The 115,343-nt window shown below is 44.6% G+C and carries 92 protein-coding genes and 6 pseudogenes (2 of these 98 cut by a window edge); 28 read left to right on the top strand and 70 right to left on the bottom strand.

The window, feature by feature from the left end; translation table 11 throughout:
• Positions 1 to 41: the 3' end of an Ig-like domain repeat protein gene (locus tag ACU1JV_RS16835; protein ID WP_058830795.1), read on the top strand. The gene continues 2,449 nt to the left of window position 1, outside the view; only the last 41 of its 2,490 coding nucleotides appear in the window; the start codon falls outside the window, past its left edge; it ends in the stop codon at positions 39 to 41.
• Between the two features lie 244 nt (positions 42 to 285).
• On the opposite strand, the gene ACU1JV_RS16830 is transcribed toward ACU1JV_RS16835, so the two are convergent.
• Positions 286 to 963, bottom strand: a complete 678-nt coding sequence (locus tag ACU1JV_RS16830) for a hypothetical protein (protein ID WP_025679565.1) — start codon at positions 961 to 963, stop codon at positions 286 to 288.
• Positions 964 to 1,323: 360 nt separating this feature from the next.
• Between ACU1JV_RS16830 and ACU1JV_RS16825 the strand changes: the two genes are divergently transcribed.
• The 3 genes and pseudogenes from ACU1JV_RS16825 to ACU1JV_RS16815 form a co-directional block, all read left to right on the top strand.
• On the top strand, positions 1,324 to 1,638 hold the full coding sequence (locus tag ACU1JV_RS16825) for a hypothetical protein (protein ID WP_058710363.1): 315 nt from the start codon (positions 1,324 to 1,326) through the stop codon (positions 1,636 to 1,638).
• Positions 1,635 to 1,946 (top strand): YetF domain-containing protein, encoded by a 312-nt coding sequence (locus ACU1JV_RS16820; protein ID WP_058830796.1) that lies wholly within the window; start codon positions 1,635 to 1,637, stop codon positions 1,944 to 1,946. Before ACU1JV_RS16825 ends, ACU1JV_RS16820 begins: the two co-directional genes overlap by 4 nt.
• Positions 1,947 to 2,452: 506 nt before the next feature.
• Positions 2,453 to 3,032: pseudogene (locus ACU1JV_RS16815) on the top strand (helix-turn-helix domain-containing protein); the annotation flags it as partial.
• A 5-nt stretch (positions 3,033 to 3,037) separates the two neighbouring features.
• On the opposite strand, the gene ACU1JV_RS16810 reads toward ACU1JV_RS16815, so the two are convergent.
• From ACU1JV_RS16810 to ACU1JV_RS16790, 5 genes and pseudogenes are all read right to left on the bottom strand, one after another.
• Positions 3,038 to 3,511, bottom strand: a complete 474-nt coding sequence (locus ACU1JV_RS16810; protein WP_058830797.1) for an SMI1/KNR4 family protein — start codon at positions 3,509 to 3,511, stop codon at positions 3,038 to 3,040.
• A gap of 152 nt (positions 3,512 to 3,663) precedes the next feature.
• Positions 3,664 to 3,789 (bottom strand): hypothetical protein, encoded by a 126-nt coding sequence (locus ACU1JV_RS16805; RefSeq protein WP_301336223.1) that lies wholly within the window; start codon positions 3,787 to 3,789, stop codon positions 3,664 to 3,666.
• 36 nt (positions 3,790 to 3,825) lie between these two features.
• Positions 3,826 to 4,056, bottom strand: coding sequence for a LysR substrate-binding domain-containing protein (locus ACU1JV_RS16800; RefSeq protein ID WP_058830798.1), 231 nt, complete (start codon positions 4,054 to 4,056; stop codon positions 3,826 to 3,828).
• Positions 4,032 to 4,430, bottom strand: a pseudogene (locus tag ACU1JV_RS16795) (phospholipase D family protein); the annotation flags it as partial. The pseudogene ACU1JV_RS16795 and the gene ACU1JV_RS16800, both read right to left, overlap by 25 nt.
• A 100-nt stretch (positions 4,431 to 4,530) precedes the next feature.
• The gene (locus ACU1JV_RS16790) at positions 4,531 to 5,367 is read right to left on the bottom strand and encodes an AraC family transcriptional regulator (RefSeq protein WP_081317905.1); all 837 of its coding nucleotides are present in this window, start codon (positions 5,365 to 5,367) and stop codon (positions 4,531 to 4,533) included.
• Positions 5,368 to 5,516: 149 nt separating this feature from the next.
• Between ACU1JV_RS16790 and ACU1JV_RS16785 the strand changes: the two genes are divergently transcribed.
• Entirely contained in the window at positions 5,517 to 7,253 is a 1,737-nt protein-coding gene (locus ACU1JV_RS16785) for a glycoside hydrolase family 2 protein (protein ID WP_413986172.1), read from the top strand.
• A gap of 320 nt (positions 7,254 to 7,573) precedes the next feature.
• On the opposite strand, the gene ACU1JV_RS16780 is transcribed toward ACU1JV_RS16785, so the two are convergent.
• The 8 genes from ACU1JV_RS16780 to ACU1JV_RS16745 all read right to left on the bottom strand — a co-directional run bounded on the left by ACU1JV_RS16780 (position 7,574) and on the right by ACU1JV_RS16745 (position 23,056).
• Positions 7,574 to 8,506: a bifunctional helix-turn-helix transcriptional regulator/GNAT family N-acetyltransferase gene (locus tag ACU1JV_RS16780; protein ID WP_413986173.1), complete on the bottom strand. Its 933-nt coding sequence runs from the start codon at positions 8,504 to 8,506 to the stop codon at positions 7,574 to 7,576.
• A gap of 703 nt (positions 8,507 to 9,209) precedes the next feature.
• Positions 9,210 to 13,211, bottom strand: a complete 4,002-nt coding sequence (locus tag ACU1JV_RS16775) for a GH32 C-terminal domain-containing protein (RefSeq protein ID WP_058830801.1) — start codon at positions 13,209 to 13,211, stop codon at positions 9,210 to 9,212.
• Positions 13,212 to 13,401: 190 nt separating this feature from the next.
• Complete coding sequence (locus ACU1JV_RS16770; protein WP_413986174.1) at positions 13,402 to 15,675, bottom strand: GH32 C-terminal domain-containing protein; 2,274 nt, start codon at positions 15,673 to 15,675, stop codon at positions 13,402 to 13,404.
• On the bottom strand, positions 15,672 to 18,140 hold the full coding sequence (locus tag ACU1JV_RS16765; RefSeq protein WP_413986175.1) for a PfkB family carbohydrate kinase: 2,469 nt from the start codon (positions 18,138 to 18,140) through the stop codon (positions 15,672 to 15,674). Before ACU1JV_RS16765 ends, ACU1JV_RS16770 begins: the two co-directional genes overlap by 4 nt.
• A gap of 25 nt (positions 18,141 to 18,165) precedes the next feature.
• Positions 18,166 to 19,791, bottom strand: a complete 1,626-nt coding sequence (locus tag ACU1JV_RS16760; RefSeq protein WP_058830802.1) for an ABC transporter substrate-binding protein — start codon at positions 19,789 to 19,791, stop codon at positions 18,166 to 18,168.
• A gap of 124 nt (positions 19,792 to 19,915) precedes the next feature.
• Positions 19,916 to 20,812 carry a carbohydrate ABC transporter permease gene (locus tag ACU1JV_RS16755; protein WP_058830803.1) on the bottom strand — a complete coding sequence of 299 codons (897 nt, stop codon included), beginning with the start codon at positions 20,810 to 20,812 and terminating at the stop codon, positions 19,916 to 19,918.
• Positions 20,813 to 20,825: 13 nt separating this feature from the next.
• On the bottom strand, positions 20,826 to 21,863 hold the full coding sequence (locus ACU1JV_RS16750) for an ABC transporter permease (RefSeq protein ID WP_155617193.1): 1,038 nt from the start codon (positions 21,861 to 21,863) through the stop codon (positions 20,826 to 20,828).
• A gap of 224 nt (positions 21,864 to 22,087) precedes the next feature.
• Complete coding sequence (locus tag ACU1JV_RS16745; protein WP_013371291.1) at positions 22,088 to 23,056, bottom strand: LacI family DNA-binding transcriptional regulator; 969 nt, start codon at positions 23,054 to 23,056, stop codon at positions 22,088 to 22,090.
• A gap of 132 nt (positions 23,057 to 23,188) precedes the next feature.
• On the opposite strand from ACU1JV_RS16745, the gene ACU1JV_RS16740 reads away from it, so the two are divergent.
• Entirely contained in the window at positions 23,189 to 23,614 is a 426-nt protein-coding gene (locus ACU1JV_RS16740; protein ID WP_058830804.1) for a hypothetical protein, read from the top strand.
• 72 nt (positions 23,615 to 23,686) lie between these two features.
• Positions 23,687 to 23,857 (top strand): tyrosine-type recombinase/integrase, encoded by a 171-nt coding sequence (locus ACU1JV_RS16735; RefSeq protein ID WP_225683767.1) that lies wholly within the window; start codon positions 23,687 to 23,689, stop codon positions 23,855 to 23,857.
• On the opposite strand, the pseudogene ACU1JV_RS16730 reads toward ACU1JV_RS16735, so the two are convergent.
• The 34 genes and pseudogenes from ACU1JV_RS16730 to ACU1JV_RS16565 all read right to left on the bottom strand — a co-directional run bounded on the left by ACU1JV_RS16730 (position 23,816) and on the right by ACU1JV_RS16565 (position 63,579).
• Positions 23,816 to 24,150, bottom strand: a pseudogene (locus tag ACU1JV_RS16730) (BlaI/MecI/CopY family transcriptional regulator). The gene ACU1JV_RS16735 and the pseudogene ACU1JV_RS16730 sit on opposite strands and share 42 nt — an antisense overlap.
• 332 nt (positions 24,151 to 24,482) lie before the next feature.
• Entirely contained in the window at positions 24,483 to 25,349 is an 867-nt protein-coding gene (bla, locus tag ACU1JV_RS16725; RefSeq protein WP_058830893.1) for a class A beta-lactamase, read from the bottom strand.
• Positions 25,350 to 25,661: 312 nt separating this feature from the next.
• A pseudogene (locus ACU1JV_RS16720) lies at positions 25,662 to 25,832 on the bottom strand (serine hydrolase domain-containing protein); the annotation flags it as partial.
• Positions 25,833 to 26,607: 775 nt separating this feature from the next.
• Positions 26,608 to 27,795 carry an MFS transporter gene (locus ACU1JV_RS16715; RefSeq protein WP_253806585.1) on the bottom strand — a complete coding sequence of 396 codons (1,188 nt, stop codon included), beginning with the start codon at positions 27,793 to 27,795 and terminating at the stop codon, positions 26,608 to 26,610.
• 35 nt (positions 27,796 to 27,830) lie between these two features.
• Positions 27,831 to 28,964: an MGDG synthase family glycosyltransferase gene (locus tag ACU1JV_RS16710; protein ID WP_058830806.1), complete on the bottom strand. Its 1,134-nt coding sequence runs from the start codon at positions 28,962 to 28,964 to the stop codon at positions 27,831 to 27,833.
• Positions 28,965 to 28,986: 22 nt separating this feature from the next.
• Positions 28,987 to 29,688, bottom strand: coding sequence for a polysaccharide deacetylase family protein (locus ACU1JV_RS16705; RefSeq protein WP_058830807.1), 702 nt, complete (start codon positions 29,686 to 29,688; stop codon positions 28,987 to 28,989).
• 30 nt (positions 29,689 to 29,718) lie between these two features.
• Entirely contained in the window at positions 29,719 to 30,885 is a 1,167-nt protein-coding gene (locus ACU1JV_RS16700; protein WP_058830808.1) for an MGDG synthase family glycosyltransferase, read from the bottom strand.
• Positions 30,886 to 30,909: 24 nt separating this feature from the next.
• Positions 30,910 to 31,431 carry a phosphatase PAP2 family protein gene (locus ACU1JV_RS16695; protein WP_413986176.1) on the bottom strand — a complete coding sequence of 174 codons (522 nt, stop codon included), beginning with the start codon at positions 31,429 to 31,431 and terminating at the stop codon, positions 30,910 to 30,912.
• Positions 31,409 to 32,047 (bottom strand): YqaA family protein, encoded by a 639-nt coding sequence (locus ACU1JV_RS16690; protein ID WP_413986177.1) that lies wholly within the window; start codon positions 32,045 to 32,047, stop codon positions 31,409 to 31,411. The genes ACU1JV_RS16695 and ACU1JV_RS16690 overlap by 23 nt, the downstream gene beginning before the upstream one ends.
• Positions 32,048 to 32,188: 141 nt before the next feature.
• Positions 32,189 to 32,818: a YkoP family protein gene (locus ACU1JV_RS16685; RefSeq protein WP_058712612.1), complete on the bottom strand. Its 630-nt coding sequence runs from the start codon at positions 32,816 to 32,818 to the stop codon at positions 32,189 to 32,191.
• A gap of 833 nt (positions 32,819 to 33,651) precedes the next feature.
• Complete coding sequence (locus ACU1JV_RS16680; RefSeq protein WP_413986178.1) at positions 33,652 to 33,909, bottom strand: XRE family transcriptional regulator; 258 nt, start codon at positions 33,907 to 33,909, stop codon at positions 33,652 to 33,654.
• Between the two features lie 163 nt (positions 33,910 to 34,072).
• Complete coding sequence (gene ppsA / locus ACU1JV_RS16675) at positions 34,073 to 36,691, bottom strand: phosphoenolpyruvate synthase (RefSeq protein WP_413986179.1); 2,619 nt, start codon at positions 36,689 to 36,691, stop codon at positions 34,073 to 34,075.
• Positions 36,692 to 37,297: 606 nt separating this feature from the next.
• The gene (locus ACU1JV_RS16670; protein ID WP_137078570.1) at positions 37,298 to 38,050 is read right to left on the bottom strand and encodes an alpha/beta fold hydrolase; all 753 of its coding nucleotides are present in this window, start codon (positions 38,048 to 38,050) and stop codon (positions 37,298 to 37,300) included.
• Between the two features lie 223 nt (positions 38,051 to 38,273).
• Positions 38,274 to 39,167, bottom strand: a complete 894-nt coding sequence (locus tag ACU1JV_RS16665; RefSeq protein WP_013371307.1) for a carbohydrate ABC transporter permease — start codon at positions 39,165 to 39,167, stop codon at positions 38,274 to 38,276.
• A 13-nt stretch (positions 39,168 to 39,180) separates the two neighbouring features.
• Positions 39,181 to 40,095 carry an ABC transporter permease gene (locus tag ACU1JV_RS16660; RefSeq protein ID WP_014599785.1) on the bottom strand — a complete coding sequence of 305 codons (915 nt, stop codon included), beginning with the start codon at positions 40,093 to 40,095 and terminating at the stop codon, positions 39,181 to 39,183.
• Positions 40,096 to 40,158: 63 nt separating this feature from the next.
• Positions 40,159 to 41,895 (bottom strand): sugar ABC transporter substrate-binding protein, encoded by a 1,737-nt coding sequence (locus ACU1JV_RS16655; RefSeq protein ID WP_165083967.1) that lies wholly within the window; start codon positions 41,893 to 41,895, stop codon positions 40,159 to 40,161.
• 268 nt (positions 41,896 to 42,163) lie between these two features.
• A complete protein-coding gene (locus ACU1JV_RS16650) occupies positions 42,164 to 43,585 on the bottom strand; it encodes a response regulator transcription factor (RefSeq protein ID WP_165083968.1) in 1,422 nt (473 codons plus the stop codon).
• Entirely contained in the window at positions 43,582 to 45,294 is a 1,713-nt protein-coding gene (locus tag ACU1JV_RS16645; protein ID WP_165083970.1) for a sensor histidine kinase, read from the bottom strand. The genes ACU1JV_RS16650 and ACU1JV_RS16645 overlap by 4 nt, the downstream gene beginning before the upstream one ends.
• Positions 45,295 to 45,688: 394 nt before the next feature.
• The gene (locus tag ACU1JV_RS16640; protein ID WP_165083972.1) at positions 45,689 to 47,191 is read right to left on the bottom strand and encodes an alpha/beta hydrolase family protein; all 1,503 of its coding nucleotides are present in this window, start codon (positions 47,189 to 47,191) and stop codon (positions 45,689 to 45,691) included.
• A 667-nt stretch (positions 47,192 to 47,858) separates the two neighbouring features.
• Positions 47,859 to 49,388 carry a right-handed parallel beta-helix repeat-containing protein gene (locus ACU1JV_RS16635; RefSeq protein WP_058830816.1) on the bottom strand — a complete coding sequence of 510 codons (1,530 nt, stop codon included), beginning with the start codon at positions 49,386 to 49,388 and terminating at the stop codon, positions 47,859 to 47,861.
• Between the two features lie 374 nt (positions 49,389 to 49,762).
• Entirely contained in the window at positions 49,763 to 49,873 is a 111-nt protein-coding gene (locus tag ACU1JV_RS16630) for a DUF6254 family protein (RefSeq protein ID WP_014599788.1), read from the bottom strand.
• Positions 49,874 to 49,975: 102 nt separating this feature from the next.
• Positions 49,976 to 50,635 (bottom strand): nitroreductase family protein, encoded by a 660-nt coding sequence (locus ACU1JV_RS16625; protein ID WP_013371315.1) that lies wholly within the window; start codon positions 50,633 to 50,635, stop codon positions 49,976 to 49,978.
• A gap of 273 nt (positions 50,636 to 50,908) precedes the next feature.
• Positions 50,909 to 51,358, bottom strand: coding sequence for an RrF2 family transcriptional regulator (locus tag ACU1JV_RS16620; protein WP_013371316.1), 450 nt, complete (start codon positions 51,356 to 51,358; stop codon positions 50,909 to 50,911).
• A 224-nt stretch (positions 51,359 to 51,582) separates the two neighbouring features.
• Positions 51,583 to 52,745, bottom strand: a protein-coding gene (locus ACU1JV_RS16615; protein ID WP_413986180.1) for an IS3 family transposase whose coding sequence is annotated in 2 segments (ribosomal slippage) — positions 51,583 to 52,481 and positions 52,481 to 52,745 — 1,164 coding nt in all. Because the reading frame shifts where the segments join, the coding sequence is not laid out codon by codon here.
• 150 nt (positions 52,746 to 52,895) lie between these two features.
• A complete protein-coding gene (locus tag ACU1JV_RS16610) occupies positions 52,896 to 55,304 on the bottom strand; it encodes a cellulase family glycosylhydrolase (RefSeq protein WP_165080594.1) in 2,409 nt (802 codons plus the stop codon).
• A 482-nt stretch (positions 55,305 to 55,786) separates the two neighbouring features.
• Positions 55,787 to 56,068, bottom strand: a pseudogene (locus ACU1JV_RS16605) (family 43 glycosylhydrolase); the annotation flags it as partial.
• Between the two features lie 269 nt (positions 56,069 to 56,337).
• Entirely contained in the window at positions 56,338 to 57,519 is a 1,182-nt protein-coding gene (locus ACU1JV_RS16600; protein ID WP_413986181.1) for a DUF4272 domain-containing protein, read from the bottom strand.
• Between the two features lie 58 nt (positions 57,520 to 57,577).
• A pseudogene (locus ACU1JV_RS16595) lies at positions 57,578 to 57,949 on the bottom strand (hypothetical protein).
• A gap of 448 nt (positions 57,950 to 58,397) precedes the next feature.
• Entirely contained in the window at positions 58,398 to 59,504 is a 1,107-nt protein-coding gene (locus ACU1JV_RS16590; protein ID WP_165080600.1) for a Gfo/Idh/MocA family protein, read from the bottom strand.
• 75 nt (positions 59,505 to 59,579) lie between these two features.
• Positions 59,580 to 60,308 (bottom strand): ThuA domain-containing protein, encoded by a 729-nt coding sequence (locus tag ACU1JV_RS16585; RefSeq protein ID WP_013371325.1) that lies wholly within the window; start codon positions 60,306 to 60,308, stop codon positions 59,580 to 59,582.
• Between the two features lie 36 nt (positions 60,309 to 60,344).
• Positions 60,345 to 61,517, bottom strand: coding sequence for a Gfo/Idh/MocA family protein (locus ACU1JV_RS16580; RefSeq protein ID WP_165080602.1), 1,173 nt, complete (start codon positions 61,515 to 61,517; stop codon positions 60,345 to 60,347).
• 52 nt (positions 61,518 to 61,569) lie between these two features.
• Positions 61,570 to 62,625: a LacI family DNA-binding transcriptional regulator gene (locus ACU1JV_RS16575; protein WP_014599791.1), complete on the bottom strand. Its 1,056-nt coding sequence runs from the start codon at positions 62,623 to 62,625 to the stop codon at positions 61,570 to 61,572.
• A 103-nt stretch (positions 62,626 to 62,728) separates the two neighbouring features.
• Positions 62,729 to 63,472 (bottom strand): GRP family sugar transporter, encoded by a 744-nt coding sequence (locus ACU1JV_RS16570; protein ID WP_413986182.1) that lies wholly within the window; start codon positions 63,470 to 63,472, stop codon positions 62,729 to 62,731.
• Positions 63,427 to 63,579 (bottom strand): hypothetical protein, encoded by a 153-nt coding sequence (locus ACU1JV_RS16565; protein WP_238791031.1) that lies wholly within the window; start codon positions 63,577 to 63,579, stop codon positions 63,427 to 63,429. Before ACU1JV_RS16565 ends, ACU1JV_RS16570 begins: the two co-directional genes overlap by 46 nt.
• Positions 63,580 to 64,079: 500 nt before the next feature.
• Between ACU1JV_RS16565 and ACU1JV_RS16560 the strand changes: the two genes are divergently transcribed.
• Entirely contained in the window at positions 64,080 to 66,314 is a 2,235-nt protein-coding gene (locus ACU1JV_RS16560; RefSeq protein ID WP_413986183.1) for an alpha-galactosidase, read from the top strand.
• Positions 66,315 to 66,470: 156 nt separating this feature from the next.
• On the opposite strand, the gene ACU1JV_RS16555 is transcribed toward ACU1JV_RS16560, so the two are convergent.
• Positions 66,471 to 66,785 (bottom strand): SDR family oxidoreductase, encoded by a 315-nt coding sequence (locus ACU1JV_RS16555; protein ID WP_413986184.1) that lies wholly within the window; start codon positions 66,783 to 66,785, stop codon positions 66,471 to 66,473.
• A gap of 69 nt (positions 66,786 to 66,854) precedes the next feature.
• Here ACU1JV_RS16555 and ACU1JV_RS16550 point away from each other — a divergent pair, with 69 nt between their 5' ends.
• Together ACU1JV_RS16550 and ACU1JV_RS16545 are read left to right on the top strand one after the other, a co-directional pair.
• On the top strand, positions 66,855 to 67,238 hold the full coding sequence (locus tag ACU1JV_RS16550) for a hypothetical protein (protein ID WP_165080608.1): 384 nt from the start codon (positions 66,855 to 66,857) through the stop codon (positions 67,236 to 67,238).
• A 63-nt stretch (positions 67,239 to 67,301) separates the two neighbouring features.
• Positions 67,302 to 67,658 carry a hypothetical protein gene (locus ACU1JV_RS16545; protein WP_413986185.1) on the top strand — a complete coding sequence of 119 codons (357 nt, stop codon included), beginning with the start codon at positions 67,302 to 67,304 and terminating at the stop codon, positions 67,656 to 67,658.
• A gap of 247 nt (positions 67,659 to 67,905) precedes the next feature.
• Here the strand turns inward: ACU1JV_RS16545 and ACU1JV_RS16540 are convergent, their stop codons facing one another.
• Positions 67,906 to 68,901 carry a Gfo/Idh/MocA family protein gene (locus ACU1JV_RS16540; protein ID WP_129549383.1) on the bottom strand — a complete coding sequence of 332 codons (996 nt, stop codon included), beginning with the start codon at positions 68,899 to 68,901 and terminating at the stop codon, positions 67,906 to 67,908.
• A 1-nt stretch (position 68,902) separates the two neighbouring features.
• Entirely contained in the window at positions 68,903 to 69,922 is a 1,020-nt protein-coding gene (locus tag ACU1JV_RS16535; protein ID WP_025678525.1) for a Gfo/Idh/MocA family oxidoreductase, read from the bottom strand.
• 180 nt (positions 69,923 to 70,102) lie between these two features.
• On the opposite strand from ACU1JV_RS16535, the gene ACU1JV_RS16530 reads away from it, so the two are divergent.
• Positions 70,103 to 70,969, top strand: a complete 867-nt coding sequence (locus ACU1JV_RS16530) for a MurR/RpiR family transcriptional regulator (RefSeq protein WP_165080612.1) — start codon at positions 70,103 to 70,105, stop codon at positions 70,967 to 70,969.
• A gap of 110 nt (positions 70,970 to 71,079) precedes the next feature.
• Here ACU1JV_RS16530 and ACU1JV_RS16525 read toward each other — a convergent pair whose 3' ends face one another.
• The gene (locus ACU1JV_RS16525; protein ID WP_446724604.1) at positions 71,080 to 71,385 is read right to left on the bottom strand and encodes an ArsR/SmtB family transcription factor; all 306 of its coding nucleotides are present in this window, start codon (positions 71,383 to 71,385) and stop codon (positions 71,080 to 71,082) included.
• A gap of 111 nt (positions 71,386 to 71,496) precedes the next feature.
• Here ACU1JV_RS16525 and ACU1JV_RS16520 point away from each other — a divergent pair, with 111 nt between their 5' ends.
• The gene (locus tag ACU1JV_RS16520) at positions 71,497 to 72,660 is read left to right on the top strand and encodes an MFS transporter (RefSeq protein ID WP_346834059.1); all 1,164 of its coding nucleotides are present in this window, start codon (positions 71,497 to 71,499) and stop codon (positions 72,658 to 72,660) included.
• Between the two features lie 128 nt (positions 72,661 to 72,788).
• Here ACU1JV_RS16520 and ACU1JV_RS16515 read toward each other — a convergent pair whose 3' ends face one another.
• A complete protein-coding gene (locus tag ACU1JV_RS16515) occupies positions 72,789 to 73,916 on the bottom strand; it encodes an NAD(P)/FAD-dependent oxidoreductase (RefSeq protein ID WP_413986186.1) in 1,128 nt (375 codons plus the stop codon).
• A gap of 150 nt (positions 73,917 to 74,066) precedes the next feature.
• On the opposite strand from ACU1JV_RS16515, the gene ACU1JV_RS16510 reads away from it, so the two are divergent.
• The 5 genes from ACU1JV_RS16510 to ACU1JV_RS16490 are packed head-to-tail and all read left to right on the top strand — an operon-like array spanning position 74,067 to position 78,354.
• Positions 74,067 to 74,774 carry a lantibiotic protection ABC transporter ATP-binding protein gene (locus ACU1JV_RS16510; RefSeq protein ID WP_058830832.1) on the top strand — a complete coding sequence of 236 codons (708 nt, stop codon included), beginning with the start codon at positions 74,067 to 74,069 and terminating at the stop codon, positions 74,772 to 74,774.
• Position 74,775: 1 nt separating this feature from the next.
• Positions 74,776 to 75,507 (top strand): lantibiotic immunity ABC transporter MutE/EpiE family permease subunit, encoded by a 732-nt coding sequence (locus ACU1JV_RS16505; protein ID WP_413986187.1) that lies wholly within the window; start codon positions 74,776 to 74,778, stop codon positions 75,505 to 75,507.
• A 1-nt stretch (position 75,508) separates the two neighbouring features.
• Positions 75,509 to 76,267: a lantibiotic immunity ABC transporter MutG family permease subunit gene (locus ACU1JV_RS16500; protein ID WP_165080616.1), complete on the top strand. Its 759-nt coding sequence runs from the start codon at positions 75,509 to 75,511 to the stop codon at positions 76,265 to 76,267.
• Positions 76,268 to 76,303: 36 nt separating this feature from the next.
• A complete protein-coding gene (locus ACU1JV_RS16495; protein ID WP_013371340.1) occupies positions 76,304 to 76,963 on the top strand; it encodes a response regulator transcription factor in 660 nt (219 codons plus the stop codon).
• Positions 76,954 to 78,354 carry a HAMP domain-containing sensor histidine kinase gene (locus tag ACU1JV_RS16490; RefSeq protein ID WP_165080618.1) on the top strand — a complete coding sequence of 467 codons (1,401 nt, stop codon included), beginning with the start codon at positions 76,954 to 76,956 and terminating at the stop codon, positions 78,352 to 78,354. Before ACU1JV_RS16495 ends, ACU1JV_RS16490 begins: the two co-directional genes overlap by 10 nt.
• 61 nt (positions 78,355 to 78,415) lie before the next feature.
• Here the strand turns inward: ACU1JV_RS16490 and ACU1JV_RS16485 are convergent, their stop codons facing one another.
• Positions 78,416 to 80,455, bottom strand: a complete 2,040-nt coding sequence (locus ACU1JV_RS16485) for a fibronectin type III domain-containing protein (RefSeq protein ID WP_165080620.1) — start codon at positions 80,453 to 80,455, stop codon at positions 78,416 to 78,418.
• 413 nt (positions 80,456 to 80,868) lie between these two features.
• On the opposite strand from ACU1JV_RS16485, the gene ACU1JV_RS16480 reads away from it, so the two are divergent.
• The gene (locus ACU1JV_RS16480; protein ID WP_064964129.1) at positions 80,869 to 81,198 is read left to right on the top strand and encodes a DUF3817 domain-containing protein; all 330 of its coding nucleotides are present in this window, start codon (positions 80,869 to 80,871) and stop codon (positions 81,196 to 81,198) included.
• Between the two features lie 126 nt (positions 81,199 to 81,324).
• On the opposite strand, the gene ACU1JV_RS16475 is transcribed toward ACU1JV_RS16480, so the two are convergent.
• From ACU1JV_RS16475 to ACU1JV_RS16465, 3 genes are all read right to left on the bottom strand, one after another.
• A complete protein-coding gene (locus ACU1JV_RS16475; RefSeq protein ID WP_013371344.1) occupies positions 81,325 to 81,531 on the bottom strand; it encodes a hypothetical protein in 207 nt (68 codons plus the stop codon).
• A gap of 37 nt (positions 81,532 to 81,568) precedes the next feature.
• Positions 81,569 to 81,820 carry a YolD-like family protein gene (locus ACU1JV_RS16470; RefSeq protein ID WP_025364962.1) on the bottom strand — a complete coding sequence of 84 codons (252 nt, stop codon included), beginning with the start codon at positions 81,818 to 81,820 and terminating at the stop codon, positions 81,569 to 81,571.
• A 196-nt stretch (positions 81,821 to 82,016) separates the two neighbouring features.
• Entirely contained in the window at positions 82,017 to 82,586 is a 570-nt protein-coding gene (locus ACU1JV_RS16465) for a TetR/AcrR family transcriptional regulator (RefSeq protein WP_165080622.1), read from the bottom strand.
• A gap of 137 nt (positions 82,587 to 82,723) precedes the next feature.
• Between ACU1JV_RS16465 and ACU1JV_RS16460 the strand changes: the two genes are divergently transcribed.
• The 7 genes from ACU1JV_RS16460 (at position 82,724) to ACU1JV_RS16430 (ending at position 90,677) form a co-directional block, all read left to right on the top strand.
• On the top strand, positions 82,724 to 84,187 hold the full coding sequence (locus tag ACU1JV_RS16460) for a DHA2 family efflux MFS transporter permease subunit (protein ID WP_064964240.1): 1,464 nt from the start codon (positions 82,724 to 82,726) through the stop codon (positions 84,185 to 84,187).
• Positions 84,188 to 84,390: 203 nt separating this feature from the next.
• The gene (nikA, locus tag ACU1JV_RS16455; RefSeq protein ID WP_165080624.1) at positions 84,391 to 85,926 is read left to right on the top strand and encodes a nickel ABC transporter substrate-binding protein; all 1,536 of its coding nucleotides are present in this window, start codon (positions 84,391 to 84,393) and stop codon (positions 85,924 to 85,926) included.
• A gap of 1 nt (position 85,927) precedes the next feature.
• Positions 85,928 to 86,872 carry a nickel ABC transporter permease gene (nikB, locus tag ACU1JV_RS16450; protein WP_165080626.1) on the top strand — a complete coding sequence of 315 codons (945 nt, stop codon included), beginning with the start codon at positions 85,928 to 85,930 and terminating at the stop codon, positions 86,870 to 86,872.
• Positions 86,869 to 87,723, top strand: a complete 855-nt coding sequence (gene nikC, locus ACU1JV_RS16445; protein WP_165080628.1) for a nickel transporter permease — start codon at positions 86,869 to 86,871, stop codon at positions 87,721 to 87,723. Before nikB ends, nikC begins: the two co-directional genes overlap by 4 nt.
• Positions 87,724 to 87,728: 5 nt before the next feature.
• On the top strand, positions 87,729 to 88,565 hold the full coding sequence (locus ACU1JV_RS16440) for an ATP-binding cassette domain-containing protein (RefSeq protein ID WP_129549395.1): 837 nt from the start codon (positions 87,729 to 87,731) through the stop codon (positions 88,563 to 88,565).
• On the top strand, positions 88,558 to 89,400 hold the full coding sequence (locus ACU1JV_RS16435) for an ABC transporter ATP-binding protein (protein WP_137078583.1): 843 nt from the start codon (positions 88,558 to 88,560) through the stop codon (positions 89,398 to 89,400). Before ACU1JV_RS16440 ends, ACU1JV_RS16435 begins: the two co-directional genes overlap by 8 nt.
• Positions 89,367 to 90,677, top strand: coding sequence for an MATE family efflux transporter (locus tag ACU1JV_RS16430; RefSeq protein WP_165080632.1), 1,311 nt, complete (start codon positions 89,367 to 89,369; stop codon positions 90,675 to 90,677). The genes ACU1JV_RS16435 and ACU1JV_RS16430 overlap by 34 nt, the downstream gene beginning before the upstream one ends.
• A 121-nt stretch (positions 90,678 to 90,798) precedes the next feature.
• On the opposite strand, the gene katA is transcribed toward ACU1JV_RS16430, so the two are convergent.
• The 5 genes from katA to ACU1JV_RS16405 form a co-directional block, all read right to left on the bottom strand.
• The gene (gene katA, locus ACU1JV_RS16425; RefSeq protein ID WP_413986188.1) at positions 90,799 to 92,256 is read right to left on the bottom strand and encodes a catalase KatA; all 1,458 of its coding nucleotides are present in this window, start codon (positions 92,254 to 92,256) and stop codon (positions 90,799 to 90,801) included.
• 288 nt (positions 92,257 to 92,544) lie between these two features.
• On the bottom strand, positions 92,545 to 93,147 hold the full coding sequence (cysC, locus tag ACU1JV_RS16420) for an adenylyl-sulfate kinase (RefSeq protein WP_413986189.1): 603 nt from the start codon (positions 93,145 to 93,147) through the stop codon (positions 92,545 to 92,547).
• A gap of 49 nt (positions 93,148 to 93,196) precedes the next feature.
• Entirely contained in the window at positions 93,197 to 94,096 is a 900-nt protein-coding gene (locus ACU1JV_RS16415; protein WP_413986190.1) for a TIGR02452 family protein, read from the bottom strand.
• A gap of 5 nt (positions 94,097 to 94,101) precedes the next feature.
• Positions 94,102 to 94,584 carry an NADAR family protein gene (locus ACU1JV_RS16410; protein WP_013371357.1) on the bottom strand — a complete coding sequence of 161 codons (483 nt, stop codon included), beginning with the start codon at positions 94,582 to 94,584 and terminating at the stop codon, positions 94,102 to 94,104.
• A gap of 31 nt (positions 94,585 to 94,615) precedes the next feature.
• A complete protein-coding gene (locus tag ACU1JV_RS16405; RefSeq protein WP_413986191.1) occupies positions 94,616 to 95,521 on the bottom strand; it encodes an NUDIX hydrolase in 906 nt (301 codons plus the stop codon).
• Between the two features lie 295 nt (positions 95,522 to 95,816).
• On the opposite strand from ACU1JV_RS16405, the gene ACU1JV_RS16400 reads away from it, so the two are divergent.
• Complete coding sequence (locus ACU1JV_RS16400; protein ID WP_043885972.1) at positions 95,817 to 96,119, top strand: hypothetical protein; 303 nt, start codon at positions 95,817 to 95,819, stop codon at positions 96,117 to 96,119.
• 110 nt (positions 96,120 to 96,229) lie between these two features.
• On the opposite strand, the gene ACU1JV_RS16395 is transcribed toward ACU1JV_RS16400, so the two are convergent.
• The 3 genes from ACU1JV_RS16395 to ACU1JV_RS16385 are packed head-to-tail and all read right to left on the bottom strand — an operon-like array spanning position 96,230 to position 109,133.
• Positions 96,230 to 97,111, bottom strand: a complete 882-nt coding sequence (locus tag ACU1JV_RS16395; protein WP_165080640.1) for a hypothetical protein — start codon at positions 97,109 to 97,111, stop codon at positions 96,230 to 96,232.
• Positions 97,098 to 105,689, bottom strand: coding sequence for an amino acid adenylation domain-containing protein (locus tag ACU1JV_RS16390; RefSeq protein ID WP_413986192.1), 8,592 nt, complete (start codon positions 105,687 to 105,689; stop codon positions 97,098 to 97,100). Before ACU1JV_RS16390 ends, ACU1JV_RS16395 begins: the two co-directional genes overlap by 14 nt.
• Positions 105,690 to 109,133 (bottom strand): amino acid adenylation domain-containing protein, encoded by a 3,444-nt coding sequence (locus ACU1JV_RS16385; protein ID WP_413986193.1) that lies wholly within the window; start codon positions 109,131 to 109,133, stop codon positions 105,690 to 105,692.
• Positions 109,134 to 109,310: 177 nt separating this feature from the next.
• Here ACU1JV_RS16385 and glsA point away from each other — a divergent pair, with 177 nt between their 5' ends.
• Positions 109,311 to 110,249 (top strand): glutaminase A, encoded by a 939-nt coding sequence (gene glsA / locus ACU1JV_RS16380; protein WP_013371363.1) that lies wholly within the window; start codon positions 109,311 to 109,313, stop codon positions 110,247 to 110,249.
• 69 nt (positions 110,250 to 110,318) lie between these two features.
• Here glsA and ACU1JV_RS16375 read toward each other — a convergent pair whose 3' ends face one another.
• Positions 110,319 to 111,185 (bottom strand): VOC family protein, encoded by an 867-nt coding sequence (locus ACU1JV_RS16375; protein ID WP_413986194.1) that lies wholly within the window; start codon positions 111,183 to 111,185, stop codon positions 110,319 to 110,321.
• A gap of 49 nt (positions 111,186 to 111,234) precedes the next feature.
• A complete protein-coding gene (locus ACU1JV_RS16370) occupies positions 111,235 to 111,648 on the bottom strand; it encodes a DoxX family protein (protein WP_013371365.1) in 414 nt (137 codons plus the stop codon).
• 268 nt (positions 111,649 to 111,916) lie between these two features.
• On the opposite strand from ACU1JV_RS16370, the gene ACU1JV_RS16365 reads away from it, so the two are divergent.
• Positions 111,917 to 112,456, top strand: coding sequence for a helix-turn-helix domain-containing protein (locus ACU1JV_RS16365; protein WP_013371366.1), 540 nt, complete (start codon positions 111,917 to 111,919; stop codon positions 112,454 to 112,456).
• A gap of 111 nt (positions 112,457 to 112,567) precedes the next feature.
• On the opposite strand, the gene ACU1JV_RS16360 is transcribed toward ACU1JV_RS16365, so the two are convergent.
• From ACU1JV_RS16360 to ACU1JV_RS16350, 3 genes are all read right to left on the bottom strand, one after another.
• Positions 112,568 to 113,572: a stalk domain-containing protein gene (locus ACU1JV_RS16360; RefSeq protein ID WP_413986195.1), complete on the bottom strand. Its 1,005-nt coding sequence runs from the start codon at positions 113,570 to 113,572 to the stop codon at positions 112,568 to 112,570.
• A 41-nt stretch (positions 113,573 to 113,613) separates the two neighbouring features.
• The gene (locus ACU1JV_RS16355) at positions 113,614 to 114,735 is read right to left on the bottom strand and encodes a phosphodiester glycosidase family protein (RefSeq protein ID WP_413986196.1); all 1,122 of its coding nucleotides are present in this window, start codon (positions 114,733 to 114,735) and stop codon (positions 113,614 to 113,616) included.
• Positions 114,736 to 114,956: 221 nt separating this feature from the next.
• Positions 114,957 to 115,343 carry the 3' portion of a potassium/proton antiporter gene (locus tag ACU1JV_RS16350; RefSeq protein ID WP_040103652.1) on the bottom strand. 1,080 nt of this gene lie beyond the right edge of the window, so the window shows 387 of its 1,467 coding nt (coding positions 1,081-1,467); its start codon lies off the right edge, out of view; the stop codon is at positions 114,957 to 114,959.

Below are 115,343 nucleotides of genomic sequence, written 5' to 3'. Positions count from 1 at the left end.
TAAGCCCAGCCATCAAGGAAGCGTTGGACAGCTTGAGTTGACGTCGGGCGTCTATAACATAAACCGATAGGACGACCCAAATATATAAAACCAGCGGCAGTCAAGGACCTGAAAATAAAGTCTTAGACTGCCGCTGGTTTATTGAACTAACGTTCTCTGTTAATTCGACCATATCTGGCGCACGGGTCAGCACTTTCCGATGCGACTTGCCGAGAATCCTCTGATATTCCTCGAATCTTCGTTCGATGAAATGTTGAAAAACCGCTCTGTAAACGGGCGGTTTTCTTATGCTTGCATGAATGCTTCTAACGGCTCCAGAGTCGAGAACGTCTTCTTTGCATCCTTCTTCCGTTGCTCATCATAGAGTTTGGTTAACTCTACGAATGATTCAGCTTTAATCTTCGTATAACTCGATTTGGTGTATCTGATTATGTACTTCTTTTGCCCTTCCTCTTCAACCCATTCGTAAACGACGTCATATTTGTCCCTCAAATTCTTCAAATGAAGTGCCCGGCGCAACACTGCATAGTGTTCTTCAATGGCTTCATCGCATTCCTCCATAATCTTCTCGTATGAGCAGCCAACTCGCATCATAATCTCTAATGCCCGTTCATCGCCGTATCTCGCGAGAAATTCCTTCAACGAAACCAGCGCATATAGCGTTATTTGTTCCTTGTCATTCGGATTTCTGTATTCATAACAGCCTACAACCAAATTGCGGTCGGTCATTTCCTCCTTACTGAATTGCATCTTAAACAAATACTCGAGTGTCTTCTGCTTCATAACGGTTTCCAACATCTGTTCTTTATCAATCCTGATGCCCGTTGTCACCCACGGAAACGGTAGTTGGCCGTTACTTTCACGCGGTATGCTACCCCTAATATTCAAAATCGGCAAACCCGTAGCAATTGCGTACGACCTGTTATATCCTTCGTCCGCGAATATTTCCTGTTCTTCTCGCATGTGTCCTGCCCCTCCTTTTAGTACCAAGTTCCATTCGGCGCGAAGTGCCACCAGTTGTCTGCGAAGTGAATCTCCGCTCGATTGTATCATATGAGAACCATAAGTTCATCTAATGGTTGCATTATCCTGCCCGTTGGCTAATGCCGGCTGCCAGTCTACAACTTTATTTTTCAGTCTAACACTTTATTTTCACAGAACAGCGGTAACACGGCTCTCTGGCAGTCGCTTTAAATAAAGGCGGCTTACAAGGTGGGCTTTAAGAGGAAATACTTCTGCATAAATGCTTGTATTAATGTCGGTGTACATATTTTTCATAGATTAAGGTAATGATAGAAAAAAAATCATGGGAGTGAGCATGAGATGTTTAAAGACTGGGTGTACAATATACCTTCTTTGAGACACTGGCTAAGTAAGTTGCCATCCTTACCTTATCCATTAAAAGCATTGTTGATTGTAGTGGTTGGAATTATGCTGTTTCGTCTTGCTGGAAAAAGATCGCTCGCAGAAATGACAGTGGCCGAAGCCGTCATAAGAATAGCCATAGGTACGGTACTTATCCAACCCCTTGGTATGAAAAATGAGTGGGAGGCAATTTATGGAGGCACTCTGCTCATTATTGTAGTTATAATCATAACGAAAATGATGCAATACATACCGAAATTTAGGGTCTTATGATCGCCGTCCCTTCCGTAGTTATTAAAGACGGTGAAATGATGCTGAAGGAGATTAAAAAGGCCAAGTTAACCACTGGTGAGGTGGAAGTTAGCCTACGACAAAACAAAGTCGGTAATATAAAAGATGTAGATTTGGCTATTTTCGAATCAAACGGTAAATTATCGACTATTCTAAATAATGAGCAAGCTGCGGCAACAAAGAAGGACATCCAGATGACCCTGGATGTCCTAGCCAACAATGGTTTTCGCATTCCTGAAGAAAAAATTACCGAAGGGAAAACAGCACCATTATTTGATAGAAGCTTATAAGGAGGCTGAAAAAGTTGATAACATACCAAATCAGTATTGAGTTTGACTCATATTTTTTTCTGCTGACTGGTTATGTAAACAGCTTACTATAAGGTATCCGAGAAATCCAGGCAGGTACGTGTAAAAAAGTTTCCAGATCGATACTAGCATACTTCTTCAGAATTATCTTAACGCAAGAATTTATTATAATAGTGCTGATCGCCAGCTTTCTGTATCCCATGAAAAATCTGATTGGCCTTTTAACACGTTTAGCTTTGTTCGGAATGATGGCCTACACTCTGTTTTCAGGCTCTATTCCGAATTGGGGGGATAAATTATTGCAATGGTCATATTATCCTTGCCTATCCTCATAAATTTGTTGGTTAGATTCCTGAAAATGAAAATAATAAAGGCTTAAACCGTCCTTTCAACAGGACATTTTTTTTTCAACACATAACAAACTAAATGTCTGCTTTAAATACTCTCTTATATCAAATTTCAACTTACATGTGCCCATGCATGAAGCGAAGCTGCAGGAACTGCAGGACGATTATGAACAGCTGCCTGTCATGACCTATGAAGAGATTGTAAAAATCTCCAACATGCTGTCCCTGCTGTGCAACTATATTGTAGAGGAAGCTCTCAATAAAAACTTGCTGGTGGAGATGTTCGAGAAGGCTTCCGGCTCCCAGGAATCCGTTAATCTATGCACGATTTTGCCTGGGTACTCCATTCGCAATATTGAATCCATCAAAAAGGAAATGACCAATGCGATTGCGGATGCCTATCTCAAAAACAGCCCAAGCGTCACAGTCACAAGAGTGAGCAGGTGACATTGAAACACATGGTAAATCTATGCCACCTTAGTCCAAGCTATTTCAGCAGACTATTTGCCAAGGAACCGGGGAGAATTTCACAACCTATCTGGCCAAGCTCAAAATCAAGTGGGCCAAGCAATTGCTGGAGGTTACCGACATGCCGATCTCACAGATCAGTGATGAGCTGGGTTTTAACGAATCAGGGTACTTTATCAAAATTTTCAAAAAATTCGAAGAGATCACGCCTTCCCTATATCGCAAATACATTCAAGAGCAATCTGTCACCTAGTCTGACTATTTCATCTGTTCCTGAACCCAGATCGCAGAACCGGCCAGCATCTCCATCAATCCGTTAAAGTGAGGCGCTACCTCCTGAAATGGATAATCTCCTGCATAGTCGTGGATAAGCATCAGAACTTTACCCGAATTCCGTTCCAGAACAGCAATGCTTCCTTCTCCAAAACCGCCAATCGGGAACGGATTCAGGTCTTCAGGCAGGTCGTACTCTTTCTTATACTCATGATACGCTTCCACAAATGCAGGGTATGCCCATTCCAATTCCTGTACGGAATAGAGCGCAGGATCACCGAAGTGGCAGGCACCGTAGTACAGCAAAAGGTCCCGGTACGACTCGGGAAGAATAACGTTGTGCTTTTTCTCAAAATCAACGATCGCCTGCTCCGATTCCCGCGTACAGCTCTTCCCCATTACGGTCTGATATGCCTGATTCAAAAGAGCCCGAATTGGTTCTAATGCCGCTGATTCCATGAAACATCCTCCTTTTATAGGTGAGATAAAGCCTGCCATCATTGTACCGATGTAAAATATTATTGATTAGGCCCTCGATCTAACGAATTCGAGTTCGTCCCTCACTGTTAATAACAATACAACCCCGATAGAGTTTTATGAAATAGAATTTTTTAGCCTTCGTTACTCCTGGTTGTCATCATCTCCAGCAAGCCACGTAATGCGGCCGATAGATGTTCACTTTGGGCATGTACAAGTCCCACTTCCAACCTGCAATATGGCTCTGGCAAAGATATCACTGAAACCTCTCCTCTTAATTCGGCTTGAACAACCGATTATCGCGGGAGTAAAGATACCCCTATTCCGGCAGATACACCACTTAGGATCGTGTTCAGTGTACCAAATTCCATTACATTGAGCGTATGGACACCACGGCTATGTAGAAAAGCTTCAGCTTGAATTCTGTGTGTACACCCGATCTCAAAGAACAACATCGGTTTACCTAATACTTCGGGCATCTGATGCAAGCCGGGTTCCGCAATCAGAACCAGTTCTTCATCAAACACCTTGATTCAAGGATTCCATTGAAGTAATCGGAACATTCATTAGCAAAAACCGGTTCATTCTCTATTAACATACCAAATTCATGGTTCTTATAGAAACCATTAAACGTAAAGTTAGCAGATCTGGTAATAACCGAAGTCCCATCGAATATATATAGCTTTGAGTGTAGGTCCTGCAGCGCATATATGTTGGCACCAGCACTTAACAATCTATCTAAGCCATCAATGTTGCTTGCGCCTTGTATAAAATCCTCCCGATAGAAGCGGGTTATGATGTTGCACTCAAGCTCCTCATCGCTTTCTAAAACCGCAGAGAGACTTATGGCCGTGTTTCTCCCTATGAAAGGAGAAATAATGTTGATTTGCGTTGTACAGTTGTCTAGAAGCCTTAAATCTTCTCTGTTAGGCTTTGTCCTCTTTTAAGTACATTGTTGGGAATCAAATTCAAACGCAAATCTGATGATATCACCCTTGGTATCAATTTCCTTGCATTCTTCGGTACTCGATCGGAGAGAGACCATTGCGCTTCTTGAACGTTTTACTGAACTGGTATACGTCAGAATAGCCACAGGCTCTCGCGATATCTGTGACGGAATCACTTGTGAACAGGAGCCGGCGAACGGCGTGCTCATTGCGAAGATGATTCAGGTACTCCTTGGGACTGCACCCGTACCGGGATCCAAAGGTTCTGCGTAAATAAACAGGTGAGAAACCCGTCTGCTCCGCCAATTCAGTAATCCGCAACTCGGTAGCAAATGCCGTATCTAACTTCTCCTTGAATTTACGAAGAGCCTCTACTATTCCGTCCCCATCGTCGTGCCTCCCTCCTGCTTCCGCTGCCTCGTGTACCTCTTGTACCAAACGATACCAGACTGACTTTACTCTGGTCTCTCGCACAAGATCTCCAGGTACCCATTCCCTTTCCGCTTCCCGGAATTGTTCCCCAATCCGGCCCGCACGCTCACTCTGTAGAGGCATAAGAAATGAAAGCCGCAGCCGCTCAATCGACTTTGGCGTATCCCATTCGTTCTCATTTTTTATGAGCGAAGCGCAATCAAACAGTATCATCGTCATTCGGAGTGGATGTGCATCAGACGATTTCATGTAAAGAGGCAGTCCAGGCCATAGGTATACCAATGTTCCCCCGCTAACCTCTAGATCACTCTCCTCACAACGAAAGGTTCCCTTCCCACTGTAAATGTAATAAAAGGTATGTCCTGATACCGTCTGCCGTATATCTTCCCAGCCTGGCAAGGGCGGCTTAGCGATTACCCAATGGATATGCACTACCATATTTCCCAAGGCGTAGTCCATATAAATTCCTCCTTTCCTTAATAGTATCATTTATGACAAATGATGAAGATTGTTTTTGCCATTGTCGCTGGCTTGGTACCAATGCTACACTTCCAACATACAGGCCATCCATGATGTTCTATTGCAAAAATATACTGGAGATGATGAATATGATTCGAACGTTTCAGCAGCATCGACTTAGGGAATCCCAACAGCTTGATGGATTATGGGATTTCGTTTTTGACAAGAATAATGTTGGATTATCTGAAGAGTGGAATACGAATTTCCCTTCCAATCATGATCGTGTGCCTGTGCCAGGTTGTTGGAATAACGAGCTCGGCAAATACGAATACGAAGGTGTTGCGTGGTACCGGACATGGGTAACCCTTGACAATCCCAGCCATCTGCGTCTACTGTTTCACGCTGTCATGGGACATGCCGATGTATATTGGAATGGACAGCATTTAGGGTACCATTATGGTGGATTCACTCCTTTTGACTTTACTATTCAGGATGTTACCTCTGGTGTACACGAACTCATTGTCCGCACAGACAGCACTCTGGGGACCGACACCTTACCCTATCATATCGTAGACTGGTTTCATTACGGCGGAATCATACGGCCCGTAGAGGTTCAGCGTTTGCCAGATGTATGGGTTGAGGGAATCCGCATTACCTATGAGATGACAGGAGATTCCAGTGCAGATACCCGAATCGTGCTCAAGCTCCGTTCGTTGTCAGATAAACCCGTTGATGTCCCTGTTTCTCTCTATCGGAATAATGAGATATTTAAAAATCAAAACGCTTACCTTCCAGCTAAGGGTAGCACGGAACTTGTGCTGGAACAAGAATGGTCAGACCTCCAGCGTTGGAATCAGGAAGATCCTGCCCTATACATGATTCGAGTAGTCGTGGGTCAGGATGATCTGACAGATCGCATTGGGTTCCGTACCGTAGAGACGCGAGACAAGAAGATTCTGCTAAATGGCAAAGAACTTTACCTGCAGGGTGTTAACCGTCATGAAGAACACCCCGAATGGGGTTTCGCTTTTCCCAACAAATTGATGACCAAAGAACTGGATATTATCCGTCAGATGGGATGCAACACGGTACGCGGGTCACATTATCCGCAGAGTGAGTACTGGCTCGACCTGCTTGATGAGCAAGGTATCCTCTTCTGGAGCGAAATTCCGATTTGGGGCGCTGCTTTTCCCGCCAAGGAGACAGATGATCCCCTCTTCGTGGAACGAGCATTGACCATGATGGATGAGATGATCGAGCGAGATTTTCACCATCCTTCAATCCTGTTCTGGTCTGTACACAACGAGATTGATACACGTTCTCAGCAGGCTTATGTTCTATCTGTCAAAATGACCGAGCTCGTTCGAAGCAAGGATCAATCCAGGCTGGTTGCTTTTGCCACGATGCACCCTATGACAGACATCTGTCTTGGACTATTCGATGTCATCGGGATTAACTATTATGGTGGATGGTACTTCGGACATGTCGAGTTTGAGGAGATGCTTAAAGTCTTTTATGAGCGTTGCAATGAATATGGAGCAGAGTATACCCCGGTGCTCATGACCGAATTTGGTGGAGCCGGTGTATATGGAGATTCTGGCTGGGAACCGCGCTTATTCAGCGAGGATTATCAAGCTGATTTGCTCGGCAAGTCGCTGAAGCTCTTCCGAAGCGATCCGAAGATTAGTGGCACTTACGTTTGGCAATTTGCAGATACACGGGGCCAACTTCTGAGCCATCAACCGCACTTCAGAGACCGGGCACGCTCCTTCAATAACAAGGGGCTGGTTAACGAATATCGCAGACCCAAGCTTGCCTATCGTGTGGTGAAGGGTATTTACACCGACCACAGTGATCCGTATGACTGGGGTTCTACACTGAAATGAGTTTGTAGAGATTCTATAAGCTTTTTTTGAACTCGCACTAATTAGGGGGTACTTTTGGAACACGTACTTATATGGTCAGAGGCTATCCTTTTGAGGATAGCCTCAAAATATAAAGCCGTTTTATAAACCGTCATCCCAATGGTAATGGCAAAGCCGGCGAAATTCCAATCTTCATGTCGGCAGGCGAGTTAGCTTTTGCGGGTGCCTTCGGAACCCTGTCGGTTTCTACCAGGAGAATGACACCGTCAAATACGGCCCGATTATAGTTTAAGCCCGTTAGCTTAATAGCTTGTATCTTTACCATTATGAAAGCTTATTCATCATGCTTCATGGAGATTAAGCTCATAAGTCTGTTCAATGTGACGTTTACCCCAAGATTCGTTTTCTTGTTCGGAAATCTTCTGAAAACCTGCTTTCACATACATGCCAATAGCCGTTTTCTGGTCCTCTGTCGTTTCCAGAAAAATGAACTGGTAACCTCTTTCTTTGCAGTAACTGATCGCCTCATGTAAAAGCTTTTTCCCGAGTCCCATTCCTCTGGCATCCGGATGCAGCATAAACCACCTTAACTGCGCTTTTTCATTAGAATGGCTGATGATAGCTATGCTGCCAATTATTTCGCCATTGGCTTCCGCTAGCCAGAAACGGTCCTTGTCCGAGCTGTAGGTTTGAAGCAAGTCGTAAAACGTCTTGCAGACATATCCTTCAAAAAAAAGATTATAACCGCACTCCTTTGCATAGATCCATCCGTGCATATGAATGAGCATTCCTACGTCTCCTGGTTTCAATTCAGTCCGGATGCTTACGCTCCGCTCTGTAGGATTGTCCGATAGCTCTCTTTCAATGGTAGTCATGCTTCTGGCAATGCTTACTTGGCTTTGATACGGCAATCCGATGATCATATTGCGAATCTGATTATCGGACAAGGTATTCATTTTTGACAACGTCTCCTCACCGAGACTCGACAAGTACAGAAAAAAAGATCTGCCATCCTTCTCGGATTGGACCCGGTAGATTACGCCCAGCTTTTCGAACCGTTTGAGAATCCGGCTTAAATAGCCCGCGTCGATACTTAGAAGGTCGATGAGCATTCTGGCCGTGCAATGCTCCGTGTTGCCGATTTCGTAAAGAACTCGGGCTTCCGAAAGTGAAAAATTGCTATCCAGAAGGTGCTTATCAAGCAACCCGAGCACCTTCGTGTAGAATCGGTTAAATTTGCGAATAGTCGGGATTAAGGACATTTCCGAACCCATTTGTAAGCCTCCTAAATTAACTGAACTACATTAATCCTTATACTTTAATTGACTAATATCAACTAAGTGAAAAATATAATGATTTTAATTGACTTTGTCAACTATATTAGCAACAACAGTTGGAATTATCCTGTCCGTTAGCTTAATGAGGCTACGATAGTCCAACACTTTATTTTCTTTGGACAACAACCAGCCGCCGGAGCTTACCGACAGCTGGTTGCTTATATACAAAGTTTCTAATTATTAATGAAAAAATTCCCGAAAGATTTTTAAGTATATCAGCAAACAGACATGCCTGTATTAACAGCAGCACAGAAATTTATCGATATAATAAAGGTTTAGTTTATATAAGTAGTACGAAAAAACTCAAAGGTTTGATCTTATGCTTTACCCATAACGAACTTCATTTGATTAGCAAAAAAGGCGTTCCCTTCAGCTGAATATTAAACTATAACACGAAACCTTTCTCTGACTAAGGTTAGAATTTATTATTTTTCATTAATGTGCGCTCACAAGCCATAATCCTATGGCTTGTGAGCATTAAATTAAATACACTCTTATCTCCCATCCAAATAAAAATTGATTCAGTTTCGTTTTACAAGTACCTGCCCTTCTCCTTTGCCATTTCGAATGACAAGCTATCTGACTATTCGGTTTGCTCGGAGTGACTACAGGACTCACGGGTATTCTGTATTAACAAAAGTCAGTTGTTGGTTTTCTTCTTTACCTGAACAGGTACATTAAAATCATCGACGTTGATATGTCCAAACCCGCCTTTGGATTGGTCGACCACCTTTATATATAGCTCCTCGCCGATATAATCCGACGCATCCCAAATCTTCCGTTGATATTCCTCATAATTGGTTGCTGTCTCTTTAAATAACTCTTTGCCATCCGACGCCCGAACCAGCGCAACATACAGACGATCCATATCCCGGCCCCCGCTGATAAGGAAGTTGATCTTACCGTTCCCACCAAGGACGAAATTTTGAGATCTTAGCGATCCGGTTAAGCTATCGCCGCCGGCTTGCTCGTTGAAGCCCCACAAATGGTAGCCGCCCGGAATTTTATGCGACGGGTTGAAGTAAATGTTGTCCCAGAAGAACTGGGTATTGGTCACATGGACATTCTGGAAGGCGTCTCCTTCCGTTATCCACCCCGTTAAGTCGCCCGTAGCAAAATCATGGTTAGGCAGCTCTGTAATATCCTTATACACAGAATTATCCCACTTATCGGTTACATAGACCGGAGCAGCCGGTTTACCCGTTAAGGCATTCATATCCCATACTTGCATCGATTTGATATTGATATCGCCATCGGCCCAGACCTGTAAGCCTAAGGAGTCGTATCTGCCTATATAGACACGAGTTGTCAGCTTCTTCTTGTAATTTGCAAAGGCTTCAATGACCGAGCGATCGAGAAAGATATGGAGTTTCAAGTTCTCTCCTTTAAGATCTACATATCCTCCTTGAATGCCGTCCACACGCACATCCGGATCAATGCTGCTCTTGGTTCGATCCACGTTAAATGTCCCGTTCTTCTTGTCGTAGTAAATGAGCGTCTCTTCTTGGCCTTTTTCCGAGCGTCGCACCTTGAGACCAAATTTCTGGGCTTCACGCGGATCAATCTCCATCACAATCTCTAGCATGTCGCCTTTGACATTCTTAATCAATTGATTGGCACTCTCCAAATTTTTATCCGAAAAATCAACCCACTTTTTCCCTCGAAGGCTCTGCAGTTCTTTAATCGGTTCGATATGCAATTTATCATACTTATCGAGGCTTAGGGAAACCGGCAAAGATAAATTATGAGCCCATCCGGATTGATATTCGGCTTGCGGTGTTCTAACATTTTGCATCATGGAGAATACGACTGTTCTTCCGTCGGGTGTGACCAGACCGCTCTCTGCGGTTAAATAGCCGTCACCTACATCCATTTTGGAGGGTGCCTCCTGATCAGGAATAAATTTAAAGTTATCCCGGTCCCAGGTCCCGATCCAGTAAAAGACCTCAACATCTCTTTGCACATCGTTCGCTGGAGGAACATGCTCCGGCTTTTCATGGGGATTAATCATGAAAATATATTTTTGCTTGCCCGTACTATCTGTGCCTAACGGCAATAACACTGGTAGCTCCCATACCGTACCCAACTCCGGATAACGGCTTCTGTCACTAACGTATAACGGCCCCTTATATTCCCAATTGTACATATCATCGGATACATACACCAAAGCTGTGCCGCTGCTGAAGTCTGGAAGACCAGATGTCACTAACTGATACCACTTGTCCACCTCTTTGTCGTACCATACAAACGGATCGCGAAACTCGTTGTGGATGCCTTTTCCGTTCTGCTCCGTTACCGGTTTAGGATATTTCACCCATTTTTCCAAATTGGGATCAGACAAATCCGCCGGAGTTGCCAACCCTGTTCTTTGGTTCGGCGACAAGGAGTCGTTGCCAGCGGTATAGAACAGAACAGGATTGCCGTTTCGATCATACGCTGCACTGCCTGACCACGTGCCATCCGGATCTAGGGTGCCCGCTTCGGGCGCAAGAGCAGGTCTTACATTTTCCCAGTTCACCATATCGTCACTCATCCAATGCCCCCAGTGGATTTGATGCCAGAATGGACCTTGCGGGTTATGTTGATAAAATAAATGGTATTTGCCGTTATAATAAATCGGTGCATGTGCTTCATTCATCCAGTTTTGCGGAGGCATCGCGTGGTACTGGGGACGATGCTGATCTCCGTCAAACACACTTGGATCCTCATCAATGTCCGAATTCGGAATTTTCGGAATTGAACCTCCATGAAGCGCCTTCACGCTCTCATATCCAGCAAGTATCTCCTGGTTCGTAAGGGCTTTATTATGCAGCTTCACTTCATCTAGGAGTCCGCTGAACATATTGAAAGAGAACACCCCTGCTAACTCTACAGGTTTATTATTTTTCCCGATAACCAGGCTTTCGGTAGATGGTGTGATCGGAACGTTGACGGGGGTTGCTTGGGAAGCCACTTCCTCACCGTTTAGATATAATTTAATTTTTCCATCTTCTTTACTGAAAGTAGCGGCCACATAATTCCACTTGTATTTTTCCAGCGGGTGATCCTTTACCCATACCTGAATCCACTGACCGCCAATGCCTACTTGCATCGACCATGTACCGTGCCGATACATACCAAGAGAAAAGCCTTCCGCTTTATCCTGATCAGATTGGTTTACGATCGCAGACAGCTTGTTTCCGTCTCCCCACTCATAGCTACGCGGTGCAACCCAAGCTTCGATGGTTAACGCGTCGCTTACAGGCACAGTATCGTTTGCATTGACCTCAATATAATTCGAGTATCCATCGAACAATAAGGCGCCGCCTTTTATTCCGCGCGGAGTCCATCTCGGATCCTTCGATGCCATATACCTGGCGTTGTTAAAAACATAGTTCACATCGTGCTTAAGATTGTGTACTTTCTCCAGCGCTTTCTTTCCTGCGCCTTCATCAAGGTTTAAGTAGAAAATAGTCCCCTTACCACTTGCTTGGAAACTATCAACGGCAATGCTGGCTTCATTGGAATGATCGACAACCTTTACATAGAGCTTCTTGTTGTAGTGTTCTTTCACTTTCCATGAGATTTTCTCGTTCGCACTGACATTCCCGGTTTTCATAAGCAATGTATTGCTGTTCGCATCGTAAAGTGCAACATAGGCGTTTTCTGGTTTGAGGATATCCAAAATAGTAAAGTTAATTGTTCCGGTTCCCTGAAGCGTGAAAGTATTAGAAGTGATGGAGCCCTTTCCTTGCAGGGAGGATTTTGCATAGAAGTTCCCTTCTTTGCTCGCATGAGCTTCATCAGTCACCTCAAAAGCATCTCCCTCAACCGTCCAGCTATCGAGATTTCCGGTTTCAAAGCTTGGATTATCGATTTCATAGCGCTTGAAATCCGGCTTGATATCCGTCGTAACAATTCCTTCAGCTGGCTCCGACTCATGGTACATGGAGAACGCGTCCGCAAAAATGACTCCCCAATCCGAGGTTGCATTATCGACGACCTCCACATACAGTTTCTTGCCCAAATATGTGGAAAGATCCGCCTTGTATTGCACCATATTGGCAAGCCGCATGCCCAGCGCGGGATCTGGGAAGCCCACGTCGGCGAATGCGCTATTTCCGTATCGGGCAATAACTTGTCCCGTATCGACTTCCACAATATTTATAAATACCTTGTCTGGGTTCTTCGCACCGCCAAGCCTGAAGCTGATCCAGCCGCTGCCGCCCAGCACGAAAGTGCTGGAATGAAGTATACCTGTCGCAGATTCGTCATACTTCCAGCCGTTTAAATGATAAGCTCCTTCCTGGTTATACGGTATTTTTTCCGCCCACCAAGTCGTTTCGTCGGTTACGCTATTCGGACCGAACGCATCGCCTTTGACAACGGTCCATCCTGTCAAATCTCCTGTTTCAAATCCAGAATTCCGGATTTGATAGACTGAATCCGGAACTGACAATCCCATGTCATTCTTAGGAATATTCTTGATTTGATAAATCGCATCCGTAACCGATGATTTCACATCATTCTTAGGAATGAGCGTTTCTCCAGCAACAGTTCTATTTTCGGATGCGACAGAGATTCCCGGAATAACAAGCTGGAGCACCATAGCCCATATAACCATTCCTGATATCCAACATTTTCCTCTCTTTACTTTCCTCATTCTCGAGCCTCCTTCGAAACTTGTTATACTTGCGAACATCGATACCTCATTTCGAAATGCTCTCCTTGTACAAAGATGAATAGTCATGAAGAAGGGAGAATATGAATGAAACGTTTCCAAACGGAGGAATGCAAAGTTTCTTGATTATTTGTGCATGACCCCATTCGTATGGAGCGCCTAAGCAATCGTCTTACCAAATGGACTGCATATCCCATATATCCAAGGATTTAACAAACGGTTCTCCATCTCCCCAAATCTCGAGTCCCAAAGCATCCATACGGCTCGGATATACCCGGGTTGTCAGGCTTTTCAATCCGTTTGCATAGACTTCGACCATGGAGCGATCCAAATAAATGTGGAGCTTCAGATTTTCCCCAAGTAGCTCCAACTTCCCACCTTGGACCCCTCCGCACTTTTCTCCCGGGTGCAGCGTCGTTTTCGACCGGTCGACCAAGAACATCGCTTGATTCCAATCATAATACAGCAGAGTTTCTTCCTCTCCGTCTGGTGTACAACGGACCTTGATTCCGAATTTTTTGGCGCTGCCGGGCTCTAATTCCAATTGAATCTCAAGCATGTCACCATGAACATTCCTAAGCTGTACATTAGTTTCAGCCAATGACTGGTCCCGAAGTGATAGCCGCTTGGGGCCACGCAGCGATTGAAGCTCCTGAATCGGCTCTATTCCCAGACGTCCGTCATCCCTCAAATACACGCTTAACGGCAAGCCTCCGTTATGAGCCCAACCCGACTTATATTCTATCTCGGACGTCCGGTCGCCTTGGGCTATCGTAAAGACGATATTTCTACCGGTCTTCGGATCAACCATTCCGCTCGGTCCGGTAAAATGGAAATCCCCGACATCAATCAATTGAGGCTCTTCTTGATCGGGGATGAACGAAAGATTTTGCTTGTCAAGTTGTCCGATCCAATAGAACACCTCAACATCCGCTCCCTTCCCCACAGGGCTGACAAGCAGTAGATGTTTGTTCACCCCCTGCTTGTCCCTGCCAAGGGGAAGAAGCACAGGGAGCTCCCAGATGGGTCCAAGGTAAGGAAACTTCTGAATATCCGCTTTAAAAAACGGTCCTTTATACGTCCAGTTCAGCATATCCTGTGACGCAAATGCTAGTGCTGCTCCACCTTCAATTCCGGACCCGACCAGAGCATACCAGCCGTCGTCGTCCTTCCATACGAATGGATCTCGGAAATCCCCAAATGCGCCCATTCCCTTCTTCTGCACGATCAACGGCTCTGGATGTTTGACCCACTGAACCAGATCCGGGTTTCCGTCAAGGGTATAAGTGCTTCGGGCAAGCGCTACGCTCTGATTCGGAGAAGCGCTGTCATTACCTGCCGTAAAGAACAAGACAGGAAGTCCGTCAGCATCATAGGTTGCGCTTCCCGACCAGATCCCGTCCGGTGCGAGCTGATCCTTTTCGGGCGCCAGAGCCACGGGTAGATCACGCCAATGCACCAAATCCTGACTTACCCAATGCCCCCAATGGATCTGATGAAAGAACGGTCCCTGCGGATTATGCTGATAGAACAAATGATATTGCCCGTCAAAATAGATCGGTGCATGGGGTTCGTTCATCCAATGGGCCGGTGGGCTAACATGATATTGCGGTCTGTGCCGATCAAGTAGCAGTGGCGTCCGGTCTAGCTTGATCTCGTCATAGTTTAATTGTGGCTGGATACCTTCATGAAAGGTGTCCAGCACATGACGATAAGAAGCGGCCACTTCTTCCGCGCTCAGCGCCCGATTATAAATCTTGAGTTCATCAATGATACCGCTAAACATGTGCAGGCTGAACACTTCCGCCAGCAGGCTGCTATGGTTATTCTTTCCAATCAGAAGATCCGTGTCCGCCGCCTCAGCCAGACGGGAACCACGAGGCACGGCAGCTGAAGCGATTTCACTGCCGTTTAAATACAGCTTGATTTCCCCTTGGTTCCCATCGAACACAGCATTCACGTATGACCATTCATTCTTGGGCAGTTCATGGCCGTCCGGCGACCAAAGTTCCTTCCAGTCTCCTCCTTCCAGCCCGACTTGGAAGGACCAGGAACCGTGACGGAACATGCCGAGCAGATAACCCTGCTTGCGATCCAGGTTGTAGCGGTTCACGATGGCGGACAATTTGCCATCATCCCCCCATTCATAGGAGTGTGGGGCTACCCATACTCCTATGCTTAACGCTGATCGATTCTCTGGCTCGGTGTTCTGATTTCCCTCATCGAACGAATGCGCAATGTAAGTCGAATAACCATCGAACAGAAGCCCATTTCCACTTACCCCCTGTCTCCATCGTGGAGGGCAAGGTTGAGTAAACTCCGCTTGGTTAAATACGTACTGGATATTATCCTGGACTTGGGATACGCTCTCCAGAGCGCTTGTACCGGTTCCTTCATTGAAAGCCCAATACATGATCAATCCCCGATTATCGGTTGCATGACTCATACTTCAATCCTCCTTGATGTCTGCTGCGTTGGACCATTGGGAATATGAATGGAGTTAAGAGCATGCATATAAAACGAGTTCACTACAACTTCCCCTGATTTCGCACTTATCTCAATACGATCCATCGGAGCATCAGGGAATATTTGATCCGTCAGTGCAACCAAGCCCTCATTCGCGTACACTTCAACCGCGTTGCGATCCAGCCAGATATGCAGCTTGATCTTCCCATTCTCCGAAACCATTCTAGCACCGTGCTTGCACGCAAACGATGGATGGAAATCAGTCAGGCCCGATTTCGAGCGGTCGATGAATAGCCATTGGCGCACAGGGTCATAACCGATAATAGTCTCACTTTGCCCAGAGGACTTCATTTTAATATGAACCTCGTCTTCGGAACGAATGTCGATATCCGCTTCAATTTCAAGCAGAACATCATTCGTTTTTTGCGTAAACGGCACCTCTGGCGTAACCTTAACCTCATTCCAGCAGAGCGTTCCTTTCCGCAGTTGCTCTATTTCCCGAACAGGCATTTGGGTCAGAACTACGTCCTCGTCTCGGCTGGTCAATGACAAGACGCGAGGCAGAGTCATTGTGCCTCTCCAGGCCCCGGTAGGCGTTTGGTTAGCATATTTCCAGTTGCTCATCCATCCGATGATCACACGCCGTCCGTCCTGCTCAGCTATATCCGACCAGGTGACCCCCGCATAATTGTCCCGGCCATAATCCAGCCACAGGATATGATCGGCCGGATGGTCATTGATGAACGTATTTCCGTCGAACTCTCCGATAAAGTATTGCGTGCGTGAGCCTTCCGGACAGTTGGGATTATCTCCGATGCTTATGATAAGTACCCATTTGGAATGTCCGCTGTCATCAACCGGCAATTCAAAGAGATCAGGGCATTCCCAAACTCCGTCATGCGAGCCTTCACTCTTTCCGAATTCGCCTGACAACGACCATTCACGCAAATTGTCGGAACGATAAAACCGAACGTGGTCTCCCGCGACAAGAGCCATAATCCATGATTCACTTGGCGAATGCCAGAACACCTTGGGGTCCCGGAAGTCGACCAGATCATGCTCGTCGAGTATTGGGTTCCCCTCATATTTGTGCCAAGTCCGGCCTTTATCGCTGCTATAAGCCAGGCTTTGCCGCTGGCGAGGTTGTCCGGTCTCCGGACAGCTGTCTGCATGAGTGAAGAGTGCGATCAATCCATGGGAACCATCGAACAGTCCGCTGCTATTATTCCAGTCAACCACACAGCAACCAGAGAAAATAGCGCCATGCTCATCCGGGAACAGAGCGATAGGCATATGCTCCCAATGAACCAGGTCTTGGCTTACAGCATGACCCCAGTGCATTGGTCCCCATTGGTTACTATAAGGATGGTGCTGATAAAACAGATGATAGACTCCTTCGTAATAGACTAATCCGTTGGGATCATTCAACCAATGGGAGTGAGGTGAAAAATGAAAACCCGGCCTAAATCTATCATCATCGTGCTGTTTATTTGTCTCGATTATCTGGGTAATTTCATCTGTCGTCGGCATAGATTGAAGAGCCCCTTTCCGTGTGGTTACTAATGCACCGCCGGCATTAGCAAAAGTTAGCATACCGATGATTTGCTGTTTGGTCAGCTGATTCAAAGAAATACCGGCTTTCAGTATCTTATATAACAAGCAGCCCAGAAAAGCGTCGCCGGCTCCTGTCGTATCAGTGACCTCTACTTGAAAACCCGGCACATATCCGTCATGACCAGCTAATCGGTAATAGCAGCCTTTTTCCGCTAAAGTTACGAAGATCCCGGCGATGCCGAATTGCTGTTGCAACTCTAGCGAGCCTTTTTCCACATCAGTTGTACCCGCTATAAAGTGGAGCTCATCTTCTGATATTTTCAGGATGTCGGCATACTTCATGCCCCAAAGGATATTCTGTTTCACTTCCTCTTTACTCTCCCATAAAGCAAACCGGATATTTGGATCGAATGAAAGCAGGACTCCTGCCTCTTTAGCCTTCACAACTGCCGCTCTTGTTGCCGTACGGGCCGGCTCATGGGTCATCGACAAAGAACCAAAGTGCAGTGCATGGCAGTTTTCAATCCTATCGAACGGGACATCCTGCGTGCGCAAGTATGTATCCGCTCCTGGTTTCCGGTAGAAGCTGAACGATCGGTCTCCGTTGTCATCCAGATGAACAAATGCCAGCGTTGTATTAGCTTCATTTGTAAACGTAAACGCAGACACGTCGATGCCGCCGTTCATCAAGGTATCGTGCAGCAAGGAACCGAATTGATCATCCCCTACTTTGCTAATCAATGTCGCTCTAGCTCCTAAACGGGATAGAGCAGCTGCTACGTTAGCCGGAGCCCCTCCAGGATTGCATTCAAACTGCTCGTTGCCTCCCGCTGTACGATCTGATGGCGTAAAGTCTATCAATACTTCCCCAATGGTTATTACATCAAGCACAGTTTTCTCCCCACCTATCGTTTGATTATTTATTTTTTAAATTTGCATTATATCGGTCCAACCCTTTTTGATAGATCTCCATTAATTCGTTTAGCCCCATCTTCTCGAGTGTCTTCATATAGCTGTCCCACTTTTCATCTACCTCGCCATCGACGATGAACTTGCCTCTTTGGGTATTTACATATTTAATAAGTTCTGGCTCGATCCGATTGATTTTATCTAGTTCGTCCGGTTCAAAGAAGATGCTCGGATAGTTTTCCTTTTTCATATATGGAGTGTAATATTTCTCCAAATACTCAGCACGCTTCTGAGCTCGGGGTTCCATATCAACAACTTTTCCGAAGTCATCGAAAGTAATGACGCCCGGATTTCCTGTGCCAGGAGCCACTTTTTGACGGAATTCACCTGCGGAGACTCCTTGGGGAAGCGGCAGGTTCACCAATTTTCCTTTTTCGTCCTTCTTGAATACGACATCCAACGGACCCCAGTGAATTTGAGCCGCCATGTAAGGGTCATACTGTTGATCGATCCAACGCATCGTCATTGCCGGATAACGGTTCTCTTTTGTAATCACGAAGCTACCTCGTCCCGGACCGCCGCCGTTGTTGCGACCAATCATTTGATCTCCATTTGGGCCTTTAAGCGGGGGCAGCAGAGCATAATCCTTACTACGCTCCGGTCCGACAACTTCTTCAACTTCCCACCAAACGTAGGAGCCGAGCGTTTCATCTGGTGTTTTGCCTTTTGCTAAATACTGAGCGGCATCCTGGGTGAACGATTCAGGGTCAATCAACCCCTGCTTATACCAGTTATCATGGATATATTTTAATGCTTCCTTATATTGAGGTTGCGAAGCGGTAAAGATTACTTTACCTTCGCGGACGATCCGATGTTCCAAATTATCCGGAATACCGAAAGCACCGAATATGCCAGCAATGTCACTACACCACTGCATGTGCATAAAGCTTAATGGGATTTCATCAGCCTTGCCATTGCCGTTCGGGTCCTTCGTTTTAAAGGCAATCAAAGCCTGCGTGTATTCGTCCAGCGTTTGAGGTACTTTTAAACCCAGTTTATCGAGCCAATTTTTATTGATGACGTGAAAGAAGGGGTTGGTATCGAGCTTATTCTCTTCCCACGACGGCAGCCCATAGATGTGACCGTCTGGTGCTGTGATGGCTAGTTTAATGTCAGGCCGACGATCAAGAAGCGCTTTCAAATTAGGCGCATATTGATCAATTAAATTCTCCAGCGGAATAATGGTTCCGTCTTTACCGTAATTGATTAGCTCGTAATCTGTGAATCCGGCTCCGTAAAAGGCATCTGGCAAATCTCCGCTGGCCAACAACAAATTTTTCTTTTCTGCAAAGTCAGTGTCCGGAATGTTTTCCCAATCAATTTTTACGTTTGTTTGGTTTTCCAGCCGCTTAAATATTTCCATTTTCGAGTAATCTGGCGCTAAAGCAGCTTTTGGGGATACCATCTTTAATGTCACCGCTTCTTTAACAATCGGAAGACCGGTTTTATTAAAATTTGCATCCTGATCCGGATTCACCGTCTGATTTTTTGACTCGCCACCGCCACCCGAACATCCGCTAAGAGCAAACACTCCAGCCAGCATTAGAATTCCAGCCCTTTTGAATAATTTCATCGTACATAACCTCCTTATGTCAGTCCACAAGCTGAGAACTTCCCTTGTCCTTGTTATTTACTTGTCTGAATGCTGAATTTAGGTATTCTGTTGCACATTCCCCCTTTCAGGCACCCTGGCAATGTTAGCCTTTGATCGAGCCGATCATCACGCCTTTTACAAAGTATTTTTGGAGGAAAGGATACAAAATCAGCAACGGTAGGCTGGATACCATGATGACACCATATTTGATAAGCTCTGTAACGCGCATCTTTGCTGCGTAGGATTCCACATCGATCATCATGCTCGAGTTGGCCTGATTCTGGACAAGAATGTTGCGAAGGACCAGTTGTAATGGATACTTGCTTTCATCGTTTAAGTAAATCAAAGCGTCAAAGAAACCATTCCAGAACCCGACAACATGATACAGTACCATTACGGCTATAACGGACTTAGACAAAGGCAATACAATGCTCCAAAAAAATCTGGTATTGGTACAACCATCAATGGAAGCGGCCTCCCACATTTCATCCGGGATGGTCGACTGAAAAAAAGTCCTTACGATAATGACATTAAACACACCTCCCGCTCCAGGAATAACAAGTGCCCAGATCGTATTCAGCATATGAAGATCTTTGATCAGCAAATAGGTTGGGATCAACCCCCCACTAAAAAACATGGAGATCAGTAAAAACCACATTATCACCGGCTTTCCAGCCAGTCCTTTACGGGCTAACGGGTAAGCTGCACATACGGTCACGGCAACTCCGATTAAGGTTCCTAGACTCGCATATAAAATCGAATTGGCATATCCAATCCATATAGATGAATCGCTGAATATTCGCCCGTATCCATCCAGCGTAAAACCCTTTGGAAAGAACGATACTTCACCTGAGTAGATGAGATTGGGGTCACTGAGTGAAGCAATCAATACAAAATACAGCGGGAATAATACAAGCAACATAACTATGGTCAGCATGACGTAGTTGATGATGTCAAACCATAAGTCTCCTTTACTTTTTCTCTTTAATAATTGATTCATAATGATCTCCCCCTTACCACAGGCTGGTTTCCGTCAATTTTTTTGCGATCCGGTTGACGGTGACTATCAGGATAATATTTACAACTGAATTAAACAGGCCAATTGCTGTAGAAAAGCTGTATTGTGCTTTTTGGATCCCAATTTCATAAACGTAGGTCGGAATAATATTGGAGGTGGCATAATTCAAATCGTTCTGCATAAGGAAAGCCTTTTCAAAACCGATGCCCATAATGTTGCCGAGTGCGAGAATCAATAAGATGACGATCGTCGGCAAAATGCTTGGAATATCCACATGCATTACGCGCTTCCATTTGCTTGCTCCATCCATGATCGCCGCTTCATGCAATTCCGGATTGACCCCTGCCAGAGCTGCAAGGTAAATGATGGTAGCAAAACCTGTCTCTTGCCAAACCCCTGATAATATATACAAAGGACGGAACCACCCTTCGTCGGCCAAAAACATAATGGGGTCCCCTTCAAACCAAGTGATGATGTGATTCACAATTCCGCTGTTTGGAGACAGAAAAACATTAAGCATACCGACGAGCACTACGGTAGAAATAAAGTGTGGTGCATAAATTACAGTTTGTACAATTTTCTTGTATCTCTTGGCCAGCATCTGATTGAGCATAATTGCTATAATAATCGGAGCTGGGAAGCTAAATACAAGCGATAGAACACTGAGTGTAAGCGTATTAGTCATGATCGTCCAGAAGTTATAGGAATCGAAAAAATCAATAAAGTGCTTAAAGCCTACCCACTCGCTTCCCCAGATTCCCCGACTTGGTGAAAAATCCTTAAAAGCAATTTGTATTCCATACATCGGATAGTACTTAAATACGAGATAAATAATAATGATTGGCAGCAAAAACAAATACAGTTCATAATCGCGTTTGATCTGGTTCCATATTTTGCGATTTGGCTTAATCGTGGAGTGATCTAATTCGCTAATTTTTGTATTCACCATTACATTCCCTTTCTTGACATAGGATATTTTCATTTTTGAAACGTTTCCAATTTGATATAAAAAAACGTCAATCGGCAGAGCCATACATGAACCACCGATTGAATTCGAGTTTTTCTAAAATCAAAAACAATCTTGTCTAAAAAAACGGGAAGACGATGCATTTGTTGATCCAAACTTATTCCTTTGATCTTTTAACAAAGTAGTTTCATCTCCAAATGAAACGTTTCCAATTTATTATAAAAAAATGACGAGTTTATAGATTCAAACAGAGATCCAACTGAAATGAGCTAATATCTTTACATTTAAGATCATGTAGTTTCGCCTTGCCTGAAGATAACGGGGAGACGATACACTTGCTGATCTAAAGTTATACCATCCATCTTTTGATACAGCAGTCTGATTGTCATACGTGCCATTTCCTCCACTGGCTGCCTGATTGTGGACAATATCGGATGAAAATAAGGATGATTCTGAATCCCGTCGTAACCGATGACCTTTACATCCTCTGGAACGCGAATACCCTGCCTGCCTACTCTTTCTATATATTTGGCGGCTAACATATCGGTAATAGCGAAAATGCCGTCCACATCCTGATACTTATGTAGAAATTCGCTAAAATAGGCATCGTCGTTCACAATAGGGTCTGGTTTCTCGTATACAACATAGTCGACACCTAATTTTTTCGCCTCATCAATGAAACCTTTTCTTCGATTCATGGTTTCACTAAATACGGAAGTTACACTTCCTATAAAAGCCGGCCTCTGGGCTCCCGCTTTAATAAGTTCCCTTAAAGCCATACTCCCTCCCTTATAATTATCCGAGGTCACACAGGTAATTTTTTTGCTAAAGTGTCTGTCAATACTTACAATCGGAATGTCATTGCTTATGCTATTCTCAATATCATTGTAGGTAATGCCGACAATTCCAGCCACTTTATTTTGCCGTAGCATATCCAGATAATACAGTTCCTTTTCGGGCTTGCCACCGCTATTACATAGCATGAGCTTAAAGCCTTCCCTATCCAACTCATCCTCAATGTAATAAGCCAGTTCAGAAAAAAAAGGATTCCAGATACTTGGAAGTAGCAAGGCTACCATCTTGGATTTCCTCATCTTAAAATTTCGAGCGACTTCATTAGGGATATAATTCAATTCTTGTATAGCTTTTTCCACCTTATGGCGTGTATCTGGTTTTACAGAGCCCGAGTTGTTAATAACACGGGAAACAGTTCCCACAGCTACGCCAGCCAGGTTAGCGACATCTTTAATACTTGGCATTTAGCCCCCCCTCTCTCTTATGAAAATTATAATAACACGAAGTTGGAAACGTTTCAATAATCTTTGAAACGCTTTTTTTTGACTTTTTTTCCTAGCCCATGTAGCTAAATCAAGTGTAATCCGGTCAGAAAGATGATAAGCCAGCTTCCTGATCTTTCTCCTTCTTCACTACTCGAATACATATATGATTATGAAACCTTCTTTAACTATCTTCTGGCTGAAGGACTTACTCCTGCTGGCCCTATTAGTCAAATTCCGTTAGAAACTCTTGAGAAGCTTTCATTGAATTCAATTCTCGGATATAGATTTCATCTTCTCACCAAAGCAGGAAACTCAAGAACGACAGTATCAAGAAAGCTATCATCGCTTCGAACTTTATTTAATTACTTGAATCAAAAAGCTGAGGACGAAAACTTCAATCCTTTACTAATTGGAAATGTGATGGCGAAAGTTGATATTCGCAAAAAGAAGAAATCTAAGTATACAGCAGCTAGCATCCTAGCTGGGAAATTGCTTCGAGATAATGAGATTACTGAATTTGTGGAATATATAAATTAAAGGATACGAAAAAGACATTGCCGGCAGAAATAGAGCCCTTTTATCATATAAATTTAATCGAGTACGTGATGCTTGTATAGAAGTTTAATCCTTAATTCAGGAATACGCGTTTCTGAAACTGTGAATCTTGATGTAGATGATATTGATCTTATGAACAAATCTGTCTATGTTTATCGAAAAGGTGCAGATGACCAGACTAAGTCACAAGTTCATTTCCGTGAGGAGGCAATTCCGTGTGCGTAGTTCATGAATATCTTCTTTGGATACATGCTCATGCTCCAAAAAATTCAGCACCATGGAATTCAGTGCCCCATTGTAAAAACGATCGAGAAAGGATTTGCTTTCATACTTGATATATTCATCTTCTTTGATCAAGGGCGTATATACAAAAACTCTGCTCTCTTTCTTATAGGTCAGCGTATTTTTCTTTACCAGCCCAGGGTTTGAATCGTCTTTGGACTCCATTTGCTCGTCTGGGTAAGTTTTTCAATGACTTCGTTGGTGTTGATCGGCGTATGACTCCAGATAATTTTCATTACTTCGAATTCGGCTTCTCATATTTGCAGCAATTCTTTCATCGTAGGAACCTCCAATCGCTGTTGACCCCAAATTTCTCAATTATATTTTTAGCGGATGAAATTCAGGATCAAATGCGAACGCTTCGATTTATCGGAATTGCTTCATTCTCTCCGCTGCTGCATGCATAACCCCAACTTCAAACCAATCAAAAGAATACTCTAATCCAGAGGAATTCTTGCGATTCCCTGTTTGGCAAACAGGTCGAGAACAGGAGCATGTTTCCCCTTGTCTCGACCTTTTGTGCTTGGTTTAAATAGCCCTATCGACTTACCCAACAGCTCTGCTACGCTTACTCCAGAGCCTTAAATGCCGCCTTGGCTGCCCCAGCGATTAGGGCATTGTTATACTCTGCATCTTTGGTATCACGGCTGGACATTACAGCAATAATGATCGGCTCCCTGTCCGGAGGCCATACGATGGCAACATCGTTGCGTGTGCCATAGCTTCCTGCGCCTGTCTTGTCACCAACTACCCAGCCCTCTGGCACAGCCGCCCGAATTAGTTCGTCACCGGTAGTATTTTCCTTTAACCAGCCGATAAGCAGTTCTTGTTTGTCATTAGGCATGGAATCGTCAATCGTCAGCAATTTTAAGCTGTTGGCAAGGGCGTTGGGTGTACTCGTATCACGGTGGTCCCCAGGAATCGCTTCGTTCAACTCTGTCTCATAACGGTTGGCCATAACCACAGTGTCACCGTTGTCTCTCATTGCTTTTTCGAACCCTTCGGGCCCGCCGAGCGCCTTTAGCAGCAAATTTCCTGCCGTATTGTCGCTATAACGAATCGCCGCATCACTGATTTCCTTGAGATTCATCCCGGTATCTACATGCTGTTCCGTAATCGGTGAATACGTGACCAGATCATCCTTGGCAAACTTAATGACTTTGCCCAGTTCATCGTTAGACTTCTGCTGCAGGACCGCGCCTGCTGCCAGTGCCTTGTAAGTGGATGCATAGGCAAAACGTTCATCGGCCCGATAGGCAACCTCTTTCCCTGTTCCCGTATCAATAACATATACGCCCAGCCGCGCGTCAAACTTGACTTCAAGCTGTTTAAAAACCACATTCGCTGCGTTTGAGTTTGGTGGCTCCTTTTCAGTCGGCGGAGTTGAAGCCCCCTGTTTTGTACAGCCAACGAGCAGCACAAGAAAGAGTGTCATCGCAAATAAAGCTATTCTATTTGTATTTAATACGTATTTTTTCAAGATTTTAGCCTTCTTTCCCTAAAAATATATCGTCTGTTTGAACCCCTGCCAGCAGGTTATACCCGATGTCCTCCTCTCTTCTCATTTCCACATGTATTACAAATGTAATATTTCAGTTATTATATATGTCCCTAGTACATCTTATCTATTTTGAAATCGTTCTCTTCTGAATGCGGACATACGTGCCTCGATTGCATAAAACGACGGTTAATTATAGCAGAAACCGACATTCGCCCTCAAATAAAGGGCGCGATGTCGGCTTTAAACTTAACGGCCAAACTCCTTATCGATTATTTTATTGTGAGCCGGCTCCACTTCCGGAGCTACCGAGTTGATGCACGTTACCAAAATATGCTGCCCGCCTAAAGATCCGAAGGCTCTTGATTCAAATCCGAAAGTACCGCCGGTATGTCCCCAGAATGATTGCCCGTCAGAAGTGCTACTCCTTTTCGAATGGTGAATGTTTTCATAACGCAATCGCTCCTATTATTTTAGAATGTTGTTCTGCTTTCCCCCTCACCTTACCTCCAATATTGTTAAATCGAACAGTGATAAAACCGCCAAGCTTTTGATGACATCGTACTTGGACCTGTCACATACACCGCATGACAAACTGTCAACTGTTATATGACGTGCTTGCTAAGATAAGGATCTCTAGTACAAAAGGTGTTAGGACAACAACCTTTACCCATAGGCAAAGAAACATGCCCAGAATGAGTTGTTGTTCTAACTATGTTATTTGATAGAGCTCATACAATTTAGTTAGCAAGGATAAACTATCACGACAGTTAAACAAGAAGACTTCACTGGAAATTTGAACAATTCATTTAGCAGCATTCTCCAAATTCATTGCTTCTTGTCATCAACCTAATTTTCTGAATATCATTAATGTTGTACTTTTTGATTATCCCCGGAGGTGCCGAAATTCCCCAACCCGGCCATACAATTTTTTGATAGCATTCGTAACACTTTTGTTTTCACTTATTATTTTCTTTTTTACGATTCAACTCTCCCCTGTTTCAGTGTACTTTCTTTTTTGATTGCAATCGTAGGAGTCCTGCTTGAGAAAAGCCAGCAGCCCATGAAGCACATCTTTAGAGGCTAAGAAACCGATATAGGTCAAGGTGTTGTTGCTCGGCGGAATGGGGAGCGCGATGAAGTTAGCTGCAAGCCGATGAGCAAGACCAGGTATCCATATTCGTGAAACAATTGTTCAACTAACCCGATCAAGTCCATGAGCATTCTCCCTCTTGTGCTGCAATGTCCCGCGAGCCGAAACAAGCTTGTTTTGCGGCAAAATTAAATAAAAAAGTGCAAGAACAGCCAGTAAAGCAGCGCTGATGCTAATGGCAGTTTCATTCGTATACTGGCTGGCTATCCATCCCCCGATGACCGGACCAATCATAATACCGAGCCCTTCAATCCCTGAGAGTACTCCCCACCCGGTCCCCTTCTGATCCTCCGGAACAAGGTACGACAGCACCGCATTCCAGGCCGGAAGCACGGCTGAGTAAGACAATCCCAGCATAAAGGCAAACAGCATCGTTAATGCAGGCGGCGGCATGGATACGATTAACAGAGCCAATATGACCGTAAGCGATACGAAACCGGCGAACAGCATTTGCTTGTGCCCCCATCGATCGGCCAGCTTCCCCATCGGGACCAGAAACAGCATCGCACCGGCCCCGCCGAATATGAGCATTATCGAATATTGCGGCTGGCTCAGACCGAGATGGTCAGCGGCAAAACCGGGCAGTATCGGCAGCAGCAGTCCCGCGGCGGTCATCTGCAGAACCATGCCTGGCAGTAGCCATTTCAGCTGAACGAGTCTTCTTCGCAGTCTTGTCGCTTGTTCGGCAAAGCTGACGTTCTGGAGGTGCAAGGGGGTTGTTCTGTTAATCCCGAACGATGCAATGCAGCCGACGGCGAGCAGCGCAGCCATCAGCCGGAAGGCAGGTACGAAGCCATAATCGAAGGTGAGATTGATTGTGATCGGCCCCAGACCGATGCAGGCCAGCCACACGGTGTATATCGCCCCAATCTGGGCTGCCCGCTCCGTCAGCCGGATTTTCTCCAGACAAATGAGCCATATAGGCGACGCCCCCATCCCAAGCATCACGGAACCGGCAACGAGCCCCCAGGCATATGGACTAAAGAACACAGCGGCTAGTCCGGACAGCATCAGGACGAAAGTGGCGGGCAGCAGCCAGCGCAGCGAAAACCTGTCCAGCAAATATCCAGCCACACATTTAATCAGCGTATCGGCTGTATAATGAAGCGAGACGGCAAGACCGACCAAAGCAACGGTTTGCCCCGATTCGTTGACGGCAAAGTTCGGCAGGAACGAGAACAAGAAAGCGCTTCGGACAAACTCTGTGCAAAAAAGCACCGTGAACAGCATCAGAGTAGAAAACTTGAACGCGCTCCTCCCGCTCATCATATTTCACCCCTTCTTAAGGGGCTTGCCTCAGGAAACAAATGCCGAACAATATGGTCCGCAGACGTTTTCTGCCTTGCTGCGAGCAGCCCGTTCATCATTGACTGCTTGATCGGCTCAGAGGAGATCATCGCTCGTATCTGCAACACCAGATCATGAATCGTAAAGGCCACGGCTGCCGCTCCTTTGCGCTGCAAATACAAGGCATTTTCCTTCTCCTGCCCCAGAAACGGATTTAGGATGAAAATCGGAACCCCGGCCTGAATCGCCTCGGATAGTGTAACGCCTCCCGCTTTCGTGATGACGCAGCAGGCCCTGCTCATCAAAACATGCAATTGATAGGTGAAGCCGAATACATCCACTCTTGCATCATCCGCCCAGCTCTCCGCAAGTCTCCGTCTCCATCTTTTCTGCCGGCCGCAAATCACTTGAATGCGGACGCCTGACAAGAGTAGCAGCTTCCCGATGAGCCTCGATAGCGATTGTAATGTGCCGCAGACGTTGGCCATAAGCAGAATCACATGCTCATCTGCCTCTTTAACGGAGCTGGAACCGATCATTGCCGCATCATAAAATGACTCCCTGACCGGAATTCCGGTCACGGTAATACGACTCTCGGGGACGCCCTGCCTGACCATGGCCTCTTTGACGTCGCTGGCAGGGACAAAATAGTGATCCGGCTTGGCGAACAGCCATCTTCGGTGAACGTCAAAGTCTGTTATGACAACAGCAGTCCGGGGACGGATCGCAGATAATGCCTCGCTGCTTGGCAAGCTGCCGAATGGGAATGTATAAATGATGACTTCCGGCTGGTACTGGAAGATGATTTTCTTGAGCCTGTCGCCACCAAGACTGTTCATCCAGGCCGCAATCTTTCCCTTCATGGGAAGCCGGTTGGTCAGATGGTAGATCCATCCGTAATAGGGGATGCCTAGGCTGGCTGCATGCGGGCTTTGCCGGTATAGAAAGCGGATTATTTTGTTCAGCACAGGATATGCTTCCCGGAACAAGTCGACAATCGCCACCTCGCTATAACCATTGCGAATTAAGCTTTGCTGCAACACCTTGGACACCTGATGATGACCTTCTCCGTAATCGGCCGTTAAAATTAAAATTTGTGGTTCCTGTCCCACTATTGTCACCTCATTTCACTTGTCAAGCCATTTCATCCAGACGAACGAATTGCAAGTTGCGTCCCTGTAATTGATGTAGTACTTCCTCCAGAGCCTGAAGCATAAAATATGGTGCGTGACGGTCCGCTCCCGGCGTATCTCCGCTGTCATGCAGTAAAATAACAGATCCGTCCGTAATTCCGTTCAGCAGCGTTGCCTTCAGCTTCTTGCGGCAGCTCCTGCTGCGCCAATCCCCCGCCTTCAAGGACCAGAGTACGATGCGGTACGATTTGGGATGAAAGAAATCGAAAGCGTTCATGAGCCCCCATGGCGGACGATAGTGATCCGGCCTTTTTCCAATTATAGATTCAATAATATCTGCGGTCCGTTTCATATGATCACGCCGCACCGTCCAGGGAAGCATCAGCCAATTGGAGGTGTGAGCGTAATTGTGGATTCCAATCTGATGACCTTCACGATCCATTCTTCTGATTAGATCCGGGTGCAGCTCCGCCTGCGAGCCAAGCACGAAGAATGTGGCCTTCACTTGATAATCCTGCAATAAATCCAATAATTCCGGTGTATACCTCGGATGCGGCCCATCGTCGAATGTGAACGCTACCTGGTTCTTGGTCGTTCCCTTACGAAAGGCTCCCAATCTGACTATTCTTGGCAGAAAACTGGGAATTAGCATATACAGACTGATGAAGCCTATGAGCCCAATCAACAAATATTTAACAAGCAACGTCTTTATCCCCCTTAGTGAAAATTAAGCTTAAGCATATTGCTGCAAGGAGCAAACCCATTTTTCTTCCTGGGTATCGCTCTGCATGCTCAGAATTTGCATGACCGCATGTCTGGCGGAATCCTGCTGTCTGCACAGCCCTGCATTCTCCCTCATTTCTTCCAATAGGGAAGGCTGTTGAACCAGCCGCTGAAGCTGATCCTCCAAATTGTCATTCTGACATAGATACGCTACTCCCGCTTGAATCAAATAACTAGCATTATCCTTTTCCTGCCCCATTCGTGGCTCCAGCAGCAGCATGGGAAGCTGAAGCGCCAGCGCTTCGGAGGTCGTCAGTCCGCCCGGCTTGGTAATCAATACGTCTGCGGACGCCATCCATTCATGGATTCCCTCCAGGAAGCCTGTCAGCATGACGTTATCCCTGTCTCCCAACGCTTCATGCAGACGGTTCAGCAGCTTCACATTGCGTCCGCATACGATCACAAATTGCACGTTAGGGGGAAAAGAGTCAGATTGCATTTGCTCGATGAAGGATTTATCGATAATCCCGCAACCGCCCCCCATCACCAGCACGACAAAGGCGTCAAGAGGCAAGGCCAGCTTCTCGCGCAGCCGGTCTTTATTGTCGGTCTGACTGTAGGAAGGGCGAACAGGGATGCCCGTTACAGCAATTTTGTGGTCAGCAACGCCTTTTCTCTGCAGAGCTGCACGCACACCTTCGGAGCCGACCAGATACAGATCCGTAAACGGATGTATCCAATAACTGTGATCGGAATGGTCAGTAATGACTGTTGCCGCAGGCAGATCCGTCATCCCTTTTTCCTTAAGCAAGGAAATGGCGGCTGATGCCAGCGGGAACGTACTGACAATCAACGTCGGCTGTTCCTCATTCAGAAGTTTGAGCAGCCGATGTAGGCTGGTTGTGAGAAAATGCTTCAGGAAGAAAGTAAGTGTACTGTCCGTCCGGGTCTTCTGATACATATATCCGTATGAGGAGGGAAAATGCTTCACCCATTGCAGGAAGCAATACCGTTCAACCACATGCATGCGGGGATGGATCCATTGCATAAAGTCGACCACCTCTACTCTCTGTTTGTACAACACCGATGCCTCCAAAATCGCCTTGGCCGCCTGCATATGTCCATCCCCGAGCGCGCCGGACAAAATCAGCAGCTTTTCCCGTTTTATGTTATTCATCAACAATCGCCTCCTTCGTGAAATTTAACTATGTATGAACAAAATAACCAGCACCGCCGTTAGGAATCCGACCATCCCACCAGCCACACAATCGATTGGATAGTGATAGCCCCAATAAACCCGGGATATGGCCACCAACAAGGCCAGACCAATCAAGACAAGCATAATTGCCGGCGATGAGGCCAACATAAAAGGTGTAACCAGGGCGAAAATAGCGGTTGTATGGCCGGATGGGAAGGAATAATCCTTCAACGGGAATTTGCCTACCTTTACCTGCTCCAGCTTGCGGAAAGGCCGGTCTCTGCGCACCTTTCTCTTGATCAGAACAGCAACGATATGGCTAACGGCCAGTGCGATCAAGCTTTGCAGCCCGATTCTGCTGAACTCCCCCTCGGCGAACCATGCCAAGGACACTGCGCAAATGATGGTAAATAAAGCTCCGCCCAAATGAGTAATCCATCCGAACAATCGATCCAGGGCCCGACTACTCAGCCGATGGTTGCACCAGAAGAACATCGTTTGATCAATTTGCCTTATCCACTGCATTCTGCTTTCCGCCTCCGTTCCCTGTTTTTTCGATCGGTTGATGTTCATCCCTTATCTTCCTCCGCTCAGACAGCTTCCGTATTAAGAACCATATTGCCGCAATCGCTATACCAACGCCCACCAGCATAATCGTGAGAACTTGGTTCACCATATTCTCTGCCGCGCGGCCATATATATAGAAGAGAAAACCGACTACATAAAACTTCACCGCCCGGCCAATGGCCGCATAGCTGAGCAGCTTCCATAACGTATAATTCATGCATCCGGATAAAATCGTAAATATTTTAAACGGAATCGGAGTGAACGATCCGATCAGGATTGCGGCCTCGCCACGGCGGGCAAATAAGTCGCTTGCCGAATCCAGCCATTTTTTCTTCATTACACTGCCTAAAACATGCTTTCCCGACAGCTTGCCAATCCCATAACCGATCGGTGTTCCAAGCAGGCTTCCGGCAAAGCCAACCGTAGCGAGCCATAAAGCCGACTCCGGTTGCATCGCGCTTAAAGAAAGCTGCAGGAAGAACGCCGGGATAGGGAAGATAATCGCATCGAGCATAGCGTGAATAAAAAGTCCCGTCGCTCCGAAGTTCTGTAAAAATTCCATAATTTCATCCATGAATGCCTTCCCGCCTTTGTTACAGAGCATGATGAAAAATAGGTTACCTCTGGGTGGTATGGGTTTCCAGTCGCTGTGTTTCAACTCCATACCGCCCTCCAGGAACTTACCCACCACGCTCCTAGTTTCTTTTGTTTTTAATTAATTGGATCTTGATTTGGGTAGACATAACTCCTTTGAAACGGACTGTCTCTTCATCGTCATAAATCGGTTCCTCAGCGAGCTGCGGGAGTGAATCAGCATCATCGGTATCAATTGTTCAGTCTTGCGGCCAATCCGCTTATTGCCTTCAGGGTGCATGACGGATAACAACAATCGTAGATAAGCCGTTGTAATGCATTGGAACAGATCGGATTTCATCGGTTGTTGTTCGAAACCAAGACCATGTATCAAACCACGATGAAGCAGCGTAATGGCGACTAACGCCTTCACCTCTCTGAACTCCGGCTGACTTGCGAATGCCTCGCTGATCTGCTGCATGGATTTCCGTGTAAGCCGGGCCGTCATGAGCGCCGCGCGGTCTGAGTCTTCGGATTTGGTCAGCATCAGAATCGTTTCATTATTGAGATGGAGTTCCCCGACCAGATCGCCTTTATCGATGATGGTGGAGTCCGCACAGACGATGCTCTCCCCTCGGTGTTTCTTAATCATGACTTTGCAAATTCCAAAGTGCGATGTATGCGATCCGCGAAAGCGTGATATCCAATCGAACCCTCTTTCCCACACCATCCAGACTGCCTGCATTGAAGATTTGCGTAAACGAAGCAACATTGATCCAACCATCCCTCATTCTTATTTTAATCGACAAATTCCATTGAAATTGTCAAACTGAAATAATATTTCTATGTGAATTCCTTATCTCTGTTAACTTAATGATAGAGGATTTAACCAAGAGAGCATACGGGCTGAAGTACTGGCAGGGCCGGATACATCCGGTTGCCTACTGTACATGATTAAGTATGAAAAACAAATCTTAATTAAACGTAAAGAGATTCTTAAAAAAAAGTTAATTTTTGTTTCGGGTTGGGGGTCCGTCACACAATTTGATGCACATCGCTGCTCGCTCAAGTTTTCATATATAAGTGCGACCAAAAATAGTAAGCCAATAAGAAACACTTAAACTTTGATGAGGTAAGTATCAGAGTGGCAAATAGGTCGGAATGGTATTGAAAATCTGCCATATTTCACTCCTTTTCGAATGGTGAATAATTTCATAACGCAATCGCTCCATTATTTTAGAATGTTGTTCTGCTTTACCCCCTCACCTTACCTCCGATATTGTTAAATTGAACAGTGATAAAACCGCCAAGCTTTGATGACATCGTACTTGGGCCTGTCACATATACCGCATGACAAACTGTCAACTATCTTATATGACTAGGTCTGAATCATTCGAAAATTGATTTGCAAAAAAATATAAGAAGGTGTGCGTAATTCGTGTTCTCGATAATGAAAAAAAGGTTCTGATTATAATAATGGAATTTATTCACTCACTTTCTAAGGAAATTCTGCCCGTTAAAAAAGGAGCCGATCACGTTGATCAGCTCCTTTTTTTTATTAATTTAGCGTTTGCCGTTATAGTTTAATGGATCACATTTGTTGTCTTAATGGAACTTGCCACTTATTCCATTAATTCCCTTTACTTCATTATCATTCGGAATTAATTCATACAATGTACGAACATCACAACCGATGGAATCGGCGATTGATATGGCAATTTTGAGTGGCATCACTCTCTTGTTTTCAATAAAGTCGTAAACTCGTTCCGGTTTAAAAAGCAAGTCTTTTGCCAGCCATTCTGCTGACTTTCCGGATTCCATCAATCGTTCACTCAGTAAGCAACGTCCTAGTTCAAATTTCAAGAAGCGATGACCTCCCGCATAAGATAATATTTAACCTAAGCGTTGTCCATTGCCAGCATGAATATACTTCATAAAGGGAGCCATAACGATAAAGTTCCTCATGCGTCGGCCCAATTGTTGGGTGAGCTCCTTCCAGTCGCTATCGTTTCCCCTTATTTATCCATTACAAAAATTCGATATACCCTTCTGTTCCATGCACGCGAATTCGTTGCCCATCTTTTATCAGTTTGGTCGCATTCTCCACTCCGACAACGGCTGGCAAGCCATATTCACGTGCGATAACGGCTCCGTGGGTCATCAGTCCGCCCACCTCCGTAACCAACCCTTTTATGGATAAAAACAATGGAGTCCAGCTGGGATCAGTAAAGGCGGTGACTAGTATATCGCCATCTTCCAGATCAGCCCCTTCTATATTCAGGAGCACACGTGCCCGCCCCTCTACAACACCCGAAGAAACAGCGAGGCCTACAATAGCTTTAGCGGGGATATTTTCTCGTTTGTACTGACCCGTAATGATTTCGCCATCAGACGTGATAACACGTGGCGGAGTTAGTTTTTCATATAATCTATACTCATCTTTGCGTTTGTCGATGACCTGGTAATCCAGTTTATTTGTGCGTATGGTTTCCTGCAATTCTTCAAAAGCGAGATAGTAAATATCTTCTTTTTCATGAAGAACGTTGGCTTGTACGAGTCGTTCCGCTTCCTTTAGTAAAGCCTGTTTATAAATGAAGTAGCGACTAACAATGTCGTATTTCGGATATTCACGATAACCGATGAAATTCCGGATCTGGTCGATCATTTGTTTTGTCTCTTCGGCTTTTTGTTCACCATCCGGTAATTGTTTCAATCGGGCTAATAAATCCTGTTCTTTTTTCATTGCCTCCTGTCGCCCTTGCTCAAATTTTCGTTTACTGGCGCCAGGCTCAAGGTTTTTGATGTTACTGAGGATCATAGGTACCAATATATTTGGTTTTTCACTCCAGCGTGTTCTTGTAATATCGATCTCCCCGGCACATCGCATTCCATATTTGTCGAGATAAGCAGTAATAACATCACGCACCTGCTGTCCACCTTCGAATTGAACCAGTTCTTCTAAAAAGTTATCATCCTTTACCTGTTGTAAATACTCAATTATTTTCGGGTAGGGACGAATCACATCTGCAACATCCAGTAGCTCCATACCCATTTCAGAAGTGACGTTGTTAGGTACAGATAGGGAAAGTGTGTCTCCTACGTTTTTTTCACCTAACCATTCATCCATTTTTTCATTGATCCATGCTGAAGCATGGATGGCGGACATAATCACACTCAAGTTTTTCAGATCTGACGCACGCTGCCTCCGATGCTGCATATCTTCCAGGATACAATCTAATACATCCAATCCTGATTTCGTTTGGATGTTATGTTTTAAAGCTGATAACGATGTCTCACTACTCTTAATCAAATCGGCAACAATTGCCGGGTCGTTCCCTGCTTCTGCCAGAATATCCGCAGACGACATACCCTTATGGCTTTTAACGGGTCCCGGTTCGCTTTTGTCAGATGGGTCCAATTTTATGAAATCTCCCCGCTCTATGATGGTAATAAGCGCGTCTTTTATGAGCGGATCGGAGTGTCCTAAAACATCCAATAAATTTTGTCTGCCATCCGGTGAAGCCAGACCCATTGTGATATCCACAAACAGCCTTCCACCACCAGTTTTAAACATGGGTGTGGCACCTGTTAACATCCAAACAGATATTCCCAGTGGTTTAATAGGATCAGTCATCATTTGCTGATGGCCGACAGATACATACACGTGATTCTCCTGGTCATTTGCTTTAGGTATGGGATATAAAGTGGTGATCGGCCGGCTCTGGACAATATAAAATGTATCATCAGCCAAACACCATTCGATGTCTTGGGGGCAGCCGAAATGTTCTTCGATCTGTCTTCCAATGCGTGCCAGTTGTAAAATTTGTTGATCCGTAAGGGTTTGCGTCTTTTGCTGATCAGGATTGAGCTGCTTGGTCTCTGTTCCGCCTTTTTTTCGTCCATAAATAGCCATTTTTTTGGTTTCTATCCTCTTGCTGACGATTACCCCATTCTGTACTTGATAACAATCTGCAGATACCAAGCCGGAGACCAGCGCTTCTCCAAGTCCGAAACTTGCATCGATAGAGAGCAGCTTTCGGTTGCCATTGATGGGATCAGCGGTAAATAAAATCCCTGAAGCCTGTGGGAACACCATCCTTTGAACGATGACAGATAAATAAACTTGACTGTGATTAAATCCATTCTGCATTCGGTAAATTACCGCGCGTTCCGTAAATAAAGAAGCCCAACATTTGCGGATATGCTCCAAGATGGATTCTTTGCCGATAATATTTAAATAGGTATCTTGTTGACCAGCAAAAGAAGCATGCGGCAAATCCTCAGCAGTCGCACTAGAACGCACGGCATAAGCATATTCATCACCAAACTGGGAGAGATAGTGAACAACTGCTTTCACAACATCAGAAGGAATGGCTACTTCCATAATGGCCTGTCGAATCTTCTTGCTGATATCATCAATTTGTTCTCGATCTTTTACTTTAAGCGTAGCTAGCTGATCCAGAAAAGCCTGAACTATTTCATTTTGTTCGATGGCTTTTTTATATCCCAATGTTGTAACACAAAACCCTTCTGGCACTTGTATTCCTTCCATTTTGGTTAATGCCCCTAAGTGCAGTCCTTTTCCACCAACCAGCAAAAGCTGAGTGTTATCCATTTCTTGAAAATCGAGAACCAGTGAATTCATTCAACATCTCTCCTAACCATTAATATAGAGAAAAAAGCGAACAATCATGATCATGCCTAGTCACCGCCGAAGTAAGTCGCCGCGTACTTCTTCTCAAAACCGCTTGATTATGTACGCAGCCTGATTGCACATTCCATCTTCCTTTCTATTTACTGGGGGGGTAAAAAAACATTGACAAATCAAAGTTCTAGATGTACTATAATAATAGGGATAATATTTTTTGGTTGTTTATATGATTTGTCAATAACGCTATCGATTATATCATAGCTATTTTTTGTGTTCAATTATTTTATATAAAAAGAGATGATCCTTGAATTTATCAGGGTCATCTCTTTTTGTGTTCAGTTGAACCATCATGTTAGTTTGGTTAGTCATTCTTGATGATCTATCGTCCCTCTGTCTCTTGGATCTATTATTGTTTTGTCAGCAGAAAATAAGGCCCTAGACTGTCGCTGTTCCATATCCGTAAACAAACGCTTTCCACTCACCCGCCGCTTTCAAGCGCTAAGATGTTTCTTCCGGGTTGCTCTTTAAGGTTCAAAACTTCTTATTACCCCATTATAATACTTTGATTCAAGAGATACCCAACCAATTCACGCACGGTTCTCACCTGTGATAAAACTGTCGGATGTTATTAGCTAGTTCCTCCGCATGAGTAAGAACAAGCATATGATCGGCCCCTTTGATTTCGGCAAACCTAATTGCAGGTACACGCTTGAAGTGCTCGGCAATATTAAACATATCCGGCCATTCTATTGTTCCTTGTATAAATAACGTACTCGCTGCAATTTTTTCTAAACGTTCAATCGAAGGCGGCTCTGGCCAAAGGACCTCAAAGCTTCTCCACTCGGTGAATACCCTTGTCATGTAGTGAGTATGCATTTCAGTCAGAAAACTCCGATGGGGGCTGGCCATCGTAGCCCGATAGATCGGTGCGGCTAAGGACAACTCTACAAGTTTTGAAATATCGGGAGCGGCCGCATTCACTGATGCCATATAATTGGTGAATTCTTGCGAATATGCAAATCCCGTTAATGAAGGGGCAATCACCACTAGCCGCTCAACCATAGATGGATATGATAACGCAAAGTCAGTCGCGACTTGCCCACCGATGGAATGGCCAACAAGTGTGACAAGATCCAGTCCGAGATGTTCGAGAAGTTTGCGTAAATCCTCCACAAGTGAAGTCGGCTCTTGCATAGCAGGCGAGTGGCCGGTTCCTCGACCATCGAAGGTAATGATCTGGAATGATTTTGCTAGTTCAGGCACCATATATCTCCATACCCTTGAGTCGACACCTCCCGAGTGAATCATGACTATAGGGACTCCATTCCCTTCGATTTCGTAAAAAAGTTCCACCTTGTTACCCTCCCCCATGTGGTAATATTTTCTCGAGTAACATTTTAATCATGACTGAACATACAGTCTATATTAAAAACGATATCCACTTCGGAAATAAAAACAATATCTCATTTTGGCATACAACGTTTTCTTTCCACCAATTTTTTTATTTTCCATTGTTCATTACAACCCTTCCATACAGGGATAGTTTCTTTTATCTTAATCAAGTCACAGCATACAATTACTCTTTTACCGATCCTACAACAATTCCAGTCACAAAATATTTTTGAAGTAACGGATAAATCAGCAGTAGCGGGATGACAGCGACTACGATTTTTGCCGCATTTAGATTTTTGTTTGAAATTTCAGTCAAGTTGCTGAGTTGTGCTGAGTTGGTGCCGGATTGAAGAAGTTCCGCAATATTCACGTTAAGGGACTGAATATACGTCATGAGCGGATAATTGCTGACTTGAGTCATATAGATCAAACCGCTGAAGAAATCATTCCACGTTCCCACGATACTGAATAGTGCTACCGTCGCCAGCGCAGGGATGGACACGGGAACATACACTTTGAACAGGACCTGCAGCGGACTCGCCCCATCGATGAATGCTGCTTCTTCAAGGGCCTTAGGTACAGCAGAGAAGAAGTTCATGACAAGGATGACACTGAATATAGGGACAGCTCCTGGTAGAACAAGCGACCAAATTGTATTGAGCATATCGAGGTTTTTGATCAATAGATAACTCGGGATCATCCCACCGCTGAACAGCATGGCAAAAATCATGACGTTCATATAAATGTTTCTGCCCTTAAATTCTCTTTTTGACTTGGAGAGCGGGTATGCCATTAGAACAATAAGAATCATGTTGAGAAGAAGTGTAAGCACAACACGTAGAACAGATATGCCAAAGGAACGCCAGAACTGAGCATCATCGATAATTTTCGTATACGCTGCGGTTGTAAAATTGACCGGTACGAGACCTACAGCATTAGCTGACACGGCCTCGCTGCTGCTAAATGAAATCGCAACGATATTCCATAATGGAAGTAGGCAGATCAATGCCAGCAATATGACGATGGCATAGATGACTAACCCGCCAATTCGATTTTTTTGGCTTACAGAATACGACACAGGCTTCGCCTCCTTAAAATATTTTTCGGTCGGTGTATTTTTTGGCTAATTGGTTGGCGGACAATAGCAAAACAATACCAATCACTGACTTGAACAGGCCAACAGCCGTACCGAAGCTATACTGTCGCCCAACGAGTCCAATCCGATATACATAAGTATCCAGAATATCTCCCGATTCATAGACAACTGGGTTATACAGATTATAAATTTGATCGAAGCCGGCACTCAAAATATTGGTCAGACTCATCACTCCCATGAGCAGGATAATAGGCAGCATGCCTGGCAACGTAATATGCCATACTTTTCTCCACCAGCTGGCTCCATCCATTCCTGCCGCTTCATACAGACCCGGATCAATCGAAGTAATTGCAGCCAAATAGACGATGGAACTGTAACCGAATTCCTTCCACACGTCTGTCCCAATAATCAGCGGCTGGAACCAGGTGTTGCTGCCGAGAAAATTAATATTCTCCAGACCGAAAAAAGCCAAAATTTGATTCACAATCCCATCCAAACTGAACATGTTAACAACCACGGATGCTAGAACTACCCAGGATAGAAAGTGTGGCAGATAAACGATTGTCTGCACGGATTTTTTAACGAATTTGATGCGGATCTCATTTAACAAAATGGAAAAAATGATAGCCATCAGTGTTCCCAATAGAATCTTGGCAATGGCAATCACCAACGTATTACTAAAAACCTGTGCGATGTCCGGCAGCTTAAACATATAAATAAAGTGCTTCAGCCCTACAAATTTGGAGCCTAACATTCCCTTGGCTGGTATATAATCCTGAAACGCCGTAATGACACCGACCATCGGAACATAGCTGAATACCAGCAAAAATAAAATACCCGGAAGCATCATCAGATGATATATGGCACCCGTGCCGAACCGGATTTTTGCTTTATCGTTTCCCTGTTTCATGGATGGACCCCTTTCCTAAAAGCAGGGCTGCAATACGCAGCCCTGTTAGCAGTTTAAGATTGTTTATTTTTTGGATGCAACCTCGTCTTTAATTTCCTGAATTACCTGGTCACCGCCTTGCTTCTTCCAATTGCTAACGAATGTATCGAAGTAATTCAGAGGTTCTGCACCTGTCACGATTTTGATAAAAGATTCCTGCTCCATCTTGGTCAGATTAGCCCAGGTCTGTTTCATGCTTGGTGTAGTTCCGGAGAAAGCGGGTGTCATCCATACAAATTTGTTTTCCCGTGTCAGTTTGTCAATGAGTCCCACTCCGTTGATACGCGAGTGATATTTCGACCAGGCTGTTACGTTATCCGTATCCATATTACTTAAGTAAGTCTGGATACTTTTAATATTGTTCTTTGATTCTGTTGTCCGGACCTGATCCAAACTTATCTCTCCTTTAATCCCTCGAACGATATCAGAGTAGTCATCCAGTAACGAGGTCGCCGAGTTGACTTCAATATTAAACGGTCTGGTAGAACCGTCTACGCCGTTCTCTTGATACTTGGCAGCTTCTGGCATAGTTGTTCCCACATTTTTATCATTTGCCAGTTTATCGTAGAAAAGGTTTGCGATTTTAACGGCGAGTTCCGGGTGTTCGTATCCTTTTCTTACAACGATAAACTGATTAGCTGGGTTGGCGTGTGCCACGTTTACCTTTCCATCTGCATCTTCCAAAGTGTAAGCCGTGAATTTCGCATTCTTATCCTTCTGCTTCACGTTGCCCAGACCCCAGTCGGGAATATGCCATGGTCCAAAAGCAATACCGCATTGGCCGTTGGTGTACAGTGCCGTAATATCATCAAATGTGCGTGTTCCAAATTGCGGATCGATGATGCCTCTCTTGAACCAATCTGCCATGACGCCTAGCATCTGCTTGGTTTCCTCTGTTGTTGAGCCATAAACAATGCTGCCGTCTTTACCCTTCATCCAATACTGAGGGAATGAACCCTTCGTTGAGGCAACTCCAAGCATGGTATAGGCAGAACCATTATAGTCAGTTGTATTCAGGGTGTTCACAAAGGGAATACCTACCGGTTTCCCGGTTTGACCCGGATCTCTTTTCAAGAATTCCTCGGCCGTTTTCTCCACATCGTCCAGCTTGATGGTACCATCTCCGTCTGCATCAAGCTGGATTCCCAGTAGATCCAGCCAATCCTGACGAACCCAGACCATGGTTGGTGCGGAATCTAGGGAAGTAGCTGGAAGCGCCATTAAACGTCCATCTATCGTCGCATTGTCTAACGCCCGGCCCTCATAAGAGTCGTAAATATTCTTGATATTATCTGTGGCATACTGTTTGTAAATTTCCGTCATATCTTCAATCAGATCATTATCAACCAGTTCTTTGAGTTCATCCTTGGAATCGACACGCATCATGTCAGGCAGTTCTCCAGAGGCGATGGCGAGCGAAACCTGACGGCTGTAATCTTCTCCGTTGGCTTCAAATTGGTCTTTAATCTGAGCGTTAAACGCTTTTTTGACCAGTCGAGTATACGCATTGTTCTCATACGAATCTCCAGCCGGCAGCTTCGGGTTGGCCGTAGTCACACGACCCATCGTGACGGTTATTTCGTCTTTATAGGCACTGAATGGGTCTCCGGGTGTTACCTCATATTTGCCCGCTTCCTTCGCAGTGGGAGGGTTGGATGAAGCCCCACAGGCTGCAAGGGTTGAAATCATTAGGGCAGATATCGATAGTACGGCCAGACGTCTCGTCAACAATTTGCTTTTTACGGACCATTTAGTTGTCATCTCATTCGATTCCCCTTCGTTGTGAATATTTCTCTATCATTGTTGTTTACGCTTTCATTATAAAACTCGATGAAGACAAAACGAGATAGGGAATAAACGTCTGTTTGGATAGAAAAATGTATGCGGTTTCACGTCAGGCAGTGAAGTCATACTTGGCTTGTAAGCATTTATCCTACCTGCCGACATACATTTGTCTATCTTTACTTACTAACCAAAGTAAAGCACAAAAACCGGCAGCTCCTATCAGGAATCTGTCGGCTTGACTGAATTATAAAAGAGTACGCTTTTTATCCCCTCTGCCCAGCTGTCGATATTCACTTGGAAGCAGGCCTGTCAACTCGCGGAAAATTCGGCTGAAATATTTTTCATCCGTATAACCCACTCGCTCAGCAATCCAGAAAATCTGATTATTTGTATTCAATAAGTACTCTTTAGACTTCTCTATTCGTATAAAACGGGAGTACTCATTAAAGGTTTTCCCCATCAGATCCTTGAAGCATTGACTGAAATAGCTTCGGCTGATGTTCAGTTGCTGGGACAAACTTGAAGCAGTAAAGGCTTGGTCCAAATCATTTTGCATGATCATAATTGATTTTTTGACGGCGTCTACAATCTCCTGTGAATACGAGGTCTGTTCATCTGCCTTACGAATGTCCACAGAGGTCTGCTTGATCCAAGCTTCTACCTCGTACCACGATAGAAAAGAATGGATCATTGAGATTCTACCAAGCGTAGTCTCGGCAAAAAAGTGATTCCATTCCATAACTATCGAGTATAGCAATCCCATCAGCTGGCTTTTATGCAATCTTAGTGATTTGAACTGTTCAATCAGTTGGTTGTAGTAACTGTCGTTATGTGTCCATGGTGATAGAAACCAGCTTTGCTTAATTCGATCCATGTCTTCATCCTGCGGTTCTATTGGAAATGAGTCCTCCATATTCATCGAAACGGCAATGACAGGATCATAAGGGTCGTATGCATAGAATAAGGACGTTTCTGTATAATTCATAATCCAGTTTTGGATTTGCGACCACGTTCGCTCTTGTACATCGGACATAACTAGCAAGGCGCCTTGGGGAACTTGGTCCCGGTATTCCTTCAGTTTGTGGAACAGTTGATCCTCTACGTCCACGGGTGCCGCCCACATCCAACTGTTCCGTTCAACCTCCCATCGGATCTCATCTACACTGGATGTCGGTTCAATCGGCCAGCTCTGTCCTAACTTGCGATCCAGTGAAACAAGTGCATACACATGGCGGTAATGGACATTAGTCTCACTAAGCAGCGGCAGCTTTCGTTTTTTATTCGCCAGCTCGTCAATCCGGATATGTATTCGATGCAGCACGTGTTCGAATTGCTCCTTCTCGAGCTGAACCTTGGCTATATAGTCGATGGCTCCCAGCCTGAGCGCTTCCTGGATATAATCGAAATCTTGATGCAGTGTTAATACGACAATATGAAGTTCTGGATAGAGCTGCCTTGCAGCTCGCATCAGCTCAATACCTGACATCACCGGCATCGCGAGATCCGTCAACATCAGATCGACCGGTTGGGATTTCAGAAAATCCAGTGCTTTCAACCCGTTACTTGCTTCTCCTACAACTTCCATATTGAACTCATTCCACGGCATCGCGGAGCTTATGCCTTTTCGTACCAATTTGTCGTCATCCACAATCAATACTTTAATCATCCCCGAACATCTTCTCCTTTGATAGGAAGTATGAGCAGAATAATTGTCCCTGTACCCAATTCACTTTCGATCACCAGTTGTGCTTGATCTCCGTACTGTGCCCTCAACATGCGGTGAACATAATTGAGTCCGATGCCCATCCCTACTTTTTTATGTTCTGCTATACGATTGTTCAAGAGTTTTTGAATCGCTTCCTCGGTCATGCCGGCTCCATTATCCTGTATCAGAATATTCAGCGTTTTGGTGAGTGTAACTTCAATCTGAATAAAACCTTCGTCACTCAGTCCATGATAGAGAGAATTTTCAACCAACGGTTGCAGAATAAAACGAGGCACAGGTATTTGAAGCACATGGTCATCCGCTGAAATACGCACGTCAAATTCAAAGTCATATCGAATTTGCTGCAGGACTAGATACTGTCTTAGCGCATCAATTTCCTCTTCCATCGTCGATACTTGCCCTAATTTACCCAAATTGTAATACAACAGCTTGTTCAAGGATTGCACCAACTTGTCAATCTCCCCTTGTCCATTCATGACGGCCAGCCAATGTACAGTATCTAGCGTATTCATCAGAAAGTGAGGATTGATCTGATATAACAATTTTTCCACTTCCAAATCTGCACGGATCTTCTCTTTCTGCTGCACTTCCTTGAACAGGTCACCGATTTGATGCTGCATATTTGAGAATTCTCCCAATAGAAAATCGAACTCGGGAATATGAGTGCGAGTCTGGCTGCCTGCCTTTTGTGGATTCTGAGACATTCCGTTAATTTCCGAATGGAACAGACCGAGTGGCTTGTAGACCATCTTCCACAGAAGCCAAGCAAGAAATACAGTAAAGCCGAGAAAAAATAAAGCGACCAGTAATATTTGAAGCAACCACTGGTTTTTCTCCTGTTGATACTTAGCCTGCGAAATTACCGAGATGACGCTCCAATTCTGAGCGGAGTCCTCCTTAAACCAATGGTAGTCACGGGATATTCCGTCTTTTGCAGTACTTTTTGATAAGTTGAAGAAATTCTCCCCCACTTTCATCGTTTCCGGAATTTCACTGTAAACAATTTGACCTTCACCATTCAGTATCAAATGCGATAAAGCTCCTTGGTATTGGTTGTAACCTAGTATATTCTGTGTAAGACGAAAGCCGGATTCGACGTAAATATATACATCGTCCCTTTGAGGCAGTTGTACCTTTCGCATAGCAGATAAAACGAGCTGGTCATTAAATCGGTTCATACTGATATGGGGACCATAGTACGAAATGCCATAAGATTTGAAAAGCACAGGCAAAGACTCAGGGGCAAAACGATCTTTGATGGGAAAGTTAGCGAACTGTGTAGCGCCTTCTTTCTGGAAATAATATAAGGTCAAGCCTATATTCGGATTAGTAAACGTTACAACATTTAACTCATTCTTTAATTCATCTCTAGCCTCAATCAATTCAATTATATTGGAGGAAGGTTGCAAGACTTCATCCAGTTTTTTGCCTAAAGTACCGCTATATGATAATTGCTGAGTAACATGATTCAGATTGGTAATTGAATTTTCCAGTGATGAAGTTACCTGCTGTAGATTGCTCCTAATTCCATCATTGATTTTATTTACAAAAATGGAATCAATGGTATAATAAGAAATTGCAAATATACTAATAAAGGGAATAAACGCGCTGAGAAAAAACAATAAAAAGATTCTTTTTTTAAGTGTCATTCCGCCCCATTCTCCTTAGGTAAATAAAAGAGCAAGCCCCTGATTATGGAGCTTACTGTTTATTGAACAACAGCTCTATCAATTATCGTATTCCTCATAGACAGCGACCTATTTGAGAATAGACAACATCTTCATCCGATTCAGACTGGAATAATCTGAATTTTTCCATCTCGGTGAGGTCCAATTCTGTTCATAATTATAGAATGATATTCCAATATGTCAAACGCTTTCATGGAATTCATAGAACTTATTCTCCCTTCCTCTTTGCATACATCGCATCGCATTGTATTCGTTCTTTTTAGACAAAGAAAAACTCCCCTTCAATTAGCGGTTTATTTATTAAACCTGTCTACTTGAAGGGGAGCATATCAAAATCGGTAGCCTGTTCCGTAATTTATAATAGCGAGGTTACGAACTTCACCTCCGGAAAGCGGCTATCCGGTCCTTTCATTAAGTTTCCGCCTTGATTTTTCAGATACCTATCGAAGAAATCTAGCATATAGACATTGATAACGGAGTTCGCTCTTTCGGGCGCAATCTTTCCTGTAATGCCCAGCATTTTGAAAATCGGAGAAATGAACTGTACGTCAGCGAAATTCAAATGCTCCGTATTTTCGATATAGAGGACTTGTCCCCCTTCGTCGACCGTTTCACGCATCCGTTCAAGCTCCAACTTTTTATCTTCCGTTACTTGATCCTCCCACTCTCTTGTTGATCCCATACGGTTAAGCTCTGCATCCGTGTAGACCCGATTATCCATTACCATTTTTAATTTTTCGAAATAGCTTTCCGAGTTGATGAACAAAAACGGCTTTCGCAGACCCTCTCTGTCACGCAGTCGATAAAGCCCTCCATCAAGGTCTATCCCGACTGCGATTCGCGGATCGTAAGAAGCGTCATAGGCCGTCGCTCCACCGATGGAATGACCGAACACCCCGACATGACCGAGATCAAACCTTCCTTTTAAATGACTTGGAATCTTCCCCGATTGGATGAGCTCGAATTGGTCCAGCGCAAACGCCACATCGCCGGTTAAAACTTGTCCCAACTTGTCGCGATTTTCTCTGCTCGTCTGGTAATCATGGTCGGGCGAGAATAAGTCGTTGGTTGTGCTGGTTGTGATTCGACCGTCCGGAAACTCGGTTGCAAATGTATTGTAGGTGTGGTCGATCACTGCCACCATATATCCGTGACTTGCGAGATATTCGGCTTGCGAGGTGTGGAGGAACCTGGAAGAGCCGTTGCCGGGATTCGCAAGGATCAGCGGGTATGAAGTCTGTGCCGAAGAAACTTCGGCCCCCGAATAAGTATGACTGGATACGTACCTCAGGTGTTGAAACGTAAACCCGGGAAGACCATAGTTCGCGGCCATATAACGTAAAATCTGGGTATCGGGAATAAAGGGAGCATACTTGCCAGTGCTAGCTTGAGCCGGATACCAGACCTGAACCATCAATTCTCTCTTACCATCTCTGGATTCGTCGAAAATCTCTTCCCTATTTGTATCCACGAAATGAAAAGTTTGCGTTCCTACCTTAAATTCGCCTGTCGGTTCAGGTAGTTTAAATACAGGAAAAGCATACATAAGACCCGCTGTTACGACCAGCATTATCGCTATAGCGGTATAAGCTGAACCCAACATGAATCGTGGGATTTTTTTTGGACCGTTTTTTTTAAAATAGCTATAACCTGAAATGGCTAAAAAAATGATCGTTATGCAATATGGGAAAAATAGCTGAACTCTGTATCCTTCCACCGTCCAATGAATGACCAGTAAAAGTGTGGCAATCCCGCTTGTAACGAATACTGGAATTCTACGCCGTCCTTTTTTTAATAGGAAGGTTAATGAAAACAAGCCGATGTTTGACAATAATAGCAACAGTTCAAACAGCCTCATCTCGATTCTCCTTTTAAAAAATTTCTATTTTCGTTTGTTCCAATCTTATCCTGCCAGGCTGGCATAAGCTATCGATTTGCCTTACATCTACCTTACAATTTTGTAATTCGATCTTGCGGTATTGGAGGACTTGTAAAAACAGTAAGTTCTAATCGCTCTTCGGAGAAGGCATGCTGGTGTTTTTTTAATCAGAAAAGGAGCCAAGTCCTATGTTTAGTATCCTGATTGTAGAAGACGATCTTAAGCTGCTGCAGCTGCTGCAGCTACTTCAATCATTCAATCATATATGGAGAAAACGGGTATCGAGCTGAAGCGGTCTAATTGTTTATTTGTAGTCAATGCTATCAACCTTTCTCTATAGAAAAATAATGTTGCGCCTAGGATGCCTCTCCATAGCAACAAGCAATCGGTAATCATAATGTGACCCTCGAATTAAATGATAATAATTATCATTATGGTGTATCAAGAACTACGAAAATTGCAAATACACAAATTGTGAATGCTATATATAAAGACAAAAGCCCTCGCATCTAGAGGGCTTTTGGAATAAATTCAGCTATTCATTTGAGCCGCCTCAATCCGTCACTTGCATCAACGGAGTATCAGCACGCACAGGACTCCAAGAGAATCAGATTTTGCATAACCCGACAAAAACTCTAGTTTTGCTTCACTCATCTGCACCGATATTCACGGCCTTCCCTTTCATACGGGGTTCCCCGTCGATATCCTCGGTTCCGATGATGTCGTTATCCGTTGATCCGGAATTGATCGCTGGTGACGAAGACTGCAAATGGAAGTCGCCATTCGTGGCATTCACGAATTTAGGATCGGCAAACAGAGAACGCGCATCTTTGCCCGTTCCCGATTTGTACGTGGGGAATCCTGTATATTCTTTATCTTTCCAGGTCCAGTTGGCCCCCGAACTGCCACCAGGTGCAAAATATAAATTATAATCAACAACATTGCCCGAATTTTGAGTATATCCATTGTAGATCAACACATCAGTCGAACTGGCTACGAAAATATTGTTCTTGATCACGTTGTTTCGTGTATCATACTGAACCAAAAGCTGGCCGCTTCCGTCGTCCAATGTATCGTTCTTGTACAGCGTATTGTTCACGATCTTGCTGTTTACCGTTGAGCCACGCTCGTCATCGTAGCCGCCCATAGCGATGCCGGTCAACCGGTTGTTATATATCACGTTACTGCGGACCGTAATATTGCTGGTGGTTTTGCCGGCATGCTCGGAGGCAATTTCGACGCCGATGTCATTGTTATAGCTGTAATTCTGCTCGATAATGTTGTCCTTCCCCCCATCCACATAAATGCCGCCGGCCGAGTTGTCATCGCTCTTGTAGGATGGGTTATTTCGAACCGAATTATTGTACACTCGATTGCCTTTTACCACCCCGTTCCGCACCTGATCGTAAGCAGTATTCGGCGCGGTTCCTTCAAAGCCGATCAGATCGATTCCAATGTTGTCGTTATCGTGAATGAGGTTGCTGGTCACTGCAAAGCCGTTCACATTCCCGTTTAAAACAAGCGATTCGCTGGAGCCGAGCACGAGATTGTATAGTTCATTGCCGTTGATTGTAAGGTTGTGAATCGATGCAGGAGCTTTCGTGCCATAAACAGCGATGCCGTGAGCGTCCCGGCCTAGCCGGTCTTTTCCAGTTGGGGTGGCCGTGTTTTTTATGTCGTGGATTTTGTTATCAGACAGATTAATGAAACCCCCTGCACCGTGAACGTAAATGCCTGTAGGCACTGCGTTCTTGGAAGCAGTGGTAAAATTGCGGATTTCAAACCCTTGGATGGTGACGTAATCGACATCGGCCAATTCGATTAACCCTTCGTTCCCACTGACAGATAGGCCAGTACCGTCAACAATGGCGGTTTCCGTGCCATAGCTTGCGAACACGGTTGGGCCTTGCGAGGCGGAGCCAGAGCGGGTGATTTTCAGTTTCTCCTTATAAACACCACCTCGGACATAGACCTTGCTGCCCGGAGGGACTGTGTCGGCCGCATGCTGGAGCGTTTTCCACGGCGCGTCGCTTGTTCCCGCGTTGGAATCGCTACCACTTGTCGCCACATAATATTCGGTACCAGCGGCAGAGGCGGCAGGAGTCTGCACATTACCGATTGCAAGGCCCAACCCCAAGCTTAAACCTATAAGCAAAATTTTACCGAATTTCTTCAAGAAATTTCAACTCCCATCCTAATTCAGCTTTCGTCAAACTAACGTTATCATCACTTTACGGCTTCTTACAAGCGAAGAACCTCCTCTACCGTCCATGGGCCAGGCTTTCCGTGCAAGAGTCGATAGCGCCCCACACGCATTGGTGAATTGCAGTAATTCTTCGCCTTGACAAAGAAAACTAAATAAAAGCAACCCTGAAAATATTATGTATATTTTCAGGGTTGAACGGCTAACTCAATGTCTCCAATAACACTGAACACTCTGAAATAAAACTGTTGGATGTTGCCTGTATGAAGGGCCATTATGATCACACACCATGAGAAGACTGCCGATAAATTTCATCGACAGCCCTTCTCTTCCAAGTAGTATACTCCTCAATCTTGTTCGCTGGACAATTCCTTGAGCGATTTGATTTTACCATGGGGATGCTGTTCTTGCTTTCGTGACTTCCATGCAGCTTCTTTCCTTCTCTTCTGGTGAGCCATAACAGATATCCTCCTTTGGAAATTGTGAATATATACTACTTCCTTAAGTTGTCATTTCTCGACTCTGTTCATTCATAAAATTAAATTCGTTGGGTTTTGTTTTTAGTTAACGGGCATCTCGTTAAAGAATGTGATATCGTCTATCGGCAGCCGAGTTGTCTGATGACCCGGTTGTGCCGCTTTACCGAGCGCAATCAGCATGATTGGAATGTATCGGTCACTAATACCGAACGATTGCTTAAGCTCGGCCGCATTATAGCCGCCCATCGCGACGGTATCGTAGCCGTGAGCACGTGCAACCAGCATAAGCTGCTGGGATACAATACCACCATCAATATGAATGACTTTATGAAGTGTTTCCTCTGGCAATGAAGCATACGTATGAATCGATCTTTCCACGAACGATTTGGCGGTATCTTCTGCTATATAGCCGTGTTTTACTGCTTCGCCGAAAACTTCATCGAGCTTCTTATATCCTTCCGTATCACCAAGCACAACGATCACCGCTGCAGCCTCAGTAACCTGGGATTGATTGTAGGCGATTGGCTGCAGTTTTGCTTTCAATTCCTCTGTCTCAATAACCAAGAAGCGCCAGGGCTGAACGTTACTCGAAGAAGGCGCAAGCGTCGCTTCTTTCAGAAGATCCTTAATCTCCTCGTGAGACAGACGAACCGATTTGTCGTAATGACGCACAGAGCGGCGCTCGCGGATGACATCGGCGAACAAGGCGGAGCTCTGACCAGTATGAGTTGAAGTTGACATTATGAATCCTCCTTTAAATAAATACTGTTTTTTATTCAGCACAGTTAAATCCAGACTAAGCGATTAGTCAAAGTTTGAAATCTATTAAAACGAAGTGCCTTGAAAAAATTCCAACAATATTTCCGCTTATGCGCACAGGTATAACTGTGTTCATTATCACACAGTATAACCTTAAAAATTAACGTTGCGCGCGGCTTGCGTTTAACTGTTGTTTATATTGCACAGTATAAAATCTAAGCAAGCCGCTGTCAACCGTCTTTTTTCCAGGTTCATCTAAAGCTTGGCTTCCAGTTGATTGGCGAGATCAGCAATCGTGTACTTGCTTAATACTCCACGTATGCTATCGTCCATTTCTTGGGTAATATCCTCAAGCGTAGATTTCATACATTTACCGAGCGGATGCGTGCCAGCTGTCTCGGTAATACCAAAGGAAAGCCTGCTGTCTGAACGGAATACATCGTACACATCAACTAGTCGTATAGACTCTGCCGGTTTCCTAAGGTGGTACCCGCCGTCACGGCCTTCCCGGGTTCCGATAAGCCCTTCCTTGGCGAGAACGGAAAGTATGCGGCGCAGCAAAGAAGGCTCCGACTGAAGATATTTGGCGAGTTCAATACTTGGACAAGCTATGCTTTTGTCCTCCTGCGACAATATAACAAGCGCTTGAACAGCCAGTCCAAACCACTTTGGGTGCTGAGTCGGTGTACAATACTCCTGCTTCAACCTTTACTCTCTCCTTCCAGCTTACTCTTAAGTAGTATGAGTAAATTGTACCGAATTCCCTAATATGCTGCAATAGACGAGCTTACATTCAATTTATATATTTAAATATGGTATTGACTTCTGTGCAACAGCTTCTTTGAAAGATGGAAAGCTTAACACATGATCTGCGGCTTCACGCAATTTGGTCATACCCCTGTCAAGTAGACAGAACTAAAAAGACATCTTTAAGCAGCAACCGTTTCTCGGTATTCAATCGGGGAACGGTTGTTTAACTTTTTCTGAAATCTATTTTCATTATAAAAAGAAATGTACTCCCGTACGTGTTGTTCTACCTCCGCTAGGGTTCCGGGTTTCGTTAAATAAATCTTCTCTGTTTTAAGATGGGAGAAGAAGGATTCTATACAGGCATTGTCTAGGCAATTTCCACGCCTTGAATGGCTCCCAAACATGCCAAGCCGCTTAAGTTTGCGGTTAAACGGCTTGGAGGTATACTGAAAACCCTGGTCTGAATGGAGAATGACACCCTCCATGTTCACGTTCTTACTTAGAACGTCTAGGGTCTCGCTAACTAGAGCAAGGTCATTTCGTTCCGAAAGACGCCAAGCCACGATTTCATTGTTAAACAGATCTTGAATGACAGAGAGATATACAAACCGCTCTCCAGCTCGTATGTATGTAATATCGGTAACCAGCTTGGATAAAGGAGAATCTGCCTGAAATTGTCGATCTAATCGGTTGGCATTTACCACAGATGCCTGTTTGCCAAAAAAGCGCCGCTTCTTTCGAATGACGGAACGGATCCCTAATTTCTTCATTAGGCGGTACATCTTTTTGTGATTGACCAAGATACCTTCTCTACGTAAAGCAACGGTCATCCGCAGATAACCAAAATAGGGATGGATCCGGTGGATCGACAACATATGCGATTCCAGAAGCTCTTCTTCTTGCTTACGCTGCTGGGTTGTTTGCTGATTCTTTCTCCATTTATAATATCCTGCCCGAGAAACATGGGCTAATTCAAGTAACCATTTCAACGAATATCGTGTTCGCATTCCCTCAATAATTTCAAACCTCGCTTCTTTCCTCGTCACTCCTTGTGTAGATTTGGATACTGCTTTTTTAAATATTCAATCTCCGCCCGTAGATACGCCATCTCCTCTTCCATACTGGAAAATTTCGTTTTGGGTCGTCCCTGCCTTGTGGTCGTTGGCTGGAGGTTCTCCCCCGCTCGATATTTCATCACCCAGCTTTGCACTTGGGATTTATTGCGAATGTCCAATTGTTTCGTCACTTCACGAATACTCATATGTTCTTCGTTCACCAACCGGACTGCCTCCATCTTTACATCTAAGGAGTATTGCCGGAATGATTGTCCCTTTTTAGCCATGAAAAATCCCCTCCGTTCAACAAGATTAAGTCCATCTTAACAGATGTCTTTTCTCTCTTGTCTACTAGAAGGGGATAATACCAACTTGGCGGCTTTGTGTACAGAAAAAGCTTGTTTTCGTACTGAACATTGTTGACTAACGTTAAATACTCATGGTTTACTGGATGACTGTTTGTTGGCTGAATCGCTATAAACCGAGCTTAATTTTGATGTCGCCCTAATACCATTGGGACCTTCAATGATAATACGACCTTGTTCCGTTAAGCTTGATCCTTGCCAGTCAGTAGTCATATCCAGATAATCAAGACCCGGACTGTTTCCTTTCCAAGACCATGCAAGATAACCTACTCCCTTTTGCTCAGCGTAACTCATAATGGTAGCCTCATCCACATCACCGCTCGTATGCTTGATCCCGAATTCTCCAATCAGCAGAGCTAGGTTTTTATTCAGTACATTATCCATATTGCTCTTTACTGTGGCGGCATTACCTCCGGCATATTCGTACATATGAATGGAGAACATCGTATTTTTAAGCGGATCTGCATTAAAGACTTCTTTTCCGTAGTCAAAAATAGATTGCGGATACTGTCCCCATCCTGCACCATCAACAATGATTGTATTTTTGATGCCAGCATTTCTGAGCTTAGGTATAACAGACTTATAACCTTGCGCCCAGCCTCCGCCATCCCATGTTCCATACCATTCGTTCGCGATATTGAGGATGACGGTGCTTTCTTTTCCAATGAGTGCACTTTTCATTTCAATCCAGTAATTAGCGATATTATCCAATACAGCAGCGCTGTCAGACCCTGTGCCATCATGTACTTCTAGAACAACGACCAATTTGTTTTGCTCTGATAAAGTGATTAAATTTTGTATCGCAGACAGATCATCTTTTGTCCATTGCTGACCATCCGACAGTACGATTCTGACAGTGTTCGCTCCCGTTTTTGCAATGGCAGGGATCGCTACAGACTCTTGCCCCTTATACCAGGTATAAGCGTGATTGATTCCCCTCATAACAAACGGATTCCCCTTGGCATCGTAAAGCGTTGTTCCATTAATATAAAAACCTGTATTCTCCGTTGTAGAATTCGTCGTAACCTTTAGGACATTGCTTGCTGTTGAAATATTTCCTGCTGCATCCCTGGCTTTGACAGTGAAGCTGTATGTTGTATTGGCGCTAAGCCCTGTCACCGTATAACTTGTCGTAGGGGTTGAATCGACCAAAGTTGTTCCATTGTACACATCGTAGCTGGTAACATCGACATCGTCTGTTGATGCTGTCCATACAAGGCTTACCGAAGTGTTTGTTTTGGAGTAGCTTTTCAGGTTTGCTGGTGCTGTTGGTGCCGTTGTATCAGGGGTTGAGTCAACAAGCGTAAACTTCCATTTCTGCTGATCATTTCCGTTATCCGTCCATTGCTGCACATTTGCCCCGTCATTAGTATAACCTCCGATTACATCCAGCGCTTTACCGCTAGATTGTACAAGCAGCTTATAATATCCACCGCCGACGTCAATCATTTTCCATTTTTGATTAGTTAAATCGCTGTCTGTCCATTGCTGTACACTAGCCCCATCTTCTGAAGAGCCTCCGGCCACTGTTAATGCTTTACCGCTGGATTGCACAATCAATTTATAATATCCATCTCCAACGTCAATGACTTTCCATCTTTGCCGAGCGCTACCGTTGTTCGTCCACTGCTGCACCTTCGCTCCATCGGCAGTTGAGTCTCCTGCTTCCAGATTTTTTCCGCTATGCTGTGCCGTTAGTTTATAAGTTTCACCTGAGACAATATTTGTGTCAGCTGCGCTGGTGGTAACATCAATCACATTGCTTGCATCTGACACATTACCTGCGGTATCTCTGGCTTTCACATAAAAACTGTACGCCATGTTGGCTGTTAGACCGGTAACGATGAAGGATGTCGACGCACTGGATCCTACGAGGTCTGATCCTTTGTAGATGTCGTAGCTGGAAACACCTACATTATCTGTAGATTCCGTCCACTGCAAGCTTACTGTTGTATCTGATACCGAGGAACTAGTCAGGTTGGAGGGAGCTGTTGGAGGTAAGTTATCCTCCGGTTCATCAGCTGAATGCACTTCAAATTCCCAAAGGGAATATCCGTAGCTGGTAGCTCTTTCGATACCGTTCATTTTTACATATCTAGCGTCTGTTGCTTCGAAAGATATCTTATCGATTCCTCCATCTCCAGTCGTGGTGGAATAGACGGTAGTCCAATGATCATCATCCGTCGATGTCTGAACTTGGTAGGACTTCGCATAAGCGGCTTCCCAGTTGAGCGTAACGCCATTGATTTTGGTGGTGCTACCAAGATCTACACTTATCCACTGCGGATCTGAATATTGTGAGGACCATCTAGTTTGCGGGTCACCATCAATCGCAAAATCAGCCGCTTTACTTGAATCTTCGACGGAGCTTGCGGTTGCCGATTGGGTAAGCCTAGCATTTTCGAAAGCGCTCACATTTTTGAACGGCAACATACTCATCAGCAGTCCAAACAAAATCAAGCATGTTATGGTTTTTTTCATTCCCAAGCCTCCTATTTATCATCATAAATAGCTAATTGGTTACCCCTGCATTCTCATGATTTCAATTCCATTCTCCATCCCTGAGGCACGGTAAAGTCTTCTCCTTTCCGATCATAATTGGGACCAAAACAAACAAACGTAGAACAACCCTAAAGTAACCGCTTTCTTTTACCAACTGCAATTATTTCGCTTTAATAAATTTTCTGTATCATTCCCAGTGATGAGATTTTATCAAAGCGACCTAAAGCATATATATTTTTGTTTTCCAGTACTATTCCTTGATGATAAAAAAGTTTTAAAATCTGTTTTCCTAACTCCATAGCATGGGTCCTAAAAGTGCAAAACAAGACAACTTTCTCCCAGCAGTTGTCTTGTCTAGTATTTTTATATTTGTATAATTGTCGATTCAACTCGTTATTCTCAGGATTGTAATCTTGTTTAACAGAAATATAAATCGCTACCCTTGAGCTTGAATATAGCCTCTATGAAAAAATAATCGCCGTAAATGATGGATTGATGATGAAGTGGTCTCTAGGTTCTTCGGCTGGAAAAAGATGGATCGGCAAATTCGGAGCTTCTGTCTCCAGAGTCGGTAACTTGCCGCCATGACTCAGGCGCAGCCAGCCGTCTTCAGTCCATATACACTTCTGAATCGCTGTTTCCCTGCCGAGTGGATTCATTAAAGAAGTACCGGGAAAAAGCCGAGTACATAGATGGGCCATATACCATTCCCCATGCTGCGTTTCGACCAGCGTCCCATGACCCGCCTGCCAGTAGAAGGATTAGATCTTCTAAACATCGCTTTGCCGGATGGAAGCCTCATAAAAATGCTATCTGCGTCTACTACGTGAGGGATGAATATAAAAACACTCCTTTCCGCTTCTTCAAGCTGGCCATGATTGAGCCGCAAAGTACGATGTTGAGATCAGTGAATTACGAATTTACGGTCAACGTCATGAATTTTAAGTAAAGTGTCCCACACCAAACAATCCTCTACCTATTTGGTAGAGGATTGATGTTTCTAGACTTCCTATTATGTATCTGTGCGCACATCATCCCAATCCTGTCCCATGTAACTGGTGAGCCATTTAAGCACACGATGACGTTCATACACTACACCATCATCCAGATTTCCAGGGGCTGGCTGTTTATGAATGCGGCTATCCACACACATCCAATCGTAACGACAAATTAAATCCGCTTCATCTAAAACTTCCTTGCTGCTGCGCAGTCTTGAGCTTGACAGAAAAGCCTCAAATGAGTCGAATTGCTGCAGCTTTGAAACAGACAACGGCACGTCGCAAATCCCAGTTGGGTCACCTAGCTTCTCAAGATGGCCCAAAGCCCATAACAGAGTCCAAAAGCCTTCATAACGCCATGAGAACTGGATGCCCTCCGACTCATCGACATCATCATTGGATAAGAACCTCTTTTCTTCCGGTGAAAAGAAACGGTCCGCGCCATACTGATCAGTCACTTGATTTATCATCCGTTTCGTATCATCCTTGCTTTCACCCGCACCGATACACTCGCCTTTCAGTGCTACAATACACAAAGCAACGGCACGGCCAGCCACTTCCTTGAGAGAACGGATGCTGTCTGCGGCTTCATCTCCTAGCCTGCCTGGGATCGGCGGCATTTGCGTAAAGCCTTGATCGACCAATTTCTTTTCCGACCGCAGCTTCCGCTCCATCCCGGATTCGGTAATTGGGTCCTCTCCGTGCAAATAACTGACATGAGCAGTAACTGTATAATCTTCCACTTCCGAACGCCCATTGACATCTAATAACAGACTTCCATCAGGTGCAAGCAAATTACCGCCACCCCAGAACATCAGCCCGTCCAACGAATTTATGATATCAAGTAATTCGGCAAAAAAGGCTTCAGATATATCCTCCTCGGTCTCCACACCAATCACCATATTTAGCGTACTCATCTTGATCAGCAACTTTTGCTGCAAATGTTCGTTTTCAGCAGGAATCTGACTGAAAAAATTTATCATTCCGTTAAGCATGGAGGCAAACTCCTCCGGATTCGTTTTGCTGGTCATTATGTTAAAGCCTTTGACTTTCTTATTAAACCAGCCCTTGCTTTTGACCTCAAATCTAGTTTTGCTTTCATTCACGTGTATCTTGTTATTGGGATAAATCGACTCTAATAGTCTCTCAACCTGATCCAGATCAAAGGTGGAGCTGTATAGCGCACAATTTCTCATGATGACCTCCTTATGGCAACACTACGAATAGTCCATGTTTGTTACTTGCTCGATTCAATTAACTCTGCAAAAGCCGATGCAGTAATGCCTCTCCCTCATTCTCAAACCTTCGCTGTTCCTTCAGGAATCCAGGAACATCTTGTAGCTAGGAAGGTCTGTACCCAGGACCGTCACATCCGCAGGAATGGTAAGAGTATCCGTTTTGGTACAAAAGCTCTACCTTTTTCCACTGCTTGATATCCGTTTGCTTCGGGGCCTGAAAATCATGCCCCATGTCATGCATGGACGTCTGGCATTGCGGACATACATGGACAATCCCCTCATATTTTTCCTTTGGAATCTCAAAGCGGGATGTTTGCTTATATACCTTCCTACAAGCAAAGCAGGCAAAGATATCTTTGTATGGACCGTACATTGCATATCTACACATATTTTCACCCTCCTCAAAAATTTCAATTGGTCTGATTTTTTTCGCTCAAAATTTAGCAATCTATAAACCTATTTTTGAAAAATTAAAAATACATTCACATCACCGTAGTATTAAGAGTACATAGATGTCAAGCTGATGTTTCTTTTATATTAGAACGACACTATAGAACTAATCAAGCTAAAAGGTCCATTCTAGCGCATTCCTCGCAGTAGTAATGTTATTTTTATAGCATTAAGATCTTGTTCAAGGCGCAAAATTATGTAGCATGATGTTTCAAAAGTTAACTAAGAAGACCCCAAAGCCGCAGTCAAAGCAGAGCTGGAGCCTTCTTTTTTATAGTAATTAATATCAAAGCAGAATGCGCAAATCCCCAGACCGACTTTTGGGACAGCCCCTCCAGTCTTATAATTCTTGTATGCTGCAGGTCAGCTTCAGGCTGGTACTTGTTTTATACATCTAACGTATATAAGGGCAGGTTTTCTGTTAAAGCCGCCGGGCGCTGACATGTACTCTGCATCGTATAAAAGGTCTGCTGATCGGAAGAATCATGGAACGCCCACATCGCTTCCAGCACATGGTAGGCCAGTTCCCCGCTGGCGCGGTGAGGTCGTCCGTTGCGGATAGCATAGGCCATATCAGCAACTCCGATACCCCGTGTATTTTCCTGATAACCTGGCAGCAGCGGTACCTCTGTCCAATTGTGCTCGCCTAGCAGCCTGAAGCGAACTGGCCCTCCGAATGTGTTCGGGTCAGGTACCTGCAACGTGCCATGCGTACCATACACCTCGATCGGTGGCAGAGTGCTACCTCCAAAAATGTCAAAGCTGGTAATCAGCGTACCGACAGCTCCCTGCTTGAAGCGCAACAATCCAGCCACATGGGTCGGAATATCGACTGGGATAGTCTGGCCTCTCTTTTTCTCGCTCGTAATCGTTCGCTGATCCATCGCTTTGCTGGTCATGCCCGAAATGGCGGCAATCGGTCCCAGCAATTGCACCAGAGCCGTCAAATAATAAGGTCCCATATCAAACATCGGACCACCACCAGCTGCATAATAAAATTCAGGATCAGGATGCCAATGTTCATGTCCACGGCTCATCATGAAAGCCGTAGCAGCTACCGGATTCCCAATGACTCCGTCTTCAATCAACTTCAATGATGTCTGTATACCGGAGCCGAAGAAGGTCTCCGGTGCGCAGCCAACAAGTAGTCCCTTTTGATGAGCAAGATCCAAGACTGCCTGGCCCTGCTCTCGGGTGACAGCAAGTGGCTTCTCCACATAGACATGCTTGCCAGCCTCAAGTGCTCTGAGACACACTTCGGCGTGAACGGCCGGAATGGTCAAATTAATGATGAGTTCGATCTGCGGATCAGCCAAAATCTCATCTACCGAATATACGTTCGGAACGTTGAACGCTATCGCCTGCTCCTCTGCCCGACTTTGGTCCAGATCCGCTACTGCGAACAGCTCCAGAATGTCGAAACGATGGCAATTTTCCATATAAATTCCGCTAATTTTACCGCAACCGATAATGCCCACTTTCATTTTTTTCATGCCTGGACTCCCTTCTCCTTCAGAAAAAATGGATAATGGCATTCTTTTATTACATCGGATACTATCCTGTTCACGCTACTGTTGCTGGTTGTCTGCCATACCCGTGTATGCCTCTGCCAGCGAGCTACCTCGGCTGGTCGCCGCCTGTTTGCCTGCCGCAGTCCACAGGAATCCGCTGCGCATCATCTCGGTCACTTGAGGAATTTCTATGATATCTGCGTGATGACCTAGCGAATTGTAGAACACGCGGCCGTTTCCCCACCGCTTTGTCCATACAACGGGCATATCCACTGGCCCATTGGCCGAATGAGGTCCCGGAACGACCGGGAAGCGTGTGGTTGCCAGCACCTCAACCGCAGGGTCTACATGGAGGTAGTACTGCTCGCTTATGACCTGAAAATCCTCAATATGGTCCAGCAGCGGGCTCGATCCACGCTTTATGTTTACCATGTACTCCACCCCATCATTGCCGGGATGTGCAACCCATTGCCCACCTGTCATGAATTGCCAGTCCACGTTGTTTCGAAAGGCATCACACATGCCACCGTGACAGCCTGCCAGACCTACGCCGCTTTGAACCGCTGCTGAGACATTATTGATCAGTTCCTGCTCAATCTGTCCCATGGTCCACATGGGAACGATCAGGTCCAGGCCAAGCAGTTTCTCCGCATCCTGATAGGCTTCAAGGGTACTGGACACCTCCACCTCAAACCCTTCTTCCTTCAGAATGCGTTCAAAAATGGCCGCCACCTGCTCCGGTTCATGTCCGTTCCATCCACCCCATACAATCAGTGCCTTGCGCATCTGTAATCCACTCACCTTTCGGAATGTGTTGTTAACCTACATTTCTTCAATGGATACCCAACGGCGTTCCTCTATAGATCGTTCTACTGCTTCAAGCACAGCCTGACAAGCGACCCCGTCGTGGAAGTTCGGCGAAGGTTGCCGCCCTTCGGAGATGGCACTCAACATCTCAAGCATCTCGTGGGTGAAGGTATGCTCGAATCCAATTGTATGTCCTGCAGGCCACCAGGCTTCGGAATACTTGTGTACCGGATCGGTGGCGAGCACGCGGCGGAAGCCCTGAACGCCTTCCTCATCCTGTGTGAAATACACTTCCAGCTCATTCATCCGCTCAAAATCAAACCGCACACTGCCCAGACTACCGTTGATTTCGAATGAATTTGTGCTCCGATGTCCGGCTGCAAAGCGTGTGGCCTCAAAGCTGCCCAGTGCGCCTCCAGCAAAGCGTGCTAAGAACAACGTGGCATCATCAACCGTCACTTCTCCCATCGGTGCATTGGCCTCGGTACTCCTTTTGGAGCTCAATCCGCTCATCTCCGTAGCCAGCGGACGCTGTTTGATGAACGTCTCGCTCATGCCGATGACTTCGTGGAACTCGCCGACCAGAAACCGAGCGAGATCAATCAAATGGGCGCCAAGATCACCATGAGAGCCAGAACCGGCCACTTCTTTTTGCAACCGCCATACCAGCGGGAAGGACGGGTCCATAATCCAGTCTTGAAGGAAAAAGGCGCGAAAATGATAAATCTTGCCCAGGCGACCGCTTTCGACGAGCTGCTTCGCCAGCTGGACAGCCGGAGAAAAGCGGTAGTTGAAGCCAATCATATGGTTGACCCCTGCTGTCTCTGCTGCTTGCAGCATGTCACGGGAATCCGCCAATGAAAGCGCAAGCGGCTTCTCACAAAACAGATGCTTGCCATGGAGGGCAGCCTCAATGACAATTTCCTTATGGGCATTACTCGGGGCGTTAATGTCAACAAGATCAATATCGCTACGTTTCACTAGATCACGCCAATTCGTAACACTTTCGCTCCAGCCGAACTGGCGGGCAGCTGCCTGAACCCCCTGCTCGTTACGTCCACAGATAACGGACATCTCTGGTTGCAGCGGGGCATCCGGGAAGAACATGGGTAGACTACGGTAAGCGTTGCTGTGAGCCTTGCCCATAAATTTGTAGCCAACCATTCCAATACGAAGACGGTTAGACATGTCGTGATCCTCCTTATGGGTATGAGTTTCAACGAATTATTGATGAATGATGTTATTGACGAATGGATGACGCCCTAATAATCAGCTCTGTGGACAGGAGTTCTCTGATTAAGTCGCACCCAGTCAGTTCCAGAGCCGGAGTGAGATCCTGAGAATCGGGTATAAGCTTCGAGGCTGCAAGTTCCCCCATCTCATAAAATGGAACACGGACACTGCTTAGTGGCGGAACAGCCATCTCAGCTGCATCCGAGTCATCATAGCCTACAAACGCTGGAAACCGCTCAACTGCCAGCCCGCGCTCACGGAGACCCTGCATTACACCGAGGGCCATCCGGTCGTTCGCCGCAAATACGGCATCAATATCATCTAATTTGTCTGCGATTGTAGCCGACGCTTCGAGCCCGCTTCGACGACTGTAATTACCTTCCAGAATCAGCTCATGGTCATATTCAATACCAGCCTCCTGAAGCGCGATGAGATAACCCTTCAATCGCTCAGTACTGTTGGAATAGATATCCGGACCGTTGAGAAAGGCTATCCGCTTGCATCCCTGCTCAATGAGATGACTTACAGCCGCCCGGCTTCCTTCTACATGGTCTGCATCCACTTCACAGAACGACTGCCCTTCAAAATGGTGATTCATGACACAGAACGGTCGCCCCTCTTGCTGAAGTCTCTTCAGAGCCTCCACCTCATCGTGCTCATCCCTTGCTCCAAGGATGATACAACTGTCGACCTTTTGCTGACGGAAAAGACTGCTGTAGTCCATCCGTTCGCCCGGTTTTCGGAATAATAGTAGTAGATCGAGCCCGCTGTCTCTGGCCTTGTTACCGATGCCGCTCAGCATCTCGGAGAAAAAATAAGCAGAGAACAGGTGCGCCTTCGGGACATAAGGCATAACCACACCAAGATGGCCGCTTTTGCTTCGGGCAAAGTTGCGGGCCAATGCACTGGGAACATATCCAAGTTGATTGGCAACGTCCAGGACCCGTTTCCGCGTATCTTCCTTGATAGGACCGGTCGCGTTCAATACCCGAGACACCGTCGCTTCAGACACGCCAGCGAGTTCTGCTACTTCCTTGCGCGAAACGATATTGCCCACCTCCAATCATTTTATGTACGCGCGTACATTTTCTCATGCTGCTATACCTCTGTCAATCCCGAAAAGCGTGCCCTATTGATATATAGGCTTTTTTCTCCACAAATTCTCTCTAGGGCTTAAGCAGGCTAATCATTCCTACTCCTATCATCAGCACCGTAATTCCCACAAGTATAGCTAACCATTCATAAAGACTTTTCTTTTCCTTAAATATTAAAATGCTGCCGACACAAGCAATTGCAATGCTCGCTTGAGAGATCGGAAAACTAGCCGCCATGCCGATCAGACCGTTGGAAATAAATAGTGCTAGATTAGCAATGCTCCAAACCAATCCTGTAAACAAATTGCGAAGCACTGGAGAGAAGCGTAGCCGATGTTTGCCTTTCAAATTTATGACCAGGGCCGAGTATAACATCCCGAGCGATTGCGGCAGAATGACGGACAGCCCAGATATATTAAAGTACTGATTGATAACTACATAACTGCTTAACGCTAACCCGGAGCAAACCAGCATCATGATAATTCGTAACGGCATAGGCTTAGACAGCCCAGCAGACTTGCCCTGATAGCTGGTCAATAGAACTCCCGCTAAAATACACAGAAGAGAACCAACACCCATCCCATATTGGTAACCTGTTATCCATTCACCCAAGATCAGTGCGGCAAATAACGTCGTCCCTATCAACTGTAGACCGCAAATTACAGGAATGGCGATGGATACGCTTACTTTTTGGAAAGATCGAAAATGGAGTAATTGTCCAGCAGCCCAGAAAATACCGGATATAAAACTTACCACGAAAGAAATCGGTGCTAATGAGGCTGGATGAATGATATACAAGCACAGGGCAAACAGCACAGCACGGTACCTGTCAGCTGTTCTCGGGGACTGGCTTTAGTCATATACGCCAATATCGGCATGACTCCCCAGCCGACAGCTGTAATAAAGGTAGTTATGAAATCCACGTGCGGTTCTCCTCCCGTAAAAAGTATTCTTCCTACAATCGTTAAAAATACCATGCAGGAAAAAACCAATAATTTTACGATAGCAAAGAAAACCGCTTCCAAATACCAATATTTTTATAGATTAATATAGCAAAACCAAAGAAATTGTTCCCTATATGCACTTGTCTCACAATTATATAGAATCAGATCCGATATATTTTCATGCTCTGAACTGGGATGTGTATCTACATCCTGAAACGTATTCTGGCCCATTCGCACCCTCCCCGTACTTTGCCCAATATAGAATCTATGTTTGTTAATTTATCAGTATAGCATAAGTTAAGGATGACAAATACTTAGAAAAAGGTTGAACCTAACTATAAATTTTGTTTGAAAGATTCTATGTTTTTCCCATAATACGCTTAAAAAAAGTAATGTATTTTCTTCCCCTGGCTTTGTTATGCTGAGTTCGATAATAACGCTTTCAACAGGACAGTTATATTTTGAAAGGGGCTGTGTACATGGCTAGTATACAAGTTAACCCAAAGGAACGTACATTTCACTTAACGAACAAATACTGCAGTTATCTTTTCCGTGTCATGGAGAACGGGCAATTGGAGCATTTATATTATGGCAAAAAAATGGAGTACCTAGGTCAGTATGACCGTTTTATTGAACGAAGCTACCGCTCTGTGTCTGTCGGTGAGTTTGATGGTGACTTGGTAACATCATTGGAAAGCATCAAGCAGGAATTCCCTTCTTCGGGAAGTGGAGACTTTAGAGAACCAGCAGTTGAGATCATACAGGAGGACGGTTCTCATGTCATGGAGTTCATCTTTGACCGTTACGAGGTCATCACGGGGAAACCTAAAATCCCCCATCTCCCTGCTACGTTTTGTAAGGAAGCAAATGAAGCAGAGACACTCCTGATCACGCTGACCGATTCCCTTACAGGAGCGGTTGCCGTGCTTGCATACACCATCTTCAGTGAACTGCCTGTAATCACGCGATCCGTATCCATAACGAATTCCGGAAATAGTATTCTAAGAGTCAATCGTCTTATGAGCGTGAGCCTTGATCTTCCTGACTCCGAATATGAAATTATTCATTTGTCGGGGGCATGGGGTAGGGAACGACATGTGGAGCGTACACCACTCAGACCAGGTGTTCAGTCCATTGGGAGCACACGAGGAATTAGTAGTCATATTCACAATCCATTCTTGGCGCTTGCCAAACCGGGATCTCAGGAACACCAAGGAGAAATATATGCAGTGAATCTCGTCTACAGCGGAAACTTTCTTGCCCAGGCGGAAGTGGACAGCTACTCAACTACCCGACTGAGCCTCGGTATTCATCCTGACAAATTCTGCTGGACTCTGAAGCCTGGAGAATGTTTTTATTCACCTGAAGCAGTTATGGTCTACTCACAGAGCGGTTTGAACGGCATGAGCCAGGCGTTCCATCGCCTGTACAATAAACACTTAATTCGTAGTAGCTGGGCTGAACGGGAACGACCTGTATTGATCAATAACTGGGAGGGTACCTACTTTGATTTTACCGAAAAGAAAATAGTGGATATGGCTAAAAAAGCAAGTGAACTAGGGATTGAGCTCTTTGTCTTGGATGACGGTTGGTTCGGTCAAAGAAACAATGATACCTCCTCACTCGGTGACTGGTTTGAAAATCGTGAAAAGCTACCGAACGGAATCTCGAATTTGGCAAAGAAGATCAATGAGCTTGGTATGAAATTCGGTCTTTGGTTTGAGCCGGAAATGGTTAACTCCGACTCTCATATTATGAGGGAACATCCGGATTGGGTTGTGGGAACACCCGGGCGTAAACGCAAGCATGGACGGCATCAGTATGTTCTTGATTATTCCCAACCGCCTGTTGTGGATTACCTGTTTAAGTTAATGGATGACGTGCTCTCTTCTGCTCATATCGAATATGTAAAATGGGATATGAATCGCTGCATTTCAGAAGCCTATTCATTATCTCTGGGCAAGGAAAGACAGGGCGAGTTTTTCCATCGTTACGTCCTAGGCGTGTATGCTTTATATGAGAAGCTGATTACCAAATACCCTGAGGTTTTGTTTGAGTCCTGTGCTTCCGGTGGAGGACGATTTGATCCAGGGATGCTTTATTATGCTCCGCAAACATGGACGAGCGACGATAGCGAAGCTATTGAACGTCTTAAGATTCAGTATGGCACTTCCATGGCCTATCCGCTTAGCAGCATGGGTGCTCATGTGTCAACCATTCCGAACCACCAGGTAGGCAGAACCGCACCGCTGCAAACCAGATCAAATGTCGCCTACTTCGGTGTATTCGGTTACGAACTTGATCCATTAGCTTTAACCGAGGAAGAGTGCAATATAATCAAAAAGCAAATACAACTGTATAAACGTCACCAACGATTAGTTACCCAGGGAACGTTTTACCGTCTGCTAAGTCCCTTTGAAAAAAATGAGACAGCTTGGATGACCATTGATGCAGAACGTGAGCATGCTCTCGTCGGCTGGTACCAGGTACTCTCACGCCCTAATGCAGCTTATTCACGGCTAAAGCTCATCGGACTGGACGAAATGGCAGTATATTTCGTGGAAGAACTGGATCGACGTTTCACAGGCAGCGAGTTAATGAACATCGGACTTATACTTACCCCGCCTTATAAGGCTGACCAGGATTTTAATATTGCGGAGAAATATGATTTCTCATCTCAATTATTTACTCTAACTAAAGAGACTTCCTCGTGATTGAGATGTATAAGTTTCATTGAGAGATAGACTTTAGTTAGAACGCTATGATTGGTGCTATTGATCTTAAATACGTCATACCGGGTAAAATCATTTTCGTATAAATTCGATGATTTTACCTGGTACGACTCTCTGAAAAAAAGGTATTCCATCAATTCAATCTCCACAGCTATGAAGAATTAGATCATAGCTGTTCTTCTCTCCAACTCCTCCGTATATCTCATACTCATCAGCCTTGACTGCATGTCTAATCGCACAATATACAGTGCTGTCTGGGTAGACATTATGTCCAGCAATAGAAGACAAGTTAATGATGTGTCCCGATTTGTGTTCCCGCATCGCAGGCAAATCAGTTGCAATTCCATACAAAATCCCTCTGCTGTTCATATCAATCATCATATTCCATTCATCAATTTGCTCTCGCCTAACTATTCGAATCAGACCATTGAGATTTCTAATCTCAAATCGCATTTGCCTAGGTTCAATTGTTTTGTGTCGGCATATGTTGTAACAAATAAAAAAAATAGAGGAGTGCTACTTGTGTACTACAATCTGGTACCTACGCTAACTCATTGCAGGCATATGCACAATCGGGAGTCTTTTGTTAATGCACAAGCGACTCGGCAGGAACCGGATATGACGGGAATCTGGCGAGGCAACGATGGAAGCGTGTACTACATTCGGCATGATGACCCCCATGTCTGGTGGGCAGGATTTAGCGACAACGGCAGTGGGCAAAACTGGACACACGTGTTTCATGGAATTCGTCAGATTGGACCAGAGGGAGTGGTAATCTCAGGAAATTGGGCCGATGTACCGCGTGGAAGGAACAAGAACAACGGTACCTTGGTCTTAACCCGTAGTGAAGACCAGTTGACCAAGGTATCCGGTGGAATTATCACAACTACATGGCAACGATGGTAAAGCAAGCTGCTGTTGTGGACTTATGCTGTAACGAATAATAAATTCAATAGAGGAGTGCAACCTATGTACTACAATCAGGTACCTACACTAACTCATTGGAGGCAACCTGCGTATGATTTGACAGGAACCTGGCAAGGCGACGATGGAGGCATATACTACATTCGGCACCTTAATAACAATAGGATCTGGTGGACAGGATTAAGCGACAACGGCAGTGGTCATAATTGGACCAATGTGTTGGAAGGGGAAGTGACTTATGATCCGACCGGGGCGGTGGAAGTCAGCGGACAATGGTATGATGTACCCCGTGGAACGAACAGGGGCAGCGGTATCTTGGGCTTTTCTGTACGACTTGGTGATCTCGTCAAAGCATACCAAAGCAGTGGATTTGGTGCGAATATTTTGAGGAAAATATCATAGTTGGTTGAGGGCACCCGAAAACAGGTCCTTTTACGTTTAAGCCCTCACTTTTACCTTCCCTCCAGTGTACTTGTCCAATAATAGATGAACTTCGGGACGAGGATGGCCGAGCAAATTGGCATGCTTTTGGACCGGAAATTGTGAATCTGGGCAAAAAAAGAGTAGCAGACGTATCTATCTGCTACTCTCAAATCCATGAGTCAGAAGCAGCTCAAGCGAGTTGCTTCTTCAATTTCAGGTACAAGCATTAAAGATTGTGTTTATCGGGACCAAACACAAGATTGGCCGACTGTTTGGCCTTCTCAATGACATTCATGACCTTTTCGCTATGTTCAAGCATATCCGAGACTTTTTCCAAATCATTTTCTCGGATGATACGTTCGAATTCAACGAATTCGTCATACATACGATGCGAATGATCTTTCAGGTCCACCTGGATGGGCGTTTCCTTATTAGGAGTGTATTCAAAATAATCGCATATATTAGCTGAACTTGCCATGTGTACATAGCCTTTATTGCCTTGAATGTTCACTGCATTGGGTGCCGTACTGTCTTTTGAACCTATGCAAACACACTTAAAATCGCCGTAATCAAGCAGCAGTATGCCTGAAGTGTCAATTCCACGTTCCATGTTCGCCAAATATTCTACCTTCTTAGGGCTCCCGAAGAGGCCAACAACAAAATGAATATTGTATAAATTGATATCCATCAAGGCTCCGCCAGACATTTCCGGATTAAACGCAGGCTGGATTACTCCCGCTTTAAAAGCCTCATACCGGGATGAATATTGAGAATAGTTGCATTCAACTATTTTAATCTCGCCAAGTTTAGGCAGATACTCCTTTATGGACAAATAATTTTTCAAATATTGATTCGTAATAGCTTCCACCAATACCAGTTTTCTTTGCTGAGCAATTTCTTTTAGCTCTAGAAATTCATGCACATTGGATGTAAACGGCTTCTCACATATAACATGTTTACCACTCAGTAATGCTTCTTTGGCATATGAATAATGGAGATGATTAGGCAAACCAATATAGACAGTATCTACGTCATTATTCCTCAGCATTTTGCTGTAATCCGTATAAATCTGAGAGATTCCATATCTATGTTGCCAAGCTAGTAATTTCTCCTCATGGCTAGGTCTAGAACAAATGGCCTTTAATAAGATCGTCGGGATTTCCTGAATAAAGCTCAATAGATCCCCTACGATCATTCCTGCTCCGACAATTCCCAATTTCATTCTAGTTACACTCCTCTATACCCTTCTCAAGTATTTCCATTGAAGTTATGGTTTCTTCATCTGTAATCGCTTTTTCTTTGCCGTGTATGATCGAATGATAGAGATCGTCATACACTCGGGCATAATCTCCTTTTTCAGAAACCACTTTTTCTTCATGGTACTGACCATCATCATCCAGGTACGTTAAAATGCCATAATGCTCAGGCTGGTCGATGCCAAAATCGGCGTGTCCCTTAGGCAGATAGTATAATTTAAGATGCTCCTCCTGACGATCCTTTGTCTGTTTTATAAAAACGCCTTTTTTGCCGTATACTACAAAACTCGGCCGCTCTTTTAAACGAAAAAAGCTGGATTTAATGGATACCTTGAGTGAGGGATAATAAAAATCCAGATCAAAATAGTCATTCATTCTTCCAGAACCGAGCAATTGGCGCACGTCGTAATGGATCGTGTCAGGTTTCCCAAAATAGGAAAGAACCTGGTCAATGGTATGAGCGCCATGTCCATAGAGGTAACTGTTATATTTGGAAAAATGAGAGGTGGAGTTGGGGGTTTCAGGGCGGTAATAATCAAAATGCATTTCCACCTCCAACAAATCACCGAGTTTTCCTGATTCAATGACCTTCTTGGTAGTGAGAAAATCCGAATCGTATCGTCTGTTTTGGTAGCACTGTATAATCAGATTTTTCTCTTTGGCATATTGGAAGATGGACACTGCTTCTTCTTTCGTTAACATAAAGGGTTTCTCAATAAGTACATTTTTTCCGTGGTCGAGTGCCATTTTCGCATAAGTGTAGTGGGATTCTACAGGTGTACAGACAACAATCAACTGAATTTCCTTATCGTTCATTAAAGATTCAAGATTATCTGTATACTGCACGCCAGGGATTTTCTCCCACTCCCCTTTATCTGGATTACGGGCGTAGATCGTCTTTACTTTCAAATGATCTCTGGTCAATGAAAAAGGAAGATGATACCGATTGGTGCTTTTGCCATTCCCAATATAACCGATGGTAAGCATATTAATTCCCCCTAGGCTCTTTTTCATTTATTATAGTAGAAGAACGTCGATCGTAAATAATTTGCCATCAAAACGGTACATTTAACCGAATATTTGTAAGCATGACGGCTTGTTTTTAAACAAAATGTTTATTGGGTATCTTTTATCAAACGTTATTTCAATTGAACCGGGGGGAACCTGTTGAAAATACTGATGCAATTATCAGAAATGCAAAACTTTACACCAAACGAAAAAAGCATTGCTTCCTACATTTTGGTCCACAAGGAATCGATCCTGCACTTAAATATTCAGGAGCTTGCCAAAGCTACGTATACTTCGCATTCCGCCATTAATCGATTAATTCACAAACTTGGGCTATCCGGCTTCAAGGAGTTTATAATAAAACTCGCTCGGGAATTCCAGCAAGATACCCAGAATATTTCCAATGTAGACCCCAACTATCCATTCGGGTTTGATGAAACCCCACTTCAAGTGGCGAAAGAAATTGCTGAATTAATGAAGGAAACGATTGAAAAAAACTTTACATTCATGGATGATCACTTACTGTCACAAACAGCCAAGTTACTGGATCAAGCAAATAGGATCTTTATATATGCGTTAGGGGATTCACAAATCCGAGCAAAAAGTTTTCAGAATAAATTAGTAAAAATCAACAAGTATGTGGTTATAGCCACGGAGCTGTCTGAATGGGCTTACCATACGGCTAATCTAACTTCAGAAGATTGCGCTATTTTCTTAACTTACCACGGTAAGTCACCGATTTTTTTAAAAGCGGCACGACATTTTACGCGTGAGAATATCCCTTTTATCACCATTACAGCTACCAATCAAAGTGAGTTGGCCAAACGAAGTAGTATATGTATCCAGGTGCCTAATGACGAAGTAAAGCATGCCAAGATTGGTACTTTTTCGTCGCAAATTGCCTTTGACTATGTATTAAACGTGATTTACTCCTGTATCTATAAAATCGACTACTTGAAAAATATGCAAACCCTGACACAATCGTTGGAGAATTCGCATCTCAACGACATGATGAATGACGTGTAGAGGGATCAGCTTCTCTCTAACTGCAAAATAAGCGGCAATTTATAATTATATATGGTTGTTCTTCGACAAATAAGGTCTAGTTAGTTTTATGCTAACTAGACCTTTTTCTTTTATTGCTTCAAGCCCATCAGTACGGCCGACAGCAAGCTAGGAAAGCGTTCATTCAAATCATCGTAACGGATAGAGATAAAGCGTTGGGTTCCCTCTATTCTCGTATGAATGACCCCTGATTCCCGAAGAACCTTAAAATGATGAGACAAGGTTGACCTTGGAGCTGAAATATCTATCGAGCTACAGGATTGCTCCCCTTTTTCGGCTAAAATCTGGATGATATTAAGCCGAATGGGGTCACTTAGAGCATATAAAACTGTAGGTAGAGTAATTTCAATTACGTTGGGATGATACAGCGTTCTCAAGATCCGTTCACCTGCCTAACAAAGAATTATAGTTGCATTATAGCATATTGGAATGCTATATTTCTATTATTCGAAAATATTCGAACTATAGAACAAATGGAGGGTTTCGTTTTGAATAAAATTATCACCTTGTTTTTCTTGATCATGTTTTTCATTGGTACAGATACGTTCATTGTGTCGCCTCTTCTACCTATTCTTCGTGAAAGCTTCGGCATTTCTATCGAACAATCGGGCTGGATTGTTTCAGCCTATGCTTTAGGGTATGCTCTGTTTGCCTTAATTGCAGGACCGTTGTCAGATGCATGGAATCGAAAAAAAGTACTACTGTTCGGCTTACTTGGTTTTGGTATCTTCACTCTACTTTGCGGCTTTGCCGTTGATTTTTGGACCATGTTTGCTTTTCGCTTATTGGCTGGCATTAGTGCCGCTTTTGCCTCACCTCAAGTTTGGGCAGCCATTCCTCAGTTAGTTCAACCACATAAAGTGTTAAAAGCCATGGGAGTTGTCACCGCAGGATTAGCTTTTTCCCAAATGCTAGGCGTGCCCATTGGCAGCTATCTCGCTACCGCCGGGTGGCAAACCCCCTTTATTATGATTGGTTGCTGCACCTTCCTGATCGTTATTTGGACTGCTGTTCTCTTGCCCGCCTTGCCTCCTTCTATACAGAAGCAAAAGGCTCCCTCGATTAGGAACAGATACCGTTCATTGCTGCAGGGGTCAACACCTAAGGTCGCTTTTCTGGCCTACTTCCTGTTCCAACTCGGAAATTTTGCTGCCTTCTCTTTTATTGGCACATGGCTGTCCGACAAATTCAGCCTCAATGTTGCAAATATTGGTACGGTGATATTATTCCTTGGTTTAGGAAATACGATCAGCAGCTTATTTGGGAGCAGCTTAGTTAACAAAGTGGGGCCTAAGCACTCTTTGATCTATGGCGTAATTTTCATCAGTCTGCTTTATTTGCTTCTGCCCTATTTACCTAGTGTGACCTATGTCGAAATTACATATTTTCTGATCTTCCTTATCCTTGGAATGATTTTCCCGCTTATGATGAGTATGCTTCAAACCTTATCTGCCACAGCACGCGGAACAGTTTCATCACTTGCCAATTCTTCTATGTATTTTGGAACAATGGTTGGCTCTTTCACAGCAGGAATGCTATACGCGCACAGCGGTGGTTTTATTTCCGTTAGCCTGTTTTCTGTGATTTGTTTCGGTGTGTCACTAATCTTGTTCCTACGTAGCGGGGTTTTACTAGGTCTAAGACTAAAATAGAAACGAGTAACCTTAAAAAATCGACATAAGCTCTATCTTTGGGCCAGGAAAAGAACTTATATTATTAGAAAAGCCGCCAGTAGGGCGGCTTCTTATGCATATCTACTGTTGTTGTCCAGCTTCAAGGATCAATCTTCATCAATAGCATTTCGAATATCATATTCATCGATGTTGATATCCAAAGCCATCCCCAGTGCTAACTTTGCCAGTTGGCTTCCAATAAAGGGACCCATGGTCAGCCCGGATGCTCCAAGCCCATTGGCAGCTATAAGGCCGTTCCAGCCAGGCACAGCTCCAAGCACCGGTAGAAAACCGGGGGTAAAAGGACGGAAACCGACTCTTACCTCCTGAAAAGTGCTATTTGCCAAACCAGGTGCTAATTCTAAACCTTTATTTAGGATTTCCTGCATTCCACCTGCTGTTACTCTTGTATCGTAGCCTTCGATTTCATTTTCGTGAGTCGCACCTATTACGATCTTCTGTTGATCAAACGCCAACAAATACTGGTCAGAAGGCGGTATGATTACAGGCCAGGTGCCTGTATCTTGTCCGGCAAGGATCTGCAAATGCATGATTTGTGCCTTTTGAAAACTAACTTTAAAGCGAATGCCCAAAGGCAGCATCAGTTGATTGGCCCATGCACCAGCACAAACAATGACTACGTCAGACGAAAAACTATGTCCATCGACCGTTACTCCGGTTACATGGTCGGAATTATATTGAAGCACAGCATCCCCATGGATAAGGGTTGCCCCATTTCTTTGGGCTGATCGGATCAACGCGTCACGTAGCGCACGACCATCTATACGAGCGGCACCGCTAATATGAACAGAATGATATCGATCTTCTAATAAAGGAAACTGTTCATGGGTTTCCTTTTCATTTAGTTGCGTAATTTCACCGATTTCCGGTGCATCTGTATGTCGTAAGTGTGCCCGTTCCTGCATTTTTTTGATTTTCTCCAAATCATCGTGAATACTGAGAGCCCCAACTTGAGCATAGCCAGTTTCTGTTTCTCCCTCGCTTTTGAGTTCTTCAATCAATTCGGGGTAAAAACGTGCGCCCGCTTTGGCTAGCTGGTACCAAGCCTGATTGCGTCGCTGTGATAGCCAGGGACAGATAATGCCAGCAGCTGCATCAGTCGCCTGTCCTTTATCTTTGCGGTCTACAAGAATGACATCAGCGCCCATTTTTGCTAACTGGTATGCTGTCGATGCCCCCAGAATTCCTGACCCGATTACGATAACCTTCTTCATGATTACATCCCTTTCCTAAATCACTGTATCCATTATAGCGAATACTGCATGAATGCATAAAGTTTGAAACATTAATATTTCAATCCTTATAAAGTTCTTAGAATTGATCTGTAAAGTAGTTGTCAGAACGAATGAAAAGGATGAACTGATATGGATAATATTATTTTACAGACTAAAAATCTCTGCAAAACCTTTGGACGACAGCAGGCAGTGAACAACGTCGCGTTGTCTATTCAGGAGAATTCCGTGTATGGATTGCTCGGGCCAAATGGGGCAGGAAAATCAACTACCTTAAAAATGCTAACCGGTATGCTACGCCCGACAGCCGGTGAAATTTTATTTCAAGGGAAACCTTGGTCCCGAAAAGATCTTGCTCAGATCGGCGCACTGATCGAAGCTCCTCCACTCTATGAGAATTTGACAGCTAGAGAGAACCTGAAGGTTCGCACAACGTTGCTTGGACTACCTGATTCGCGGATTGATGAAGTGCTGAGCATTGTTGATTTGACCCATACCGGGAAAAAGCGCTCCGGCCAGTTCTCAATGGGTATGAAACAGCGGCTGGGCATTGCGATTGCTCTCCTCAATCATCCCAAGCTATTGATCTTAGATGAGCCAACCAATGGACTAGACCCCATTGGTATTCAGGAGCAACGTGAGCTAATTCGCTCCTTTCCGAAGCAAGGAATTACCGTAATTCTTTCCAGTCATATTTTATCCGAAGTCGAACAAATCGTTGACCATGTTGGTATCATTGCCGGCGGCGTATTAGCTTATCAAGAGACGGTCACTCCAGGGCAAAACCTGGAATCGTTGTTCATGCAGATTGCACAGAAATATCGAAAGGGAGGTGAGTAGGATGCAGCAATACATAGCCGCCGAACATCTAAAATTAAAGCGCACCTTCACGAAAAAGCTGGTCTGGCTGGCCCCGATCGTTACTCTTCTTCTATGTACTGGGCTCATGGGGGGACGTATGCTCCAAAGCGCCAGCTACAATTGGTGGTATTTCATGCTGCTACCAGGTGCCCTCACCTTAATGTGCTCAGGAGTGATCCAAAAGGATGGCAAGAAGCTGAAATACCGTGCTGTCCTTGGCATATCTGTAGATTTGGCTCGGATATGGTACGGTAAAATCGGGGTTTGCGTAAGGCTCTTAATGGTTTCCTCTATTATCCTATTTATAGGGATAACTCTTGGCGGATTCGTATTCTCAACTTCCGTGACACTAGCAGAAAGCGTCGCTGCAACTCTGCTACTCTTCATCACCTTTTTGTGGCAAGTTCCACTTTGCCTGTTCCTAACGGATCGAATAGGCATGTTTGCCACCCTAATCATCAACATGCTGGGCAACGTAGCCTGCACCGTCTTGTTCGCTACGTCTTCTGTATGGTGGGCGGTACCCTATGCTATTCCAGCGCGATTGATGTGCGCCGTCATTCAAGTGCTGCCTAATGGGCTTTCCGTTCCTTCAGGAGATCCACTTTTGGATAGAGGCATAATTGTTCCCGGGCTGTTGATCACAGTATGTCTATTCATGATTCTGTCAGTGCTGACGGCCATGTCTTTCCGTAAACGGGAGGCTAAGTAAGATGATATCTTTCTTCCGCAATCTGAAATCTGATGTGCTCAAACTTAGAAGGCAGCCCTTATTGCTGGTGCAGCTGCTTGTGCCACTCTTAGGCATAGCAATCTTTCTTGCCTATTATTCCTTCACTCCATACTCATCGATTTCGAAGATAGACGGCTATTTGCAGGTCCTGGCTGTGACTCTTCCTACCATGATTGGTATTGTATGCTCCATTGCTGTTGAGCAGGAGTCAGTCGCTGGAAATTTTCAACACCTCTTGACCTCGCCGGTGAAGCTGTTACCTTTTTTGAGCAAGCTTAGCCTGCTTCTGTGCTTGGGATTTGGTAGTGTGCTGCTTGCCTCAGGCGGCTTTGGAGCTGGCTATATATATCTGTTGAAAGAGTCCCCGTATGGCTTGAAGTTTTATGTGTTGGGTGCCTGCATTCTGTTTATGTCGAGTTTATTCCTTTATATTCTACATTTTTTCGTTAGTTTGCGATTCGGTAAAGGAGCTTCTATCGGTCTGGGCATCATGGAGAGTCTATTGTCCGCTTTGCTTCTAACTGGGCTGGGTGATCATAATTGGATATTCATCCCCTCTGCTTGGGCTGCCCGCTTCATCACGATCTGGGTGCAATACGGCGTAAGCTCAGCAGATTCTATCCCTGAAACTATACAGCTTGATTTGGGAATCAAATATTGCGTAGTAGGGACCTTAGTCATCATGGTATTATTAGGGTTATGGATTTGTCGTTGGGAAGGACAAAATTCATCCGAGTAAAGATTAGAGAAAGAAAGCAAGGGAAGTGAATAAAGCATGGCAAACTTGTTGGCCGTTGATGATGAACCCGCCGTTTTGGCACTACTTCAAAATATTTTGCAGAAAGATGGCCATGTTGTCACGGTAGTCTCCACCTCCCCACAGGTTCTCACCATGCAGCTTGGAGCCTTTGACCTCATCCTGCTGGACGTGATGATGCCGAACATGGACGGATTCACACTCTGTCGGGAAATTCGCAGCAAGGTAGACTGTCCGATCCTGTTCCTTACAGCAAAATCCATGGAGAACGATGTAATGTTGGGCCTTGGGGAAGGAGCCGACGATTATATTGTCAAGCCGTTTGGGGCTGGAGAGCTGCGCGCTCGAATCAACGCTCATCTCAGACGAGAGAATCGTGAAAGGCGTAATGTATTCTGCATCGGGGAAGTTCATTTCAATCTATCGGGTAAGGAAATCACCGTTCAAAATGTTGTAATCCCGTTTACCAAAAGTGAATATGAGATATGTAAGTTTCTAGCTCTGAACTGGGGTCAAGTGTTCTCTAAAGAGCAGATTTACGAAGCCGTCTTCGGCTTTGATGGAGACAGCGACTCCGCCACCATCGTGGAGCATATCAAAAATATCCGGGCCAAGCTTGGCAAAGTAGAGGTTTCGCCAGTGGAGACAGTTTGGGGGATCGGGTACCGATGGAAGTAGCCAAAATACAGCAAGCACATAAGACAACCAAACTGCGAACCATTTTTCTGGGTTATTTAGTTATGTTCTGTATCGGGACGATTGCGCTAGCGCTGTTCCTGGTCCTCATCTTCTATATCCTGATGTCTTGTGGAACCATTCTTCCCGCGAACTATGCTGAGAATCAGGTACGGGAGGATAAGGCAATCATTGAAGCTGGCAAGACCCTACAGCCGGATTCTCGGCAGAAACTATATAGATACGCGTCATTCACTTCGGAAGGCCGCCACATTGAGGGAAATCTTTCTGAAAAGCAGGCTCAAGCCGCTTGGAGTGTTACGCAGCAGAGCAATACTGCCTATCAATTTCCCTATAACTATGTAAAAGTTTCACATAATAATGAAGTTACTGTGATGCGCTACTCTGTCTCGGCACAGTTTGAACTTCCTATTCTACGTCAATATCTGCCGAACGCGGAATTGTCCTTTTTTGCCGTGTTTTGTATCGCCTTCCTGGGGGGAGGAGCCCTACTCGCTTCCTCCTTCGGACGAAAGCTGACGCGCAAAATGAGTGGATTGCAGCAGGCTACAAAGCAAATTCAAGCACAGGACCTGGACTTCTCAATTCAGCTCAGTGGTGTGATGGAGATCGATCGGGTGCTCCATTCTATGGATAAAATGAAAGAAACGTTAAAGACTTCGCTTCAGAAACAATGGAATCTCGAAAAATCCCGTCGTGAGCAAATATCCGCCCTGGCACACGATGTCAAAACACCACTCACTATCGTTCGCGGAAACGTAGAGTTGCTGTCCGAAACCGATCAATCGGAGGAGCAAAAAAACTATACCGATTATATAGCGGAGAGCACCAGGCAAATGGAGCAGTATATTAAGACTCTTATTGAAATTTCAAAAGCGGAAACAGTAGCCACCCTGCAGGCGGAAACGATAGATACTGACTTCTATCTAACTAAGATAAAAGATCAGGTAATGGCTCTGGCCGCTGTCAGAAAAATATCTGTCGTATTTGCTACATACAACCTCCCTAGTACGTTGTATGTAGACCCAGTTCTGCTTGAGCGAGCCATCATGAATGTTGCTTCTAATGCGGTAGAGCAAGCGCCGGAATATAGCGAAATTCGGCTGACTGCGGAGTCTGCCGAAGAGTGTATTCGTTTAAGCATCGTAGACGAAGGCCCAGGCTTCTCTCCTGAAGGCCTCAAACAGGCAGCGGAGCAATTTTATATGGGCGACTCGTCCAGAAGATTAACTGGACATTACGGCATGGGTCTGTATATAACAAAATCCATTGTGAACCTACATGGCGGACAGCTGCTCATCACCAACTCCACCCAGACAGGCGGCGGACAGGTAAGCATTGAGATACCAATCCGTGTATCATCGACATCATGATAAACTCCTAACAAAAAGAGTTCTAAAGTTTTTTACTTTAGAACTCTTTTTGTTAGAGTATTTATTTGGTAATCGTAATTTGTTTGGATACACTATTATAGTTTACCTGATAACCCGAAAGCTCGCTGATGACTCGTAATGGAACCAGCGTATAGCCGTTAACAATAACCGGAGCAGTGATGTTCGTCGAATAATTTCGGGAGTTGTTTAACTCATATACAGCAAGGGTGGAATTCTTGACTTGAAGTACTATTTGTTTGCCGTCTGTAGGACGATTCAGAATGATCTTTTTAGTCCCTTTTTCATAGTTTACATCGTAACCCACCCGCTCACTGATAAAGCGTAACGGGACCATCGTTACCCCATTTATAATTTTTGGCGCCTGAGCTATCGTTGTAGCCCGACCATCAACATAAGCTGTTTTAGCTCCTGGTGTCAGGGTGAACGATGTTGTATATGAAGCAACCGCATTGTTCGTGTAACTCGTCGTAGTGCCGGAAGTCGTTGTAGTTGAACTCGTCCCGGACGATGAACTACTGGTGCCTAATGCCCTATTGCGAATAGCCTCCAGTCGATCTAGCAGATCGCTTTTACGTGTACCAGTTGGCAGATCACTTATCGCATCTCTGGCAGAACGCCAGTCGGACGCATTTAGACTGTTCTCCGCAATCCGCATTAAATCTCTCGCTTTCTCATAGTTCGATGAACTAGAGGACGAAGAATAGTAACCATCCGAATTTGTGCGTTCGGATATCTTTACACCACTAGATTCCCTTCCACTACTATTTACGGTTATGACTTTAATCTCATACCAGCGTCCTTCTCGTAAATCCGTTATTTTATAGGATTCTGAGGTTGTATTTCCCTTATAATCACCATCAACATAGATTTTTACCCTCTCTGCTCGACTCGGCATATCATAGGTGATTTTGATCCAGGTGTCGCTTTTGCTATCGACTTCAAGATTAGACACTTCTGACGAATTGGAAGATGTACTGTCCGTTGTGGCAGTCAGCTTCACACCGGAGGATAACGCACCTGTGCTCCGCTTGGATTTTATCGTGAACGTGTATGTCTGGCTTGCCGAAAGATTGTTAAATGTATAGGATGATCCTGTTGAATCAGTTACCAGTTGTCCATCCTTATATAGACTGACTGTACTAATTCCGCTAGGTTTTGTCCAAGAAACAGTAACACTATAGTTATTAACTGATGTCACTGAAGCACCTGTCACCTCGGGCACGATATCGGTAGAGACTGAAGACGTTGTAACCGGAATACTAACTCCTTGAGATAAGTTTCCGGATTTGTCTATCGTTTTGACCGTTACATTGTAGGCAGTAGCAGCATTTAACACATTAAACGTGTAAGACGTGCCTGTGGTTTTCTGAATTTCTGTACCATTTAAATAAATAATCGCTTGGCTTAAGTCAGCATCCTTAGGCAGTATGTAATTGATGGTAAATCCATTATATCCTATATTCGTTGCTGTCAGCCCGCTCACTTCTCCTGGGGGTGTCTTGTCTATAGGGGCGTCAGTGGAGGCTGTTTTTACAGTTATTGGCTTACCTTGAGATTCGTTGCCACTCTTATTCACCGTTTTCACGAGAAAGGTATATGTCGTATTCGGCTGTAAACCACTCATCATATAAGAGTTACTTCGAATGTTATCAACATATACATCGTTAGTGACATTAACCACTTTTACGTGGTCAAAATTGATGTCCGATGGATTAGTCCAGGACAAGTTTACTTTTGTTGTTTCTGTAGGGATCGCTGTCAGATTGCTTATCTCTGCTGGCGCAATATTCGCAGTAACCAATTGGGTCGACATTAATTTCATCACTTGGTTAATATTAGGCTTCTGACCGGTTAATGTAGTCAATTTCGTGCTAGAAGTGATCGGTATTTGGCGTCCTTGAACGGTCGCTAATTTGGTATGTGATTGTGGTATGTTCAAACCTGTCAGATTTGAGTTATGCCTTTCAGTCGGCAACGCGCTAGCCACTGCATCGGGTCCTAAAATGCCATACCCCGTATTCAAAATCAGCGTAGCCGTTGCGAACGGAGCCATCCATTGACGCAAACGTTTTTTATTCATGTTTTATGCTCTCCTTGATACCAGTATTGAAATTTTATGTTGTCAAAACGAATAAGTAAACTCACAAACCCTTCTGCTGTAATCCAGCTTTTAAAATATATACCATACGTACAGACGTTCATTTAACTGTTATCGGAATTTCCATACCAAATGTTTAGACCTGACACTAGCATTCTTTAGCAATTGGGTACATGTTAACCTCGAAATGTCCATATACACAAAGCCTTCGAGCTTGGCTAACTAGACATTTTTTTCTTGCGCTAAGCCATACAAAGCAAACCTTGTTACCCTAGTCTCAGAGGAAATATTAAAAGCTAGCTGTAAATATTCGATATATCGTAACTTTCTACCGTTTAATAACATTGCATTATAGGATATATTAAATTTTAAGCAATAGAAAAAGGAGGTGTATTATGTTCAAAAATGCTTTTAAGACGTTTGGTGCCATTGGTAATATTGAAGCGATTTCTTATCTGCTGCTTGTGTGTATTGCCATGCCACTTAAATACGCAGCTGGAATGCCGCAAATGGTAAGCTGGGTGGGAATGATCCATGGGGTACTGTTTGTGGCTTATGTGGTTGCCACTATTGTCATGCTGATTTTGCGTAAAATTACGCTACTGCAAGGGCTTGCAGCCTTAATTGCCTCGCTGTTGCCGTTCGGCCCCTTCATTTTCGATCGTAAGGTGCTTAAGAAAGCCGAAGCCCGTGCCAGTCATGCCAGCCCTATCAAAGCTACATAAACCCATACCAGGCCTAGGTCAACGCAGCAATGCGGGTTCTCCTTACCACTTATACAGCAGAATATAAAAAAAACAACCGATGGCTGTAAACCACTCGGTTGTTTTTTTATTCACAAATAATAATTATTAGTTCCTGGCATTTTCCAAAAATTCATAATAGCCATCATTTGACGGATCATCCTGGCTGTTACGTTTGAGATATCCTACTGTAGCTAGATAAGCAAAAAGTCCGAACATAGCAGCAGAAACAGCTATATATACTTTAAAACCGAAAATTATTGAAAAGATGATCATAAAAATACCGATTGTAAGGGAGACGCCTAACTTTGACATTCTTTCATCCCTTTCTGTTATATTTATGTAATCACAACTAATCTCTCGGGTAATTTACACTCATGATATCCATAAAAGGAACTTTATCCGTTTCTCCATTACTCTCTACATGAACCTTGCCTGTTCTCGGGTCCATTTTAACGATTTGTCCGCGGGTTGCTTCTTCGCGTCCCCATACTGTCAATACAACTTCGGATTGCTCTTGTTGTGCTTCTACAAGCTGATTCCCGATTTCCTCCAGTACAAATTCATCCCGAGTAGGCCGTTTGGGTACCTTCGCTTTTGCCACTTGCTATCACTCTTCCTTTCGCGCAAAATCAAATTCATTCCATTTTACCATACTTTTCATCATTTGGTGCTGGTAATGTGAGTAAAATTACGTCCCAGGATGCACCAAAAAGCCGAGTTCTCAAAAATGAAAACATCGACTCTCTAAAGTCGCTTGTTAGAGCTCATTAGGGGCGCATGAAAACCGACCAACTAAGTCATTTGACCAACTGTGGAATGTAATCCACGATATTATAAATAGGAGCACTGCTCTGTTGTGTAACCGCTAAAATTAATGCCCCTTCGAGCATCGAGATGATCAGTACCGCCAGACTGTGTGCCTTTTCCTCGTCCAAGCCCGATTCCTGAAGGCGTTCCATATAGATGTGCTGCCAATCTGTAAACGTATTCACACAGGCATGACGTAGTGATTCACTAATACAGGAAGTTTCCGCGGCAGCCCAGAAGCCAATCGGCATGAAGCTGTCAAAGCCAAGACGGTCAGCCTCCTCAGCTGTATGACGAATAAAATCCTGAATGGCTACTACAGGATTTTCGTTTCCACTCAGTGCCTGTTTTAATTTTTGCTTAATAAACTCATTCCCTCTTCTTATGCACTCCAAAGCCAACTCTTCTTTACCATGTGGAAAATAATAATAAAGTGATCCCTTCGGTGATCCACTCTCCGCAAGAATCTGATTCAGTCCGGTAGCATGATACCCCTGGTAAAAAAAGAGCCTCGACGCCGTTTGTACGATATTCTCATATGATTCGGGTTTAGCAGCCATATACAGCATCCTTTATTATATAATATTTGAAACTTTTACTTTGACAAAAAAATAATAGCATGTTTATTATATATAGACCGATCGTTATAATTCAATACCCATTAATTTATTGGAGGAACAAAAACAACATGAGTACAATGAGTCAAACAAGCTCACCCTCTGAACCCAAAACGTTCAAGGTGCTACCTATTATGATTGCCCTGCTCCTTAGTGGCTTTATTGGGATGTTCAGTGAAACGGCACTTAACATTGCGTTGAATGATTTGATGCAGATTTTGCATATTACAACTGCAACAGCTCAATGGCTGACTACCGCTTATCTGCTGACACTTGGTATTTTGGTGCCTGTATCGGGATTGCTGCTTCAAACCTTTACCACAAGACAGCTGTTTGTGACATCGTTGCTATTTTCAATAGCTGGTTGTCTCGTTGCAGCGCTTGCCCCTACCTTTTCAGTGTTATTGATCGCACGCATTTTGCAGGCTATGGGTACAGCGCTGTTATTGCCGTTGATGTTTAACACGATCTTAATTATCTTCCCAGCTGAAAAGAGAGGCGCGGCTATGGGAATCATCGGATTGGTTATTATGTTTGCACCTGCGGTAGGACCTACCATTGCAGGACTGGTACTTCAGAATTTATCTTGGCACTGGATCTTCTGGATCTCTCTTCCTTTCTTGGTCCTATCGCTGATCTGCGGTATTTTGTTTATGCAGAACGTCTCAGAACCGACCAAGCCCAAGATTGATCTTTTATCTATTATCCTGTCTTCCATTGGCTTCGGCGGTGTCGTGTTTGGTTTCAGTAAATCTGGTGAAGGTGGCGAAGGCTGGACCAGCCTGGTTGTTTTGCTTCCTGTGATCATCGGCGTGATATCGTTGATTCTGTTCTCTGTACGACAGTTGAAAATGAAAGCACCTATGCTGAATTTGCGTGTATTTAAATATCCAATGTTTGTGATCGGCGTTATCATGGTGTTCTTATGTATGATGACGATCCTTTCTACGATGCTGATTCTTCCACTCTTTTTGCAAAAAGGGCTGGCCTTGTCCGCTCTAACAGCAGGTTTGGTGCTTCTGCCAGGTGGGATTATCAACGGTCTATTGTCGCCTATTATGGGCTCCTTATTCGATAAATTCGGTCCCAAATGGCTTGTGATTCCAGGACTTGTGATCGTGGCCGCTGTGTTGTTTTTCCTGTCCGGCATTACAACGACATCCACGCTCGTACTCATTATTGTGCTGCATAGCTGCTTGATGATCGGTATTTCTATGATTATGATGCCAGCCCAAACTAACGGTCTAAACCAGCTCCCTATGGATCTATACCCAGATGGAACGGCTATTATGAGTACGCTCCAGCAAGTCGCTGGTGCAATCGGTACTGCCGTAGCGGTAAGTATTCTCTCCAAAGGCATGGACAGCTATTTGAGCCAATCCAGCATGCCTCAATCCGTAAATGAAATGGCTAATGCCATGGTAATCGGATCTCAGAATTCATTTTTCTTTGCAATGGTCATCAGCGTGATCGGTCTGATCCTTGCGTTTTTCATCCGCAGAGTTCATGTTGAACATGGCACTGCTAAAGCACCCATGCACTAATTAATTATTATTTTCATTCCAAATGTAATACCTGAATAAACCTAAAGGCTGCTAACCATCTCATTTATGGTTAAGCAGCCTTTTTTTACGAATCTAGATAGGTATTCATATAATTACATATTTACAAATCCTCCTCATTTGGTTACGATATGACTCACGGAGTAAAGCGTAAAAATTACGATTACTATTAAGGAGGTTCCCTGTTGTTTAAACGTTCATATTTCAAACTATTTATCCCTGCGGTCATGGCGGTGATGATGACAGCCTGTGCTACATCTCCATCATCTTCATCCACATCCTCTACGGCACCACAAGATAAAAGTGTCACCTTATTGTTCAACGTGCAAAGCCCTTCTATTGATCCTCATGCAGATATCAATTACACAGCCGTTCGTGCTGGAGTAAATGAAACACTGATCAAAGTTAATAAGGATCTCAAGCTGGAAGCTTGGCTTGCAGAAAAATGGAACAGTAAGGACGGGCAGCACTGGACCTTTAGCATCCGACCAGGCGTGAAATTCCATAGCGGTAAAGCCGTAGATGCCGCAGCTGTCAAAGCCTCTTTGGAAAGAGCACTAAAGCTCAATCCATCGGTTAAAAATGCGCTACATATCCGTGATATTCATGCAGAAGGGCAGATCTTGAGCATTACGACGGACAAGCCCTTCCCGGAATTTGTATCTGAGCTGGTTCATCCGAATACCGCAATTATGGACACCACAGCCGCAGGTGGCTTCCCATCAGGAACGGGGCCGTTCAAAGTTGTCAGTTTCCGTGCCGGAAGTGAACTGAATCTGGATCGCAACGAGGACTATTGGAACGGTGAAGTAAAATTGAAACATGCCAAATTCATGTTTAACGAAGATGCCAATGCACGTCAACTTGCTTTTCAAGCTAAGACGGCCGATATTGTGTATCGTCCGCCCGTTGAAAGTCTGGAGCTCTTGAAAGCTGATTCTACCGTTAAAGTTGACTCACTTCCTAGCCTGCGGACGCACCAAATTATTTACAATATGAACAATCATGATCTGAAAAAAACAGCTGTGCGCAAAGCATTCGATAATTTGATCAACCGGGATGAGATTGCAAGCGGTATTATGTCTGGTCAGGGAACCCCTGCTCAAGGTCCGTTCTTGCCGGACTTTCCTTTTTCACCGGAATATATTACGAAAAAGTTTGATTTGAATGCAGCACGAGAAGGCTTCAAAGAAGCTGGATATACAGTGCAGAACGGAAAAGTTACGAATTCTGACGGGTCCTCCCTTCATCTTACATTGTTAACCTACCAGTCGAGAGCGGAGCTTCCACTCATTTCACAGCTGATTCAGGCTAACGCTAAGGAGCTTGGCATCACGATTGATATCCGTCAGGTTGATAATATTGATGAATATCTGGCCGCTCATCAGGATTGGGATTTGGCGACTTACAGTAACATTACAGCTCCGCGCGGCGATGCAAGCTATTTCCTGAATGCGGCCTATATGCCGGAGGGAGCATTGAATTACGGTCGTGTGCATGTACCAGAACTCGCGAGTATGATTACGCAGCTGAACACAACCGTGAATGAGGAGCAACGCAACAAGCTAGCGCTGCAGGCTGTCACGCTGATTGATCAAGAAAATCTGCAATCCTTTCTAGTTCATCCAAACAACGTAGTGGCCTATCGTAATTACGTACATAACTGGGTAACCAGCCAAAGTGAATACTATCTGTTGACCCAGGACTTGGATGTGAACTAGCATGCTTCAATCTATTGCCAAAAAGTTTCTGACGCTTATATTGTTCTTTCTTATTCTTTCCTTTGTGAGCTTCTGTCTGCTTAAGCTTGTTCCGGGCGATCCCGTTCGGAGCATTCTCCGAGTAGATGATGTAGCTGTATCCAATCAGCAAATTGCGGATATGCGCAGCCAACTGGGGCTGGATCAACCATTACTTGTGCAATATGGTAAGTGGTTGGTTCAGTTGCTACAGTTGGATTTTGGACAATCTTATCTAACCCATCGTCCAGTCTTGACAGAGTTTATAGAAAAGCTGCCTTATACACTCCTCCTGACTGGAGGCTCTCTGTTCATTATGCTGCTGATAGCTCTCCCGTTGGGCACAATGTCTGCACTGTACCGTAACCGCTGGATTGACAGTGCCAGTCGTGTGTTTGCCTTAATTGGCTCCTCAATTCCCAGCTTTTGGTTGGGGCTTTTGTTTATCGAATGGTTTGCAGTTAAATTGCGTATTTTGCCGTCTATGGGGGATGGAACCGTTTTTCATTTAGTCCTCCCTTCTCTTACCCTCGGATTGGCAATGGCGGCTGTTTATGTACGAATGATTCGCGCAAGTCTGATTGAAAGCTCGGGACAGGATTTTATCAAAGCGGCTCAAGCCCGTGGAATCAGTCCGGTTCGCATTTTTTTCAGACACATGTTCCGTCACAGCTTAATTCCACTTATTACAGTATTCAGTGAGAGCATAGGCAGCCTACTGGGAGGTACGGTGGTAATCGAAGTGCTGTTCGCCTATCCGGGGCTTGGCAAATGGATTGTGGATGCAATTGCCGCGAGGGACTATCCCATTATACAGGGCTATACAATTTTTATGGCCATATTCATTATATGTCTCAATATCTTGGTAGAGCTGTCCTATCGTTGGGTCAATCCTGAAATTGCTTTGAAGGAGAAACGTTTATCATGATAAAATCCGTACATGCGGAAAACAGGCAGTTCACCAGGGCACGATTGTCCAAAGCATGGATCGGATCACTCTTCATCCTGTTCATTCTTACAGCCATTACAGTCATACCCTTCCTAGCTCCACAAGATCCGTATCATATCCAGATGGGGAGTCGACTTCAACCGATCAGTGCAATGCACTGGCTGGGAACCGATCATTTGGGTAGAGATGTGCTATCGAGGGTCATAGCAGGACTACGGACGACAGTCGGAACCAGTTTGTTGATTTTGATCGTTTCACTGGTTGTCGGGGTACCCCTCGGTCTGCTGTCAGGATTTATTGGAGGCTGGATGGATCGTGTATTCCAACGTGTGGTCGATGCCTTCATGACTTTGCCTGATTATATTTTTGCCATTGTACTAAGCGGCCTGCTCGGACCAGGCTTAGGGAATCTTATATTTGCGGTGTCTGCAGTAAAATGGGTTGGTTATGCCCGACTGGTGCGCAGTACCGTTCTGGCTGAAAAGCAAAAGGATTACATTTCGTTATCCATACTCGCGGGTACCTCCTCCCTGCGAATTGTCATGCGGCATATTCTGCCCCATGCCATTGGGAATGTACTGGTACTGGCTACGCTGGATATCGGCAAAATCATTTTAATGATCGCCTCTCTATCTTTTTTGGGCTTAGGTCCTCAGCCGCCCATTCCCGAATGGGGCACGATGTTGAATGAAGGGCGTGCATATTTTCAAATGGCCCCTCATTTAATGCTGGGTCCCGGCATAGCTGTCGTGCTCACGGTACTATTAGCGAATGTGTTTGGAGACGAGCTACGCGACCGTTATGATGTTAAAACCCGGTCAGAGGAGTGAACTACATGCTGACTATTGAAGGCTTAACGATTCGGACAAAAGCAAAAACGATTGTAGAACAACTGGAGCTTGCCATTCGTCCGGGAGAATGGTGTGCTCTGGCAGGAGAAAGCGGAAGCGGCAAAAGCATGACTGCGTTCGCTATTGGCGGTCTCCTCCCCGCTTCTGTTAGCGCTGAAGGAATCATAATGTGGAATGACGAGAATTTGCTTGCCCTACCCGCTAAACAAAGACGTTCCTTGCTTGGTAGTGAAATATCTTACGTTTTTCAAGACTATCACGGGGCTTTTACCCCTTTTTTGCGTGTGGGCAGCCAACTCGATGAGCTGATGCGTGCTCACGGCAAGCAAGACCGTAAAGCGCGTAAGCAGCGCTGTCTTGAGGTGTTGGAGCACGTACAGCTTCCCGCCGAGCGTGTGTACCGCAGCTATCCATTCGAGCTCAGCGGCGGTCAATTGCAGCGAGCAGCTATTGCAGCTGCACTGCTTCTAGAGCCAAAGCTGCTCATTGCCGATGAGCCAACAACTGCGCTGGATACGCTCACTGCACACCGAGTACTCCAGCTCATTGACCAAATCCGGATGGAAACGGGGATTTCCGTCATGTGGATCACTCACGATCTACGGCATGTACGGAAGTATGCGGATCGAGTTGCAGTAATGCGTACAGGTGTTTTGCTTGAAGCTGGTCAAACGCAAGCGGTGCTGGACCATCCAGCCCATCCATATACGCGTCGCTTACTGGCGGCTATTCCGCCGCTGTCTCCAGACGCTCCTTCACGTTTGCCATGCAACAGCACCGATGAACAGCTTGCACCGGAAAGGAGCATATTACATGAATAATCAAGCCGCCTGCGCTCAGTGGCAAGACAGCCCTCATCCTGTTGTTACCGTCTCCGGTTTGACGAAGGCTTACGCTGGGGGCAAAACTGTACTGCACGATGTTGCTCTGTCGGTCTCACCCGGAGAATGTCTGGGTGTTGTCGGAGAAAGCGGCAGTGGGAAAAGCACACTTGCTCGCTGTATTTTGACATTGGACACGTTTGATCAAGGTGAGCTTAAACTGGATGGACAGTCCATTCGAGGATTAAAGCGAAGTGAATTAAAACGGATTCGCAGCAGACTGGGGGCGGTATTTCAACATCCATCCGCAGCTTTGAACCCCAGACTAACCATTTTGCAATCCCTGCTGGAGCCATTGGATCAGCTCAAATGCTATGTTCCTTCCTTTATGGCGGGGATGCCCTCTGGACGTTGGAATATAGCAGAACAACTGCTAGGTATGGTAAAGCTTCCGGCAAGCTACCTGGATAAGTTTCCACATCAGCTCAGCGGTGGGGAAAAGCAGCGCGTAACCATTGCACGCGCCATTAGTACAGAACCGGAATTTATCGTATTGGACGAGCCGACTGCAAGTTTGGATGTGACCACACAAGCCACCGTTTTAAATCTGCTCAAGGATTTGCAGGATGAGTTTGGACTGGCTTATCTGTTTATCTCGCATGATCTGGCGGCTGTGCACTTTATGAGTGATCGAATCATGGTTATGAAAGAAGGCCGTGTGCTTGAGCATTTTTCCAAGGAAGCATTATTTCATTCGGATCGGCATCCCTATACACAATCATTACTGGAGGTTTTTTCAACATGCTGCCTTCCCACCGAGCCTATCTTGCTTTAGCAATCCCTTTAATTATTTCGACGATTACTACCCCGCTACTCGGTGCGGTGGATACAGCAGTAATCGGTCATTTGGGCCAGTCTGCCTATTTAGGCGGCGTGGCAGTCGGTACTCTGATTTTCAATACTTTATATTGGCTGTTTGGCTTTCTGCGAGTCAGTACGTCAGCTTTCACAGCACAAGCCGCAGGTGCACAAAATAACGACCAAGGCATAGCTGCTCTCATGCGCCCACTGGCTATAGCTCTACTCATCAGTGCAGTATTTATTGTCTTGCAAAAGCCCATCCTGCTAGCTTCTCTCCAGCTTATCCGTCCAGCTCAGGATGTGGCAGAGCAAGCTGCAATTTATTTTAACATCCGCATTTGGGGAGCACCCCTTACATTGGTGAACTATGTGCTGCTCGGATGGCTGATGGGATTGTCCCGCGTGAAAGCTACATTATTTTTACAAATATCAATGAATGTAATCAATATGCTTTTAGCTCTTGTATTTACACAGATCATGCATTGGAATGTCACCGGGGTCGCAAGCGCTACTCTGATTGCAGAAGCTCTTGCATGTGTATTGGGTCTTGCACTGGTGTTCCGTTCACCGATTTGGAGAGAATGGAAGCGCAGTGGACAGAGGAATTGGCGAGAATGGTTCGGTGCCTCAGAGTTGAAAAGTGTCATGGCGACGAACCTTGATCTCATGATTCGTACAGCCTGCCTGTTGACGATGTTTAATCTGTTTACGGCGCGCAGTGCGAGCTTTGGCACCGATCAGTTGGCGGCAAATGCTATTTTGTTGCAGATCCATTACATTATGGCTTACTTTTTTGATGGATTCGCCAACGCCAGTAGCATCATGACGGGTCAGGCTCGTGGTGCCGGAGATCGTAAAATGCTGCAAAGAGTTATTCATTTGTCCTGGTTTTGGACACTGGTTACCGGTGTAGTGACGGGAGGATTGTACCTTGCACTGAAAGAGCCGCTGATCTCGCTATTTACGGGGAACGCTACAGTGATTAGCCTGACAACTCCTTACAATGGGTGGCTGGTGGTCTTTCCCCTAGCAGCCGGGCTGGGACTGGTATTCTATGGTGTATTTACAGGGATGACGGTAACGTATCCGATCCGTAATTCGATGCTGATTTCACTGGTCTGCTTTTTGATCGCTCTCTTCTGGTGCGTTCCCCATTTTGGGAATCATGGACTTTGGTTATCCTTTATCATCTTTGCCCTGGGACGGTCACTGTTTCTGGTGATCTATTTGCCTCGGTTGAAGAGGATTTAGTTGCATCTGCTTTACATCGATCTCAAAAACAAAGGATGTCCCATCCACCATGTACGTGGTGTGGGGACATCCTTTTATTATTTATTCATACGGTTCTTAGGATAGGAGTTTACCAATCCTTCTACTCGCCTTGTGGAACGGTCAAGCCTAGACCATCCGCTACACGACGTCCGTATTCAGGATCAGCTTTATAGAAATGGCCGATCTGACGCAGTTTGATTTCATCACTTTCTACAGGCTTCATCGCATTTACGATGTTTCGGACCAGACGTGAGCGCTCCTCTTCACTGAGCAAGCGGTACAGGTCCCCTGGCTGTGTGTAGTGATCGTGATGATCATAGGCTACACTCTGTGCCTCACCAGACACTTCAAAAGGAGCAATTTTGTGAGCTGGTGATTCTTTCGGTCCACCGAGACTATTAGGCTCATAATAGGCAGATCCGCCGCCATTACTGTCACTGCGCAATGCACCATCGCGTTGGTAGTTGTGTACCTCCGCATGCGGCCGGTTGATAGGCAGCGCATTATGATTTGCACCTACACGGTAGCGGTGTGCGTCACCATAGGCAAACAGGCGTCCTTGCAGCATCTTATCCGGGGATGCCTCAATACCAGGAACAAATGAACCCGGTGAGAAGGTCGCCTGCTCTACCTCAGCAAAGTAGTTCTCAGGATTGCGATTCAGCACCATGCGTCCTACCTCGATCAGTGGGTAATCCTTTTGAGACCATACTTTGGTCACATCGAATGGATCAAAACGGTACGTATCCGCATCTTCTATAGGCATAATCTGCACATAAAGTTTCCATGCCGGGAAATCGCCCTTTTTAATCGCATTAAACAAATCTTGTATATGATAATCCGGGTTTTCACCGGCAAGTTTCGCAGCTAAATCCACATCAAGATTTTGTATACCTTGTTCTGTTTTAAAATGATATTTCACCCATACGGCCTGTCCCTGGGCGTTTACCCACTTGAATGTGTGGCTGCCAAAACCATGCATATGTCTAAGTGTAGCGGGAATACCTCGGTCAGACATCAGGATACTTACCTGATGCAGTGATTCAGGAGATAGGGACCAGAAATCCCAGACCGCATTCGGGTTTTTTAGATGCGTTTGGGGATGACGTTTTTGCGTATGAATAAAGTCAGGAAATTTAATGGCATCTCGAATAAAGAAAACAGGTGTATTATTGCCCACGAGATCATAGTTCCCTTCTTCCGTATAAAACTTTACCGCAAATCCACGTGGATCACGTACAGTATCGGACGAGCCTAACTCACCTGCCACAGTAGAAAAACGGATAAACATCGGTGTACGCTTGCCCACTTCGGACAAGAAACTTGCTTTTGTATATGAAGACAAATCATTAGTGACTTCAAAATATCCGTGCGCTCCGGCACCTTTAGCATGAACAACGCGTTCCGGCACACGCTCCCGGTTAAAATGCGCCAGTTTCTCCAGCAGATGCACATCCTGAATTAATGTGGGACCACGTGAGCCTGCTGTAATCGAATTCTGATTATCTCCAACAGGAGCGCCCCAGCTTGTAGTCAGGTTCGTTGGTTGGTTACTCATAATTGAAATCACCTCTTGAATGAATTGGTTGACTATGTGCCTTTCACTATAAATTGTACACAAATAAAAATCAATACTTTTTTATAATTATTACAATTTAGGATTTAGAATTAGTTTAAAATCACAAATAAAAAAGCAAGCCCCTTAAGGCTTGCCGTAAAATAGTGCTCTATTTATTTACAATAAAATGACTTGAATTTTTTACGTTCTGTAATAATTACATTGATCACTTCTTAGGTTTTGTTATGGAGACTTTCAGACAATATTCATATGGAATTCATCATAAAATCATAATAGGAGCTGCTTTCTATCGAGAAAGTCCAGAATATCCTGTACCGACTGACTTACCTCCCGACCTTCAGTGGATACGATTAAATCAGGTTCCAGCGGTACTTCATATGGAGCATCAATCCCCGTAAAATGATGAATTTCTCCGGCTCGTGCTTTCTTGTACATTCCTTTTGGATCACGACGTTCACATTCCTCTAGACTGCATTGGATATAAATCTCGTAGCAGCCTTCCTGTTGTAAAATGCCCTTTACCATTTCACGATCCTCACGATAAGGCGAAATGGCAGCGCAAATTGTTAGAACCCCCGCATGTGCCATTAGCTTGGACACTTCCGCTATACGACGAATATTTTCTTTGCGGTCAGCGGGTAGAAAACCCAAATTGCGATTCAAACCATGCCGAACATTATCCCCATCCAAAATAAACGTACGTATCCCTCGTGCATATAATGCTTTTTCGAGTGTGGAGGATACCGTTGACTTTCCCGAGCCAGACAGCCCCGTAAACCAAAGCACCGGACTCTTATGTCCGTTCAGAAGCTGTCGAGCTTGCTTATCCACTTCTGATACATGCCAGGTAATGTTGGAAGATGGGTTCATTCAGCACTCTCCTATTTCATCAGTATTAATGGTTAATATGTCTCTGATATTAGGATAGAGCATTTTTAAAACTGTTTAAAGTACGCTGCTCTGTTTTGTGGTCCAATACTGCAAACACAATCTGTTCAAACAGCAGTCCATATCCTTCAGCTACAAGTACTTGCTTAAACCAGTCGGCAACCTCTTCCGGCTTATTGCGGAATACCCCACAACCATAAGCACCAAGCACAAGATGTTCTACACCATTTTGCATGGCCATTCCCAAAATATAACGGATACGCTCCAACATGACTTCTCCAATCCGATTGACCTGCTCTGGCTCCCGTTCACGCACGACTCCAGCATTCACAGCAGGCGCGGTCAGAAAATCGACTAAATACGGATTTTCCAGCAATGTTCCCTGATCATCCCGAAAAACAGGAACTTGGGGAGAATAAATCATATAATCTGAATAAAAACAGCTCCGCAGCTTCCGATTATGTTGATACATTTCCTCCATTTGTGAAATGCAAGGATACAGCGCGGACGAACGAGCTAAGCTTTCCTCTTGAGCCTGACTGCCTCCGAGGAATCCACCTCCTGGGTTTTTGGCTGATGCAAAATTCAAACATGCTACGTGTTCCCGCTTCTCCTCGACCTGGAGTCTATGTGCAGCCTGCAGCGTACTTTCTCCCGTAACTTCTATCTTTCCAATGATCGCCTGTGCGCCTACATCGGAAGAAGCTCCCCATATACTTTTTATTCTTTGCTCTGCCTCTTGCTTTATGGCTACCAGTTGAGAAGGTCTATATAGCTTCGAGCCTGTGACCGCATTTTCTACCTCTTTTGCTATATTTACTTGTACCTGTTTGGTATTCGTATAATGCCCATTTTCCAAAATGGACAGTGTTTCATGCGCCATATATGATCGAACATCCCGATTACTCCGGGAATTCATTGTGTTTTTCATGGTGACTAATCCTCCTTTTGCAATAGATCCTCACGTAAATTCGTCAATATTTCCCCCAGCCAGTTCGTACCTCGCCATAGCTTCCGGTGCCGTATACGAGCATCATTTTCAGCTAAGCCTACACCCCAAATGGTGTCCGTCGGACTAGCCTCAACCAGAGTAGTTCCCTTCGTTTTAAGCAGGTGCTTGAGCAAATTCTGATTTTGGGTGAACTTGGCATAATTTCCGTCATACACGATTTGCTGGCAATTTGCTTCCCACAAGGATTGGTCAAATCCGCGCACACTGCGACCACGGGCTTTTTGCTCCCTTGGGGTGGGGGCTTGCATAATTTTCAGGGCTGCCTCTTCGTCTCCAAAAAGCTGCGCTTTTTTTAGCATCATATATTGCTCGGCACAGTTAAACTCCAACCCATCCACGACAAATTCACATGGGTACCATTGCGAAAATGGCGAATGACTGCGATAAAAAAATGTAAACTTTTCCATTGAATATTCCTCACTTCTTCTTTCTTTTATGCTATATAAAACGTGACCGTGGCTTAAATCGGTATAATTGGGACGGACGATGCCCAGCCGCCTTCCTGTACTCATTGGTTTCTTCCACGAGATCTGCTATTTTGCGACGAAAAGCTGCGGCCAACAGCTCCTTACCTAAAATAATTTCATACACCTGCTGAAGTTCACTCAGTGTAAACAGAGCTGGCATCAGGTGAAACGCAATATCTGTATATTCAATTTTGCTGCGCAAACGCTCAATACCATACGCAATAATTTTGGCATGATCAAAAGCAATTCCCTGTGACTCCAGCACTTCTCGCTTGATTTCTATGGTTTTCCCCTTAAGAATTTCAGTTACTTTCACTTTGGCTGACAGGAGGATGTCCGCATGCTTCAATGTAATGTCAATGTTTTGCTCCCATGTATAACCTTCCGGTTGATTCGTCCGCGTCTCCTGAGCCACACTGTAATCCAGTTCAAACCATTGAGCATCTGCGGCATCATCCCCTGCCTGTACCTCCAAGGATTCATGATCAACTAACGCCATATAAGCGCAGCTGATCACCCGCATACGCGGATCACGTGCCACATCTCCCCAAGTATACAGCTGCTCCATATAAATCTGATCTACATTGGTTTCGGTTTTAAGCTCGCGTCGTGCAGCTTCTTCGAGGCTTTCATTCATGTCTACAAAACCGCCAGGCAACGCCCATTGTCCTATAAAGGGGTGCTCTCCTCTTTGGATCAATAGAAGCTGAAGTGTCTTCTCCGGTAGCTTACGGTAATTTTGCTGGAGCTGATCCATTACAGTAAATAGCAGCATATCTACCGTTACGGATGGGCGTTCATATTGATTCGCATCATAAAGGGCCAGAAACTGCTCTTCCGTCAAGCCACTGTGATTGTGTTTCAATTTATCTTTCATTTGTGTCACCTACCTGCTCATATTTGGGGCATCCTCGCTTTTGCTTCACAAGCAAGCAACGAATGCTTTATGTAAATTTTAATTTGAATCAATTGATAAAAACAAAATGTTAATATCAATACAATAATATATAAATAATGCTTCGTCAATAGGGTGTATAGACCTATTTTTGATCATATGATAGTACTATTAGACTGTTTACTGAATTTTGCTTGTTGCTTATTGTCATATCATGTATGATGTTTTGGTCAATATAGGAAACACAACATACTAAACACGTAGGGAGAAGATTCAATTGTCTAACCAGTTTAATCCGCAACACAATCAACAAGGAGCACCATCCAGACCAGCCCCTGTTTACCCGCCACCTGTTTCATTCAAGGAGTGGATGATCAGTTTACTCCTGATGGCTATACCGGTAGTTGGGCTTGTTATGCTGTTTGTGTGGGCTTTTAGCGGCTCGACGAATCCGAGCAAAGCGAACTACGCTAAGGCAGGTCTTCTTTGGGCTGCTATTGTAATTGTGATCTATATCATTATGGCTGTTGCTCTATTGCCTGCTATTATAAGCTCATTGAACTCCAGCAGCTACTATTGATTTCAAGTACATAGCAAAATAACCTTCCGATGAATCAATCTGAACCATCAGAAGGCTTTAAACTAAACTGCCGATCCTGTCGGCAGTTTTTTTATTTGATCTCTTTCACTTTACTTGTACCAAAGATCATCGGTTTCGAGCTCCTGTAGGCTGCTCAAAAACGATTTTGAGTTATCAACATAAAGTTCGGTGTCGATATAGTACAGCTTTTTATCTTGTAAGCATTGATCAATATACTCTACATTCAAAATACTTTTATCTTCTACATTGGCGGCAAATGCTTGTAGTTTGGGAAGTGCAGTTTTCTGATATTCAAGCCACGAATGATGGAATCCAGCCGGCTCCTCCAGACAATAAATGTCATGATACAACGCTTCAGCAATTCCTTTTTTCCTGAGATAATCGGGTGAGAAAGGCATACTTTTGAAGTAGCGTCCGGTCATAGCAAACACGCGATAGCTCCAATGAGGAGCACCATGATTAGATTGGCAAAAAAGATTCAGGAAAAATACAGAATAGTGCATTTTTATCGTAATAATATGATGTTTCTTCACTTCCGCAACAATACGATCCGCCATCCGGCTGTCAATGATCTCATCGAAATCAGCCAAGATGATCACATCATCATCCTCAACCTTTTCCTGCAAAATAAAGGTGCTCCTGTTTCTTTGGCAAGCTTCATTGTGAAACGCACTGTTATGACTGAGCAGACTCCAGTACCAGTGGTCAAAGTGATCTGCGCCGCAGCGATCCACATCAAAATACAATGAATGCTCTTCAGGTGCGCGAAACAGTTCATCCGCATGAAATGGATGGTGAAAGACCTTTGGACCTATATAACCTGGATTAAAGTTGCAGGGCTTATCCAAATAGCTGAATGTCTTGTTGGCTTCGATTACGTGCAGTTCGTCGATCCAGCTGGCATTTTCTTTTATTTTAATCTCTGCAATGCGATTTTCATTGAAAAAAGGGCAAAATTCATATATTTTCATAATCTGAGGCTCCCTCCATTATCATGCTATATGGTCGAACACCAATGCTTCGATACAGATATTCGGATATAAAGCGTATTAGCTCTGCGATCGTCTGATCCTTATAATGCAGTGAACTATAATAGCAGGTTAAACTTAATCTATCTCGTCTAAGGTCTGCCGTCATATTTAACTTGTAAGCAGAGGGGTTGTCCGCCGCATTCGTGTTTCCGTAAGAAATCGATAAAGGCTCATACAAATCATCAGCTATTCCGTTCATTTCCTCTGATTGGTAATGGAAAAGCATGTGCGTTCCGTCTCTCAGTGGTTTCGTATTTGGATAAACATCCTGTATCATATAACGTAAAATAAAGTAATCCATGCCTTCAGATGGAACATGCTGCAACATGTGTATGACATGTCTCAGTGCCATTTCCCAATTGTCCGACTGATCTCCTGCCGGGATCTGAATACGAAGGGGATATGCTCCAGCAAAAAAACCAATAGTACGATCAATCACAATACCCGGCAAAAAGGACTCACGTTGATAAGACATGACATGCAGCAGCAAATCCGATTGGTTTTTCAATTGAAAACAAGCCTGTGATAATGCCGTTAGTAGGATGCTCAGTGGTGTAGTTTGATGCTTTACAGCCAATGCCTTTAATAGCTGAAGATGCTCTTCTCCTTCAAGTAAATCAAGCGTTATAGTTTTCATGTGGCGATGGAGAGGCTGTGCCTCAGATTCTGTGTCAACCTGCAAAGATTGTCCGCCTTCTACAATCCTGTTCCAAAAAGTGAATGCTTTAGAAAAAGTGTCTTTCGCCGCATATTGCGTCAACGCCATGCACCAATCCCGATAACTGCTTCCCTCCTCCACATGTAGCGCCAGATTACTCCCTTGTCCCGGCAAGAGAAGATGTCTCAAATCCTCTAAAAAAATGTTTATAGAGATTCCGTCAAAAATTAAATGATGGAACAGAAGCAATATCACCTGTTGGCTCTCGTCGTAATAGTGCGCAAACCATACAACCTTCCATAAAGGTCCTTCCTTGATATCGAATTCATGCTGCACTTTCGAGCAGTAGTCCGAAATATAGGCGTCATGTGATCCCGAAACCATGCGCAAATCCACGTAAGAAACCACCTGTTGTACACTTATTTTCTGCTCAAATTGATACCATTCATCATCCTCCAGTTGAGCAAATGACAGCCGTAACGCCGCATGTTTGCTCAATAGTTGTTCAATCGACGTGTTCAGCAATTCTGTAGGAATGTAATTTTTGAGCAGAGCCAGGTAAGGTACATTAAACATGTTGCGATTCACAAGATCTCTTTGGAAAAAACGTTTTTGTACAGCAGACAGTGGAAATCCGTCATACGGGTATGTTTTTCTTATAGACTGAATATACGGGTTATCCATGTTTGGAAAGAGGGCAGCCGCTGTATCCGTCATTGCATTGCTCAACGAAAGTGCCAAACGTTCGATCGTCTGTTCGCGAAATATCTGGTTAACCGTAACCGGATATCCGCTTTTTTGCAGCAGGCTGGCTATGCGCAATGCATGGAGTGAATGTCCTCCCAACGTGTGAAAGTCTTCATTCTTGCCAATGTAATCTAGCTTCAGGACCATGCTCCAAACTTCTTCTATGGTTTGCTCCAATTCAGTCCACGGTCCAGCATTTGCTTCTTTATCGCTATGGATTTCAGGTAAAGGAAGCTTTTTGCGATCAATTTTCCCGTTAATCGTTAATGGGAACGATTTTAGCCAAATGTAACGAAACGGCAGCATATATGATGGCAGAACGTCGGCCATAAAAGCATGAAGCTGTTCCTCTCGTTCTTCCTCTTCCGCTGTATAGTAAGCGAACATTCGGAGATCACCATGAACCTCCTGCATAAGGACCAGGCATTCTTTTATCGCAGGATAGCTGCTAAGACGGAACTCGGCTTCTCCGAGTTCGATTCGATATCCGCGGAGTTTTACCTGATCATCAACCCGTCCGATATACTCGATATTCCCGTCTGGCAACCATCTCACTCGATCTCCCGTACGATATAATACTAAATTTGTGCCTCTTTCACGATCTTTGGCAGAGCGGTGTGGATTTGGAGTAAACGCATGCTGTGTCAATTGGTTTTGCTGCCAATACCCCCTCGCCACCCCGTCTCCTCCCACGTATAATTCCCCGACTGCTCCGACAGGCTGAACACGGCCCCGTTTGTCCAAAATATAACAAGTTGAATTACTTATGGGCTTACCGATAGGAATATTCTGCTCAAATGGCTTTTCGATCCGGTAGCTCGTCGAAAAAGTGGTGTTCTCCGTAGGACCGTATGCATTGAGAATCGAGAGTTGCGGATAGGCGAGCCGGATACGATTGATATGTTTAACCGACAAAATTTCCCCACCTACGACCAACCATTGGAGTCCAGCAAACAGCTTTTCATTTTCTTCAATCCAGTGATTACACAGGGCAGAACTTAACCATAGGGTATTAATTCTCCACTCCTTTATTCGCTGCTCCAGCACATGGATATTTAAAAGATCGTCTTTGGAAATTACAAACAGCTGGCCGCCATTCAGCAACGTCCCCCAAATTTCAAACGTAGAAGCGTCAAAAACAGGCGAACCCGTATAGAGTAATCTGATGTCAGAGGAAAATGGGAAATAACAAGTGTTTTTGACCAAGCGAATGACATTGCGATGTTCCACCATTATGCCTTTCGGTTTTCCCGTCGATCCGGACGTATACATGAGATAAGCAAGGTCATTGGGAGCAACCCTATTTTCCTTCTTTTCCTGTTGTACAACTCCATTTTGGTCAAAATGTTCTGTATCAATCAATGTTAAACGGATTCCCTTACAAGCTTCCGAGATACGTTTTGTTCCTTCCTGTGAAGTGAGGATAGTGTCCAGTCCAGCATCCTTGATTAATTCTCGGGTTCTTTCTGCCGGAAAATCAGGATCAATAGGAACATAGGCATATCCCGCTTTCATGATCGCCAGGATGGAAACAATGAATTCAAGAGAACGCGGCAAGTAAACTCCAATAAACTTTCCATGACTACTGGCATTAGCATCATCCGCTAACCTGTTGGCAATGTGCTGAGACATGAGGTTTAGGCTGTGGTAGGACATAACCTGATTGTGCGCGATTACTGCTGGCTGTGAAGACCGCAGCTTTGCCTGCTCCTGAAATAAGTCAACAATCGAACGATCTCTGGGATATGCTGTATACGTATTATTCCAGTCATAGACGATTCGATCATATTCATCCTTATTCATGAAGCAAACGTCTCCGACGGTGTGATTCGGATATTCCAGCACATATTGCACCGTATTTTGTAGTTGTTCTGCCAATCGGCTAACCGTTTCTTGCTTCAGTCGATCTGCGTCATATATAAACTTGATGATGATCTGTTCCCCGTCATGAGCCACGGTGATCGTCATTGGATAATTCGTTTTCTCTCGTTCCTCCATAGCTGACATCTTCAATTCATTTTCAGGCTGCCGATAGTCGTTCAAATAATTTTCGAATGCCACGATGCTATAAAACATGGCATGTCCTTGAATACCAGACCAGCTCTTCAATTCGTTCAGACTCACATAACTGTGGTCGTTTAGTTTCTGAATGGTTTGGTGCAGCTGTTGTACATACTCCGTGATGGTTTGCTCCACATTCCAGTGCATGACTAAAGGCAGTGTATTAATCAGCATACCTGTGATCCGATCCGCTTGTGCAAGATCCGATCCTCTCCCGGATACCACCATGCCAAAAATGGTTGTATCGGCATCATGATAGACTTGTAGCATTTTGCCCCATGCGAACTGTACCAGTGTATTTAGCGAAACTTGTACTTGCTGTACAAAATCGGCGATCTGCTTGGTTCGTCTTGAATCGATAATAAGCGTTTCGATCTGCTGGTTCTCTATCGGTTGATGTACATCGGGAAGTGTACCTTTTTCTATCAGTGGTCGTGTCGGCTCCGTTACGTCGGCCAAATATGCCCTCCAGAATGTCTCGGCCTCCGTGCGATCCTTATTATTTAGCCAACGAATATAAGATTCAAAAAAACGGTTCAAGTTGCGTTGAGGTATCCGATTTTGCAGGCTGCAAGCATAGAGCTCATGTACCCGATTCAGTAGTAGCGGCAGGCTCCAACCGTCCAGCAAAATATGGTGGTAACTCCAAATCATCGTCCATTCGTTCGAAGCAATCTGAATTAGGGTTAGGCGGAACGCAGGCTGAGTTAGATCAAAACGGCGATTACGATCCATTGTCATCCAGCGTTCGATATGCTCTTGTTGCCGCTCTGGTTGCTCTGCTTCAAAATCCAAAAACGTCCATTCCAATTCTGCATTTCGGACAATACATTGTATGGGCTTGTCCAACGTCTCCCAAATGTAGCAAGTCCGCAAGCTATCATTTTCGGCAATGACGCTGTTCCAGGCTTCCCGGTAACGATCTACCTCTAGCCTGCCATGATATTTCCAATGAACCTGCACGAAATATTGATCGGAGGCGGGATGGTCCAAGTAATGGAACAGTAGTCCTTCCTGTAAGGGACTTAGATACAGCATTTTATCTAGACCATGTTTCAAATGATATGTCTTTACGATCTGATCGAGCGAATGCTGTTCCAGGGACACGGATGGAAAATCACTAGGCGTGAATTCTTCGTGTTCAGCCTGGCTGCAATGCTCGATAATAGCAAGCAGACGTGTTACAAAAGCTTCTAGCAATTGAGTTATAGTTACTTCTTCATAGTGACATTTGCTATATTTCATAAACAGATGCAGCTTGCCATGAACTATGGAACAATTGAGTTCCAATAGGCTTGTTCCATGATTAAGCGGTGAGCTATAATCCTGTGCTGCGTCACGTGTAAACTCTAGCCACTCGTTTGACTCGTTCATATTACCCTGATCAAATTGGCCCAAGTAATTAAAAAGAGCCTGAGGTTCAGAAGCTGCTAACTCGGAACGGACTTCTTCGTGCGGGTGGCAGTATCTCAAAGCACCATATGACATACCACGGTGAGGAATATAGCGCAATTGCTCTTTGACAGATTTAATCGTCGCTCCCAAAGAGCCGCTATCCAAAATCCGAATGCATACCGGAAACATAGAGGTAAACCAACCGATAGTTCTTGTAAGGTCTATATCGGATACAAAATGCTCACGTCCATGACCTTCTAAGCGAAATGCAATCGTTGTCTGTCCAGACCAATCGGAGAGTGCCAAGGACCAAGCTGTAAGCAGCAAATCGTTGATCTCAGTATGGTAAGCCTGGGAGCAATGGTGCAAAAGCAGCTCCGTATCGTCGAAAGTAAGCATCGTAACCAATTCCGACGATGCACTGCTCTTTTTATGAGCCGGGTAATGGTCTACTGGCAGCACAAATGCTGCAGCTTGGTACTGTACTATTTTCCAATACTCAATATGACTTAACGTATCCTTATGTTCAGAATAACTCATCAATACAGAGTGCCACTTTTTGTATGGATTCAAAACGGGCGGCAGTGCAGTCCCCTGATACAATTGACACAATTCCTGAACCAATATTCTCCAGGAAACTCCATCAATGACCAGATGATGTATAGTCATAAATAAACGAGCTTTACCATCAGGATGACCTTGGATTACTCCTGCATATATCATAGCGCCGGTCTCATAATTCAATTGTCTGTTCCACGCATCACATATGCTTAAAATTTCTGATTCAGGATAATCAATTTGTTGAAGGGTATAGCTAGCCAGTTGAATGGAGGCATCCGTTCGATAGCGCTGCGAATACACATGTTCCCTGACCACAATCTCCGTCGAAAGCTCTGGATGTAATCGAATCAATTGATAAATGGCAGTTTCCAATCTCACAGGATCAAAATCACGGAGCACAAACAGCTGGGATTGATTGAAATAATGCGGCTCTACAAACTGTTGCTCGAAAAACCACTGCTGAATCGGTGTCAATCCAAATTCGCCTGTCAAATCAACCATAAGCTCTTCCGTTTGATTACTGTTTGTCCAAGTAACAACAGTAGCTAATTTCTTAATAGTTGGATGCTCTGCCACTAGTCTTGGAGTAAGTATCATACCGTGATCTCTGGCCATAGATACGACCTGAATGGCAAGAATTGAATCTCCCCCAACAGCGTAAAAATGGTCGTTAACTCCGATATCTCCCCTTTTTAAAATCTGTCGCCAAATCCTAAGCAAACGCTTTTCAAGATCATCCTCGTCTGCTTCCACAACTTCATCAGCTTGAAGAAATAAGGTACTCTTCGGGTCGGGGAGAGCCCCGCGGTCGATTTTCCCGTTAGTATTTACTGGAAGAGAATCCAAATGGGAGAAATATAAAGGAACCATATAAGCTGGTAATACAGCACCTAAGTGCTGCGTCAATTCCGCCTCTTCTAGTTCTTCTAGAGCAGTATAATAAGCTACCAGTTTATGGTATGACCCGTCCTTCCAGGTTTGAACGACACATTGACCGATGTCAGGATGTTGGCGTAGCTGATATTCTATTTCACCCAGTTCGATACGATACCCTCTGATTTTAATCTGTTCATCACTACGCCCTATAAATACCAGTTCTCCATCCGGCGTCCATTTCACAATGTCCCCGGTTTTATATAATCGCTCACTGTGTGACGGATATTCACTGCTGACTGCAATCTCTTTGTGAACGAACCGTTCTCGAGTCAGTTCCTCACGATTCAAATATCCTCTGGCAAGTCCAATGCCCCCTACCCATAGTTCGCCGGGGACGCCGACAGGCACAGGATTACCGAATGAGTTCAAGACGATTAAACGTTTGTTATAAACGGGTTTGCCAATCGTAATTTCTTTTCCTGGCTGGCAGACAGAAGTAGCACAAATAATCGTTACTTCGGTCGGCCCGTAAGCGTTCACAAATCGTCTTCCTCTTCCCCAATAGTCGACAATATCAGGTGCACAGGGTTCTCCAGCAGATACAAGTGTACGCAATTTTGGCAATTCTCTATGTTTCATTGTTCGGAGCACCGATGGCGTCAGCATGGCAATGTGGATCTTCTTCTCTGCCAGAATATCTGAAATGTCTGCATAAGGGGGGAGTTCATCGTCTGAAAGGACAACCAAAGTCCCGCCTACTGATAACGTGCCGATCCATTCGTAGACCGAAGCGTCGAAACTCATGGAGGCGAATTGCATGACTCTTGAGTCGGACGTAATACCAAACTTTTCAACAAGATAAGGGATCAACGTAACCAAGCCAGCATGTTCAATGAGAGTGCCCTTCGGTTTTCCGGTAGACCCGGATGTGTAGATGACATAAGCCAGATCATTCTGTTTCAGCCCGATCTGCAAATTTTCGTAAGGATAGCAGTCCTGTTGCTCCGAGCATTCATCCACACAAATCAGCGTATGTGGTTTCATACCCAGTTGAGAAATATATGGATTTATCCTGCTTACTAATTGGCTGTGCGTTATAATCATTTGGGCCTGTGCATCTTCTAAAATAAATCGCAACCGCTCTCCAGGATATTGGGGATCGACCGGAAGGTAAGCAGCTCCTGCTTTCATAACTCCGAGCATTGACGGGATCACATCTGCGCTCCTGTCCATAATGATAGCAATCAGCGTGCCAGCCGGCAGAGAGCCATGTCCTTGCAGCAAATGCGACTCTATAATCATGTGGCTGATTTGATTTGCCCGGTGATTTAACTCATAATAAGTCAGCTTCTGCTCACCAAACTCCAAAGCGATCGCATTGGGTGTTCGATCAGCTTGCTCCTCGATCAATTGAACCACCGTTTTATCCAAAGGATAGGCTTGTTCTGTATCATTCCATTGTTGCATCTGTTCGAGTTCTTCCGTGGTCAGCATGGGGTGAAATAGTATCTTTTTCTGCGGAAAAAGGAGTGCATTTTCCAGCAATGTTTGAAAATGGCCTGCGAAGCTAGCGATTTGTCTTTCTCCAAAACGATTGCCATCATACTGTATTGCGCACTCCAATATATCCGCATCATAATGGTAGCAGAGTGCGATTTCTAGCTGATCTATACTTCGTAAGAGAGCCTGTGCTTTCACATTTGAACTTGGAGATAGGAAATGATCACACATTTCTGTGATACCCACATTGAAGAAATCCTTCTCTCCCCCTGATCGAGGATCGACTTTAGTCTGCTGCGAAGAATCCTCTCTCCAATCGCCGCAGGTATGTCGTTTGTTCCAATCCATTTGTGTCCTTTGTATCAAAGAGAAAAGATCATCTTCCCTCTGTATATGAATGAGTAGCGGATAATCCAGACGATCTCCTTTTTCTTCTTTGTCCGATATCATAGAATATACAACAGGCAAAGCATATTGATTGGCGTAATGGGATAGCAGTACGGACCATATGGATGTTATAAAGGAAGGCATACCTATCTGATGATCCTGTACAAATTCTAAAATCGCTTGGACCTGTCTTGTCTCCAAACGAATGCCGTAAAGCACTTGATTGTGGCCTGCAGGCTGTGAGATATTTCTACTGGAGTGAGAAAATAAAGGCAAATAACGTCGTGGTCTATCAGACCCACTCTGACTAGGTATAGTGGATGACTCTATCACTTATTGTACCTCCCCTATCCGGGATGCTATACCAGCAGCTTGATAAAAAGCAGCCCTGACTTCCTCTACTTCTATCTCGTAACTGCATCGTATAGAAAAGATAAGACCATCCGTGTAGGAAGAAGCAATGCAATTGAACAGTGAATGGATCGGCAGTGGATTCGGTTGCTTTATAACGGTATCATCATAATAATTGCTGTATTTTGAGCCTGCCTTCGTGCTGTTTCCTAAATAGTTAAACATGAATAAATCCAGTTGCTCATACTGCTTCCCCAACTGTGCAAGTGTTCTGCTCCGTTTCCACTTGTCTTCGTAATCAGGGCTTGTAAGAAGATGCATAAAATTGATCGTATGGTATTTTAATAAATCCAGTCTGCTTCTGACAGACTGCATCATTTCATCTGGATTTTGCTTCAGATCCAACAGCATAGGCACAAAATCAATAAATTCACCGGTCGTGTTATAATAAGCTTCCTCGTCGTATCTTCTTCCATCATATAAAAATAACAATGGCAGCTTATCCATACCTAAATAAGTTTGCAGGCCCCTTGTATAGACATAAAGCGCCAGCTCTAAAGAAGGATTTGCAGCGGGAATGCATACGTTAAACAGGTAGGCTTCTGTGCTCGTTCGAAGCTTCGGGGCTTGGAAGATGTATTGCTTGCTTTTTTGGAACGCTTCCAAATTAAAAGATGATATTAATTCTGGTTCCGTGATTCCTTTTGGTCCACTTTGGATTTGTCTAACATACTCCACATAGGGCTTCACTTCATCCGTAGGAAGGGAGCGATTTTGAAGTAGACTCCTGTAGCTAGCAATCAGCTGTCGCTCAGCTACTTCCGAGGTCACCCGATCGCATATCGCATGATGATAAATAGTAATGACATAATGTTCACGCAGGTTCCGTTTCAGCACAAACATGTGAAACAACATATGCTCTCCGGCGAATCGTGTATTTGTAACATAATCATTTATCATTTCCATAAGGGGGCCACATGGATTGTAAGCTGATACGTCAACAATGTTAAGTCTTGGCACATTATCACTAGGCAGTACGTATTCCCTCCAATAAGTCCATCCATCTCTTTGGGTCGGAACACTCCTCAGTAACCCTTGACTTTGGACAAAATGATTGTAGGCCTGATTCAAAAAATCATAATTCACACACTCATCCAGCCTAAATACACCTAAACTTGGTGGTGTTTGAAACGAAATTTGCATTTGTTGAATTCCACTTAGCGGATATTCTTGTGCCACTTCCCCTCTTTTAAGAAACTGATCTTTTTTCAAATAATCATCTTTCAATTGCTTGCGTAAACTTTCCACTGGATCCGAATTCATGCTCTTTAAGCCTAGACGCTGGAAAAATTCCTCTTCATCCATCGTCCAGTATTGATCAGCCATTTCAGCTCTTAGATGCAGTGGTACAATATAGTGTGGCAGTAGCTCTGGAACTACTTTTCCGTCCATAATCCGCAAGATATGGTTAACGTCAGCCACCATGTCGGAGTAAAGCACCTGAATATCTCTAACTTCGTGAATAAAATCCCTTACTTGGTATTTCACCCACTCAAAAACACCATCCGTTTCTTGGTGAAGCCAAGACATCAGCTGATGTGTTGTTTTAATGATGCCCTGCTGCTGTTGGGACCCGATAACACTATTCTGTGTTGAACGAAGGTAATCAGCGAGGGCCCGAATCGTTTTATAGTGATAAATGTCCGTTAAAGTGACGTGATATCCTGCCCACTCCATCCTTGACATTAATGTAAGCGCATGAATAGAATGTCCACCGAGGTCGACAAAGCTATCTAAAACACTGATCTGCTGCAGTCCCAATACATCCTGCCATATATCCATCAGCTTCGTCTCCAGTCCCGGCTCAGGAGGGACATATTCTGCTCCAGCATGCATATTTCCTTGAAGGGCCAATAGTGCCTTGCGATCCAGCTTACCATTCAGTGTCAGTGGCATCTGCTCTAATTGAGTAAAAAAAGAGGGAATCATGTAATTCGGCAGTTTTATAGAGAGAGCAAATTTAATTTCATCTGTTGTCAGTTTTGTGGTCGCTGTAAAGTACGCTTCCAGTTGCTTCTGTCCGTCCTCATTTTCGCGGGCAATAACAGCCGCTTCTTGTATATCATTTATTTTTAATAGATGCGACTCTATTTCTCCTGGCTCAATTCGGTACCCCCGTATTTTCACTTGACCGTCGATCCGGCTAATATATTCGATGTTTCCGTCCGCTTGCTCTTGTACCCAATCTCCGGTACGATACAACCTGCCTCCAGGTACCCGTGAAGACTGAATAAACCGCTCTGCTGTCAGCTCTGGACGATTCAAATAACCTTTAACTAATCCATCGCCAGCGATGTACAATTCGCCTGCAACTCCCTGCGGTAGAGGACACAGCTTCGAATCCAGGACATAAATCTTCGTGTTGCTAATTGGTTTGCCGATCGGCACAGTATTCGCATTTTCGTCCAAATGATCAACCGGGTAATACGTAGCAAATACCGTGCTCTCCGTCGGCCCATAGACATGAATTAAACGGCCGGGACCCAGAACAGCGAACGCTTTACGCACATGGCTGACCGACACCTTCTCACCACCGAATAGCAAGGTTTCAATGGTTGCAAAGCAGCCGGGATCAATATCCACCAATGCATTAAAAAGAGCCGTCGTGACAAAGCATTTTGTAATCTGTTGTGTACGTAGTTTATTTGATAGCTCCCGTGCATTTATAGATTGATCCTGTGTGCTCAAAACAAGAGTGCCCCCATTAAGCAAAGCCCCATAAATACCAAATGTAGCACCATCAAACGAAAAACTGGACACTTGCAATATCCGATCTTTTGTCGAGAAATGGATGTAATTGGGCTTTTTAACAACACGTGTAATGTTGTAGTGCATCGTTAAGGTTCCCTTAGGTTCGCCCGTAGAACCGGACGTATACATAATGCATGCTAGCGTATCGGAACCTTGAATAGATGTGAGATTCCGTGTTTCTTTTCCATAATTCCGCTTGTCCATCAAATCCAGTACAAGACTGTCGAGCTCCAATGGGTTGTGGATTGGAAGCCGGGTCAGCAGGAGGGTTGCGCCGGAATCCGTCAGCATATAGCGTATACGTTCCTTTGGATATTGCGGATCAATCGGCACATAGGCTCCCCCGGCTTTTAAAATTCCGAAAATCCCGATAATCATCTCCAATGAGCAGTCAACCATGATCCCGACGGGCTCGTCTTTATCTACACCTTTGGCTCGCAAAACATGTGCAAGCTGATTGGCCTGTTTGTTCAGATCGGCATACGTCAAGTCCTTGTCCCCAAATACAACCGCTACGTGGTCCGGTGTACGCTCAACCTGCTCCTCAAACAATTGATGAATCGTTTTCTCCCGCGGGTAATCCGCTAACATACCGTGTAACATGTTTAAGATCATCTCCTTCTCCTGTCAGCCATAATCCAGATATTACAATAGGTTGGATATTTAACTGGAGAAAAAGAAATGACATCAGAGCTTGTTTTTCGACTGAAAATTTCTTTAAAATAAGTATATAGCTACTTCTTGCTCTACAATAAAATACCACAGATTGGTTACTCGACTGGAGGAAAAGAAATGACATCGGAGTGGCAGAGATTACAGACCAAACTGCCGGAATGGGTAGAACAAAGCCGTCATGAGTATATTCATGGCAAGGTAGCAGCATATATTCCCGAACTGTCCAAAGCCCCGGCCGACGCGCTGGGTATTGTGGTAATGAACGGTGCGGGTGAGACCGTGGTAGCCGGAGATACGGAAATACAATTTACGATGCAGAGCATCTCAAAGGTATTTACGCTCATTCTGGCCTTGATGGATAATGGAGAGGACGTTGTCTTCTCTAAGGTGGGGATGGAGCCTACCGGGGACCGTTTTAATTCCATGCTAAAGCTAGAACTGGTTGAGCCGGGGATACCGTTTAATCCACTGATTAACGCTGGAGCAATTGCTGTCTCCTCTCTGATTCGCGGAAACAGTCCAGAAGAGAGATTTGCCCGTGTCCTTCAATTTTTCCGTCTGCTTACTCATAATGACACATTGGAATATGATCAGGATGTCTACGATTCAGAATCAGCCACAGGCCATTTAAACCGTTCCCTTGCTTATTTTCTAATGGAAAAGGGGATTTTAAGAGGTCATGTGGAGGATGTGCTTGACGTCTATTTCAGACATTGTGCTGTCAAATTGAACTGTACAGATTTAGCACGTATGGGACTCATACTAGCCTACAACGGCCGTGATCCGGTCACAGGTATACCTCTGATTCCCCGTCGCTATGTACAGATCGCCAAAACATTTATGACAACATGCGGTATGTATGACGCCTCTGGTGAATTCGCCATTCAAGTCGGGCTCCCTGCCAAAAGCGGCGTATCTGGCAGTATAATGACGATGGTACCCGGACGATACGGCATCGGACTAGTGGGTCCTTCATTGAATCGTATGGGCAACAGTACAGCGGGGGTACACTTGCTGGAGACAATGTCACGGGATTTGGATTGGAGCTTGTTTTAGTAACAAAAAAGGGTATTCCCAGCCAGTACGGCTTGTAGGAATACCCTTTTTTGTTACATTCCTGCTATGTTAAATGGTTTGACCATGAACCAATTTGATTTGAATGCGGAACGGGTCAGCCACATACAGGGCCCCATCACGTTTTTGTACTCCATAACCTGCCGCAGTCAAACGAGCAGTAATGGTATCCAATCCTTGTTGGTCTGGAACAATCAGTTCAAAATAATCCAATCCAGCAGCCTGCTCGGGAGCTGGTGGTGCTCCTTCACCTGCCCATATATTCAAGCCCATATGGTGGTGGTAGCCACCCGCGGAAACGAACAGGGCTGAAGATCCGTATCGGCACGTAATGTCAAAGCCAAGCACATCGCAATAAAATTGCTGTGCTGTGAGCAAATTAGATACATGGAAGTGAACGTGCCCAATTACTGTTCCCTGTGGCAGCCCCTGCCAAGGTATATTTTCAGAAATGGCAATCAGGTCTTCTGCATCCACGGGACCTGTTCCCATCATGTAAAATCCATCTGCATCTCTTTTCCATTGATCACGAGGACGATCCGCATAGATTTCAATCCCGTTATTATCGGGATCATGAATGTATAGTGCTTCACTTACATCATGATCTCCCTGTCCGATTTCAATCTCATGAGCTAGCAAATTACGCAAAGACAGGCCAAGAGCTACACGGTTCGGTACGAGAATAGCAAAGTGATACAATCCGGCTGCGGACTGGCGCGGCAGAATAACTGCATTTTCAATATAATTAAGAACCAGTAGCGCATGCTTTCCGTCGACAGTCAATTCAGCAGTATCCGTCGTTTGGCGCAGAAGTTGTAAACCAACGACCTCAGTGTAAAATTGAATAGAACGCTCCAAGTTACTAACTTTTAATGAAACCTGCCCGATTTTAGTGTTGTCATGAATATGTGCTGTCATCAGATTTCCCTCTTTCTACATGGATTGGAGGACTAAGGATGAAACGAAATTATTGTTCTGTTGACCCACGACGACTGAACAAAGAATCCAGAGAGAAGCGAGTTGTCGGTGCAAATACGAGATGAAGAGCTACCAGAATAAAAGCAATATCCAGCTCATAGCCAGCTCCTTGACCATTCCCCATCAACCCGCCGGACAATTTGGCCGTGAAAATGGCACCGATCAATACAATAACTAAAAGTCCGGATACATAGCGAGTAAGCAATCCAAGAATTAATGCAATCCCGCCGACCAACTCAATCACCGCAACGACATAACCTAAAAATCCTGGGACGCCAATGCTGGAAAACCAGCCTGCTACATTACCCAACCCCATTTGGAATTTAGCAATTCCGTGTACCAAAAACAAAATTCCGAGCGCCACCCGCATAATTGTAGAAACGTTTCTGCTTGCCGAACTCATGTTATCTCTCCATTCTGTTTGTTTTATTACACTCATACAAGCGTATATGAATAATTAATTTATATTACTAATAATTTAGTTAAAAAAATAATAACGTTCGAATCTATACGGCAACATATATGTGTGAATCAAACTCAATTATTAGTAATAGTAATAATTATTTTGTAATGTGAATTTAGCATAAGAAACTATAGTCTGTCAACAAATTATTTGGTATGATAAATAATAAATTAGTATACATTATATTTCCCAAAAGGAGGAACGCTCAATGGGTATAGGATGCAACATTCGCGCCGCTCGTAAACGTAAAAATTTATCCATCCAGCAAATATGCGAGCGAACCGGGCTATCTCAAGGGTTTATGAGTCAAGTAGAAAATAATAAAACCTCCCCTTCCATCGCTACATTGGACAGCATCGCTAATGCGCTGAACGTACCTCTCGCTTTTCTGCTTCTTAAAGAAGAGGAACGAATGCAAGTGATTCGCAAGGACGAGCGCCGTAAAACGTTGTATGGTAAAAACAAGCTCCAGGTCGATCATTTGGGAGGGCAGGGTAACGTCAAAATGATGCTCGTTGAAATGCCGCCAGGCTCATCTACAGAAGAAGAGCATGCTCATGCAGGAGATGAGATTCATTTTATTTTGGAGGGCACAGTGTACGTGGAGCAGGGCGAGGATTCAGCTACTCTGGAAGCAGGAGATTCCTTTAGCTGGAGGGCGGCCATCCCCCACTATGCCAAAAATGTAGGAGAAAACAACGCTCGTATTCTGATCTCCGTGTTCCTCGAAGCAGAAAATGATGCCTAATCAAGATTTGAGCACATCACAATATCAATTCCCCATATCATTGCAAAAAGCGTGTACCTGGAAGTTAAATTAACTTCAACGATACACGCTTTTTTGTAGTAGCTGTTTAACTTATTCCATCGCCTGCTGGGTATCTGTACGCGATTCCCACGGCAGCTTGAAAGTTTTCATGATCTGCTTGGCATTGGCTCGGAGTCCGGTTACCGGATCACCCGTCGTACCCAACAGCTCTTCTTTTTTATCCGTAGTAATACGTCCATAATAAGTAGTGCTGCTGTCTCCCCATCCTGTAGTATACTCATAGATCAGCGGTTTATTAAATTTCGGATAGGTTCCCCACTGATTTTTGGCCTTGTTTTCCAAGAAAAGGTCTAGCGGATCGTATTCCATCGTAAAGGTATTATCAAAAGGAGCTCCCATATACCCTTGATAGGTGACCATCGGAAAATCGTCCTTCACTTCAACCAGACTCAGCACATCCCCGTCCACTGTAAAATACCGTAATGCTTCACCTTGAGGAAACATGTAGACACTAGACAAAAGCTCAGTGTTGGGACGGTGAACTTCTATATAAGGATGAACAGAACGTGTTTCTAAGTGGATTAACGCTTCGCGTGCTGCTACGAGATCCCCCTCATACAATTGTTCTTTTAGTTTACCGTGAATCGGTGGCTGGATCTGAATCTGTGTGTTTGTCTTCTCCAACGTATAACCTAATTCAAGCGACACATCTCTAAGAGGTACATATACATCTTTACCTACAACCTTAAAAATCAGTTGCTGCTGGTTCTTACGTAATTGCTCTTTAAGAATTAAGGGTTCTGCCCACTTTTGCAGCGTAATCTGCTTTTGTTTAGCGTCCCAATGGTAGCTTGCACCCACAGCTTCAGCGTATGGTTTGAGAGGTACCATCAGCTTACCGTCGATCAATAGCGGTTTGATTTTGTTGTTTAAGGGCTGACCGGCTATAACAATCTCTGTTAGCTGTGTTGCTTGAGGTGCTGTGGTTCCCTGTTTAGCCGCTTCGGCGTCTCCTTGGTGCATTGTTGTCAAGAGTAATGGTAGCATCAGCAAGGCGACAAACAATCGCTGAAATCCTGTTCGATCTAGCTTCATTATTAGTCTCCGTTTACTGAATAGACTTGTTCATTCCCGCTCTATTTCTTTTTGGCTGCATCAATGTCCCCAGGTTTCATCCCTGCCCATATGTTCGGGATACTGACGGTCTCTGGATGCTCAAATACGAGAAACGCAGTCGGCAAATACCGTTCACCGTATTCAGAGGAAGGCTTGTTGACAATGGTGTTGTCCTTGACGAGCACGGTTGACGAACCTCCATCCAGATTAGCACCGATAACCGCTCCATGTTTAAGTAAAATATTTTGCATATCATACAAGTTGGCACCGATGCTGTACCCAGGCTGGCGACCGTCGACGGTTACAAAAATAACTGCCCCGTCTGCTCTCTGCCCCATTGCAGTTCGGGGAGCAATTCCCCATCCCTCGCTTGCATTGCGAATCAGACCTTTTCCATTCACGATTAGGCGTGGCTGAAAGGTAACCGCTTCTTGCACATTCATTTTGGACAACTCGGACAACGAATAGTGGCCGGCTATCATTTTTCCCTGTTTATCAATACCTACGATTTGAACAGAGGCATTTTTACCCATATCGTTGTAGTATATCTGACCCTGAGAAATGACAACACCAATCGGTTTAAAGCCATTCCCGTTCCAGTTGGGATCAGCGAATCCACCGCCATTCACCCCAGCAACAGCCCCCAAACGCTCGACCATGCTAGATACATGTTCTCCCCGGCCGACTTTAGCAGGAACCCCGAGCCTAATTTTAGTGGGGTCATGCACCGTCATAACATAGCCATGATAGTTACGACCTGACACCTCTTCCACTTCAACCAACGGCGCTTGTTGTACTTTAGTAGGTATCAGATCAGGCAAGTTGATTGTATGTCTATCCTTCTCTTCACCCATCTCTTCGAACCGGGCCGAATATTCAGCCACTCGTTGCTTCGCCTCTGCTTCGCCGATAAAATATTTCGCCCAGTGACGATGCTGAGTCGTAATCAGCGTGTCTGCAGCCAAATAGCGCATGTCCTTGCCAGAAGGGGTTAAAAACAACCATGCACCACCTCCAATTCCCGCTAACAGGAATACAATAAAAAGTCGCAGCATAAAGCGACCAAATTTTCCTTTCCGTTTCTTTTTCTTATTTTTCTGCCTGCGAGCTGCTGCACGCTGTGGCAAGACTTCCGGTTTCATTCATCATCTCTCCTGTTTGGTGACTTCTATCGTATTTCATCACTATTGCCCATCAAATGATCAGTAACGATAGGCTGCGACATCTAACGACAATATCATAAACTAATTTTGTAGAATGATAGTGTCAATTTTTTAACAGATTCATCCACTCTGAAAAAGAATACAGCAAAAAGCCCTTCACATAAATGTGAAGGGTTGTAACTATAGGGGGGATATCCGATTTACGGAGCAGCCTCCGGTTCGAGCAGCATGAACAGCTCTTTCATCTGCTGTCGCTTGAGTTTGGGACTAAGCACATACAAAGTATCGCCCGGTTCAATCACGGTCGTGCCTCTCGGGGCAATAATTTGCTCGTCCCGAATAATGGCTGTAAATAAGATATCTTCAGGCAGCTGTATATCCTGAATCGCCTTGCCCGCTATCGACATCCCCTTTTGTACCTGAATGTGGTTGATTTCCGAAGTGGTTTTTCCCAGAGAAACTAATTCCAGCAGTGAAGGAGACGATGTCTCGTTAGGGTCCATCAAGCCAAGCTTCACCGCTAGCCACGAGATTGTGGTACCTTGGATAATCGCAGAAGTGAGCACGACGAAAAATACAACATTAAA

The organism is Paenibacillus sp. T2-29, from assembly GCF_052921365.1.
Note: the sequence above shows the minus strand (reverse complement) of the source record. Positions and strands in the feature narration are given on the sequence as shown.

What these genes read in the sequence shown, in the direction of transcription:
- ACU1JV_RS16610 (WP_165080594.1), bottom strand. Translation starts at nt 55,304, where the DNA reads ATGAAAAAAACCATAACATGCTTGATTTTGTTTGGACTGCTGATGAGT.
- katA (WP_413986188.1), bottom strand. Translation starts at nt 92,256, where the DNA reads ATGAGTAACCAACCAACGAACCTGACTACAAGCTGGGGCGCTCCTGTT.
- ACU1JV_RS16650 (WP_165083968.1), bottom strand. Translation starts at nt 43,585, where the DNA reads ATGATTAAAGTATTGATTGTGGATGACGACAAATTGGTACGAAAAGGC.
- nikC (WP_165080628.1), top strand. Translation starts at nt 86,869, where the DNA reads ATGATAAAATCCGTACATGCGGAAAACAGGCAGTTCACCAGGGCACGA.
- ACU1JV_RS16370 (WP_013371365.1), bottom strand. Translation starts at nt 111,648, where the DNA reads ATGAGTTCGGCAAGCAGAAACGTTTCTACAATTATGCGGGTGGCGCTC.
- cysC (WP_413986189.1), bottom strand. Translation starts at nt 93,147, where the DNA reads ATGAACCCATCTTCCAACATTACCTGGCATGTATCAGAAGTGGATAAG.
- ACU1JV_RS16580 (WP_165080602.1), bottom strand. Translation starts at nt 61,517, where the DNA reads ATGTCTAACCGTCTTCGTATTGGAATGGTTGGCTACAAATTTATGGGC.
- ACU1JV_RS16375 (WP_413986194.1), bottom strand. Translation starts at nt 111,185, where the DNA reads ATGACAGCACATATTCATGACAACACTAAAATCGGGCAGGTTTCATTA.
- ACU1JV_RS16690 (WP_413986177.1), bottom strand. Translation starts at nt 32,047, where the DNA reads ATGGATGAAATTATGGAATTTTTACAGAACTTCGGAGCGACGGGACTT.
- ACU1JV_RS16640 (WP_165083972.1), bottom strand. Translation starts at nt 47,191, where the DNA reads ATGAGGCTGTTTGAACTGTTGCTATTATTGTCAAACATCGGCTTGTTT.
- ACU1JV_RS16535 (WP_025678525.1), bottom strand. Translation starts at nt 69,922, where the DNA reads ATGCTTACCATCGGTTATATTGGGAATGGCAAAAGCACCAATCGGTAT.
- ACU1JV_RS16465 (WP_165080622.1), bottom strand. Translation starts at nt 82,586, where the DNA reads ATGGCTGCTAAACCCGAATCATATGAGAATATCGTACAAACGGCGTCG.
- ACU1JV_RS16750 (WP_155617193.1), bottom strand. Translation starts at nt 21,863, where the DNA reads ATGGCTCTGCCGATTGACGTTTTTTTATATCAAATTGGAAACGTTTCA.
- ACU1JV_RS16785 (WP_413986172.1), top strand. Translation starts at nt 5,517, where the DNA reads ATGATTCGAACGTTTCAGCAGCATCGACTTAGGGAATCCCAACAGCTT.
- ACU1JV_RS16590 (WP_165080600.1), bottom strand. Translation starts at nt 59,504, where the DNA reads ATGAAAAAAATGAAAGTGGGCATTATCGGTTGCGGTAAAATTAGCGGA.
- ACU1JV_RS16695 (WP_413986176.1), bottom strand. Translation starts at nt 31,431, where the DNA reads ATGCAGTGGATAAGGCAAATTGATCAAACGATGTTCTTCTGGTGCAAC.
- ACU1JV_RS16355 (WP_413986196.1), bottom strand. Translation starts at nt 114,735, where the DNA reads ATGAAACCGGAAGTCTTGCCACAGCGTGCAGCAGCTCGCAGGCAGAAA.
- ACU1JV_RS16480 (WP_064964129.1), top strand. Translation starts at nt 80,869, where the DNA reads ATGTTCAAAAATGCTTTTAAGACGTTTGGTGCCATTGGTAATATTGAA.
- ACU1JV_RS16810 (WP_058830797.1), bottom strand. Translation starts at nt 3,511, where the DNA reads ATGGAATCAGCGGCATTAGAACCAATTCGGGCTCTTTTGAATCAGGCA.
- ACU1JV_RS16820 (WP_058830796.1), top strand. Translation starts at nt 1,635, where the DNA reads ATGATCGCCGTCCCTTCCGTAGTTATTAAAGACGGTGAAATGATGCTG.
- ACU1JV_RS16405 (WP_413986191.1), bottom strand. Translation starts at nt 95,521, where the DNA reads ATGAAAGATAAATTGAAACACAATCACAGTGGCTTGACGGAAGAGCAG.
- ACU1JV_RS16685 (WP_058712612.1), bottom strand. Translation starts at nt 32,818, where the DNA reads ATGTTGCTTCGTTTACGCAAATCTTCAATGCAGGCAGTCTGGATGGTG.
- ACU1JV_RS16460 (WP_064964240.1), top strand. Translation starts at nt 82,724, where the DNA reads ATGAGTCAAACAAGCTCACCCTCTGAACCCAAAACGTTCAAGGTGCTA.
- ACU1JV_RS16395 (WP_165080640.1), bottom strand. Translation starts at nt 97,111, where the DNA reads ATGAAAATATATGAATTTTGCCCTTTTTTCAATGAAAATCGCATTGCA.
- ACU1JV_RS16515 (WP_413986186.1), bottom strand. Translation starts at nt 73,916, where the DNA reads ATGAAGAAGGTTATCGTAATCGGGTCAGGAATTCTGGGGGCATCGACA.
- ACU1JV_RS16645 (WP_165083970.1), bottom strand. Translation starts at nt 45,294, where the DNA reads ATGACACTTAAAAAAAGAATCTTTTTATTGTTTTTTCTCAGCGCGTTT.
- ACU1JV_RS16485 (WP_165080620.1), bottom strand. Translation starts at nt 80,455, where the DNA reads ATGAATAAAAAACGTTTGCGTCAATGGATGGCTCCGTTCGCAACGGCT.
- ACU1JV_RS16560 (WP_413986183.1), top strand. Translation starts at nt 64,080, where the DNA reads ATGGCTAGTATACAAGTTAACCCAAAGGAACGTACATTTCACTTAACG.
- bla (WP_058830893.1), bottom strand. Translation starts at nt 25,349, where the DNA reads ATGACACTCTTTCTTGTGCTGCTCGTTGGCTGTACAAAACAGGGGGCT.
- ACU1JV_RS16500 (WP_165080616.1), top strand. Translation starts at nt 75,509, where the DNA reads ATGATATCTTTCTTCCGCAATCTGAAATCTGATGTGCTCAAACTTAGA.
- ACU1JV_RS16775 (WP_058830801.1), bottom strand. Translation starts at nt 13,211, where the DNA reads ATGAGGAAAGTAAAGAGAGGAAAATGTTGGATATCAGGAATGGTTATA.
- ACU1JV_RS16385 (WP_413986193.1), bottom strand. Translation starts at nt 109,133, where the DNA reads ATGATCTTAAACATGTTACACGGTATGTTAGCGGATTACCCGCGGGAG.
- glsA (WP_013371363.1), top strand. Translation starts at nt 109,311, where the DNA reads ATGACATCGGAGTGGCAGAGATTACAGACCAAACTGCCGGAATGGGTA.
- ACU1JV_RS16410 (WP_013371357.1), bottom strand. Translation starts at nt 94,584, where the DNA reads ATGGAAAAGTTTACATTTTTTTATCGCAGTCATTCGCCATTTTCGCAA.
- ACU1JV_RS16760 (WP_058830802.1), bottom strand. Translation starts at nt 19,791, where the DNA reads ATGAAATTATTCAAAAGGGCTGGAATTCTAATGCTGGCTGGAGTGTTT.
- ACU1JV_RS16770 (WP_413986174.1), bottom strand. Translation starts at nt 15,675, where the DNA reads ATGAGTCATGCAACCGATAATCGGGGATTGATCATGTATTGGGCTTTC.
- nikB (WP_165080626.1), top strand. Translation starts at nt 85,928, where the DNA reads ATGCTTCAATCTATTGCCAAAAAGTTTCTGACGCTTATATTGTTCTTT.
- ACU1JV_RS16830 (WP_025679565.1), bottom strand. Translation starts at nt 963, where the DNA reads ATGCGAGAAGAACAGGAAATATTCGCGGACGAAGGATATAACAGGTCG.
- ACU1JV_RS16825 (WP_058710363.1), top strand. Translation starts at nt 1,324, where the DNA reads ATGTTTAAAGACTGGGTGTACAATATACCTTCTTTGAGACACTGGCTA.
- ACU1JV_RS16540 (WP_129549383.1), bottom strand. Translation starts at nt 68,901, where the DNA reads ATGAAATTGGGAATTGTCGGAGCAGGAATGATCGTAGGGGATCTATTG.
- ACU1JV_RS16545 (WP_413986185.1), top strand. Translation starts at nt 67,302, where the DNA reads ATGTACTACAATCAGGTACCTACACTAACTCATTGGAGGCAACCTGCG.
- ACU1JV_RS16755 (WP_058830803.1), bottom strand. Translation starts at nt 20,812, where the DNA reads ATGAATCAATTATTAAAGAGAAAAAGTAAAGGAGACTTATGGTTTGAC.
- ACU1JV_RS16745 (WP_013371291.1), bottom strand. Translation starts at nt 23,056, where the DNA reads ATGCCAAGTATTAAAGATGTCGCTAACCTGGCTGGCGTAGCTGTGGGA.
- ACU1JV_RS16655 (WP_165083967.1), bottom strand. Translation starts at nt 41,895, where the DNA reads ATGACAACTAAATGGTCCGTAAAAAGCAAATTGTTGACGAGACGTCTG.
- ACU1JV_RS16490 (WP_165080618.1), top strand. Translation starts at nt 76,954, where the DNA reads ATGGAAGTAGCCAAAATACAGCAAGCACATAAGACAACCAAACTGCGA.
- ACU1JV_RS16585 (WP_013371325.1), bottom strand. Translation starts at nt 60,308, where the DNA reads ATGCGCAAGGCACTGATTGTATGGGGTGGATGGAACGGACATGAACCG.
- ACU1JV_RS16630 (WP_014599788.1), bottom strand. Translation starts at nt 49,873, where the DNA reads ATGGCTCACCAGAAGAGAAGGAAAGAAGCTGCATGGAAGTCACGAAAG.
- ACU1JV_RS16555 (WP_413986184.1), bottom strand. Translation starts at nt 66,785, where the DNA reads ATGCGATTTGAGATTAGAAATCTCAATGGTCTGATTCGAATAGTTAGG.
- ACU1JV_RS16780 (WP_413986173.1), bottom strand. Translation starts at nt 8,506, where the DNA reads ATGGGTTCGGAAATGTCCTTAATCCCGACTATTCGCAAATTTAACCGA.
- ACU1JV_RS16600 (WP_413986181.1), bottom strand. Translation starts at nt 57,519, where the DNA reads ATGAGAAATTGTGCGCTATACAGCTCCACCTTTGATCTGGATCAGGTT.
- ACU1JV_RS16365 (WP_013371366.1), top strand. Translation starts at nt 111,917, where the DNA reads ATGGGTATAGGATGCAACATTCGCGCCGCTCGTAAACGTAAAAATTTA.
- ACU1JV_RS16790 (WP_081317905.1), bottom strand. Translation starts at nt 5,367, where the DNA reads ATGGACTACGCCTTGGGAAATATGGTAGTGCATATCCATTGGGTAATC.
- ACU1JV_RS16415 (WP_413986190.1), bottom strand. Translation starts at nt 94,096, where the DNA reads ATGAAAAACACAATGAATTCCCGGAGTAATCGGGATGTTCGATCATAT.
- ACU1JV_RS16475 (WP_013371344.1), bottom strand. Translation starts at nt 81,531, where the DNA reads ATGTCAAAGTTAGGCGTCTCCCTTACAATCGGTATTTTTATGATCATC.
- ACU1JV_RS16510 (WP_058830832.1), top strand. Translation starts at nt 74,067, where the DNA reads ATGGATAATATTATTTTACAGACTAAAAATCTCTGCAAAACCTTTGGA.
- ppsA (WP_413986179.1), bottom strand. Translation starts at nt 36,691, where the DNA reads ATGAATTCACTGGTTCTCGATTTTCAAGAAATGGATAACACTCAGCTT.
- ACU1JV_RS16505 (WP_413986187.1), top strand. Translation starts at nt 74,776, where the DNA reads ATGCAGCAATACATAGCCGCCGAACATCTAAAATTAAAGCGCACCTTC.
- ACU1JV_RS16740 (WP_058830804.1), top strand. Translation starts at nt 23,189, where the DNA reads ATGATAAGCCAGCTTCCTGATCTTTCTCCTTCTTCACTACTCGAATAC.
- ACU1JV_RS16660 (WP_014599785.1), bottom strand. Translation starts at nt 40,095, where the DNA reads ATGAAACAGGGAAACGATAAAGCAAAAATCCGGTTCGGCACGGGTGCC.
- ACU1JV_RS16360 (WP_413986195.1), bottom strand. Translation starts at nt 113,572, where the DNA reads ATGAAGCTAGATCGAACAGGATTTCAGCGATTGTTTGTCGCCTTGCTG.
- ACU1JV_RS16430 (WP_165080632.1), top strand. Translation starts at nt 89,367, where the DNA reads ATGCTGCCTTCCCACCGAGCCTATCTTGCTTTAGCAATCCCTTTAATT.
- ACU1JV_RS16440 (WP_129549395.1), top strand. Translation starts at nt 87,729, where the DNA reads ATGCTGACTATTGAAGGCTTAACGATTCGGACAAAAGCAAAAACGATT.
- ACU1JV_RS16495 (WP_013371340.1), top strand. Translation starts at nt 76,304, where the DNA reads ATGGCAAACTTGTTGGCCGTTGATGATGAACCCGCCGTTTTGGCACTA.
- ACU1JV_RS16715 (WP_253806585.1), bottom strand. Translation starts at nt 27,795, where the DNA reads ATGCTGTTCACGGTGCTTTTTTGCACAGAGTTTGTCCGAAGCGCTTTC.
- ACU1JV_RS16700 (WP_058830808.1), bottom strand. Translation starts at nt 30,885, where the DNA reads ATGAATAACATAAAACGGGAAAAGCTGCTGATTTTGTCCGGCGCGCTC.
- ACU1JV_RS16435 (WP_137078583.1), top strand. Translation starts at nt 88,558, where the DNA reads ATGAATAATCAAGCCGCCTGCGCTCAGTGGCAAGACAGCCCTCATCCT.
- ACU1JV_RS16625 (WP_013371315.1), bottom strand. Translation starts at nt 50,635, where the DNA reads ATGTCAACTTCAACTCATACTGGTCAGAGCTCCGCCTTGTTCGCCGAT.